Raw genomic sequence first — 115,343 nt, forward strand, 5'->3', positions numbered from 1 at the left:
GTGAGACCCAACCGACCGCTCCGCCGCCGCAGACCAGCGCCGCACCGCTGCAAGGCGGCCCGACCGAGGTCTCGGCCAACCAGGTCGACGGCAGCACGCTGCCCGACCACTACAAGCGGCAGGCGTGGACGTCGGCGGACGGTCGCACGGTCCAGGTCGTCGGCCTCGCGGGAGGCTGCAAGTCGGCGAGCGCGGAGGTCACCGCGGAGTCCGCCGACCAGGTGTCGATCACCCTCGTCACGACCTACTACGCGCCGCCCACCGGCGTCATGTGCACGCAGGAACTGCGCGACGTGCCGCTGAACGTCACCCTCGACGCGCCCCTCGGCTCACGTCGCATCGTCCTGGAGGCCCGCGACGATTCGGCTTGACCTTCACGCGGACGTGAAGCCCTCCGTTCGCCCCCATGACGATCTTCGCCGGTAGGGCGGTGGTCGTGACGGGCGCGGGCGCCTCGACGTGCTGGTTCGACAACGCCGCCGTCCGATCCGGTGACGACCTGGCCGCCACGAACCTCCTCGCCCCGCTCCGCCTCGCCCGGCCGGAAGCCGCGTACACGACCGGTGTGGTGCTGCGGTCGACGGCGGCGTCCTGATCGGGGACCTCCACGAGGGCGCTGCGGTTCTACGAGGAACGAGGGTTCCTCGCCGCCGGCGTGCGGCGGGCGCGGGGAGCCGACCGGGTGAATACCTGAGAGAGTTTCGCGTCACGGGTTCCGGCGTGGCGGCCCGACCGCCAGACTCCGATGACGTGAGACGACCTCTCGGCCTGGTGCTCGCCGTCCTGCTCGCGACGACCGGCACGACCGCGCTGACCACCACCTCCGCGTCCGCCACCTCCGCCACTCCCGCGACCGCCACTCCCGCGACCGCCACTCCCGCGACCGCCGACACCGCCGGGCAGTTCTCCGCGCTGACGTACAACGTCGCCGGGCTCCCGGAACCGCTCTCCGGGTCGAACCCGGCGACGAACACGCCGCTCATCGGCGCGCGCGTCCGGGACTACGCGGTGGTCAACGTCCAGGAGGACTTCAACTACCACGCCGCCCTGTACGCCGCCGACAACCACCCGCACCGCACGCCGACCAGCGGGGGAGTGCCGTTCGGCGACGGCCTGAACACCCTGTCGGCCTACCCGTACAGCGACTTCGTGCGCGTGAAGTGGGACCGGTGCAACGGCACGGACTGCCTGACCCCGAAGGGCTTCACGTTCGCCCGCCTCCACCTGGCCGAGGGCGTCCGCGTGGACCTCTACAACGTGCACGCCAACGCCGGCAGCACGGACGCCGACCTGGCCGCCCGCCGCGCGAACATCACGCAGCTGTCGCAGTACGTCGCCCTGAACTCCGCCGGCAACGCGGTGATCATCATGGGTGACACCAACACCCGTTACACCCGCGCGGGCGACAACATCCGCGACCTGGTCCACGCCAACGGCCTCACCGACGCCTGGGTGGAGCGCGTCCGGGGCGGCGTCGAACCCGCCCTCGGCTCACCCGCGCTGGTGTGCGACCCGGCGACCGTCACCGAGGCGTGCGAGGTCGTGGACAAGGTCTTCTACCGCGACAACGCCCACGTCGACCTGACCGCGACCTCCTACCGCAACGACCACGCCTCCTTCCTCGACCCGGACGGCGAACCGCTGTCCGACCACTACCCGCACACCGTCGGCTTCTCCTGGCGGCTCGCCGACCACCTGCGGCTGAGCGAGGAGTCCGGCGGCCCGCACGGCACGCCGTTCACCGACGTCGAGGCGGTCCGCCCCGGCACCGCCGTCCGCTCGGTGACCCTCAGCGGGGGTGCGCGCCTGGACCGCGTCGGGGTCACGCTCGCCGACGGCACCGCCCTCGCGCACGGCGGCTCCGGCGGCACCCCGACCGCGCTCGCCCTCCAGCCGGGCGAGCACCTGGTGGAAGCCACGCTCACCCGGGGGCAGCGCGACGGCCGCACCCGGATCTTCTCCGTCCGGATCACCACCGACCTCGGCCGAACCGTCGCCGCGGGCACGCCCACCGCCGACCAGGTCACCGTCACCGCGCCCGTCGGCTGGCACATCGCCGGCTTCACGGGCCGCGCCGGGTCCGAGATCGACAAGCTCGGCGTGATCTACACCCCCGTCTGAGCACTCGCCGCAGGAGCCTTCACCCGCGCGCTCATTCCGTGGTCGCGAAGGCCGCCACCCCGTCCCACGCGAGCCACAGGTCCGCGTCGACCTGGTCCTCGTCCGCCGCGATCGTCCCCGTCTCGCCGACGTAGAGCCCCAGGTCGCACCCGTGCGCCAGCAGCATCCGCACCATCCACGGGTGCAGCTCCTCCTTCCCGTCCACCAGCTCCCGCGTGACCGTCCGGAAGTACACCCCGGTCCCGGACGTCTCGATCAAGCTCACCTGGTAGAAACGCGACCCCATCGGCACTCACTCCCCGCACCTGGTTGTATACTCTCTGAATTCGGGACGACTATCTCGTACGTACAGCATGTGCACAAGTCCCGATCGGGTGATGATCGAGGAGAGCGATGACCAGCCCACACCGCAGTGCCGCCCGCATCCAGATCGGCACCACGCTGCGCCGCCTGCGCGAAGAAGCCGGCGTGCCCCGGGAACGGGTGGGCGAGGTGCTGCACTGCACGATGACCAAGATCAGCAACATCGAGAACGCGATCAGCGGCGTCAAGCAGGCCGAGCTGGAGAAGCTCCTGGACCTCTACCAAGCCGACGAGGCGACCCGCGAGGACCTGCTCGCGCTCAACTCCGAGGCCCACCGCCGCCGGCCCAAGAGCAAGATCGGCGGCACGATCCCACCCTGGCTGCGCCGCATCCTGGACGTCGAGGCCATCGCCGCGGAAGCCCTCTACTCGTCCTCCGAGCTGCTCCCGGCCGTCCTCCAGACCGAGTACTACGCCCGCGCGCTCATGGTCGCCAGCGGTGTGGGCGGCGAGGTCCTGGAGAAGCACCTGCAACTGCGCCTGGAACGGCGAGCGCTGCTGACCGACCGCGAGCCGCCGCTGAAGCTGTGGGCGGTGATCGCGGAACCCGCGTTGCGGTCCGGCATCGGCGGTCCGGAGGTCATGCGCGACCAGGTCGAACACGTCCTGAGCATGACCGAGCGGGAGAACGTCGTGGTCCAGGTGATGCCGCAGGGAGCCGGAGCCCACGCGTTGAGCGGCACTACGCTGACCTTGTTCCGGCTGCCCGTCGGGATGCCGTCGCTGGCCAGCGTCGACGTCCCGTTCGGGGACAACTTCATCGACGGGGTCAAGCAGGTGGAGAGGATCGCCGAGCTGTTCGACCACACCCGTGCGAAGGCGTTGGGGACAGAGGAAAGCCGCGAACTCCTGACCCGGATCGTGAAGGAGACTTGATGGCCCTGAAGCCACACGAGTGGACGAAGTTCAGCGGTACCGGCTCGAACTGCGTCGAGGTCATGCGCACGGACGACGAGGTGCTCGTCCGCAACAGCAACCGGCCGGAAGAAGTCCCACAGCGCTTCACCCACAGCGAGTGGGACTTCTTCACGCGCGGCGCCAAGCTCGGCGTGTTCGACCTGTAGAGCCCGGCAGGGCCCGGCAGAGCTACTTCCGGAACGAGATCTGGAGGGTCGGGGCGGAGGTCTCGGCGAAGAAGTCGTTGCCCTTGTCGTCCACCACGACGAACGCCGGGAAGTCCTCCACCTCGATCTTCCAGACCGCCTCCATGCCCAGCTCGGCGTACTCCAGCACCTCGACCTTGCGGATGCAGTCCTGGGCCAGGCGCGCGGCCGGGCCGCCGATCGAGCCCAGGTAGAAACCGCCGTGGGTCCGGCAGGCGTCCGTCACCTGCCGCGACCGGTTGCCCTTGGCCAGCATCACCAGGGAGCCGCCGGCCGCCTGGAACTGCTCGACGTAGGAGTCCATCCGGCCGGCCGTCGTCGGCCCGAACGACCCGGAGGCGTACCCCTCGGGCGTCTTGGCCGGTCCGGCGTAGTACACCGGGTGGTCCTTGAGGTACTGCGGCATCGGCTCGCCCGCGTCCAGCCGCTCCTTGATCTTGGCGTGCGCGATGTCCCGCGCCACCACCAGCGGACCGGTCAGCGACACGCGCGTCTTCACCGGCAGCGCCGACAGCGTCGCGCGGATCTCGGCCATCGGCCGGGTCAGGTCGATGGTCACGACCTCGTCGGACAGGGTCTCGCCGGTCACGTCGGGCAGGAAGTGCGCCGGGTCGCGCTCCAGCTGCTCCAGGAACAGTCCCTCGGGGGTGATCTTCGCCTTGACCTGCCGGTCCGCCGAGCACGACACCGCGATGCCGACCGGGCAGGACGCGCCGTGCCGGGGCAGCCGGATCACGCGCACGTCGTGGCAGAAGTACTTGCCGCCGAACTGCGCGCCGATGCCGAAGTTCCGGGTCAGCTCCAGCACCTGCTGCTCCAGGTCGACGTCCCGGAACGCGTGGCCGGCGGCGGAGCCCTCGGTGGGCAGTCCGTCGAGGTAGCGGGCGGACGCGAGCTTGGCGACCTTCAGGTTCTGCTCCGCCGACAGGCCGCCGACGACCACCGCGAGGTGGTAGGGCGGGCACGCGGCCGTGCCGAGGGACCGCAGCTTCTCGTCCAGGAACTTCGCCAGCCTCGACGGGTTCAGCAGCGCCTTCGTCTCCTGGTACAGGAACGTCTTGTTGGCCGACCCGCCGCCCTTGGCCATGAACAGGAACTCGTACTTCGGCTCCACGCCGGGCGCGGTGAACAGGTCGATCTGCGCGGGCAGGTTGGTGCCGGTGTTCTTCTCGTCCCAGAAGGTGACCGGGGCCATCTGCGAGTACCGGAGGTTCAGCTCCTGGTAGGCCTCGAAGATGCCGCGTGACAACGCCTCTTCGTCGGTGCCGCCGGTGAGCACCGACTCGGTGCGCTTGCCCATGACGATGGCGGTGCCGGTGTCCTGGCACATGGGCAGCACGCCGCCGGCGGCGATGCACGCGTTGCGCAGCAGGTCCATCGCGACGAACCGGTCGTTGCCGCTGGCCTCGGGGTCGTCCACGATCGCGCGCAGCTGGGCCAGGTGCGAGGGCCGCAGCAGGTGCTGGATGTCCCGGATCGCCTCCTTGGCCAGCAGCGTCAGCGCCGCGGGCTCGACCTGGAGGAACGTCCGGCCCGCAGCTTCGACGACCGACACGCCGTCCGGCGTCACGAGCCGGTACTCGGTGTGGTTGTCCTTGGCCAGGGGAAGGACGTCAGTGTACTGGAACGTCGGTGCCAGAAGGTTCGACGGGGTCACGTCGCGGGCTCCCTTGCGCGCTTCGGGTTCCGCCGAACTTATACCGATCGCGCCGCCGAGTCCGCACGGCGTGATGTGATTCGCGTCGTGGTCGACAGCCTCACCAAGCGCCGGCTCTCCGAAGCCGAGCTCGACGCCCTGGTCCGCCGCGTGCTGGGCGTTCCGCTCGCCGCGCACGTCGAGCTGACCGAGGGCATGTTCAACACCGCCTACCGGCTCACTGCCGCGGACGGCCGCGAGACCGTGCTGAAGGTCGCGCCGCCGGCGGACGTGCCGCTGCTCACCTACGAGCGGGACCTGATGCGCACGGAGGCGTTGGCGTTCCGGCTGATGGCGGCGCGCGGCCTGCCGGTGCCGGAGGTGCTGCTGCACGAGGACGGCCTGCTGCTGATGACGGCGTTGACCGGGGAGCCGTGGTCGTCCGCCCGCGCCGGGCTCACCGACGCCGAGCACGGTGCGCTGCGGCGTGAGCTGGGCGGGATCGTCCGCGAGCTGCACGGGATCACCGGTGACGCGTACGGCTACGTGCAGGGGCCGAACGGGGCGACCTGGCGCGAGGCGTTCACGAAGATGGTGGACGCGGTGCTGGCCGACGCGGACCGGTTCGGCGTGGAGCTGCCGGACGTGCGGCCGGCGTTCGAGGCCCGCGCGCACCTGCTGGACGAGGTCACCGAGCCGGTGCTGGTGCACTTCGACCTGTGGGAGGCGAACATCTTCCTCGCCGACGGCCACGTCGAGGGGATCATCGACCCGGAGCGGGCGCTGTTCGGCGACCCGCTGGCGGAGTTCGCGACGGTGGCGCTGTTCACCGAGCTGGACGACGACTTCAAGGCCGGCTACGGCGTCGCGGGGTTCACCGGGGGCGAGGAGACCCGGATCGCGCTCTACCGCGCGTACCTGTGCCTGGTGATGATCGTGGAGGGCGTGCCGCGCGGCTATGCCGGCGAGGAGCGGGAGGCGCACGTGCGGTTCTTCCGCGAGAAGCTCGCGGAGTACCTGGGGCTCTAGGTGAGGCGGCACATGCGGAAGGCCGGGCCGGCCCCCGACCGCCCCGACCTTCCTCGGCGTGCGACGACCTCCGCGTGATGGGGCGGAGGTGTCGCTTGGCTCGTGTAACGCACGACCGTGCCGTGACTGGCGTCACAAGTCAATCCCGCGCAGCGGTGACGTCCCGCCAATTGGACCCTGTATCGCGTCAGCTCAGCTCGCGTAGGCCCGCAGCTTGGCGGCCCGCTCGCCCTGCCGCAGCTTCGACATGACCTCGCGCTCGATCTGCCGCACCCGCTCCCGCGACAGGCCGAACTGCTTGCCGATCTGGTCCAGGGTGCGCGGCTGGCCGTCCTCCAGCCCGTACCGCAGCCGGATCACCGCCTGCTCGCGAGCGTCCAGCGTGGCCAGCACCCGACGCAGGTCGTCCTGCAACAGGCCGGAGATGACCGCGCTCTCCGCGTCGGTGGCGTCGGAGTCCTCGATGAAGTCGCCGAGCGGGGCGTCCTCCTCGGTGCCGACCGGCATGTCCAGGCTCACCGGGTCGCGGGCGTGGTCGAGCAGGTCGACCACCTTCTCCGGCGACAGGCCCGACTCCTTGGCCAGCTCCTCGTTGGTCGCCTCGCGGCCCAACTGCTGGTGCAGGTCGCGCTTGATCCGGGCGAGCTTGTTGACCTGCTCCACGAGGTGGACGGGCAGCCGGATCGTGCGACCCTGGTCCGCCATTCCCCGCGTGATCGCCTGGCGGATCCACCAGGTCGCGTAGGTCGAGAACTTGAAGCCCTTGGTGTAGTCGAACTTCTCCACCGCGCGGATCAGGCCCAGGTTCCCTTCCTGGATCAGATCGAGCAGCGGCATTCCGCGGCCGGTGTATCGCTTCGCCAGCGAAACGACCAACCGCAGATTCGCTTCGAGAAGGTGGTTCTTTGCCACGTGGCCATCGCGGATCAACGCGCGCAGTTCGCGCCGGCGATCATCCGGGAGCTCCGGATGGGTCTCCAGCTTGTGCTGCGCGAAGACGCCCGCCTCGATCCGCTTGGCGAGCTCCACTTCGTCCGCCGCGGTCAGCAGCGCTGTCTTGCCGATCCCGTTCAGGTACACCCGAACCAGGTCTGCGGCCGGTCCCTGGGCGTCGAGGTCCAACTCGGCGCTCGTGGTGGTCGTCTCGTTCCCGACCTGACGGTCGAGGAGCCTCGGGACGGTCATGGAGCTCCCTCCCCCTTGTGTCGCGGGCTGGCAGTGCGGTCGTGTCGCACTCCGCGCTGCGCTGCGCGGCACACCTTTCGGTGTCTGACACTGGTGGAAACGCGAACCGGGTCGAAATGGTTCCCGCTTCCCACGACCAGAAGACGTCACTGCCGTCACAGCGGTTGCGCCGCGAATCCTGAGGATTGGCTGAGAAGGATCTAGAGTTCGACCAACACGGTGAACGGACCGTCGTTCACACTACGCACCGACATCATCGCGCCGAACCGTCCCGTTTGTACTCGGGCGCCCTTCCGGCGCAGTTCCGAGACCACTTCCGCGACCAACGGCTCGGCGTGGTCGGGCCGGGCGGCGGCGGTCCACGACGGCCGCCGCCCCTTGCGGGTCTCTCCGTAAAGTGTGAACTGGCTCACCACGAGCAGGGGCGCACCGGTCGTGGCGCACGACTCTTCGTCCCTCAGGACGCGCAACTCGTAGAGCTTTCGGGCCATCGCGTGCGCCTTGTCGGCGGTGTCGTCGACGTTGATGCCGAGCAGCACCAGCAGGCCCGGCTCGTCGATCGCGCCCACGACCTCGTCGCCCACCGTGACCGACGCCTCTGTGACACGTGCCACAACCGCTCTCACGCGGGCACCACCATGCCGTGCCGGACGAGGTCGCGGACGATCGGGAGAGCGGACTCGGCCAGCGCGTCGGCGTCCAGGTCGTGCGCGTAGGCCAACAAGGTGACTAGGTCCTCCAGCGGCAGCGCGCCCCGGAAACCCGCGAGCAGCTTCGCCGCCGTCTCGTCCAGCTCGTGCTGCCAACCGGGGCCGTCCACGCGGTGCAGCCGGCGCACGACGGCCTCCCACCCCTCGTCGGCGGGGGCGGAGACCTCCTCCAGCAGCACGGTCTCCGGCACGGTGAACCGGGTGGCCAGCAGCCGGTCGTCGTCGGTGGCGCGCAGCCAGGCGACCCGGTCCAGCCAGGCGGCGGACTCGGGGCCCAGCGGGTCGTCGAAGGCGTGGCGCAGGTCTTCGCACACGACCTCGGGGTGCTCGGTGTCGGTGCGGCGGAGCGTGACGAAGCCGAACCCGACGCCCTCGACGTCGTTCTCGGCGAACCAGTCGAGCCAGGCGGCGGCCTTGGCGCGGCCTTCCTCGCCGCGCGGGTCGACGCCCGCGTCGCGCAGCCAGGTGCCCACGTAGAGGGCGGGGTCGGCGACGTCGCGCTGCACGAACCAGGCGTCCACCCCGCCGCGCGGCAGCCACGCGGAGACGCGGTCGGCCCAGTCCTCGCCCTTGCGGTGCAGCCAGGAGGCCAGGAGCTGGCCCACGCCGCCCTCGTTGAGGAAGGACGGCATCTGGCGCACGACCAGGGCGCTGGCGTCGTCGCCGGCGAGGCCGGAGTCGCGGTAGGTGTAGTCGACCCGGGGCGGGCCCACGACGAACGGCGGGTTGCAGACGACCTGGTCGAACCGCCGGCCGCGCAGGGGGCCGAACCACTCGCCCTGGCGCAGCTCGACGTCGACCTCGTTGATCCGGAACGTGCCCGCGGCCAGGGCGAGCGCGCGTTCGGACAGGTCGGTGGCGGTGATCCGGCCGGCGTGGCGGCTCGCGTGCAGCGCCTGGACGCCGCAGCCGGTGCCCAGGTCGAGCAGGGTGTCGACCCGGCGGCGGGAGGTGGCGCGGGCGAGGCTGATGGACGCGTGGCCGACGCCGAGCACGTGGTCGGCCGGCACGGGCCCGCCGCGCTGGTCGGCGTCCTGGTCGGCGATGACCCACCAGGAGCCCTCGTCGTCGCCGTAGGGGCGGATGTCGAGCCCGGCCCGCAGGCCTTCGCCGTCACCGCGCAGCACCTCGGCCTTGACGGCGGTGTCCAGGTCGACGTCGGGGAGCGCGGCCCGCACGGCGGCCTCGGACTCGGTGTCGCCGAGCAGGAACAGCCGGACGAGGGTGCCGAGGGCGCCGGCGTCCCGGGTGGCCCGCCGGGCGGCCTCCGGCTCGCCGCGGCCGAGGGCGGCGTGGGCCTGCGGCCCGAGCACGTCGACCACCCCGTCCGCGTCGTAGTCGGCGGCCCGGAACGCCTCGCGCAGCCGGGTGGTCAGGTCGGCAGAAAGATCAGGGAGCACGCGGTCATGGTCTCGCGGCCCACCCGGTCGCGCCGGACCAGCCCCCGTCGGTCACGCCAGGCTCGCCACGAAGGCCGCGAAGTTCCGCTCGGTCCGCGCCCGGTAGCCGATGAACAGGCGGTTGGCCGGCGGCACGGCCCACCGGCCCCGGTGGGCGACGTTGCGGACGCGGTGGGTCAGCCGCGCGCCGTCGGCGGTCGCCTCCACCTGGTACTCGCCGCGGTACCACCACCCGCCCTGCACGGCGACCGTCCGCCGCGCGCGGTCCACCTCGACCCGGCCGCCGCCCGCGGCCCGGATCACCGCCTCCACGGAGGTCAGCACGGAGTCCGCAGGCACGGTCGCGGTCAGCTCGATCATCGGCTCGGTCACGAATCCCCTTTCGAACACTGTTCGTTCCACGGACGATGTTCCGGACGAACGGTGTTCGTGTAAAGTACGGTGTTCGCATGACGCAGGACCCGCCCTGGCGCACGCCGCCCGTCAGACCGGCCGCCAAGCCGCGCCTGTCCCAGGAGCTGATCGTGCGCACCGGCCTGGACGTGCTGCTGCGGGAAGGCCTCGACGCGGTCAGCATGCGGCGGGTCGCGCAGGCCCTCGGCACGGGACCGGCGTCGCTCTACGCCCACGTCGCCACGAAGGACGAGCTGGTCGAGCTGATGCTGGACCAGGTACTGGAAGAGGTGCCGCTGCCCGCGCCCGACCCCGAGCGCTGGCGCGACCAGGTCCGGGAACTGCTCCGGGCCCAGGTCAGGGCCATGCGGTCGTACCCCGGCATCGCGAAGGTCGCCTGGCAGGTGATGATCCCGGTCGGCCCGAACGCCCTGCGCCACGCCGAGGCGCTGCTCAGCCTCCTGCGCGCGGGCGGCCTGCCGCTCACCCGCGCCGCCTACGCCGCCGACGCGCTCGCGCTCTACACCAAGGCGTTCGCCTACGAGGGCAGCATGTGGGGCGCGGTCGACCAGACCGAGATCGCGGCCCGGGGCAGGCGGATGGGGGAGTACCTGGCCTCGGTGCCGCCGGACGCGTTCGTGCACGTGCCCGCCGCCGGCCACCTGTTCACCGCCGAGACCGCCGCCGAGCGGTTCGAGTTCGGCCTGGACATGCTGCTCGGCGGGCTCAGGGCGTGATCGCCAGCGCGATGGCCATGGCCAGCCGCTGCTCCGGGTCGTCCAACGGCAACGACGTCACCGCCGCCATCCGCTGCATCCGGTAGCGCAACGTGTTCGGGTGCACCGACAGCACCCGGGCGGCCTCGCGGGAGTCCCCCTGGGCCGCCAGCCAGGCCCGCAACGTCATCGCGTACTGCGTGCCGTGCTCGGCGTCGTGCCGCACCAGGTCCGCCACCGGCCCGCGCGACGGCAACCGCCCGGCCTCCGCCACCGCCGCCAACCGCCGCAGCAGCACCCGCGCCCACGCCCGGTCGTACACCACGGGCTCGCCCTCGGACAGGGCCAGGCACTCGTCGGCCTCGCCGCGCGACGCGGGCAGCGACGCGGCGTCCGCCCGGCCGCCGACCCCGGCCAGCACGACCGCTTCGGCGGGCAGCTCACGCCCGAGCGCGCGCACCCAGTCCACGGCCGTCGCCGGGTCGTCCCCGCACGGCAGCACGGTGTAGAGCACGTTGCCGAACAACGCCGACCGGCCCGGCCGCGACCAGCCGAAACCCGCCGTCGCCCGGGAGAACGCCAGCAGCGCCGCCCCGTGCTCGCCCTCGCCGGCGTGCGCCTGCACGGCGATCACCCGCAGGTCGGTCGACGGCAACCCCAGCCGGGCCAGGTTCGCGGGCAGCCCCGAGTCCAGCGCCTCGATCACCAGGTCCGCCTCGGCCTGCCGCTCCAGGTCCGCCGACGCCCGCGCCCGCAGCAGGTGCAGCGCCGCCGTCCGCGCGCCGTCCACCAGCGCCGCCGCCCGCACCGCGTCCACCGGGTCGTCCACCTCGACCCACACCGAGCCCAGCAGCTCGCGCCCGGCCCGCACCGCCGCCACCAGCCGCCCGCCGAGCTGGTCGGTCAGCTTCGGCACGAACAGCGGCTCGTCGGACCGCGCCAGGTGGGTGAACACGCCGTACCCGTCCAGCGCCTGCCAGGCCTCCTCCGGCACCCGCCGGCCCAGGATCGTCTGCACCCGCACCGGGTCGACGCCCTGCTGCCGGTAGGAGTAGGCCAGCACCCGGGACTGCTGGTCCTCGATCGTCACGGGCCCGCCGACCACCGCCGCGATCACGTCCGCCACCGCGAACAGGTCGCCGGCGCCCTGCCCGCCCAGCACGAGGGTCTGCGCGACGTTCGCCAACTGCCCCCACGGCACCGACGGGTCCACCAGCAGCACCGCCGCCCCGGACCGCTTCGCGGCGGCCAGCACCCGTTCGTCCAGCGGCGGCGCGCCGTGCAGCACGACCGCCGCCGCCGACGTGCCGCCGACCAGCCGCGCCGCGGCGGCGGGCGAGGGCACGCCCAACCCGAGCAGCACGTCGTCCGCCGCGGCCGCGGTGTGCTCCGCCGGGTCGTGCAGCGCCACCCCGCGCAGCTCCACGTCCCGCCCGCGTGGCGCGCAGCTCAGGTGCGTGCCGAGGCTCCCGAGCACGTCCACCAGGCGATCAAGGGCGACCACAGCCGGGATCGTACGGCGTCGGATCAGGCCGCCGCCGTCCGCGCGGCAGCGGCCAAAAACACAATCCGCAGGTATCCGTCGCGCCCGCGTGGTGGGACGATGGAGGCATGGTCAGTCCCGAGCGCGACGGCACACCGGTGCTCATCACCGAGGCAGCGCCCTCCTACGAGGAGCAGCACGCCGCGCGCAAACGCAAGTACGCGATCATGATGGGCGCCCGCATCCCGTGCCTCATCCTGGCGATGGTCTTCTACCAGACCTGGTGGCTGGCCCTGGCGCTGATCGTGCTGTCCGTGCCGCTGCCGTGGATGGCCGTGCTGATCGCGAACGACCGGCCTCCCCGCAAGGCGGAGAAGGCCAGCCGGCTCACCAAGGAGCACCGGGCGATCGAGTCGCGCCCGCATCACGTCATCGAGGGCTGACCCGCCGCCGACGGCTGCGCCCCGACCGCGGACACGGCCCGGGCCGCCGCGCGCACCCCGCCGAGCAGCGCGTCCAGCCGGGACGCGCCCGCCAGCCACGCCGCCAGCAGCCCGGCGTCGAACGCGTCGCCGGCGCCCGTCGAGTCCACGCACTCGACGTCCTCGGCCGGCACCGACACCACGCCGTCCCGGTCCACCCAGCTCGCGCCGTCCGCGCCGGACGTCAACGCCACCGCGCCCACCACGTCCAGCAGCGCCGAGGCCGACGCCGGCTCCGCCGACCCGGTGAGCGCCACCAGCTCCTCGGTGTTGGGCAGCAGCAGGTCGACGCCGCGGACGTCCTCCAGGAACCCGTCGTAGATCAACGCCGACGACTGCGGGTCGACCGACGTGGTCAACCCGGCCTCCCGGGCCGCGCGCAGCACCGCCAACCCGGCGGGCCGCGACGACGCGTCCAGCAGCACGTACCCGGACAGGTGCAGGTGCGAGGCGTCCCGCAGCAGCCCCCGGTCCAGGTCGCCGGGGGAGAAGCGGGCGTTCGCGCCCCGGTCGGGCAGCATGCTGCGCTGACCGGTCTCGTCCACCAGCACCACCACGCAGCACGTCGCCGCCTCGGTGTCCACGGCGAACGCGCACCGCACCCCGGCCGACGTCAGCTCGGCGTGCACCTGGCGGCCCGCCGAGTCCGCGCCCACCCGCGCCACCAGCACCGGCGACGTGCCGCACGCGGCCAACCACACCGCCGTGTTGGCGCCCGCGCCGCCGGGCTCGATGGTCACCGACGCCCGCGAGTCGCCGCCGTGCACGATCGGCCCCGCGTGCCGGGCCACCACGTCCAGGCCGGCGTCACCGACGACGACGATCCCGCTCACGACGCCTCCCCGCCGAGGCTCGTCGCGGTCGTGACCGGCCGCACTGCGCCCCGTGGCGACCTCGCGACCTCGCTCACGCCGCCAGCTCCACGGCCACCGCCGCGGCCAGGGCGGCGTTCGACACGACCAACGCCTCGTTGGCGTCCAGGCTCACCCCGCCGCTCGCGGTGTGGAAGTGCTCCAGCAGCACGGGCGTGACCTCCTTGCCGTGCACGTCGCGCGTGCGCAGCAGCTCCAGGCCCTCCGCCAGCAGCCGGTCGTGCAGGTCGGCGTCCATCTCGAAGTCGACCGGGATCGGGTTGGCCAGCAGCACGCCCGCCGCGCCGGGCACCGTCCGGTGCGCCGCGACCACGGCGGCGGCGTCCCGCGCCGAGTCGACCCGCCACGGCACGCCGAACGCCGACTCGCGCCGGTAGAACGCGGGGAAGCGGTCCGTGCCGAAGCCGATCACCGGCACCGAGCGGGTCTCCAGCAGCTCCAGCGTGGCGCCCATGTCCAGGATCGACTTCACGCCCGAGCACACCACCAGCACCGGCGTCGTGGCCAGCACGTCCAGGTCGGCGGACACGTCCCAGGTCTCGCGCGCGCCCCGGTGCACGCCACCCAGACCACCGGTGGCGAACACCCCGATGCCCGCCGCGTGGGCCAGCGCGGCCGTGCTCGCGACGGTCGTCGCGCCGTCTCGCTTCAGCGCGTACGCGGCGCCCAGGTCCCGTCGCGACAGCTTCACCAGGTCGTTGGCGGGGTCGCAGACGCGGTCGAGTTCGGCGGGGGTCAACCCGATCTTGGGCACGCCGCCGAGCACGGCGATCGTGGCGGGCACCGCGCCCGCGGCGCGCACCACGCCTTCGAGCCGTTCGGCGACCTCGCGGTTGCGGCCGGGCGGCAGCCCGTGGGACAGGATCGTGCTCTCCAACGCGACCACCGGCCGGTTCTCGGCCAGGGCGGATCGGACCTCTTCGGTGACGCTCGGCGTGCTCACGAGGGGCCATCATCCCAGGTACGCTGTCCGCGTGAGCACGCAGACTCTGCCCGAGGTGGAGACCCGGCCGGAAGGCACGGACCACACCGGGGACGACACCCCGAAGATGTTCCACTACGTGCGCAAGGCCAAGATCGCGGAAAGCGCGGTGATGGGCACGCACGTGGTGGCGTTGTGCGGCGAGGTGTTCCCGGTGACGAAGTCGCCGAAGCCGGGCTCCCCCGTCTGCCCCGAGTGCAAGAAGATCTTCGACGGCCTGCCCAAGGGCGGCGGCGGCGAGTAGGACCCGCTAGGACGGCCCCGGCGTCGACCCGCCGGGGCCCGACCCGTGCCCGCTCACCGGCGTCTCGCGCGGCCCGCGCCGCTCCACCGGCAACGGCACGGTGTGGTTGGTGTCCGCGGGCGACGGCGCGGTGTGGTCGCGGTCCGGCGCGGTGTCCGCCGGCGGACCGGCCTGGGGCGGCTGCCTGACCTCGTCGGACCGGATCCGCTCGGCGGCGCGCTCCAGCTCCAGCCGCTGCCACCGCCGGCGCTGCCGCCGGGTCATCCTCGCCGGCCACATCTCCTGCAACGCGCTGTTGAAGTACGCGCCGAGCGTGATCGCCAACCCGATCAGGTAGGCGAACAGCAGGAACGCGATCGGCGTCGCCAACGCGCCGTAGGTGTACCCGGTGGTCGTGATCCACTGGATGTAGAGCCGCAGCCCGATGGACGACAGCAGGAACACCGCCATCGCCAGCACGGCGCCCGGCACGAGCCGGTGCCACGGCAGCTTGTTCGGCAGCGACAGCTTGTACAGCGTCGCCAGCGCCACCACCAGCAGCACCGCCATGCCCGGGTAGTAGAACCCGCTCAGCCACGACTCGATGGTCGGCTGCCACGAGTCCGGGAACACCTGCGGCAGCAGGTCCGGGCCCAGCGCCACCACCGGCAGGCCGATGATCAGCAGCACCAGGCTCGCCATGTACAGCAGCAGCGCGAAGATCCGCTGCCACACCTCGTTGCGCACGCCGTACTGGTCGTGCGCGGCGGTGATCGCGTCCACGAACGACGACATCGCCGACGACCCGGCCCACAGCGAGATCAGGAACCCGACCGAGACGATCTCGCCCTTGCCGGTGGTGAGGATCTGGTCGACGGTGGGCACGATCACCCCGTTGACCACGTCCTGGCTGAAGATCGTCCGGCAGGTGGAGATGATCCGGTCCTTGACCGCGCTCACGACCTCCGGCCCGAACCAGTCGCCCAGGTAGCCGAGGCTGCCCAGCAGGCCCAGCAGCAGCGGCGGGAACGACAGGACCTGCCAGAACGCCGCCTCGGCCGCCTCGGAGAAGATGCTGCCTTCCCAGGCCTTGGAGAGCGTGCGCGCCAACAGGCGCAGGGGCCCCTTGCGGCCCGTGCTGCGTGCTGTCTCGTCCCTCGGCGAACCCATCGCAACATCAAGCATGGTGCATGGCGGGTGATTTCGCGGCATCGGCGACCGTGGGCCGCGGGCCGAGCGGGTAGGCTGTCGATGCCCTCGACCGGTCACCCGCACCGAGGGCATTTGCGTGTCCACCACCGCAACACCGCCGCACGACCGCCGCGGCACCACCGCTGATCAGCGCAGGAAGGGTTCGAGGTTGTCGCAACCGCAAGTCGCCGCGACCCGACCGCTGCGAGCCTGGCAGCGCCGCGCGCTCACCAAGTACCTGGCCGCGAAACCGAAGGACTTCCTGGCCGTCGCCACGCCCGGCGCGGGCAAGACGACCTTCGGCCTGCGCGTCGCCGCCGAGCTGCTGGCCGACCGCACGATCGAGGCCGTCACCGTCGTCACGCCCACCGAGCACCTCAAGCACCAGTGGGCGCAGGCGGCGGCCGAGGCGGGCATCGCGATCGACTCGAACTTCCGCAACACCAACGCGATGACCTCCCGCGACTACCACGGCGTCGCGCTCACCTACGCCCAGGTCGCCGCCCACCCCACGCTGCACCGGGTGCGCACGGAGAACCGCAAGACGCTCGTGCTGCTCGACGAGATCCACCACGGCGGCGACGCCAAGTCGTGGGGTGACGCGATCCGCGAGGCGTTCACGCCGGCCGTGCGGCGGATGTGCCTGACCGGAACGCCGTTCCGCTCGGACGACTCGCCGATCCCGTTCATCAGCTACGAGCCGGGCCCGGACGGCGTGCAGCGCAGCCGCGCGGACCACTCCTACGGCTACTCCGACGCCCTGCGCGACGGCGTGGTCCGGCCGGTGATCTTCCTGGCCTACTCGGGCGAGGCGAGCTGGCGCACCAGCGCGGGCGAGGAGTTCTCCGCCCGGCTCGGCGAGCCGCTGACCCAGGAGCAGACCGCGCGGGCGTGGCGGGTGGCGCTGGACCCGACGGGCGAGTGGATGCCGTCGGTGCTCAAGGCCGCCGACATGCGCCTGACCCAGCTGCGCCAGGGCGGCATGCCGGACGCGGGCGGCCTGGTGATCGCCACCGACCAGACCGTGGCCAAGGCCTACGCCGAGATCCTCAAGCGCAACACCGGCCACGACGCGACCCTGGTGCTCTCCGACGACCCGAAGGCGTCCGGCCGGATCGCCGAGTTCGCCGCCTCGCAGGACCGCTGGCTGATCGCGGTCCGCATGGTGTCCGAGGGTGTGGACGTGCCGCGGCTGGCCGTCGGCGTGTACGCCACCAGCGCCTCGACGCCGCTGTTCTTCGCCCAGGCCGTCGGCCGGTTCGTGCGCCAGCGCGCCAGGGGCGAGACGGCCAGCGTGTTCCTGCCCAGCGTGCCGGTCCTGCTCGGGCTGGCCAGCGAGCTGGAGCAGCAGCGCGACCACGTGCTCGGCAAGCCGCACCGCGAGAAGGACGGCTGGGACGACGAGCTGCTGGCCCAGGCCAACCAGGCCAAGGACGAGCCGGGCGAGGAGGAGAAGGCGTTCACCGCGCTGGGCGCCTCCGCCGAGCTGGACCAGGTGATCTACGACGGCTCGTCGTTCGGCACGGCCGCGTTCGCGGGCAGCGACGAGGAGCAGGAGTACCTGGGGCTGCCGGGTCTGCTGGAGCCCGACCAGGTGCGGGCGCTGCTGCGGCAGCGGCAGGAGAAGCAGCTCGTCGAGGCCAGCAAGCGCCAGGTCGCCGCACCGGCGGCGCCGCCGCCCGCCGCGACGCGGCCCGCCGGCGTGCAGGAACGGCTGGCGCAGCTGCGCAAGGAGCTCAACACGCTCGTGGCCATGCACCACCACCGCACGAAGAAGCCGCACGGCAAGATCCACAACCAGTTGCGCGAGTACTGCGGGGGCCCGCCGACGGCCATGGCGAGCATCGAACAGCTCGAGGAGCGGATCGCCACGCTCCGCTCTTGGTGACCTTTGTTGTGACCCGAGGTGACCGACTACTGCATTGGACGTAGTCAGATGTCCGTTCGGTTACCTCCTCGTTAGCGCATCGTGCCTACTTTACCGGTCAAGTGTGCTTCCGGTCACCGCCTGTCCCGGCATACGTTGTGCGCCACAACATTTACGCTCCTGCGTGAAAGGGATGGCGGATGCGCAGCAAGAGCCTCGCTCTCATCGCCGTTGGCACCGGCCTCGCCGTTGCCATGACGGCATGTGGCGCCAACACGTCCGGCGGCAACTCACCCGCCTCGGACACCAACACGAACAGCGGCTCGGGCGGCGCGAAGGTCGGCGTCATCCTCCCCGAGACCGCCAGCTCCGCGCGCTGGGAGGGCTTCGACAAGCCGCTCCTGAAGAAGGCGCTGGAGGCCGAGGGCCTCCAGGCGGACATCCAGAACGCCCAGGGCGACGTGCAGAAGTTCTCCACGCTCGCCGACGGCATGATCAACGCCGGCGTCAAGGTCCTGATCATCGCCACGCCGAACAGCGAGATCGGCGCGACGGTCGCGAAGAAGGCCGAGGCGCAGGGCATCCCGGTCATCGACTACGACCGGCTGAACCTGGGCGGCAGCTCGAAGTACTACGTCTCGTTCGACAACGAGAAGGTCGGCGAGCTGCAGGGCCAGGGCCTCGTCGAGGGCCTCGCCGCGCTGGCGCCCGCCAAGAAGCCGGCCGAGATCATCGAGATCGAGGGCGCGCCGACGGACAACAACGCGACGCTGTTCTACAACGGCCAGCAGAAGGTCCTCAAGCCGAAGTACGAGGCCGGTGACCTGAAGCTCGTCCAGTCGAAGCCGATCGACAAGTGGGACAACCAGGTCGGCGGCACCACCTTCGAGCAGATCCTGACCGGCAACGGCCAGAAGGTGGACGGCGTCGTCGCCGCCAACGACGGCCTCGCGGGCGCGATCATCACCGTGCTCAAGAAGTACGGCCTGAACGGCAAGGTCCCGGTCACCGGCCAGGACGCCACCCCGGAGGGCCTGCAGGCCATCCTGCGCGGCGACCAGTTCATGACCGTGTTCAAGCCGATCAACGAGCAGGCCGAGGCCACCGCCAAGCTGGCCGCCGCGCTGGCCAAGGGCGACACGGCCGCCGCCGACAAGATGGCGACCGGCGTCACCAAGGACACCACCGGCAACCGCGACGTCAAGTCGGTCCTGCTGCCCGCGCAGCTGATCACCAAGGACAAGGTCAAGACGGTCGTGGACGCGGGCTTCGTCAAGGCGACGGAGGTCTGCGGCGGCGACCTGGCCGCCGTCTGCACCGAGCTCGGCATCAAGTAAGTCAAGGCTCGCGCCGGGGCGGGGTGTGGGAGACGCACCCCGCCCCGGCGCGCCCACCCACGTGTGGGGCTGCACCCGAGAACGGGTTGGACCCCTTCAGACGGGTTAGACGGAGGAATTCCAGTGAGCGAGCCGATCCTCGAGCTGCGCGGCATCAACAAGAGCTTCGGGCCCGTGCACGTCCTGCACGACATCGACTTCGAGGTCCACCCGGGCCAGGTCACGGCGCTCGTCGGCGACAACGGCGCGGGCAAGTCGACGTTGGTCAAGTGCATCGCGGGCATCCACCCGACCGACTCCGGTCAGGTCGTGTTCGACGGCGAGGAAGTGCACATCCACGGCCCGCGCGACGCCGCGCACCTGGGCATCGAGGTCGTCTACCAGGACCTCGCGCTGTGCGACAACCTCGACATCGTGCAGAACATGTTCCTCGGCCGGGAGCGCGGCAAGCTGGGCATGCTCGACGAGGCGGACATGGAGCAGGCCGCCCGCAAGACGCTGACCTCGCTGTCGGTGCGCACGGTCAAGTCGGTGCGCACGCAGGTCGCGTCGCTGTCCGGCGGTCAGCGGCAGACCGTGGCCATCGCCAAGGCCGTGCTGTGGAACAGCAAGGTCGTGCTGCTGGACGAGCCGACCGCGGCGCTGGGCGTCGCCCAGACCCGCCAGGTCCTCGACCTGGTGCGCCGGCTGGCCGAGCAGGGCCTGGGCGTCGTGCTGATCAGCCACAACATGAACGACGTGTTCGAGGTCGCGGACCGCATCGCCTGCCTGTACCTGGGCCGGATGGCGGCCGAGGTCAACACCAAGGACGTCACCCACGGCCAGGTGGTCGAGCTGATCACCGCCGGCCGCTCCGGGGACCTGGGCATCGCCCGACCCGAATCCGCGACCATCTGATGCCCGCCCCGGATCGACACCGGCACAGTAGAGCTCCCCACGACGAGGAACGCAGCATGCCCAACACCACGAGCGAGACCGCCCCGGACGCACCCCAGGGGTCGGCGATCTCCGACTTCGGCATCGACACCACGTCCCAGTCCACCGGCGAGGCGGTCCGCGACTACACGGCCCGGCTGCGGGGCGGCGAACTCGGCTCCCTGCCCGCGCTGCTCGGCGTGGTCGTGCTGCTGATCGTGTTCAGCTCCCTCGCGGACACCTTCCTGACCCTGGGCAACATCGCGAACCTCCTCGCGCAGGGCGCGAGCGTCGTGATCATCGCCATGGGCCTGGTGTTCGTCCTGCTCCTGGGCGAGATCGACCTGTCCGCGGGCACCGCCTCCGGCGTCACCGCCTCGGTGATGGCGCTGCACCTGATCAACGGCGGCAACCTGCTCGGCGGCATGGGCGACACCGTCTTCTACCTCTTCTGCGGCCTGCTGGCGCTGGCCGCCGTGCTGGCCGGGCTCATGCGCATCTGGGCGGGCGTCGCCATGTCGGTGATCGCGCTGGTCATCGCGCTGGTCGGGGTGCCCGCCAACCCGTGGGTCGAGATGCTGCTGGCCGTCTGCGTCGGCACCGCGATCGGCTGCATCACCGGCTTCCTGGTCGCCCGCGTCGGCATCCCCTCGTTCGTCGTGACCCTCGCGCTGTTCCTGGCCTGGGGCGGTGTCATCCTCCAGTTCATCGGCGAGGGCGGCACGCTCGGCCTGCGCGACGACGTGATCTTCAACGTCGCCAACGGCAACCTGAGCACCGCGGGCTCGTGGGCGCTGTTCGTCATCGCCGCCGGCGGCTACGGGGCGGTCGTGCTCGGCCGCCACTTCAGCAGGCTGCGCCGCGGCCTGGTCGCGTCGCCCACCCCGATCGTGCTGGTCAAGGTCGGCGTGGTGCTCGTGCTGGGCGCGGTGGCCACCTACGCCTTGACGCTCAACCGCTCCAAGAGCGACCTCGTGGTGATCACCGGCGTGCCGTTCGTGGTGCCGATCGTGCTCGTCCTGCTGGTCATCGGCACGTTCGTGCTCGAACGCACCCGCTACGGCCGGCACGTCTACGCCGTCGGCGGCAACCAGGAAGCCGCCCGCCGCGCCGGCATCAACGTGGCGCAGATCCGGATGAGCGTGTTCGTGATCGCCTCCTCGATGGCGGCCATCGGCGCGATCGTCTACTCGTCGAAGGTCGGCTCGGTCGACCCGAACGCCGGTGGCGGCAACACGCTGCTGATGGCGGTCGGCGCGGCCGTGATCGGCGGCACGTCGCTGTTCGGCGGCAAGGGCAAGCTGCGCGACGCGGTTATCGGTGGCGCGGTGCTCGCGATCATCCAGAACGGCATGGGCCTGCTCGACCAGCCCGCCGCCGTGGTGTTCATCGTGACCGGCCTCGTGCTGCTCCTGGCCGCGAGTGTCGACGCGCTGTCCCGCCGCCGGGCGGCGTCCACCGTCCGCTGACGTGAGCACACCGACCGCGGGAGCCCGACCCGACGAGGTACGCAGGCACAACCGGACGGCGCTGCTGCGCCGGCTGCACGTGGACGGGCCCTCCACCAGGGCGTCGCTGGCGGCTGAGCTGGGCCTCAACCGCAGCACGATCAAAGCCCTGGTGGACGGCCTGGCCGAGTCCGGCGTGGTGGCCGAACGCGTGCCGGCGCAGCGCTCCGGCGCCGGCCGGCCGTCGCTGCTCGTGCTGCCGCAGCCGCACGCGGCCGTGGTGATGGCCATCGACGTCCGCGTCGAGCAGGTGGCGATGGCCATGGTCGGCCTCGGCGGCGACATCCTCGGCCGGGACTCGTGGAACCTGCACCACCGGTCCCGCGACCCCGGCGAGGTGATCACGCACATCGCCGACTCGGCCAAGCTCCTGGCCGACGAGCTCGACGTGCAGGCGGTCGGTGTCGGCGTCTCCGTGCCGGGCGTGGTGCGCCGCGCCGACGGTCTCGTGCACGAGGCGCCGAACCTGCACTGGACGGACGTGGCGCTGGGCGAACGGCTCTCGGCGGTGCTCAAGGTCCCCGTCCAGGTCGGCAACGACGCCGAGCTGGGCGCGTTGGCCGAACACGCGCGCGGCGCGGCCCGCGCCTCGTCGGACGTGGTCTACATCTCCGCCGACGTCGGCATCGGCGGGGGCGTGATCTCCAGCGGCCAACCGCTGCGCGGCACCGGCGGCTACGTCGGCGAACTGGGGCACATGGTCGTGCGCCCCGGCGGTCGCCGGTGCTACTGCGGCTGCCAGGGCTGCTGGGAGACCGAGGTCGGCGAGGCGGCCCTGTGCCGCGCCCTGTCCCTCCCCGAAGACGCGCCGCGGGGGACGGTCGTGGCCGAGCTGCGGTCGCTGGCCGGTTCGCCGGACAGCGTGGCGCACCGGCTGGGCGAGTTCACCGAGTGGCTGGCCATGGGGTTGATCACGGTGGTCAACATGCTCGGGCCGGAGCTGGTGGTGCTGGGGGACTTGTTCACGGCGCTGCCGGAGTCCCTGGTGGAGCAGCTGCGGCGCACCGTGCAGCAGCGGTCGCTGGTGTCACGTGCCGTCGGCGGCACCCGGATCGTCTCCTCGCCCCTCGGCCGTGACGCCAAGCTCGTCGGCGCCGCCGAGCTGGCCTTCGAGCCGGTCCTGGGCGACATCTGACAAGTCCGCGACGCTCCGGCGCGTGTGCGCGACGTCGGGGTGATCGGGGCCGAGGACCCTGAGCTGGTCGGCGAGCAGCTCCCGCAGGTCGACCAGCGCGGTCGCGACCTCTCCGGTCCGGGCACGCCAGTAGGCGAGGTGCAGTCGGGCCGTCAGCGTGTCGGGGTGGTCCGGGCCCAGGACGCGGCGGCAGTCGACCACCAGCCGCTCCAGCTCCGCGCAGGCCCGGGCGGGATCGCCCCCGGCGCCGCGCCAGGAGGCGATGTTGAGCCGGGCGATGAGCGCCTGCGGGTCGTCGGGGCCGGAGACCCGCACGTAGTCGGCGAGCACCAGGTCGAACTCCTCGACCGCCCTCGCGCCGTCCCCCGCCTCGGCCCGCCGGCCGGCGAGGTTGTGACGGGTGGAGATGGTGTCCGGGTGGTCCGGGCCCAGCACCCGGAGGTGGTCCGCGAGCAGCCGCTCGAACTCCTCGACCGCACCCGCGGCGTCACCTGCCTCCGCCCGCTTGACGGCGAGGTTGTTCCGCACCGTCAGGGCGGTCCGGTCATCGGGCCCCAGGATCCGCTCGACGTCGGCGACCAGGCGCTCGTACTCGGCGATGGCGTCGGCGTCGTGCCCCGCCCGGCCGCTCGACGCCGCGATCTCGTTGCGGAGGTGGAGGACCTGGAGGTGATCGGGCCCGAGCCGGCGCTCCGCTTCCCGCCGCAGGCCCTCGAAGTAGCCGAGGGCGTCGGCCGCCGGCCCGGCTTCGCCCAGCGAAGTCCCCGCGTGGAAGAGGACCGCGTGCGCTTCGGGGTGCCAGAGCGCCGGTGATGTGTGGGCGTGCAGGGCGTTGGTGACGGAGCGGAGGGTCGTGGTCAGCGCGCTGTCGGTCGCGTGCGGCGGCCAGACGAGCAGGAGCGCGTCCGCCGCGAGGTGGGCCAGGGAGGTCAGGCGCGCCGGGTCGATGGTGTCGCGGACGGCGCGCTGGAGCAGCGCGTGCGCCTGGATCGTGCCGGCGTCGAGCGTGACGAGGCTGAGCCGGTACAGGCAGCCGAGCGCGTCGCCGACGTCGTCGGCGTCCACGGCCAGGTGCGCCAGGACGTTGCCGGCCGTGAGCACGGCGACCGGGGTGCCGGCGGGGTCGAGCAGGCTGATGATCTCCAGCAGCGGGCGGGCGAGGCCTTGCGGGCGGAGGGCGTCGGCGCGATCGATCGACAACGACCAGGTCGCCGCGACCGTGGCCCGGTGCTCGTCGGGCAGTTCGCCTTCCGCCGGCAGCACCTGCGCCAGGGCACGGCGGTCGGCCAAGCGCTTGCGGTAGTCGGCGGCGGTGAGCAGCGGCTTGTCCGCGATGAAGGCCGCCGCCTGCGCCAGCGCCAGCGGCAGGTGGCCCAGGTCGTCCGCCAGGGCCGCGAGCCGGTCGTGACGGGGGAGCTTCGCGGTCAGGTAGGCCAGCGATTCCGCCTCGGTGAACACGCCCACCTCGACCAACCGGCGATCGTCGCGGGACAGCGCGGCGTCACGGCGTCGGGTCGTCACGACGACCTGGCCGGTCGGGGTGCTCGGCGGCCACCAGCCCTTCAGGTCGGCCGGGTCCTGGACGTCGTCCAGCACGACCAGCCACCGCCGGTCGGTCGAGCCGAGCCACGACCGGAAGGCGGCCGCGGCCTCCTCGGGCGTGCCGCCGGGATCGCGCAGGACCCGTTCGGCCGCGTCCGCGCAGGCGCTGATCACGGCGACCCGCGTCACGGCGGCGATCCACACCACCAGGTCGACCGACTCGTCCCGCCACACCGCGTGCGCGTGCCGCGCCGCCAGCTGGGACTTGCCGACACCGCCCAGACCGGACAGCACCGCGGACCTCCCGGCCAGCTCGGCCTCGGCTGCCCGGTGCTGGTACCGGTCCGCGACCGGCGGCGGCACGCCGACCCGCACGGGCCACGCCACCGGCGGCGCCGGCGGCAGGTGGAGGTGCTGGGTGTTGCCGTCGCCGACCTGCACGCCGATGTTGTCGTGGACGTCCACGGCCGGGCTACTCGCCGCCGAAGTTCAGCGTCATCGTGTTGCCGTCGCCGATCTGCACGCCCTGGTTGTCGTGCGCGTCGACGTGGTACTTGGCCGCGCCCGCCGGGTCCGCCAGCTCCAGCACCCGGCGCGCCGCCGCGACCAGCTCGACGTCCGCCCCGGCGTCCGCCGCCGTCAGAGCGGCCTTCAGCTCGACCGGGTCCGTCGGCTCCTGCGCCACCCCACCCCGGCGCAACGCGCGCCGTGTCAGCGACTTCAGGCCTCGGTACGCGTCCTTCACGGCGGTCGAGGCGGTGTCCGTCACGCCCGCCGCCGCGCCGGCGGCCAGCGCCGCCACCACCAGGTCAACCGACTCGATCACCACGCACCACTCCCGCCCGCGTCCGTCACCCCCAGTATCGGCGACAGCACGGCGAGCGCGTCCGCCGAAAATGAGGGGGGCGGGGATCCTCTCGGATCCCCGCCCCGGACGGCTAGGGTGCTACGAGCCCCGTGCCGGGACTCGTGGTGTTCAGCCCTGCTGCAACTCGGCAGCGAGCTCACGCAGCTTGGTGCTGTGCTCACGGGCGTGGTGCCCGCAGAACAGCAACTCGCCCCCGGAGGGGAGCACGGCGCGAACCTGGGCAGCAGCCCCGCAGCGGTCGCAGCGGTCGGCAGCGGTCAACGCGGGGCGGGTGAGCGTCGTAGTCATGGAAATCTCCCTCCGTCCCGGCACCGGGGATCGGTGCCCTCACACCTAGCTGCGACCACTTCGCATCTGGCGGGTGCGCCGTGTTCGCTGCCTTCACTCTTGCAGACGTTCGGGCGTAAGTCAGTGTTCCCCTGACCGTGGCGACCCGCGTCACTCCTCATTTACCCAGCGGCCGGGTGGCCGGAACCTGCCGGTTCCACCGGTTCGATCGGCCCGTGCTCACGTTCCGCTGTCGTGGCAACGGTTTTCCGACCTGCGAATACGGCGTTCGACGCACCCTTGATGCTCCAGAAGGGCGGTCCTCCGCGGTCACCGCTGTGACGGGTAACACTTTGGTCAGCCCAGAGCGAACACGGCCTCGCGTTCCACGATCCGGACATGATCCGTCCGGTTCTCCGTCGGGTCCGCGGGCCGTCCGGCCGCCCGTCCGGCACGCCGCGGGCCGGCCGCTCAGATCCGCACGCGCCGCCCGTCGAACCGCGTCAGGCCGAACGAGGCGTCCTCGTGGTTGACCCGGACGTGGTCCCGCAGCACCCCGATGCCGACCGCCTCGCCCAGCAGCACGGCCTCGGTGAAGTCGGAGCGCCAGTGCACGCCGCCCATGTTCCGGGCGGTCGCGATGTTCGCCGCCACCTTGTGCAGCTCGCCGCCGACGGTCAGCGCGTCGCCACCCGTGTAGGGGACGAGGGCCGTGCCGTCGGCGTTGGCCACGACGGGCTTGGGCAGCACCCACGACTCGTCGAACCACGCCTTCAGCACCGTGGCGCACGCGCCGGCCACGGTCGCGTGACCCGAGCCGTACGACGGGTGCGTCGGCGAGCCCTCCGGGAACGCCTGCGGCAGCAGGTACGAGCCGTGCTTCTCGTAGGTGAGCTTGACCGCCTCCGAGTCCAGCACCTCGCGGTCGATCATGGCGTAGTCGCGCAGCCCGGACAGGTGCGCGTGGACCCGACCGCCGAACGCCTCCGGCCGCAGCCTGCGGTGCACGTGCCACTTCTGGAACCACATCGCCTTCAACGCCCGCGTCGCCACCTCGGTCACCAGCGACAACAGGTGCGGCGCGCCGTAGGTGCCGAAGCCCGCCTGGTTCGCCGAGTACCGGTACGGGTTGCCCGCGTCGACCGGCGCGCCCAGGTCGAGCAGGATCAGCGCCGCGTTGAGGTAGGCCTCGTACAACGCGTCGAAGTGCACGTAGTTGGTCATGGCACGGCCGTTGTGCAGGTACCGGCGGTTCACGTGGTCCCGCTTCACGGGTGGCGTGCTCCCACCCTCCTGCACCGCGCGCCACGCGTCGAAGTCGGTCAGGAAGTCCCGGTCCGGCCGCACGGTGTCGTGCAGCTGCGGGATGCGCAGCGTGCCGTACTGGATGTCGCGCAGCAGGAACTGCGACAGGAACGGTCCCCGCAGGTCACCGCGCGTGCCGCCGCGGAAGATCGTGGCGGGCGTGACGCGGCCGTCGACCTTCGGCGCCCGGTAGTCGCTCAGCCGGGACAGCTCCTGCGCCGCCTGCGCGATCAGCGGGTGCCGGTCGTACTGCTCGAACGGGACGTCCCTGGTCAGCGCCATCCAGTACAGCTCGACCGCTTCGGCCGAGTTGCGCGCGGAGTCGATGCGCGGCGCGGGCGGCAGGAGCAGCGACTGCGGGTCGGGCCCCTCCAGGTCGAACGCCAGGCCGGCCTGCGGGTTGGTCAGCTTGACGCCCCGGCCGAGCGGGATGCGCTCGAAGTCCTCGTTCCGGCCCGTGGACAGGGCCCTGAGCAGCGTGTTGTACGCCTCGGGGCGCACCTCGCCCGCTTCGTCGTGCGGCAGGCCCTTGCTGTAGTTGGCGACGTACGGGTAGTCGCCCTCCTCGCCGTTGTCGGCGTGCTCCGGCCACGGCTGCCGGTCCAGCGCCTCGGCCGCGGCCAGGCGTGAAAGGCGTGCTTCAGTGCGACGTTCACTCATGGACTTCCCCCTGTGCCGGCGCGTACCCCATTGCCGCCCCCCGGCGGCTGCGCCACCTCCAGAACAGCACGGAGAGTGAACGGTGGCAGCGTCCGATCGGGTGAAGAAGTGCTCAAAGACCAGGGCCCCTCGACCGAAAGGTCGAGGGGCCCTGGCTCAGCGTGATCTTCAGCCTGGGGATCAGTCCAGGTAGTCGCGCAGCACCTGCGACCGCGACGGGTGCCGGAGCTTCGACATCGTCTTCGACTCGATCTGCCGGATCCGCTCGCGCGTCACCCCGTAGACCTGGCCGATCTCGTCCAGCGTGCGCGGCTGGCCGTCGGTGAGGCCGAACCGCAGCCGCACCACACCCGCCTCGCGCTCGGACAGCGTCGCCAGCACCGACTGCAGCTGGTCCTGCAGCAGCGTGAACGACACCGCGTCCACCGCCACCACGGCCTCGGAGTCCTCGATGAAGTCACCGAGCTGGCTGTCGCCCTCGTCGCCGATGGTCTGGTCGAGCGAAATGGGCTCCCGGGCGTACTGCTGGATCTCCAGCACCTTCTCCGGGGTGATGTCCATTTCCTTGGCCAACTCCTCCGGGGTGGGCTCGCGGCCCAGGTCCTGGAGCAGTTCGCGCTGGATGCGACCCAGCTTGTTGATGACCTCGACCATGTGCACCGGGATGCGGATGGTGCGGGCCTGGTCGGCCATCGCGCGGGTGATCGCCTGGCGGATCCACCACGTCGCGTACGTGGAGAACTTGTAGCCCTTGGTGTAGTCGAACTTCTCCACCGCGCGGATCAGACCGAGGTTGCCCTCCTGGATCAGGTCCAGGAACGCCATGCCACGACCGGTGTAGCGCTTGGCCAGCGACACCACGAGCCGGAGGTTCGCCTCCAGCAGGTGGTTCTTGGCCCGCTCGCCGTCCCGCACGATCCACCGCAGGTCGCGGCGCATCTGCGGGGTCAGCTTCTCCTGCTCGTCCTCGGCGCGGCGCACCCGCTCGGCGGCGTAGAGGCCGGCCTCGATGCGCTTGGCGAGTTCGACCTCCTCCTCCGCGTTGAGCAGGGCGACCTTGCCGATCTGCTTGAGGTAGGCGCGGACCGAGTCGGCCGAGGCGGTGAGCTCGGCGTCCTTGCGGGCCTGCCGCAGGGCCTCCGACTCCTCCTCGTCCCAGACGAAGTCGCCCTCGCCGGGCTTGGCCTCCTCCTCGGCGGGCTCCTCCTCGACCGGCTCGTCGATCAACTCGACGTCGTCGACGAGGTCTTCGGCGTCCGGGGCGCCTTCCAGGTCTTCGGGCTCCTCGCCGTCCTTCTTCACCTTGCCAGGCGCGGCAGCGGCGGCCTTGGCGGCCGTCTTGCGCGGCGCCCGCGTGGCCGTCTTCCCCGCCGCGGCGGTCTTCGCCGCCGGCTTCTTCGCCGGGGCCTTCCTCGCCGAGGTGGCCTTGGGCGTCTCCTCGGCGTCAGCCTGAGCTGCCTGAGTAGTCTTCGCGGCTGCCACGTACGCCCTTTCGCGACTGTCGATCAAGGCCGACCGAAGGGCGCGAACCTCGGTCGCCTGAGTACGGGGGATCCCCCGCCGGATCGTTCGTCAGCGGGGCACCGTTCCATTGTAACGACGAGAATCGCGTGCCGTTGCCCCCCGGCGTCATCCGAGGTGGTCCGGCACGCGTTCTCGCAGGTGGAACGCTGCGGAATTCAGTGCCGGAGACCTTGCGCGGCGGCCACGGCCGCCCCCACGATGCCCGCGTCGTTCTTCAGCGCGGCGGCCACCACCTCGGTGCGCACCTCGAGCAGCGGGAGCCACTTCTCCGCCTTCTTGCTGACCCCGCCGCCGGCGATGACCAGGTCCGGCCAGATCAGGTTCTCCAGCACGGTGATGTACCGGGACACCCGCGGCGTCCACTCGGCCCACGTCAGGCCCTTGTCCTCCTTCACCGAGGCCGCGGCGCGCTTCTCCGCGTCGTGACCGTCGACCTCCAGGTGGCCGAACTCGGTGTTGGGCACGAGCTTGCCGTCCAGGAACAGGGCGCTGCCGATGCCCGTGCCGAACGTCAGCAGGACCACCAGGCCGTCCCGGTCGACACCGGAACCGAACCGCATCTCGGCGATGCCGGCGGCGTCGGCGTCGTTGAGCACGACCACCTGGTCCGTCGGCCGGCCGAGGCGCTCCGCGAACAGCGCGGCGGCGTCCGTGCCGATCCACGCCTTGTCGACGTTCGCGGCGGAGTGCGCGACACCGTGCTTCATCACGCACGGCAGGGTGACGCCGACGGGACCGTCCCAGTTGAACTTCTCGACGATCTCGGCGACGACGTCGGCGACCGCGTCCGGGGTCGACGGCTGGGGTGTGGTGATGCGCAGCCGCTCACCGTCCAGCGCCCCCGCTTCGAGGTCCACGAGCCCGCCCTTGATGCCGGAACCGCCGATGTCCACGCCGAACCCGCGGGTCATGCCCATCCCCGTGGCCCTTCCTACTCGATTCAGTAACCGTGGCCGCAGACATTAGCCTGCAGTTCTCCGATAGTCCCGTGAGAGTGACGCAGGAGGAACAGTTGCGTTTCGATCCGCGCTCATTGGTCGAAGTCGCCGTGCTCGTGGCCCGCGAAGCGGGCGAGCTGGCCGTGGCCACCCGCGACGCCGCCGTGACCGATGTCGACACCAAGAGCAGCGCCACCGACGTGGTCACCGCGGCCGACCGCGCGGCCGAACAGCTGATCCGCGGCAGGCTCGCCGAGCTGCGGCCCGGTGAGCCGGTGATCGGCGAGGAGGAGGGCGGCAGCGCCGCCGTCGAGGGCCTGACCTGGGTCGTGGACCCGATCGACGGCACCGTGAACTACCTGTACGGCATCCCCCACTACGCCGTGTCGGTGGCCGCTCAGGTCGACGGCGAGTCGCTGGCGGGCGCGGTGGTGGAACCCGTCAGCGGGCGGGTGTGGACGGCGGCGCGCGGTGGCGGGGCGTGGCTGGACGGCCGGCGGCTGACGGTGTCCGATGCCACCCGATTGGATCTGTCCCTTCTGGGTTACGGCTTCGCCTACCGGGCGGAGCGGCGGCAGCGCCAGGCCGACGCGTGGGCGGGCCTGGCGACCAGGGTGCGGGACATGCGGCGGGCCGGCGCGGCGTCGCTGGACCTGTGCGCGGTGGCGGCGGGCAGGCTGGACGCCTACGCCGAGCACACCCTGGGCCGGTGGGACTGGGCGGCGGGGTCGCTGCTGGCGAGCGAGGCGGGCGCGGTCGTCCACCTGCCGGGTGACCTGCCGGAACTGGGGGAGGACGCCACCTTCGCCGCCGCCCCGGGCATCGCGGACGCCCTGCTCGCGGCCCTCGTGGAGTGCGGTTTCGGCGACGTCTGACCACCGGCCGCGACCGCGAAGCCGACCCGGGTGTCCCCCGGCCAGGGGGACACCCGGGTTCGATCGACCACGGCCCCGCGCGCCCCGACCGGCCACCGACCGCCGCGAGGCCTCACCGCGCCCGGTCAGCACACGGTGTCGCGGGCGCCCTTGAGGTTGTCGGCGTTCAGGGACAGCGGCGTGGAGCCCTCGGCGGCCTGGCCGCCCTGCTGCTCGGGCTGCTGCATCGCCCACTCGTTGAGCTGGTCGAGCACCTTGCGGGCGTCGCTGTTCGGCTTCACCTCGCTGAACTTCTGGCCGATCGCCACGTCCACCGTCGCGTCCTGGCGCTCGTCGCGCACCAGCTCGAGGCACGGCTCGACCAGGCTCAACGTCCGCGCCGCGCCCGCGCCGGGCGCGCCGAACCGGATCTGGCCGCGGCAGTCCATGTCCTGCGCCGGGTACACCGGGTCGTTGCCCGGCTCGGCGGCCTGCTTCATGCCCAGCTCTTCCAGCGTCGTCGCCACGAACCGCGCCTGGTTGCGCTGCGTGCTCGCGTTGAACACCCGGAACTGCACGCTGCCCACCGGCACCGGGTCGGTGCGGTCCAAGGCGTCGTGCGCGAGCACCGTCCCCAACGGCGGCGCGGGCTCGGCCGCGGGCGCGGCGGGCTCGCCCGACGACGGCGCCGGCACACCACCGGGTGAATTGCACTTGATCGCCGCGTCCACGTCGCCCGCGTCCGCCAGCACGCGGTTCCACACCACGACGGCGGTCACGGCGAGCACCAGGAACAGGATGAGCGCCGGCAACGGCCGTCGCTTCCGGTATCGCGACGACCCGCTGCTCCCCGTACCGGGTCGTACCACGTCCGTCGACCTCCCCTGGCGCAGTGCTGACAGTGATCAGGCTATGCCGCCCCCCGCCGGCCCGCGCCTCGGGCAGGTGGGTAGCGGGGTGCGATCACCCGGTCGCGGACGGTCAACGCCCTGGTCTGGCGGCGGAGCACGGGAGGACCGGGTGGGTGGTGCCCGTCCAAGCCTATCTGGCCAGCGTGTGAAGGGCCTCTCACCCGTCTGCTCAATTAGGGGGAACCCGCTGCGCGACCCCCCGATCGATGAGCTACCCTCTCGGCGCTCCGCGCACCGCCGGACACCTGGAAGCGTCGATGAACAGGGGGTTGGCGCCCGGCCGCGCGAGCGAGACCTCCGTCACTGGGGACGGAGGGCACAAATAGGGGCGCTGGTGCGTTAACCAGCGACACGAACAGTCTCCGTTGACCGCAGGGGTGAAAGAAGTATGGCGACCGACTACGACGCACCGCGTCGCAGCGAGGCGGACGAACTCGCTGAGGACTCCCTCGAGGAGCTGAAGGCGCGGCGCAATGAAACGCAGTCCGGGGTCGTCGACATCGACGAGGACGCGACCGCCGAGAACTTCGAGCTGCCGGGCGCCGACCTGTCCGGTGAGGAGCTCACGTTCAAGGTCCTGCCGAAGCAGGCGGACGAGTTCACGTGCTCGAAGTGCTTCCTGGTGCACCACCGCAGCAGGCTGGCCGAGGAAGTCAACGGCCAGTACATCTGCCGCGACTGCGCCTGAGGCACGTCCACCGGGCACGAACCCGCACGACCGGCACCACCGCACGACCGGCACGACCGGGCACCGCCGAACGAACCAGCACCGCCGAACGACCACACCGAGGCACGACCGAACACGCTCCTACGACCAGACCTGGGCGCTCACCCCCACCGCCGGGGTGGCGCCCAGTCCCGTTGCCGAACGACCTCACCGATCGCGCAGCAGGGCCGCCAGCTTCTCCGCCGAACGCACGCTGAACAGCCAGTACGGCGTCGGGTCCGCCGGGTCCCGCAGCTCGACCCGCACCATCGGCCCGACCCAACCCCGGTGGGTGACGAACGCCATCGGGTCCAGGTTCGGCCCCATCGCCTTCCGCTTGTCCTTCGAGCCGAACACCTCGACCTCGCCGAGCAGCTCCAGCGGCACGTGCGCCGAGGCGACCCTCAGCTCGCCGCCGGACACCTCGACCTTCGCCGAGCCCATCCGCACGATCAGCAGCACCGCCAGCGGCACGGTGATCACGTACGGCAGCCACGACCGCACGCCGGGGAAGCCCATGTGGATCTCGGCGGCCAGCAGCACGGCCGCGGCCAGCGGCAGCGGCCAACCCCACCAGGGCACGTACAACCGCTCGCGGAACGCGATCGGGGCGGTCACAGCAGTCTCGCTCACGCCACCAGGGTAGTCTCGCGCGCCGTGCCCAGCGTCGAGGTCCTGTTGTCCCGGCTCGATCCCGCCGTGCCGCTCCCGGCCTACGCCCGACCGGGTGATGCCGGGGCCGACCTGGTGACGACCACCGACGTGGTGATCGAACCGGGGGAGCGCGCGGTGGTGGGCACCGGTGTCGCGATCGCGCTGCCGGAGGGGTACGCGGGGTTCGTGCACCCGCGTTCCGGCCTGGCCGCGCGCGTCGGCCTGAGCGTGGTCAACACCCCGGGCACGATCGACGCGGGCTACCGGGGCGAGATCAAGGTGTGCCTGGTGAACCACGACCTGCGCGAGCCCGTAGTGCTGACGCGCGGTGACCGGATCGCCCAGCTGGTGGTGCAGAAGGTGGAGCACGCGGTGTTCCGCGAAGTCGACGAGCTGCCCGGCTCCGCGCGGGGCGAGGGCGGCTACGGCTCTACAGGCGGGCACGACGTGCTCGCCCGGACGGAGGGGTGAAGGCGATGTTCGGAAAGCGCCGCAAGCGCGGTAGGCACTCCGCGAACCGGGGGACGGCGCAACCCGAGGTCGAGTTCGACGGCGCCGAGGAGGCGGAGGAGGGGCCGTTCGACTCGACGCAGGCCCCGGACGACGGCCTGAACCGGCTGGACCTCGGCTCGATCCGGCTGCCCGTGCCCGAGGGCGTGCAGCTCCAGGTGGAGATGGACCCGGCGGGCGCGGTGCGGGCGGTGCACCTGCTCACGACCGTCGGCCAGCTCACCGTGAGCGCGTTCGCCGCGCCGAAGCAGGACCGGCTGTGGCCGGACGTCAGCGGCGAGATGATCGCCCAGTTCAAGAGCGACGGCTTCCGGATCCTGCGGGAGAACGGCGAGTGGGGCGAGGAGATCACCGCCCGCAACAATGAAGTACACCTTCGGGTGGTCGGCGTGGACGGGCCGCGGTGGATGCTGCGGGGCATCGCGGCGGCCCCGACGGAGGAGCAGAGCGCCAAGGCGACCGACGCCCTCTACGCGTTGATGCGGGACACCGTCGTGGTGCGCGGCGAGCAGGCGATGCCGGTGCGCACGCCGTTGCCGATCGAGCTGCCCGAGGCCATCGCCCGGCACATCCAGGCGCAGCAGCAGGGCTAGACCGCCGCCTGCGCGGAGCGGTAGGCGTCGAGCGCGGCGCGGCCCAGGGACTCCCGGTCCGCGCCCAGCGCCGCCAACGTCGTCGTGCGCAGAGCGGCACGGGGGAGTGCCTCGACCCACGCTCGGGCGACCTCCAACGGGTGAATGGGGTCGTCGGTGCAGGCCGCGACCCCCACCGGCGCCGTGAGGCCGCTCAGCTCGGCCAACGAGGGCGCCGGCTCGCCGGCGGCCTCCTCCAGCACGTCCGCGAGCCGCGACCCGTACCGGGGCCAGGCCCGCCGCAGCTCGTCGCCGAGCCACCCGTCGACGCCGGTCAACGCGGCCTCGACGCCCGCCGACCCCACCACCGAGGCGCTGGCCCGTGCCGTCGCCGACGCCGGCGCGCCGTCCGCCGAGCCGTGCCAGGCGGGCAGCGCCAGCAGCAGGCCCGCGCACCGCTCGGGGTGCCGCACCGCCCACGCCGCCGCCACGTGCGCGCCCAGCGACACACCGCCCACGACCAGCGGCGTGCCGTCCCAGGCGGCGTCCAGCGCCGCCACGTGCTCCCGGACGCCCCGGGACGCGGGCGCGAGCAGCGCCAACCCGGCCTCGGCCAGGGGGCGGGCGAACACCGCGGAGATGAACACCTCGTCGGACGCGGTGCCCGGCAGCAGAACGGCACGTGACGAGCTCATGACGGCAGATCCTCCCCCAGTCGGATACCCGGTCGGGTGTACCCGGTTACGCTGGCTGTTGGACGGGCTTCGTCGTCGAGGCCCCGCGCATTCCAGGAGTCGGGGATGACTGGTACTGGGGGTGGCTACTGGCGCCGCCTCGTGCGTCGGCTGACCACCGACGTGAGCGAGTTGGACGCCGACGACCTGTCACGAAAAGCCGTGGCCGTCGGGGCCATCCGTGCGTGCGACTGCAAGTCCGGACAAGAGGTGACCGTGTTGGGCAGGTTGCGCAGCGTCGAGCTGTGCCCGCGTGACGCGGCGGCCACGCTGGAGGCGGAGTTGTACGACGGCACCGAGGGCGTGACGCTGGTCTGGCTGGGCCGGCGCCGGATCGCGGGCATCGAGCCTGGTCGCACCATCAAGGCCAGAGGTCGGATCGCCGTGCGCGACGGGCGCAAGGTGCTCTACAACCCCTACTACGAGCTGCAGAACGCTTCATGACACAAGTGAACGAGTCCGAGAAGCAGCCCACCCTCCTCGAGCAGATGGGCGGCGTGAGCGGCCTGCTGTTCTCCTCGTTGCCCGTCGTGGTGTTCGTGCTGGTCAACGCGTTCGCCGGGCTGATGCCCGCGATCTGGAGCGCGTTGGCGTTCTCCGTCGTGATCGGCATCGTGCTGGCCCTGCGCAAGGGCTCCGTGCAGCCCGCCGTCTCGGCGGTCTTCGGCGTCGGCATCGCCGCGTTCATCGCCTACCGGACCGGCGACGCCAAGGGCTTCTTCCTGTTCGGCATCTGGCAGAGCCTCGTCTACGGCGGCGGGTTCGTGCTGTCGATCCTGGTCAGGTGGCCTCTCGCGGGTGTGATCTGGTCGTTCCTCAACGGCCAGGGCCAGACGTGGCGCAAGGACAAGGCGAGCGTCCGGGACTACGACATCGCCACCCTCGTGTGGGCGCTGGTGTTCATCGCGCGGTTCGTGGTGCAGCGGTGGCTGTACGACGAGGCGTCGGTGGGCTGGCTGGCAGCCGCGCGGCTGGCCATGGGCTACCCGCTGATGGCGGTGGCGCTGGTCGCCACGGTCTGGGCGGTGCGCCGGTCGGACAAGCGCCTGAAAGCCACCCTCGCCCGTGAGGAAGAGGAGAACCGGGCAGCCGAGGAACGCCTCCGCGCCCAGTCCGAGGCCAACGGCGAGCCGAACATCTACGACCAGATGCTCGACGCCGCGACCGACCAGGTCCTCTCCGACGCCGACAAGGCGCGGCACGCTCCAACCCCTCGTCCGGCACCAGCCCGAACCGAGGACCGCTAGCCCGACCGACCCGCGCCCACAGGCCCGCCGCCCACCGGCGAGTCGGTGGGCGGCGGGCGGCGCGCTGCTCGGCCGCAGCACGTCAGGCTGCTCCGGGGAGTGACCGAGCCGACCCACGACCGCCTTCATGGGCACCGACTGCCGGGGCAGCGCTCGGCGCAGTCATCCGTGCCGTTCGCGATGGACCGCCGCCCGCACGGCAAGCCGCCCAGGCAGATCACAACCCCGCAGTGCGATCGGCTGCCGTTGGTCGACGACCCTGTGCGGATGGTGGCGCCGGCACCGCTTGCGACGTACGCGGCGCCGTCCGAATTGGAAGCTCCGGCTCCCCACACGGCGTGCCAGGCGTCGATACGTCGCGTGCGGTCAGTACACGACTCGCCATCTCACCCCGGCACTTCCCGCTTCCTCGCCATTGCCGCACGCGGCGCCGGAGCTGCCTGCGCCCCCGTACTTCCAGGGTCCGTACTGGGTGTACCCCGACGTGGGGCTCGTGTAGCAGATGAGTGCGGCCCGGAACTGGTCCGGATACGAGCCGGCGCAGAGCACAGTGACGCTGTTGCCCCCGGAGCCCCACGTCAACACGCACTCACCTTGAACGGCCTGCGCGGTCGACGGTAGGGCGATCGCACAGGCGATGGCGCCGGCGGCCGCGATGGCGGTAGCTGTTCTTCTCATGGTCCTCGTTCCCTGGTCGCGGGCGGTTTCCTGATCCGGGACAGCGTGTCGCGGTCGGCGGACGGCGACCATGCCTTTGCACCGGGGCGCAAAGATCGTCTCGAGAGGAGGCGCGGGGTCGTGTCAGGTGCGGCCGAGGAGCCTCGTGCCGGTGTCGGTGAGGGAGTGGCGGATCGTCGCTCCGTGCCGCCAGGAGGAGATCAGTCCCGCCTCGCGCAGCACGGCGGTGTGGCGGCTGGCCGAGGCGATCGAGATCGTGGTCCGGCGGGCGAGTTCGCTGGTGGTGCGGCCGGACCCGACGGCGTGCAGCACGGCGGCGCGGGTCGGGCCCAGCAGGGAGGCGAGGGGGTCTCCGGACCGCTGGTCGGGAAGGCGGTGCTCGGCGGCGATCGGGTAGACGAGGATCGGGGGCAGGTCCGGGTCGGCGAGGGAGATCGGTGTTCCCTGGCAGAAGTAGGAGGGGATCAGGCGCAGGCCGCGACCACCGAGGTGGATGTGCCGGTCGAGGGGGTAGTCGACTTCGAGGACGGGTGCTCGCCAGCGGAGCAGCGGGGCCAGGCTGTCGAACAGGCCGGTCAGGCCGCCGGTGAGGACCGCGTGCGCGCGTTGGGCGAGGTCGGCGTCGACCGCCGCCTGGATCGTGTCTTCCTCGGGCCGGATGACGGCTTCGTGGTAGGAGCGCCAGGTGTCGACGAGTCGGTGGAGCAGGTCCGAGGACGGGTTGCCGAGGTCCCGGGTCCAAGGGGGGAGCGGGTGGTGGGTTCCCAACCGGTGCACCTCGTGGGTCAGCCTGTCGACGTCGACCGACCGCACGGCTTCGAGTCCGAGGTCCAGACCGAGAGCTCCCCGCCCCGGGGTGAGGAAGTCGGGGAAGTAGGCGCCCCTGGGTGCGAGGACTCCCAGCACCCGGGCCCCGGGGCGCATCGCCGTCACCCGTGCCGGGTCGGAGCGCAGGCGGTGGACCCACGGTCTGAGCAGGGTCGTCTCCAGGCGGTCGAGCTGGAACCCGCTGAGCACGATCTCCCACAGCGGGTCCACGGCCGGCGCCACGTTCGTGCGCGCCAGGTCCGCCGACGTGAAATAAATCTTCAACACGCGTCCCCCTCGAATGATCTCGATCCACTCGCCGCATTCGCGTTTTGGCGAGATGTTCAAGAGGTGGGCGGGACGGCCGGTAGCGGAAGCACCCCGAGTGGCGGCGACCTGTCTCACTCGATGTTGTGACACTAACAGTGGGGTATCGGCCACGCTGTGGGTCGTTCGTGGGGCGATCGAATGCCGCAGAGGAGTCCGCCGAACGCCTGGCAGCAGCCCTGGGCTACCGGGTCGTCGGCACTCGACCGCACGCGCAGGAGTTCGATCGCTTCGAGCGGGAATTCGCTTCGACGCGGAATCGCCGAGTGGCCGAACCCGGCTCCGGAAAAGCTTTGGGGTGCCGAATTCGGGCCAGTCGACGACGCCTCGACCGATCTCGGACGACCGGTCAGTAACCCAGAGCCGAACGGATCTCCTGTTCGACGTCCGCGGCGGCTACGAACAGCAGTTCGTCGCCGCCTTCGAGCGTGTCGTCCGGTGTCGGGACGATGACCCGGCCGCCGCGCAGGATCGTCACCAGGGCGGCGTCCCGGGGCAGCGCCAGGCCGTTCACCGGCGACCCCGCCAGCGGTGTGTCACCCGGCAGCGTGATCTCCACCAGGTTGGCCTGGCCCTGGCGCAACGTCATCAGCCGCACCACGTCCCCGACCGTCACGGCCTCCTCCACCAGCGCGGACAGGATGCGCGGCGTCGACACGGCCACGTCCACGCCCCACGACTCGGTGAACAGCCACTCGTTGGCCGGGTCGTTCACCCGCGCCACCACGCGCCGCACCGCGAACTCGGTCTTCGCCAGCAGCGACACCACCAGGTTGACCTTGTCGTCGCCGGTCGCCGCGATCACCACGTCGCACAGCTGCATGCCGGCGTCCTCCAGGGACGACAGCTCGCACGCGTCGGCCTGCACCCACTCGGCCTGCTCCACGGTGTGCGGCTCGAAGTGCCTGCGGTCACGTTCGATCAGCATCACCTGGTGCCCGTCGGACACCAGTTCGGCCGCGATGGAACGACCCACCGCGCCGGCACCCGCAATCGCGATACGCACTCAGCTCTCCTCGGGCGCGTGTGCCGCAGCCGCGGCCACGTCGGTCACGGTGCCGGACAGGGCGGCCACGTACACCTGGTCGTCCTCCTGCAGCACGGTCTTCGAGTCGGGCAGCACGCCCGTCCCGAACCGCATCACGAACGCCACCCGGCAGCCGGTGGCCTCTTCCAGGTCGCGCACGGTGTGCCCGACCCAGTCCTCGTGCAGCTCCAGCGGCAGCACGGCGACGGTGCCCGACGGGTCGCGCCACGCCGTCGCGGTGCCCTCGGGCAGCAGCATCCGCAGGAACCGGTCGGTCGACCACGGCACGGTCGCCACGGTCGGGATGCCGAGCCGCTCGTACACCGCGGCGCGCTTCTCGTCGTAGATCCGGGCGACCACCGCCTCCACCCCGAACGTCTCCCGCGCCACCCGCGCCGAGATGATGTTCGAGTTGTCGCCGCTGGACACGGCCGCGAACGCGCCCGCCCGCTCGATACCGGCCTCGATCAGCACCTTCTGGTCGAATCCGTTGCCGACGACCTGCTGGCCGTGGAAGTCCGGGCCGAGTCTGCGGAAGGACTGGGCGTCCTTGTCGATCACCGATACCTGGTGGTCGAGGCGCTCCAGCGCCTTGGCCAGGGACGAGCCCACCCGGCCGCAGCCCATGATCACCACGTGCACGAAAGCCTCCTGAACGACGCTTACGGAGAACCTACCCACGATTACTCCGACCAGGGGACCTGACCCCTTACGCTTTCGACCCGTGTCCAAGCTCGCAACCGCGGCCAAGCGCCTCCTGGTCGGCAGGCCCTTCCGCAGCGACCGCCTAGCCCACACCCTGCTGCCCAAGCGCATCGCCCTGCCCGTGTTCGCCTCGGACGCGATGTCGAGCGTGGCCTACGCGCCCGAGGAGATCTTCCTCGTGCTGTCGGTGGCGGGGCTGTCGGCTTACGCGCTGGCGCCGTGGGTGGGCGCGGCCGTGGTCGTCGTGATGCTCACGGTGGTCGCGAGCTACCGGCAGAACGTGCACGCCTACCCGTCGGGCGGCGGCGACTACGAGGTCGCCACGGTCAACCTGGGCCGCCGTGCGGGTCTGACCGTGGCGAGCGCCCTGCTGGTCGACTACATCCTCACGGTCGCCGTGTCGATCTCGTCGGCGGCGGCGAACATCGGCTCGGCCATCCCGTTCGTGGCCACCCACAAGGCCGAGTTCGCGGTCGTCGCGATCGTCCTGCTCACCGCCATCAACCTGCGCGGCATCCGCGAGTCGGGCAGCGCGTTCGCCATCCCGACCTACGCGTTCATGGCCGGCATCCTGTTCATGGTCGGCTACGGCCTGTTCCGCGGCTTCGTCCTGGGCGAGGAGATGCGCGCGGAGAGCGCCGGGCTGGAGCTGCGGGCCGAGGACGACCACCTGATGGGCCTGGCGTTCGTGTTCCTCGTGCTGCGCGCCTTCTCGTCCGGCAGCGCGGCGCTGACGGGCGTGGAGGCGATCAGCAACGGCGTGCCGGCGTTCCGCAAGCCGAAGTCGCGCAACGCGGCGACCACGCTGCTGGCGATGGGCCTGATCGCGGTCACGATGCTGATGGGCCTGATCGTGCTGGCCCAGCTCACGGGCGTGAAGATGGCCGAGAACCCGGCGCACCAGCTCGTCAACGCGCCCGCGGGCTACGAGCAGAAGACCATGGTCGCCCAGATCGCCCACGCGGTGTTCGCGGGCTTCCCGTTCGGGTTCTTCTTCATCACCGTGGTCACCGCCCTGATCCTCGTGCTGGCGGCGAACACCGCGTTCAACGGCTTCCCGGTGCTCGGCTCGATCCTCGCCCAGGACCGCTACCTGCCCCGCCAGCTGCACACCCGCGGCGACCGGCTCGCGTTCAGCAACGGCATCGTCTTCCTCGCGGGCGGGGCGATCGTGCTGGTCATCGCGTTCGACGCCGAGGTGACCAAGCTCATCCAGCTCTACATCGTCGGCGTGTTCGTCTCGTTCACGATGAGCCAGACCGGCATGGTCCGGCACTGGAACCGGCTGCTGGAGACCGAGACGGACCCGGTGGCCCGCCGCCGGATGCGCCGGTCGCAGACGATCAACGCGTTCGGCCTGGCGCTCACGGCCTCGGTGCTGGTGGTCGTGCTGATCACCAAGTTCACCAAGGGCGCGTGGATCGCCATCGCCGCGATGGCCGCCCTGTACGCCCTGATGACGGCCATCCGCCGGCACTACGACCGGGTCGCCGAGGAGCTGCGCCAGCAGGAGCGGCAGAAGCTGCTGCCCGCCCGCAACCACGCCATGGTGCTGGTCTCCAAGCTGCACATGCCCACCCTGCGGGCCCTGGCGTACGCCAAGGCGACCCGGCCGGACATGCTGGAGGCCGTCACCGTCAACGTGGACGACGGCGACACCCGCCGCCTGGTGCGGGAATGGGAGAAGGAGAACTTCAAGGTGCCGCTCAAGGTGATCGAGTCGCCCTACCGCGAGATCACCAAACCGGTCCTCGACTACGTCAAACGGGTGCGCACCGACAACCCGCGCGACGTGGTCACCGTGTTCATCCCGGAGTACGTCGTGGGCCACTGGTGGGAGCAGTTCCTGCACAACCAGAGCGCGCTGCGGCTCAAGGGCAGGCTGCTGTTCCAACCGGGCGTGATGGTGACGAGCGTCCCATGGCAGCTGGCTTCATCCTCGAAGGTGACCGACAAGGACGACGTGGTCGCGCCCGGCGCGATCCGCCGCGGCCTGGACAAGCGCGGCCGAGAGAAGGACGGCAAGTGACGGCGACCTGGATGCAGCGGCTGATCGAGGTCGAGGTCGGCGCGGTCGCCCACGGCGGGCACTGCGTGGCCCGGCACGAGGGCCGCGTCGTGTTCGTCCGGCACGCGCTGCCCGGCGAGCGGGTGGTCGTGCGGATCACCGAGGACACCGGCGGCTCGTTCTGCCGCGGCGACGCCGTCGAGGTGCTGCAGGCCTCACCCGACCGGGTGCCCGCGCCGTGCCCGTTCGCCGGTCCCGGCCTGTGCGGCGGCTGCGACTGGCAGCACGCGTCGTGGCAGGCCCAGCGCGAGCTGAAGGCCGCCGTGGTCGCCGAGCAGCTGCACCGCCTGGCCAAGCTCGACTGGGAGGTCATCGTCGAGGACCTGCCCGGCGGCCCGGAGGACTGGCGCACCCGGATGCGCATGGCCGTCGGCCCCGACGGCCGCCCCGGTTTCCGCGCCCACCGCAGCCACCAGGTCATCCCCGTGGACCACTGCGTGATCGCCGTCCCCGACGCCTTGGACGACGTGGTCGACCGCACGTGGCCGCCCAAGTCGGAGCTGGTCGTCGCCCGCGACGCGGGCGGCCGGACGCACGTCACCGAGATCGGCCCGCCCGTCGTCCGCCGGGGCCGCCCCGTCCCCGGCCCCTCCCGCCTGCGCCAGGGCAGCGGCACCACCACCGAACTGGCCGCCGGCCGCACGTGGAACCTCCGCTCGGACGGCTTCTGGCAGGTCCACCCGGCCGCCGCGGACACCTTCGCCGAGGTCGTCGGCGACTGGGCCGACTGCCGCCCCGGCGACCGCGCCTGGGACCTCTACGGCGGCGTCGGCCTGTTCGCCTCCGTCCTGGCCGAGCAGGTCGGGCCCACCGGCTCCGTCGCCGTGGTCGAGTCGTCCTACGGCGCCGTCGCCGACGGCCGGCTCAACCTCTCCGACCAGCCGCAGATCAGCTGGCACCCGGGCCGCACCGAGGTGGTGCTCGACTCACCCGGGTTCACCGACGCGCCACCCGACGTCGTCGTCCTCGACCCGCCGCGCAAGGGCGCGGGCAAGGTCGTGGTCACCGCGATCGCCCGCAGCCGACCCGCCCGTGTGGTTTACGTCGCGTGCGACCCGGCCGCCCTGGCCCGCGACATCGCCGTCTTCGCCCAGCACGGCTACGAGTTGGCCCAGCTCAGGGCGTTCGACGCGTTCCCGATGACGCACCACGTCGAATGCGTCGCCCTGCTGCGGCCCGCTCGCTGACAGGCGTCTCAGCCCGTGGTCCGTAGACTGACCGGACGAGTCGGGGACCCGAACCACAGGGCGAGGTGGAGCGAGTGACGCTGCTGGAATCCGTGCACGGACCGGCGGATCTGAAACGGCTGGGACCTGACGAGCTGGTCGCGCTCGCCGGTGAGATCCGGCGTTTCCTGGTCGACAAGGTCTCCCGGACCGGCGGGCACCTCGGTCCGAACCTGGGTGTCGTCGAGCTGACCATGGCCGTGCACCGGGTCTTCGACTCGCCGCACGACTCGGTGGTCTTCGACACCGGCCACCAGAGCTACGTGCACAAGATCCTCACCGGTCGCCGCGCCGGCTTCGACACGCTCCGCCAGAAGGGCGGCCTGTCCGGCTACCCCTCCCGGGCCGAGAGCGAGCACGACGTCGAGGAGAACAGCCACGCCTCGACCGCCCTGTCCTACGCCGACGGCCTGGCCAAGGCCTACCAGCTCGGCGGTCAGCGGCGGCACGTCGTCGCGGTCGTCGGCGACGGCGCCCTGACCGGCGGCATGTGCTGGGAGGCGTTGAACAACATCGCCTCCGGCACCGACCGACCCGTCGTCATCGTGGTCAACGACAACGGCCGCTCCTACTCGCCCACCATCGGCGGCCTCGCGGACCACCTCTCGTCGCTGCGCCTGCAACCCGGCTACGAACGCGCCCTGGAGCGCGGCAAGTCCGCCCTGCAGGGCACCCCGTTCGTCGGCAAGCCCGTCTACGCCGCCCTGCACGCCGCCAAGCGCGGCATCAAGGACGCCCTCAGCCCGCAGGCCATGTTCGAGGACCTCGGCCTCAAGTACATCGGCCCCGTCGACGGCCACGACCACGCCGTGCTCGAGTCGGCGCTGCGCCGCGCCAAGTCCTTCGGCGGACCGGTCATCGTGCACACCGTCACCCGCAAGGGCAACGGCTTCGCGCCCGCCGAGAACCACGAGGCCGACCAGATGCACGCCACCGGCGTCATCGACCCCATCACCGGCGAGAACATCGGCCCGTCCAAGCGCACCTGGACCCACGTGTTCGCCGACGAGATCGCGACCCTGGGCGGCGAACGGCCCGACCTGGTCGCCATCACCGCCGCCATGCGCGGCCCGACAGGCCTGGACAAGTTCGCGGGCCTCTACCCGGACCGCTGCTTCGACGTCGGCATCGCCGAGCAGCACGCCATGACCTCCGCCGCCGGCCTCGCCATGGGCGGCATGCACCCGGTCGTCGCCATCTACGCCACCTTCCTCAACCGGGCGTTCGACCAGCTCCTGATGGACGTCGCCATGCACAGGCAGGGCGTCACCGTCGTCCTCGACCGGGCGGGTGTCACCGGCCCCGACGGCGCCTCCCACCACGGCATGTGGGACCTGTCCATCTGCGGCCTGATCCCCGGCATCCACGTGGCCGCCCCCCGCGACGCCGCCTCGCTGCGCGAAGAGCTCCGCGAAGCCGTCCGCATCTCCGACGCACCCTCCGTCGTCCGCTACCCGAAGGCCTCGGTGGGCCCCGACCTGCCGGCCCTCGAACGCATCGGCACCGTCGACGTCCTGCACCGCTCGGGCTCCGACGTCCTCCTGGTCACCGTGGGCGCGTTCGGCGAACTCGGCCTGGCCGCCGCCCAGCGCCTCGCCGACCAGGGCATCGGCGTCACCGTGGTGGACCCCCGCTGGGTCTTCCCCGTCCCGGACGACCTGGTCGCCCTGGCCGCCGACCACCGCCTCGTCGTCACCGTCGAGGACAACGGCCGGCACGGCGGCTTCGGCTGGGCCCTGGCCGCCGCGCTGCGCGACGCCGCCGTCGACACCCCGCTCCGCGACCTGGCCATCCCGCAGGCCTTCCAGGAGCACGGCGAACGGTCCGAAGTCCTCTCCGACATCGGCCTGACCGCCCAGGACGTCTCCCGCCGCATCACCGAGTGGGTCGTCGCCTCCGAGCCCGCGGAGATGGACGCCGCGGTCGAGAAGTAGCAGGCACACCCCTCCCGCGACCCCGGCCTGCCGCTGCACGGCCGGGGTCGCGGTGACGCGGGACGCCGCTCAGCAGACCCACACGCCGTCGGTGGCGTAGATCGAGGTCGCGTCGTACACCTCTTCCGAGGCCGTCGACCGGCCCAGTTCGACCCAGGTCGCGCCGTCCCACTGCATGAAGATCGACACCGTGCCGGTGGACTGCAGGTTCCGGTAGGACCGCACGCGGTCGCTCCACCCCTCCAGGCCGATGTTGTAGAAGTCGCACCGCGACTTCATCCACAGGTGACCGGTGTAGCCGATGCCGCTGTACAGGCACAGGTAGCCACCCCGGCACTCCTGTGACTCCGCCGAAGCGGTCGCAGGCGCCGCCGTGGCACCCCCCACGCCCACGACCGCCGCGGACGCCAGTACGGCACGAACCGCCCTGTTCATGTCGAGCCCTCCTCGCGTGGAAATCCGGACGGAAACCTGTGTACCCCGATGGGGTTGTTCACGGAGCGTTCCTGGACCTTGAACGACAATCCCTGAACAATCACCACGGGGGTAAGAACCATGCCGAGGAAAGAACGCGAACTCGACGACTCCGACGACCCGCTGGTGGTGTTCGCGCGGGACCTCCGGGAACTCCGCGAAGGCGCCGGCCGCCCGCCCTACCGGGAACTGGCCGGGCGGGCGCACTTCTCCGCTGCGGCCCTGTGCGACGCGGCCGGTGGCAGACGCCTGCCGAGCCTGCCCGTGACCACGGCCTACGTCCGCGCCTGCGGCGGCCGGGTCGAGGACTGGGAACACCGCTGGCGCCACCTCGACGCCGAACTCCGCGCGGCCGGCCCACCCCGCCAGGCGCCGCCGCCCTCCGTCGTGCGGCTGTTCACGGGCGTCGTCGGCGGCCTGCTCGTGCGAGTCGGCGCGGCAATGATGAAATCGGCTCAGGTCCGCCGGCCGGAATTGGCCGAGCGCAATCTCTCGGGGCACCTGACTGCCGCACCCGAATGATTCCGCGTCACCCCGAGGCCCGCTCCCGCCAGCACCCGCACCGCCGGCGCTTCCCGATCGGCAACCGACCCGGCAGCACGCCGCCCGCGGGACGACAGCGTCACGCTAAGCACCTTCTCAGGGATGTGTGGCACCTTTGTGGGGTGCGGATCCTGGTAGTCGAGGACGAGGTGCCGCTGGCCGACGCGATCGCGCGTGGCCTGCGGCGCGAAGGCATGGCGGTCGACGTCGCCTACGACGGTGAGACCGGCCACGAGAAGTCGACCGTGACGCGGTACGACGTGGTCGTGCTCGACCGCGATCTACCCGGCATGTCCGGCGACGAGCTCTGCAAGGAGATCCTCAGCTCAGGCGCCCTCACCAGGGTCATGATGCTCACCGCGAGCGCCGGCATCGACGACCGCGTCGCGGGGCTCTCCCTCGGCGCCGACGACTACCTGGCCAAACCGTTCGCGTTCCCCGAGCTGGTCGCCCGGGTCCGGGCCCTCGCCCGCCGCGCCACCCCGGCCACCCCTCCGCTGCTCACCGCCCGCGACGTCGAGCTCGACCCCGCCCGCCGCACGGTGCGCCGCGCCGGCCAGCCCGTCGAGCTGACCCGCAAGGAGTTCGGCGTGCTGGAGGTGCTGCTGGCCGCCAAGGGCTCCGTGGTCTCCAGCGAAGAGCTGCTGGAACGCGTGTGGGACGAGAACGCCGACCCGTTCACCACGACCGTCCGCGTCACCGTGATGACGCTGCGCAAGAAGCTCGGCGAACCGGGCATCATCGACACGGTGGTCGGCTCGGGCTACCGCGTGCCCACGGCAGGTTCCCCCGAGGACGGCCCACGCTGAACTCTGAGCTGGCCCGCAGGCGCGGACCCGGGCTGCGGACGCGGCTCACCCTGCTCGCGACCGGACTGGTCGCGTTCGTCAGCAGCCTCCTGCTCCTGCTCGGCTGGCTGCTCGTCGGCCGGGTCATCGCCTCTTCCCCCCGCTTCGCCGACGGCAGCACCGTCATCGTGGACGGCCGTGAGGTCGAGGCCGACGCGCTGATGGACCTGCTCGGCCAACAGGCGCGCGACGACGTGCTGCGATCCGGCTCGATCGCCTTCCTGTGCGTGGTCGCCGCCGCGGCCCTGCTCGCGTGGACCATCACCGGGCGCGTGCTCCAGCCCGTGCACGACGTGACCGACGCGGCCCGTCGGCTGTCCGCCGAGTCGCTCGGCGAGCGGCTGCGCCTGGACGGTCCCCGGGACGAGGTCGCCGAGCTGGCCGACACGTTCGACGCGATGCTCGACCGGCTCCAGGCGGCGTTCGAGTCGCAACGGCGGTTCGTCGCCAACGCCTCCCACGAGCTGCGCACACCGCTGGCCGTGATCCGGACCGAGCTCGACGTCACGCTCGCCGACCCGGACGCCGACGAGGCGGAACTGCGTCGGATGGCCGGCGTCGTGCGTGCCGCGACGGAACGGGCCGAGCAGTTGGTCAGCGCCTTGTTGCTGCTCGCGCGCACGGACGGGCTCGGGCTGGCGGTGCGCGAGCCGGTGGACCTCAACGCCGTGGTCGAGTCCGCGTGGCGGGCTGTTCGGGGGGAGGCGGAGGAGCGCCAGCTGCGGGTGTCGTTCCTGAGCGCCCCCGCGCCCGCGGTGGGCGACCCGGCGCTGCTGGAGCGGATCGCCGGGAACCTGTTGGAGAACGCCGTGCGGCACAACCTGCCCGGCGGGTGGATCGAGGTGCGCACCGAGGGCGGGCCCGAGTGGACGTCGCTGCGGGTGTCGTCGTCCGGTCCCGTCATCGCTCCGGACCGGGTGGAGGAGCTGTTCGAGCCGTTCCGCCGGGGTGGCACCGACCGGACCGCGCGCACCGGCACCGGGCTCGGGCTGTCCATCGTGCGGGCCGCCGTCGCAGCTCACGAGGGCCAGGCGCACGCCACGGCGGTGCCCGGCGGCGGGCTGTCGGTGGCCGTCCACCTGCCGTCCGCACCCCACGGAAAACTCGTCTGAGTGGTCCCGGTCACACGTGATCCGGTTTGAGGGTCGCCGCAGGGGGTACTACCTGCACAGACGTGCCTCCTGACCCCCGATTTGTCTCCACGTTGGGCGGGGTGTAACTTTCTCTCTGCCAGCGCGGAACGGGCCGGAGAGAGACCGGAACGGAGCGCGGCGGACATCAAGCCCCAGATCGAATCGCACACAGCGATGAGTGACGGTGAGCGCGTGTTCTTTGAGAACTCAACAGCGTGCCGAATAGCCAGTAAATTTATGAACCTCGTCAAGAGGTTTCCTTTGAGATTGTTACTGGACAACTGACATTCATGTCAGTGTTGTTCGGAGCGATCAAACATTCCTTATTGGAGAGTTTGATCCTGGCTCAGGACGAACGCTGGCGGCGTGCTTAACACATGCAAGTCGAGCGGTAAGGCCCTTCGGGGTACACGAGCGGCGAACGGGTGAGTAACACGTGGGTAACCTGCCCTGTACTCTGGGATAAGCCTGGGAAACTAGGTCTAATACCGGATATGACTCCATTAGGCATCTTGTGGGGTGGAAAGTTCCGGCGGTACAGGATGGACCCGCGGCCTATCAGCTTGTTGGTGGGGTAATGGCCTACCAAGGCGACGACGGGTAGCCGGCCTGAGAGGGTGACCGGCCACACTGGGACTGAGACACGGCCCAGACTCCTACGGGAGGCAGCAGTGGGGAATATTGCACAATGGGCGAAAGCCTGATGCAGCGACGCCGCGTGAGGGATGACGGCCTTCGGGTTGTAAACCTCTTTCAGCGGGGACGAAGGGCAACTGACGGTACCCGCAGAAGAAGCACCGGCTAACTACGTGCCAGCAGCCGCGGTAATACGTAGGGTGCGAGCGTTGTCCGGAATTATTGGGCGTAAAGAGCTCGTAGGCGGTTTGTTGCGTCGGCTGTGAAAACTTCACGCTTAACGTGGAGCCTGCAGTCGATACGGGCAGACTTGAGTTCGGCAGGGGAGACTGGAATTCCTGGTGTAGCGGTGAAATGCGCAGATATCAGGAGGAACACCGGTGGCGAAGGCGGGTCTCTGGGCCGATACTGACGCTGAGGAGCGAAAGCGTGGGGAGCGAACAGGATTAGATACCCTGGTAGTCCACGCCGTAAACGGTGGGTGCTAGGTGTGGGGGACTTCCACGTCCTCCGTGCCGCAGCTAACGCATTAAGCACCCCGCCTGGGGAGTACGGCCGCAAGGCTAAAACTCAAAGGAATTGACGGGGGCCCGCACAAGCGGCGGAGCATGTGGATTAATTCGATGCAACGCGAAGAACCTTACCTGGGCTTGACATGCACCGGAAACCTGCAGAGATGTAGGCCTCTTCGGACTGGTGTACAGGTGGTGCATGGCTGTCGTCAGCTCGTGTCGTGAGATGTTGGGTTAAGTCCCGCAACGAGCGCAACCCTCGTTCCATGTTGCCAGCGCGTAATGGCGGGGACTCATGGGAGACTGCCGGGGTCAACTCGGAGGAAGGTGGGGATGACGTCAAGTCATCATGCCCCTTATGTCCAGGGCTTCACACATGCTACAATGGCCGGTACAGAGGGCTGCTAAGCCGTGAGGTGGAGCGAATCCCACAAAGCCGGTCTCAGTTCGGATCGGGGTCTGCAACTCGACCCCGTGAAGTCGGAGTCGCTAGTAATCGCAGATCAGCAACGCTGCGGTGAATACGTTCCCGGGCCTTGTACACACCGCCCGTCACGTCACGAAAGTCGGTAACACCCGAAGCCCGTGGCCCAACCAGCTTGCTGGGGGGAGCGGTCGAAGGTGGGACTGGCGATTGGGACGAAGTCGTAACAAGGTAGCCGTACCGGAAGGTGCGGCTGGATCACCTCCTTTCTAAGGAGCATTCCTCACCGGTTCTCTTCGGAGGGCCTGTGGAGAGCCATGCCGGCGGCGAATGATCGTCGGATGGTTGCTCAATGATGTGGATGCTGGCTATATACAGAATCTGGGATTGTCCGGGGAGTTAGTACTGTCCGTAAGGGCGTGGAAGGGTCTCCCGAGGGTTCGAGTCTTCTGTTCGGTACGCTGTTGGGTCCTGAGGGAACACGTGAGTGTCTCTTTCAGCGAGAAACGACAGGACGGTCTCCGTCCGCGAACCGCTGGTCTTCGGATCGGGTAGGCGTGGGCAGTAGTGGGATGGTGTCTGGTTGTTCTTTGAGAACTGCACAGTGGATGCGAGCATCTTTGTGGCAAGTTATTAAGGGCACACGGTGGATGCCTTGGCACCAGGAGCCGATGAAGGACGTAGGAGACTGCGAAAAGCCTTGGGGAGCTGTCAACCGAGCTGAGATCCAAGGGTATCCGAATGGGGAAACCCGGCCCCAGTCATGTGGGGTCACCCACGCCTGAACACATAGGGCGTGTGGAGGGAACGCGGGGAAGTGAAACATCTCAGTACCCGCAGGAAGAGAAAACAACCGTGATTCCGTGAGTAGTGGCGAGCGAAAGCGGAAGAGGCTAAACCGTATTCGTGTGATACCCGGCAGGGGTTGCGTGTACGGGGTCGTGGGACCTGTTCGTCAGTTCTGCCGGACTGACAAGGAGTCATAAAACGGTGTCGTTAGCGGAACGCGTCTGGAAAGCGTGGCCGTAGAGGGTGAGAGTCCCGTACGCGAAAACTCACCGTCTCCTTACAGTGTTCCCAAGTAGCAGCGTACTCGTGAAATTCGCTGTGAATCTGGCGGGACCACCCGCTAAGCCTGAATACTACCTGGTGACCGATAGCGGACTAGTACCGTGAGGGAAAGGTGAAAAGTACCCCGGGAGGGGAGTGAAATAGTACCTGAAACCGTGTGCCTACAATCCGTCGGAGCCTTTCGGGGTGACGGCGTGCCTTTTGAAGAATGAGCCTGCGAGTTAGTGCTGCGTGGCGAGGTTAACCCGTGTGGGGTAGCCGTAGCGAAAGCGAGTCCGAATAGGGCGTTCCAGTCGCGTGGTCTAGACCCGAAGCGGAGTGATCTAGCCATGGCCAGGGTGAAGCGTGGGTAAGACCGCGTGGAGGCCCGAACCCACCAGGGTTGAAAACCTGGGGGATGAGCTGTGGTTAGGGGTGAAAGGCCAATCAAACTCCGTGATAGCTGGTTCTCCCCGAAATGCATTTAGGTGCAGCGTCGTGTGTTTCGTGCCGGAGGTAGAGCACTGGATGGTCTAGGGGGCCCACAAGCTTACCGAAATCAACCAAACTCCGAATGCCGGTACGTGAGAGCGCGGCAGTGAGACTGCGGGGGATAAGCTTCGTAGTCGAGAGGGAAACAGCCCAGAACGCCGGCTAAGGCCCCTAAGTGTGTGCTAAGTGGGAAAGGATGTGGGGTCGCCCAGACAACCAGGAGGTTGGCTTAGAAGCAGCCACCCTTTAAAGAGTGCGTAATAGCTCACTGGTCAAGTGGTCCTGCGCCGACAATGTAGCGGGGCTCAAGCACACCGCCGAAGCCGTGTCATTTCAGTGTCATGCTGGGATGGGTAGGGGAGCGTCGTTCAGCCATTGAAGCGCCGGAGTGATCCAGGTGTGGAGGCTGGACGAGTGAGAATGCAGGCATGAGTAGCGAAAGACGAGTGAGAAACTCGTCCGCCGGATGACCAAGGGTTCCTGGGCCAGGCTAATCCGCCCAGGGTAAGTCGGGACCTAAGGCGAGGCCGACAGGCGTAGTCGATGGACAACGGGTTGATATTCCCGTACCCGTGTGAACGCGCCCATGGCGAACCTTGTGATACTAACCGCCCGAAGCCCGCTCTGATTCTTCGGATGAGGGGCGATGTGGAGCGCGGGACCTGAACTTGTAGTAGTCAAGCGATGGGGTGACGCAGGAGGGTAGCTCCGCCAGTGAGTGGTAGTACTGGTGTAAGCGTGTAGGCCGGTGTGTAGGCAAATCCGCACATCGTCAAGGCTGAGACGTGATGCATAGCCGATTGAGGCGAAGTAGAGTGATCCCATGCTGCCGAGAAAAGCCTCTAGTGAGTGTTCATGCGGCCCGTACCCCAAACCGACACAGGTGGTCAGGTAGAGAATACCGAGGCGATCGGGCGAACTGTGGTTAAGGAACTCGGCAAAATGCCCCCGTAACTTCGGGAGAAGGGGGGCCGAGGGATTTGAAGCCCCTTGCGGGCTAGGATTTTTCGGCCGCAGAGACCAGCGAGAAGCGACTGTTTACTAAAAACACAGGTCCGTGCGAAGTCGCAAGACGATGTATACGGACTGACGCCTGCCCGGTGCTGGAACGTTAAGGGGACCGGTTAGTCTTTCGGGGCGAAGCTGAGAACTTAAGCGCCAGTAAACGGCGGTGGTAACTATAACCATCCTAAGGTAGCGAAATTCCTTGTCGGGTAAGTTCCGACCTGCACGAATGGCGTAACGACTTCTCGACTGTCTCAACCACAGGCCCGGCGAAATTGCACTACGAGTAAAGATGCTCGTTACGCGCGGCAGGACGGAAAGACCCCGGGACCTTTACTATAGCTTGGTATTGGTGTTCGGTTCGGCTTGTGTAGGATAGGTGGGAGACTGTGAAGCGCTGACGCCAGTCAGTGTGGAGTCGTCGTTGAAATACCACTCTGGTCGTACTGGATGTCTAACCTCGGTCCGTGATCCGGATCAGGGACAGTGCCTGGTGGGTAGTTTAACTGGGGCGGTTGCCTCCCAAAGGGTAACGGAGGCGCTCAAAGGTTCCCTCAGCCTGGTTGGCAATCAGGTGTCGAGTGCAAGTGCACAAGGGAGCTTGACTGTGAGACCGACAGGTCGAGCAGGGACGAAAGTCGGAACTAGTGATCCGGCCATGGCTTGTGGAAGCGTGGTCGCTCAACGGATAAAAGGTACCCCGGGGATAACAGGCTGATCTTGCCCAAGAGTCCATATCGACGGCATGGTTTGGCACCTCGATGTCGGCTCGTCGCATCCTGGGGCTGGAGTAGGTCCCAAGGGTTGGGCTGTTCGCCCATTAAAGCGGTACGCGAGCTGGGTTTAGAACGTCGTGAGACAGTTCGGTCCCTATCCGCCGCGCGCGTAGGATACTTGCGGAAGGCTGTCCCTAGTACGAGAGGACCGGGACGGACGGACCTCTGGTGTGCCAGTTGTCCTGCCAAGGGCATTGCTGGTTGGCTACGTTCGGAAGGGATAACCGCTGAAAGCATCTAAGCGGGAAGCCTGTTCCTAGATGAGGTATCCCACCCCTTTGTGGGTTAAGGCCCCCAAGAGACCATTGGGTTGATAGGCCGGAGATGGAAGGTCGGTAACGGCTGGAGTTGACCGGTACTAATAGGCCGAGGACTTGTCATGAAGACGCTACGCATCCACTGTGCGGTTCTGAAAGAACCGAACCGGACCATCACGGTCCACTCCTTGTGTGGGGTGGGGTGTGGTGCCTACGGGTTGGTAATTTCATAGTGTTTCGGTGGTCATAGCGGTTGGGGAACACCCGGTCCCATTCCGAACCCGGTAGTTAAGCCTTCCAGCGCCGATGGTACTGCACTCGTGAGGGTGTGGGAGAGTAGGACGCCGCCGAACAATTCTTCGCCTTCAGGGGCACCCGGACAGGGTGCCCCTGAAGGCTTTTTCGCGTTCAGCACCGCTCGGTGCTCGCCGGTTTCCACGTCACGGCGAACCGTCACTTTCCGGCGGCTTCGACCGCTATCCGGGCGACGCGTCTGCCGCGACCGGGTGACGCACCGTTGGCCTGGGTTGTTCATCCATACCGTAGCCGGCATGAGCGGCGGTGGATGGACGAGGGAGGCGCCGGTGCCCTGGCAGGCGCGCAGACAGTCCAGCTGGACATCCAGACGTAGCAGAGGCAGGCACGCACGTGCCCGCCTCGCCTCGGACACACCGATGTGGCCTTCGCTCGTCCTCGGCCTGGTGGTCCTCATCTCCTTGATCTTGTTGTTGTTGACCTACGTCTAGCCCGCCGCCATCAATGCCCGCCCGCGGACTTCGGGACGTCCACCGGCTTCAGGTCACCGGTCGGGAAGCGGTGCTCGTTGCGCTCGATCTTGGCGTACGCGGCCTCGACGAGGTCGACGTCCAGCTTGTCGGCCAGCCGCACCAGGTAGTGCATGACGTCGGCCAGCTCGTCGCGCACGTTCCACGCCAGCTCGGGGTCGTCCATCGCGTGCGCGGCCTGCTCGGGCGTGAGCCACTGGAACAGGTCGGTCAGCTCGCCGACTTCCCCGGACAACGCCATCACCAGGTTCTTCGGCGTGTGGTACTCGTCCCAGCCGCGTGCGGCGGCGAACCGGCGCAGCGCGTCTCGCAGCTCTTTCAACTCACCCGCAGAAGTCATGCCCGCAGAGCTACCACACGGTGGTCGCTGGGCCGCACGCCCCGTACCCGTTTGAACGCGGTGCTGAACGCGAACCCGTCCGCATAACCGACCGCCCGTGCCACGGACCCGATCGTGGCGTCCGGCTTGCCCAGCAGGTCCGCGGCGACGTCCATGCGCCACTGGGTCAGGTAGGTGAGCGGCGGAACGCCGACCAGCGCGGTGAACCTTCGAGCCAACGCCGTCCGTGACACTCCTGCGCGGGCCGCGAGTTCGGCGACGGTCCAAGCGCGCTGTGGCTCGTCGTGCATCGCCCGCAAGGCCGGACCTACGGTCTCGTCACCCAATGCCCGGTACCACGCGGGCGTGTTCGAGCCGGGCCGGTCGAACCACTCGCGCAGCGCGTACACGAGCAGGAGGTCCAGCAGCCGTTCGAGGACGATGTCCTGCCCGGTCTGGTCCTTCGCCACCTCCGCGGCGAGCACCTCCACGGTGGGGCAGTGCTCCTCGTCGCACGGCACGACGAACGTCGACGGCAGCGCTTTCAGCAGCCGTGCCGCGACGTCACCCTCGACGGAGTAGGCGGCGGTGACCACCAGGGTGTCGCCGTCACCGGAGAGGCCGTAGGTGCGGGTGCCGACGAGCCACTGCTCGCAGTCCACCTCGCGGACCTCGAGCTGAGGCGGTGTGGACGGGTCGTCGGCGAGCACGAACCGCTGCGGTCCGTGGATCAGCGCGAGCGAGCCCGGCCGCAGCAGCACCGGGGTGTCGTTTTCGGCCAGCAGCCACGTGTCGCCACGCACGGCGGCGACGAGCGTGAACGGTGTCGTCTCGGTGAACGCCAGCGCCCACGGCGGTGAGGCGAACGAGCGGCACACCTCGGCGCGTCGTGCGCGCAGGCCTCGCAGGAGATCGGCGAGAGCGTCCACACCAGCCACCTGAGCCACGTCGTCCATGTAGACGATTGAACATGCATCCGGGACGGTGAGCCATGTTCCGTCCAGCACGATCTTGGTTGTCTGGTGGCATGACGATCCTGGTTCTCGGCGCGACCGGCAAGACCGGCCGCCGTGTCGTTCCCCCACTCGACGCTCTCGGTGTCGATTACCGCGCCGTGTCCCGCCGCACGGAGATCCGCTTCGACTGGTCGGACCGATCCACTTGGGCGCGTGCGCTCGAAGGCGCCACCGCCGTGTACCTCGTGCCACCGGCGTTGAACCTGGAGGCCGCCGAGGTGGCGGAGTTCGTGCCGCAAGCCGTGGAAGCAGGGGTGCGGCGGATCGTCCTGTTGTCGGCACGCGGCATCCCGGCGGACGACGGCCGTGAGCGCGCGGTGCGGGAGTCCGGTGTGGACTGGACGGTCCTGCGACCGACGTGGTTCTCGCAGAACTTCAGCGAGGACTACTTCCTGCCGGAGATCCTGGCCGGCGAGATCGTGCTCCCAGCCGGCAGCAACGCCACCAACACCAGCAGCAACTACGGCCCCCACCCGTTCATCGACGCGCAGGACATCGCCGACGTCGCCGTCGCCGCCTTGACCCAGGACGGGCACGCCGGCGTCACCTACGAGCTGTCCGGCCCGGAAGCGTTGACGTTCGTCGACGTCGTGGCCCGTGTCGGCGAGGTCTCGGGCCGGTCGGTCCGCATCACGGACGTCCCCGCAGCCGACTACACCGCCATGTTGGTGCAGGGCGGCATCGAGGACGCTTACGCCGAGGTGCTGACCACGTCCCTGATCGCGATCCTCGACGGCCACGACGCGGCCCTGTCCGACGGCGTGCCCTCGGTGCTGGGGCACGACGGGCGGCTGTTCGGCGACTACGCGAAGGAAGCGGCCGCCGCCTGGGCTATCCCCGAACGAGGGTGAGGTTCGCCCTCGCGGCGCCGGCCGGACCGCCCTCACCGGGCAGCGCCGTGAGCACGAGGCCGAACACGAGCCCGTTCAGCTCTTCCACGTCCAGCAGGAGTTCACGGGCGACACCGTGCGGCGTGGTGCCCTGGGCGCGCAGGGCCCGGAAGACCTTCGTGAGCAGCTGGGACGTCTCGCGGTGAGCCATCCCCGCCGCACGGCGGGCCAGCTGGGCGCACACGGTCGCGTGCTGCGGCCGGGTCAGCAGGCCGAGTTCCCGCAGCCGGTGCGCCAGGTCCACCGGGTCGACGTGCCAGGTGGCGCTGTGCGCGACGACCTGCTCGGTCAGCGGCCCTCGGGCCACGGCGGCCAGCACCCCGGCCCGGGGCAGCAGGAACGCGGTGGCGAACGTTTGCGCCTCCGCCGCCCCGGTCAGCGGCCCGAGGGTCAACCGGCCGAGCTCGCGGGCCGCGTCGACGCGGGCCTGACCCGGTGTAGCCGTCGGGTCGAGGAAGACGTACGGGGTGCCGGCGTGGCGGCAGGAGAACGGGCCGACCGCGGCGCAGTCCGGCGGCAGGGAGAAGACCCGCACGCCGTGCGCCTCCAGCAGGTGCACCAGGTTCGGCGCGGGCCGGTGCGGGATGCCCCAGCGGGCGCGCAGCACCTCGGCGGCGGTCTCCGGGTCGGGGTGCTCCCACGTCGGCACGTCCGGCTCGGGGAGGGTGAACGCGCGGGTCAGCCAGCCGTCGAAGCCGATGGCCAGGCGGGCGGCGCCCACCGCGGCGTCCCGCTGCCGCTTGGCCGCCGGTCTGGTGAACGCCACCTCGACGTCGGGCACGTCGTCGGCTTCGAGGAAACCCGGCGGGAAGCCCAGGGCCTCGGTGAGCCGGGCGGTAGTGGCCGGTCGTGGTTGGCGGCGGCCGTGCTCGTAGTCGCCGATGCTCGCCGGGCTCGTGCCCGCCTTGCGCGCCAGTTCCACCGCGGTGAGACCGCGACGGGTCCGGGCGAGGACGAGGCGGGAGGGTGTGAGCATGATCGCGCCATTCTCGCACCCGCCTACCGGCGCGGCGTGACGGTGACGTCCACCTCGTCGGGGCCGTCCGGGCCGTGCGGGTCGCGTGGCGCGGGCAGCGGGCCGAACACCAGCGGCGGCAACGTGATCCGGTGCGCCCACCGGTCCACGACCTGGCCCTGCGGCGTGGGTTCCGGCTGCGCCACCTCGCGCAGCACGACCAGCCGTTCACCTTCCTGCTGCGGGTAGGTGACCAGGAACCACAGCTTCCACTCGTGCGCGTGCAGCGAGTCGAAGAGGGTGAACTGGTCCCGGTCGTTGCCGCGCATCATGGCGGCGATGGCCGGGCCCTTGGCGTAGTCGCTGCGCAGGGGAGCGCCGGGTGTGCCGGTGTGGCGGTTGCCTTGGAGCGTGCCGAGCACGACCGGTTTGGTGGGGTGCTGGACGAGGCCCGCGTTCCACTTGTCGACGCGCGTCCACCCCTCGGCCACGAGGACCTCGCGGAGTCTGCCGACCCGGTGGATCCAGTCGAGCAGGCCGGCGCCGTTCGTCGGCCCGAGCGGCGGCGCGGAGGCCCGGGCGTCGACCCCGGCCCAGATCGCCTCGTCCAGGTGGTCGGTGCGCAGGCCCAGCTCGGCCAGCTGGGCGTGGTGCTCGGCGGTCAGCTCGGTGGCGGTCGACATCCTCATGCCGGCACGGTAACCCCGACCACCGACAATCCTCCCGGCCTGTGCGCGCGCGTAAAAGTGACACGATGGTGGGCGTGGACGTGAACAGCAGGGGCGACGCGGTCGTGACCGGCGACGCCGACGGCCCCGTCGTGATGCTCTCGCCCGACTTCGCGGTCGCCGATCCCGCGGTCGCGGAACTCGTGATGGCCGACCTCGTGGAGGCCGCCGCGTGATGTGCGACCGCGAGGCGTTCTCGGCGATGCTGGAGGACAGCGAGGAAGACCTCTACGAGAACGCGCCGTGCGGCTACCTGTCCACCATGCTGGACGGGCAGATCGCGAAGGTGAACGGGACGCTGCTGCGCTGGTTGGGGTACTCGCGCGAGCAGCTGGTGGGTCGGCGGCGGTTCGCGGACCTGCTCAGCGTCGGCGGCAGGCTCTACCACGAGACGCACTTCGCGCCGCTGCTGCGGATGCAGGGCCGGATCGGCGGGGTGGCGCTGGAGATGGTCGCCGCCGACGGCACCCGGCTGCCGGTGCTGGTGAACTCCACCGTGAAGACCGGCGGTGACGGCGAACCGCTGCTGATCCGCACCACGGTGTTCGACGCCAGCGACCGCCGCGCCTACGAACAGGAGCTGCTGCGCGCCACGCAGGCCGCCGAGCGGGAACGCGACGAGATCCGGCAGCTCGCCACGACGTTGCAGCGCACCCTGCTGCCGCCGGTGCTGCCCGCCGTGCCGGGCGTGGAGACCGCGACGCACTACCACCACGCGTCGCCGTTCGAGGTGGGCGGCGACTTCTACGACCTGTTCCCGCTGGCCGACGGGCGGTGGGCGTTGTTCCTCGGCGACGTGTGCGGCAAGGGCGCGAACGCGGCCGCGGTGACGTCCCTGACCCGCTACACGCTGCGTTCGGCGGCCGTGTACGACCCGGACCCGGCCACGGTGCTGACCAACCTGAACACCGTGCTCAACCAGGAGCCGGGGACGCGGTTCTGCACGGTGACGTTCGGCGTGCTGACCGTCGAGGAGGACGGGGTCTCGCTCACCCTGGCCGCCGGCGGCCACCCGCCCGGCCTGCTGCTGCGGGCGGACGGCACGGTGACGGAGGTGACGATGCCCGGTGGCCAGCTGATCGGGATCCTGCCCGACGCGCGGATCGTCACCACGACCGTTCGCCTGGCCGCCGGTGACACGTTCGTGCTGTACACGGACGGGCTGATCGAAGCCAGGACCGGCGGCGACACCCGGTACAGCGAGGAGCAGCTGCTGGCGTTCGCGGCCACGCTCACCCCGGTGTCCGCGGCGGGCGCCGTCGACGCGCTCGTGGGTCTGCTGGAGCGGCTCGGCAAGGGCGTCGAGGACGACACGGCTGTGCTGGCCATCGGCGTCCCGGCGGGCTGACGCCCCCAGGTCACGCCCTGGTGGTCGGCGGCCTGAACAACCGGCGGCCCGTGACCAGGGCGACGGTGGTGAGCACCAGGGGTGTGGCCAGCAGGAGCACCAGCACCCACACGGCGGGCCAGGAGAGGTCGCGGCCGGCCCGGTCGAGCGGCGCCGACGACAGGCCCCGGGACAGTCCCAGGGCGAGGCCGACGAACGCGAACGTGGTCATGAACAGCGACGACGTCCACGCCACGACGATCCCGGACCGCAGCTCGCCGACTTCCTGGAGGTCGAGGTGCTCGGTCGACACGTGACGGCGGGCGGCGAACAGGAAGACGCCGGTCAGGACCACCATGAGCATGCTGCTGCCGACGAGGGCCCAGCTGAAGACGCCGAGCGCTGGGTGCACGCGGGGCAGTCGCCCGCCGAACACGGCCAGCAGCGGGACCAGCGCGAGGCAGGCGGTGATCAGCAGCACGGCGACCCACCGGCACGTCGCGCGGATCCGGTGCGCGTGCGGCGCCGGGACCCACAGGTAGCGCGGTGGCAGGGGCGGCGGCGGGTAGCTCACGGTTCTACCGATCCGGTCGGAACGACCTCGTGTGTGCTGGTCAGCAGGTTCTTGTGACAGGGCGTTGCCGGTCGGACGCGGTGCATGATCATGGGGGCGGGCTCGCTCACGGCTCCCAGACCTGGATCGCCCGGACCACGAACGGCGCGTCCGGGACGTACGTGCCCTTGCCCGGGTAGGTGGTGAACTCGGCCTCGGTCGAGCACGTTTCGCGCTGGTAGACGGACGTGTCCCGGGTCAGGTTGTTCACGAACGACCGCGCCACGAAACCGTCGGGCAGCGGGATGCACTCGCGGGGGTTCGCCGACTCCAGGTCGAGGCGGTGGGAGTCACCGCTGTAGCCGGCGGCCGACCACACGCAGAACTCGCCCCGGTCGCACGCGGGGCCCGGTTGGTGCGCCGCGGCGGTGCCGCTCGACGTCAGGGCGCCGGCGGTGAGGGCCAGCGCGGTCACGAGGGTGCGGGTCGTCATTCGGATCACCTCCACCGCACCAGAGTGCTGTGGCCGGCGGCGGCGTGGCGGCGCGGAGGCCGTCGTTCACCTCATCGTGTGGGCCCGCTGGGGTTTGGGCCGGGCGAGGTGAGCGGCGAGGCGGAGGGCGTCGTGCGGGGCGGCGGCGTCCGTGTCGTTGTCGAAGTAGACGTGGACGTCGTGCTCGGCGGCCCACCCGCGGATCTTCGCCGACCACTCGTCCAGCTCGTCGTCGGTGTAGCTGCCGACGTACAAGGCCTGGTTGCCGTGCAGCCGGACGTAGGCGAAGTCCGCCGTGACGTCTTCGAGGTACGGGAACCGGCCGGCGGAGTGGGAGACGACGAGCGCGATGCCGTGCGCGCGGAGCAGGTCGAGGAACTCCGGCACCAGGAACGTCGGGTGCCGGACCTCCAGCGCGTGCCGCAGGGGCCGGTCGGCGTCGGTGGTGGTCCAGGCGCGGTCCGGGGACAGGCGTTCGTCGTGCCGTTCGGCGAGCTCGGCCGCGGCGGTGGTCGTGCGGGGCAGGAGGTTGAAGAACGTGGTGAGGCGGTCCGGGTCGTAGGCCGTCGAAGGGGGCAACTGCCACAGCACGGGCCCGAGCTTGGGGCCGAGGGCGAGCATCCCGGAGGCGAAGAAGTTCGCCAACGGGACCTCCACGTCCCGCAACTGCTTGAGGTGCGTGATGAATCGCCCGCCTTTGACCGCGAACAAGAAGTCCTCCGGCGTCTGCCGCGCCCACGCCTGGTAGCTCGACGGCCGCTGCAACGAGTAGAACGACCCGTTCAACTCGACCGACGACATGAGCCCGGAAATGTGCTCCAACTCCCGCCGCTGCACCAGGCCCTTCGGGTAGAACGCACCCCGCCACGTCGGGTAGACCCACCCTGATGTCCCGATCCGTACCTCGCCGGCCACGTGCGCCGGGTACCCGGATGATCTCCGGCGTACCCCGCGCCCCGGTGGGACCATGCCGGTGTGAGCTTCACCGACCGCGTTCTGCAGCTGCTCGCCGAACACCCCGAGGGGTTGTCCGACGCCGAGATCGCGGCCGCGCTGCACACCAACCACGCGCAGGCGAACATCTACTGCCGCATGTTGGCCAGGGAAGGACGCATCGGGCGGAACGACCTGGTCCGGCCCATCCGCAACCGCTTGCACACCCCCGACCGGCCGGAGCGCACCCCGCCGCCGCGGGCCAGTGCCGCAGAGGCGGCACGTGAGGAGGGGGCAGTCCAGGACCGGGTCGTCGCGTGGTTGGTCGGCGAGGGGTGGCGGGTGCTGCGGGTCGCGGACACCGCCTCCCGGGAGCGCGGCACCGACGTCCGCGCCGAACGCGCCGGTGTCGGGCTGCACATCGAGGTGAAGGGCTACCCGTCGACCTCCTACGCCGACCCCCGACGCGCGCACGAGGTCAAACCGACGCAGCCCGCCACCCAAGCCCGCGTGTGGTTCGGCGGCGCGGTCGTGAAAGTGCTCCAGCTCAGGCAGGAGCACCCGGACGACGAGGTGGCGTTCGCGTTCCCGGACGTGCCGACCTACCGCTCGTTGATCCGCACGATCGAGACGACGGTGGCCACCATGCGCCTGTCGGTGTTCTTCGTGTGCGACGACGGTTCGGTCGAAGCTCGATGGGGCGGGTCCGCTTGACCTCCACCGCGCTCGATGGTGCAGGTTGGTGGGCATGGACGACCGGACGCTTGACGCCTACCTGGCCAGGATCGGCGCGACGCGCGCCAACACCCTGGTCGAGCTGCACGAGCTGCACCTCGCCTCGGTGCCCTTCGAGAACCTGAGCATCCACCTCGGCGAGGAGATCGTGCTCGACGAGGACCTGCTGGTCGGCAAGGTCGTCGACCGGCGGCGTGGTGGGTTCTGCTACGAGCTCAACGGCGCGTTCGCGGCGCTGTCGAGGGCGTTGGGGCACGACGTGCAGATGCTGTCGGCGAAGGTGTTCGTGGACGGCGGGTTCGGGCCGCCGTTCGACCACATGGCGCTGCGCGTGGGCGATCTGCTGGTGGACGTCGGTTTCGGCCGGTTCAGCCTGCGGCCGTTGGACCTGGTCAGCCGGGACGACCAGGGTGATCCCGCCGGGGTGTTCCGGCTGGTCGACACACCTGAGGGGACGTGGACGTCCTGTTCGACGGCGTGCCCCAGTACCGCCTCGAACTGCGCCCGCGCGCGCTGGAGGAGTTCCGCGCCACGTGCTGGTACCAGCAGACGTGGCCGGGGTCGCCGTTCCGGCGTGGCGCGACCTGCTCGCTGCCCACGGCGACCGGGCGGGTCACCATCGCCGGGAACAAGCTGATCACCACGACCGGTGGCGACAAGGCGGTCGAGGAGTTGGACGACGACGCGCTGCTGGACGCCTACGCCGAGCACTTCGGCGTCGTGCTGGACCGCGTGCCCCGGCTCGGCTGAGACCGGCTCCGGTCCGGACCGGTCCCGGCTCAGCCGAGGCGCTCGGCGAGCGCGAGGGCGTCGAACGGCGCGGCGCCGCCCATCGTGTTGTCGAAGTAGACGTACACGTCACGCGCGGCCGACCACTCGCGGAACCGGGACGCCCAGCGGTCCAGGGCCTGGTCGGAGTACGCGCTGACGTACAGCTCCTCGTCACCGTGCAGGCGGGCGTAGACGAAGTCGGTGGTGAGCTCGTGCGGCTCCGGGAAACGGCCGGCGGATTCGGCGACGACGAGCGCGATGCCGTGCCGCGCCAGCACCTCCACCAGTTCGGGCGTGTCCCAGCTCGGGTGCCGCACCTCGATCGCGTGCCGGACCGGCGGGCCCGGCAGCAGGTCCAGGAACGCGGCGAACCGCTCGGGCCGCCACGGCAGCGACGGCGGCAGCTGCCACAGGATCGGTCCGAGCTTCGGCCCGAGGTCCAGGACACCGGAGTCGAAGAACTCCTCCACGTCCTTGGCGACGTCGCGTAATCGCTTGGTGTGCGTGATCTCCCGATGTCCTTTGACGGCGAACACGAAGTTCTCGGGGGTGCGTTCGAACCACGACTTGAAGTCCGTCGGTTTGCGCAGCCCGTAGAAGGAGCCGTTGATCTCGACCGTGTCGAGCCGCCGTGACAGGAACTGCAATTCCAGCCGTTGCTGCAATCCGCGCGGGTAGAAACCGCCGCGCCACTCGGGATAGCGCCAGCCGGACGTGCCGATTCGGATTTCACCCACGGTGACGATGTTGCCCATCGATGTGACCGTCCAAACGTGTGCCGCTAGAAGCCCGCGCCGTCCAACGCACCGCTCACCACGCGATCCACCCGCGCTTGTTGCGGATCACGCGCCAACGCTTCCGTGCACGGGCAGCCGGCCAGGTCGTTGCCGCACAGGTACACGCCGAGCACCCGCAGGCTGCGCGCCGTCTGCCGCAACCGCGCCGCACCCCGCAACCGCACCTGCCCGTACACCGCCTTCGCGAGCTGGTAGGGCACACCGGGCCCGTAGTCGACGCACGCCTGGCTGTCCAACTCCTCCGCCACGTGCGCGATGGGCCGGCACCCGTACGCCCGCGCCGCCCGCACGAGCCGCTGGTCCAACCTCGACACGAGCCGCTTGGCCACCTCGTCCCGCCACGCCCGGTCCGCGCGGAGGTAGGCGACCAACTCCTCGACTCGCACCGGGTCGGGCCGTGGCCGGCGGGCGCGCGCTCTTCGTCGTTGCGACGTCATGACACTGAAGATCGTGCGTCGAACCGCGTAGTGAGCACCCCTCACCCGCCTGCGCGGCCAGAGCACTCGCACGCACTAGTACCTCGGACACCGAGAGACACTGCCGCCTGCCCTCAGCGTGCTGTTCCCCCCTGGAACAGCCGCTCGACCTGCGCAATCCCGCGTGTGACCAGCACCCGGCACCTGTTCCTGATCGGCTCGTAGAAGTTCGCGCCGCGGGCTTCTCCACCGCCGGTCCGGCTTGCCTGAAGCCGCGCTCGTCACGTGCCCAGCAGTGCGATTCGGGTGCGTCGGGGACCCGCTTCCCGGGTTCCACGTTCCACGGACGGTGGCCGCTCGGCTCCCCCGGAGTCCTGCGCACGGATTGAAGAGGGGCGTTAACCGCCGATGATGGTGAAACGGCTCGGTTCCGTCAGTACCGATGCCGCGCCGTCCAGGTCGGCCAGGCGCGCCGCCAGCGTCGCCGTCGCCAGGGTGTGCGGTAGTGCCTCGTTGAACTTGAGGCCCTGCAACGCCCGCTCGTCGACCTCCGGCAGGCACAAACGCTCGGCCGCGTCGACCAGCGACGCCCGCCACAGGTCCACGGTGACGTCCGTGCGGAGCCGGATCGACGCGTCGTCGACGCGCTGTCCGGCGTCGGTCAGCGCGGACAGCGTCGAGGCGAGCGTGGCGTTCGCCCGGTATCCCGCCCAGGTCCACCAGCGGACGTCCGCGCCGTCACGGGCCACGACCGTTCCGCCGGGATGGACGGTGCTGCCGGCACCCTCTCGCTCCTCGACCAACGCGCGCTGGGCCCGTTGCGTCATCGTCACCGGCGGGTCGCTGCCCAGCAGCACGTCTCGCACGGCGCGGCTGAGCTCCATCGAGGCACCGCCCAGGCCTGGCGTGTGCCAGCGGGCCTTGCCCCCACCCGTGGCCTCCTCCACGAAGCAGCGGCGGCGCTTCCAGTCGATCCAGCCGACCTTCCAGCTCCGCCCGCTCAGCAGCAGCAGCCGGGGGCCCTCGATCTTCTCGGTCAGCAGGGCCGGGTCGGTGCGCCCGATTTCACGACGACCGTGCAGAACGGTGAACTGCGGTGGCGCGGTGAACACCGCCGTCATGTCCATGAAGTGCCTGCGTCCGAAGCGCTGTTCCGCCGCCGGCCCGATGAACAGCATGTCCCCGTCCCGGTCGAGGAAGCCGTGGTCAACCAGGTGCCGCAGGATCGGTTCGGAGCCACGGTCGAACGGCGCCAGACCGTTCCATCCCTCCACCCACAGCCGGTCGCCGATGCGGTTCTCCTGGAGCGCCAGCGCCAGCAATTGTTGCGCGACGATGTGCCGCGGCTGTGGCGGCGCTTCGACCGGTTCGACGAAGCCCCTGCTCCACAGCAGGAGCAGCCCTGCCACCCAGGGCACCTGATCGCGCCTGATGGCGAGGAACAGGCAGTTCCGCACCGTTCCAGCCCGGCGACCGGTGCGTCCGAGGCGCTGCAGGAACGACGCCACGGAACCAGGCGCGTTGATCTGGATGACCCGGTCGAGATCACCCACGTCGATGCCCAGCTCCAGTGTGCTGGTGGACACGATCACGCAGTCGCGGGCTTCGGCGAAGGCGAGTTCGGCTCGCCGCCGTTCGTCCACGGAAAGGGACGCGTGGGACAGGAACGTGGTGACTCCGCGACTGCGCAGTGCTGCCCCCAGCTCTTCCACCAGCTGACGCGAGTCGCAGAACACCAGCCGCTTCTCGCCCCGGTGCAGCGAGGAGATCACCGTGGCCGCGTTGGACACGGAACCCACGTAGTCCAGCTCGATCCCACCGACCGAGGCCGGGTTCACCGGCGCACGGGTGACGCCAGGCGCGATCACCTTCGCCGGCCGCGTGCCACGCCCGGAACCCTGCAACCAAGCCAGCAGGTCGTGCGGGTTGCCGACGGTCGCGGAGAGCCCGATCCGCTGGACCTGCCGCCTGGCCACTCTCGTCAGCCGCTCCAGCACGGCCAGCAGGTGCCATCCGCGGTCGTCACCGGCGAACGCGTGCACCTCGTCCACCACGACCGCGTGGAGCCCGGCGAAGAACGTGCCGTGTTCCACCTTGACGCTGACGAGCATCGCTTCCAACGACTCCGGTGTGGTCAACAGGATGTCCGGAGGATCGCGGAGGATCTTCTGGCGGGTGGCCTGCGTAGTGTCGCCGTGCCACAGGCCCACTCGGCGCCCGAGCCACGACGCGTAGCCCTCCAGCCTCGGGTGCAGGTTGTTCAGCAGTGCCTTGAGCGGGCACACGTAGATGACCGACAGACCGGTCCACTTGTGCATCTCCATGGCGCTGAGGAGCGGGAAGCACGCGGCCTCCGTCTTGCCCCCGGCGGTGGGTGCCAGCAGGAGGGCGTCGTCGCCGTACACCAACGGCCCCACCGCCCCCGCCTGCAACGGCCGCAACGACCGCCACTCGAGCGTGTTGACGATGTGGTGCACCAGCACCGGGTGCAGACCGTCGAGGCCGGTGGTCACGGCAGGTCCAGCTCGATGTCGTCGGCGGATCGCGCCGCAGCGTTCCGCTCGACCTCCGTCAGCTCCGACTGCGTCAGGGTGAGGGCGTAGTGCCTGCGCGGGTCGAAGTCGTCGTGCTCGTCCACGCGGTCGAGCACGTCGGCCACCAGCTTGCGCAGGAAGATCCGCGGTGCCACTCCAACCTGACCGCCCAGGCCTCCCGTGACCGCGTCGGCGAGTTGGGCGATGTAGGAGTCGTCCACCGCGGACGACACGCGGTCGGGATGGTGTGCGACGCCCGCGTACAGGTCACGAACCGCCCGTCCGAGCTCGCCGAGCCGGACAAGGTCGAATCCCGGCAGCCGCAGCTGAACGGCCCGGGGAGAGTCGAACTTCGGGTCCGTCGTGAAGTCCGTGGCCAGTCGCTGCGCCAGCGGTGGGAGCCGCTGCACACCCTGCTGGCCATCGAAGAACGCGGGTGTCCCGGTGATCACCAGGAACAGGCCGGGGAAGCGGCCCGCATCGATCTCGTCGAGCAGTTGCCGCAGGGCGTTGAGCCCCTTCTCCCGCACGTCGCCGCGCACCCGTTGCAGGGTCTCGATCTCGTCCAGCACCAGCAGCAGCCCCGGGTGCCCGGCGTCGCGCAGCACGGTCAGCAGACCTTGGAGGAAGCCCAGCGCCTGAAAGTGGTCGATATCGCCCTTGACGCCCGCCGTGCGCTTGGCGGCTGCGGCGACGTGCGGCTGGCCCGCGAGCCAGGCCGCGAGCCCGTCCGCGGTATCGGTCTGCCCGGTTGCCACGGCCCTCCGGTAGCCGCGCAGGCCCGCGGCGTAGCCGGGCGTGGTGCGGGCGATCTGGCCGAGCCTCAGCTCCAGCAGCGCGTCGACCGCGTCGCCGAGGCGCTCGGCGTCCGATCCGTCGACTTCACCTTCGGCGAGGACGTCCTCCTCCAGCGCGAACATCCAGCCGTCCAACACCGAGCGGAACGCACTGGGTGGGCTGACCGCGGTGGTCAGGCTCTCGCACAGACGCCGGTACACGGTTTCCAAGCGGTGCAGCGGGGTCTCGGTCTCGGAGACCTGCACCTCGCTGACCGCCATCCCGGCAGCTTTGGCGCGCTCGGCGAGCCACCGGGCGAGGAACGTCTTGCCCGCGCCGTACTCGCCGCGCACCGCTTTGAAACCGGCCCCGCCCGACGCGCACGACGCGAGTTCCTCGTCCAACGTCGGAGCGAGCCGGTCGAGCCCGACGGCGAACAGGTCCAGGCCGCTTTCCGGCACGGTGCCGCGACGCAGTGCCGCCAGTACCGCCCGCCTGCGTGCCGGACTGATCGGAGTCATCGACGCCCCTCGGGGAACTGCTCGTCGAGCAGCTTCTCGTTGATCACTACCGTGCGCCCGTTGTCGATCAGGTCGACCACGGGGAACTGGTCGATGTTCAACACCCGGCCCAAGGCCGCGACCAATCCGCGAGGATTGCGCCCCGGTGTGCCCGCGGCGCGGAGGGCGTCCGCGACGGGCATCCTGCCTCCGGCGGCCAGCACAGCGTCCACCACGTCTCGGAAGACCTCCGGTTTGAGCACCCTGTTGGCCGGCTGGCCCTTGTGCGTGTTGACGAACGTCTCGTCGCTGATCAGCAGCGCGCCACGTGACACAGGGGCGGATTCGTCACCGAAGAGGTCCGGCTGGGTGTCGGGCGCCTTCGTCTTCCGCTTGGCCGCGGCCGCCGGCTTCGGCTGCGGGGCGGCCTGCCGTCCGGTCCACCAATCGGGTGGACCCTGCGAGTGCACCGCCCACCCGGTCAGCTCCTCGACACCGGGCGGGAGCAGGACGACGAGCGGGATCGCGATCTCGGCCAGGGCGGCGCCGCCGTGGTAGCCGTGGCTGCGCGCGCCGTAGCGGACGTCCTCCGTGGCGGCGAGGACCGCCGTTCCGCCGGGCACCAGGACCCGCGGACCCGTCAGGGTCACTTCGTCGGGCTGGTGTTCGCCGTTCGGCAGTCGCCACCGGGCGGCGCCGGTGGGGTCCGGCCGGTGTTCGGAACCGTGTTCCAGCACGTGGCCGTGGTCGCTGGTGAGCACGACGACCCAGCCGCCCTCGGCGGCCCGGTCGAGCAGTTCCGGCAGGTGCGCGACATCGCGGTAACCCCAGGCGGGGTCGTCGGCCTGCCTGCCCCGGCCGAGCGCGTCGTCGACCGTGTTCAGCACGACCGCCACGACCTGAGGCTCGGTGCGCGGCGCGAACTGGGCGTCCAGGTCGGTGCCGAGGTCGGCGCCGGACGATCCGCCGATCCCCGCTTTGTGCACGAGCACCGCCCGGGTGCGCGGTGGCCAGAAGTCGTGTCCGGGGAAAGCCTGCCGCTCGTGTTCGGCGGTGCCGGCGGTCAACGACGCGGTCAGCAGGGAGGTCCGGCTGTAGGTCGTCTCGGTGGGGAACGCGGCCAGCACCGCCTCACGCCCACCGTCGGGCGACCGCACCACCTCGGTCCAGCCGAGCCGCGGGTTGTCCTCGATCGAACGGGCGATCTCGGCCGCCGCCGCACCAGACATGCCGTCGACCACGATGAGCAGCACCTTGTGCCTGCGGGCGAGTGGGGCGACGACTTCGGGCAGGAGGGTCTCGACGGCGATCACGCCGTCCGGGCGGGTGTAGGCCGCTTCGGGCAACGCCCGCGCGAACTGCCGGTCGAGTTCACCGCGCCGGGCACCCGCGCGCTTGGCGATCCGGCCGAGCGCCTTGGCCACCACCGGGTTCGCCGAGCCGCGACGAACCTGGGTGAGTTCGCCGTCCACCCACGCGAGGTCGCGGGCGTGGCGGCGCAGCGCGTCCGGCACCGTGGCGATGTCGGGTGGTGAGGTGTCGAGCCAGCGGCGCAGTCGGACTGCGGCGCGCAACCTCCGGACCTGTGGCCGCTGGTCACCGGCACCGTGGTGCTCCTCGACGGCCAGCAGGTCGGCTTCGCCCAGCGTGGTCGCCGCGCGCTCCATGCGCGAAGCGAGCCCGCTGGGCAGCAACCGGCTGTGGTGCGCCAGCTCCACGGCGTTCAGCTGGGCCAGCAGCGCGTCCGCGCGGCGGACCTGCTGCCAGGCCCGCTGCGCGTCGGAGCGGGAGACGAGTTCCACTGCGGCCGACGCCGCGACACCCAGGTCGGCGCGGGACGGCTCGTCGGACCCGAACCGCGAGTGCGCGAACGCGCCGAACGCCCGCGCCGCCGTCACGTCGTCCTCGGGGGCGCTGGTCAGGACGTCGGCGACAAGGAGTTCGGGGACCACGTCGTCCCGTGCGGCGGCCAGGCGCAGCACCACGTCGGCGGCACGGCCCAGGCGTTCCACGAGGTGTTCGGTGATGCCCCGGCGTTCGTCGGCCCCGAGTTCGCGCCACCGCGTGACGGTCGCCACGTCGTCCACGGCGGTGATCAACGCGCTGAGATCCAGCGTCGCGGGGTCCACCGCCAACCGGTTGCGCACGACGTGGCGCAGCGCCACGTCACGGCCGAACGACAACCCGGTCGTGTTCGGCAGCCCTCCGGCCCTGGCCAGCTCCACCAGGGCGTCGACCAGCCAGGCGTTGTCCCGGCCGCGCAGGCGCGGGTCGAGTTGCCTGGTCCGCAGCAGGTCCTGAAGCAGGGTGTACTTGCTCACCTCGTGCAGGTGCTCCCGGTGCAGCCGCGCCATCACGGCGTCGCCCAGCTCGCCCTCGTCGCGGTCGGTGAGCACGACCAGCACCTCGTAGGCGGAACCGTCCGCCGGCGGTAGGGCCAGCGCGGACAGCACGGACAGCACGGACGGGCAGGCGACGTAGCGGACGGGGTGCCCGCGCACTTCGCCCTCGGCCGGTCCGAGCCACACCGGTTCCCGCCGCGTGCGCACACCGATCACGACTCGCCCCGGGACTTCGCCGCCCGCCGCGTCGAGCTTCTCGACGATGTCGGTCACCCGGCTGACGACGGCGTTCTCGATCGCGGAGTCGAGGTCGGTCGTGGTCATCCGCCCTCCACCACGCGGAACGTCACCTCGATGGTCGCGTCGGGGTGCTCCTCGCCGAACTTCCGCAGCTCGCCGAGGACGTCACCGAGTCTGCCCTTGGCCTGACGCGTACCGGGCGCGGGCTTCGGCGGCGGAGGAGTCGGGGGCACGGGAGGGGGCGGGGTGGGTGGCGTCGAGCGGAACAGCGCGACCAGGCGGCGCTTGGCCTGGTCGAGGGCCTTGCGCAGGGGCACGGCGTGCTCGTTGGCGTTCGCGCCCACCCGCAGCTCGGCCGCCACGTCGACGGCGGCGGGCTCGACGAGCCCGTCCAGGATGTCCCAGTCGGCGGTCCGCAACGCGCCCGCCACCTCGCCGGCGGACTCCAGCGACTTGCTGACCAGCATCGGTTCGACACCACCGAGGTCCGCGTCCGCGAGCACCTCGACCAGCCTGGTCGGGTCGTTCACCGCGTACAGCCCGGTCACCAGGTCACGCGCGACGACGGCCGTCCGGTAGCGGCCGTGGGCCGCGTCGCGGTCCAGGCCGAGCCGGGCCGCGTGCTCGTCGAGCACTTCCACCAGCTCCACGGCAGGCAGGCGCACCTGGTCGACCTTGGCCCGCACGGCCCGCGAGAATTTCGCCACGGCACGCGGGGAGATCACGGCGGTCCGCAGGGACCTGCCGGTGAGAGCCTCCGCGAGCCGGCAGGCCGCCTCCCACTGCTCCGCCGAGGGCAGGGCCTGCCGGTAGAGCACCATGTCGTCGGCGAGGTCCTTCGGCGTCTCCGGCGGGTCGATCCGCTGGTCGCCGCGCATCCACGCCCGGTGGGTCAGCTCGGCGAACACGGCGATCACCAGGTTTTCGACCACGCGGTCCATGCCGAGGTGGCGCAGCCAGCCCCGCATGGTCCGCACGGTCAGCTCCCCGTCGCCGTGCTCCTGGGCGGCCCGCCGGTCCAGCTCGTCGGCCCAGTACCGGCCCAGCACGAACGGCCCGTTGTGCTCCTCGCCGAGCCTGAGCGGGTGCGCGATCCGACGCAGCGCCTCCCGGTCACCGCGATCGACCTCGATGCGGCCCTCCGGCGCGTCGGCGGCCTTCCGGACGAGAGTGAGCGTCGTGCGGAGGTCGACGTCACGGACGACATCGCCCTTGCGCTGCGGGTCGAAGTCGGGGTGGTCCGGGTAGGTCGCCGCGTAGAGCTGGTCCACCAGGGAGCGCAGGGCCTCGGCGAACGACCGGCCGGCGTCGATCTTGGGATTGACCGTCGCGTCGAGGCTGACGAGGTGGTCGTTCCAGTCCTGGACGATCTCCTCTTTCGGGCGGCTGATCAGCCCGTAGGCGTTCTTCAGCGCGTCCCGCAGCTCGTTGCGCAGCGAGCTTTGGAGGTTGCGCAGCAGGTCGTGCGCCCGCCTGCGGTCCTCCGGCCCGATCGTGCGGGTGTGCTCCTCGAGCCTGGCCCGGTCGCCCAGCAGGTAGTTGACCTTGATCAGCCTGCCGAGCTTGTCCAGCACGTCGGACGTGAAGAACCCCGGCAGCCACGCCACGGCCGGGCGGTTGCCCCCCAGCGCCCGCAGTTCGAGCACGCGGATGCGGTCCTGGGCCGCGGACTGGTTGTCGGGGTCGAACGGGTAGTCGAGCATCAACCGCCAGCGGCCGTCCACGGACGGCTCGAACAGGTCGTCGCGCAGCTCCTGGCGGTCCCGTACGTTGCCGTACACGACTTCGAGCGTGCGCCGGCTGCCCCGCCACACCACCGGGTGCTCGACGGGGGTCGTGCCTGTGTCGGTCACACCCAACTCGGAGAACAGCAGTTCGCGGACCAGCTTGCGGCGCGCGGGCTGCTGGTCGAGCGAGACGACCCGGTCGAGGATCGCGTTGACGTTCACCCCGACCAGGTTGAGCCGCACGCTCGGGTCGCTGCCCTCACCGAGTTGCAGCTCGGCGACGCGGCTGGCCCAGCTGCGCAGGCGGCGGACGACCTCGCCGACCTCCTGCCCTGGGATCAGCGCGGTGATGGTGCCGTGGTTCAGCGCGGCGAGCCTGCGGGCGGTGAGGTCGCGCAGCGCTTCCACGTCCGGCGCGAGCGCCGCCAGCAGCAGCGTCTTCACCAGGCGGTCGTCGCTGCGGAACGCGCGCAGCACGGCCTGGTCCGCGTCCGCCTGTCCCGCGACCTGCTCCTCGCGCAGGTCGCGGTCGCGCAGCAGCATCGGCCGCAGGGTGCGCTGGTAGAGGGTGCGCGCCTCCTCGAACTCGTGCTTGAGCTGTTCGGTGAACGGCTGGTCCGCACCGTCGGCGACCGCGTCGAACAGGTCGCCCAGCGGCACGAGCTGGCCGAGGCGGAAGTCGTCGCGCCGGTTGACCAGGATCTGCCGCATCAGCAGCAGCGCGGTGCGTTCCCGCTGCAACGCCGACGACACGTGGACCAGCGTGTCCATGAACGCGGGGCTGAACGGATAGGACCGCTCGAACGAACCGCCGTCACCCGAGCCGATCAGCACGTCCCGCACGGAGCCCGGCAGTGCGAACGTCCGCTGGAACGCCTGTCGCATCTGCTCCTCCTTGCCCGGCAGGGGCTTGAGGACGCGCTCCTGGGCGATCAGCGGCAGGTTGCGGTCTTCCAGCGTGATGCGCTCGATGCGGCCGTCCCAGTGGTTGAGCCGGTCGTGGAACGACTGGAGCTCGGCGCCGGTGCGCTCCGCCCCGATGCCCAGTTCGCGCAGGTCGCGCTGCCGCGCGATGAAGCTGATGATGGGCGCGGGCCGGTGCGCGTCACCTGCCTCGACCAGCTTGGCGACCTTCTCCGTCTCCCGGCTGATGAACGCCTGGTCGCCGATCTTGCCCGCCAGCCACAGCACCAGCTCGTCCAGGAACAGCACGATGCCGTCGTAGCCGAGTTCCTTGGCGTGCCGGCTGATTTCGGACAGACCTTGGTCGAGCGGCTTGAACGCGCTGGCCGAGCCCCGCACCGAGTCGACGTAGTTCGGGAAGTACGCCTCGATGACCTTGGTGATCAGGTCGTCGGACGCCGGGCTGCCGATCGGTGCGGCGAACCCCTCGTCCAGCTTCTCCGGGGTCATCGCCTGGCCGAGATCGCCCCAGCCGGTGTCGGCCTCGTTGGGGAACCCGGCGAGGAACCGCTCGTCACCGAGCTTCTCCCGCAGCCCACGCGCGTCCTCCAGCAATCCTTGGGCGCGGTAGACCTGCGGGATCTTCTTGCCGGGCTCGTGGCGGCGGATGTGCTCCACGTAGCCGCCCAGGATGGCCGCTTCCAGGCTCTCCGAGCCGGTCAGGTGGTAGGGGACCAGCAGGAAGCGCTTGACTCCCAGCCAGGAGTGCCGCGTCGTGACCTCGGCCAGGTCGGCCCGGTCCAGCGCGCCGGGGTGCCCGTCGAGCAGGGCGTGCAGCACCGCCATGAAGTGGCTCTTGCCGGAACCGAAAGAGCCGTGCAGGTAGGCGGCCTTGGAGCTGTGTTCGTCCAGCGCGGACTTGATCAGGCCGAGCGCCTCGCCGAACGCCACCCGCAGCTGGGGCGTGACGACGTAGCTGTTCAGCGCCTGGTCGCGCTTGGTGTCGACACCCTCGGTCAATTTGAGGACGAAGTCGCCCCGGTGGACGCCCGTCGGGATGTCGATCAGTTCCCGGAGCAGCGGCGCGGTGCTCGGCCCGGCGGTGGTCACGCTGGAGAACCCCCTGGTTCGCATTCTGTCGAAACCGACGGTAGCCGTCCCACCGTAGTCGGCCGGATCGGTGCCGGTCAGCCCACCCGGACCAGGCTCGCACGGCGGTGAGGGCGGCCCTGATTGTCGTTATAGGACCGACGACCTTCGGCGTTTCAGGTGTCACCCGTTCAGCTCAACGCCGACGCTTGGTCATCGTGCGGGGACCGGTGGCGTGAACAGCCGCCGGCCTGCGAAGAACGCAACGCCGGTGAGTACTCCTGGCGTGACCATGAGTGACAGCACCACCCACGCAACGGCCGGATAGCGGACGGCCGGGCCTCCGGTCGCCGTCGAGAGTCCCAGTACCAGGCCGACACCGGAGAACACCGTGCAGAACAGGCCGAATCCCCAGATCACACCCAGTGACCTGAGCGTCGTCAGCGACTCAGGCACGTCCAGGTGGTCTCCCGTCACGTGCCGGCGGGCAGTTCGGAGCACGATGGCCGCGATGAACACCTGGACGACGCCGATGGTCGCGAACGTCCAGCTGAGGAAACCGAGCGCGGGGTAGAGCGGCGGCAGCCGGTCACCGAGCAGCACGATCGTCGGGGCCATCAGGACCCCGGCGGTGATCAGCGCGGTGCCGAGCCGTCCGCAGGCCCTGCGGACCTCGTGCGCACGCGCCTCCGCGATCCGCACGTGGCGGTGGGGCGGCGGTGGCAGCGGGTAAGTCGTGAAACCTGCCCTGTCCGCACTCGGAAGCGCATCGTGTCGGACGGCAGGCGGGATGGGATCCAGGAGACGGCGTCCCACGAAGAACAGGACGCCGGTCAGCACCGGCGGCGCGGCCAGCAGGCACAGGTGCGCCCAGATGGCGACCGTGAAGCGCACCTCCGGGTGCTCGGGATCGCCCACCTGGCTCACGATCGTGCCGAGGAAGGCGAAGCAGGCCAAGGAGGAGAAGAACACCGCGGTCGCCCACATCGCCGCCAGCAGACGCTTGGTCCTCCGCGCGCCCGCCGTGTCGAGGTAGCCGCCTTGGAGGTGGGATCGGATGCCCGTCATGCCCAAGGCGGCGTAGAGCACGGTGGACACCGAAGTCGCGCCGATGATCCACGCCATCGTGTTCATCGGGTGGTACGCGGTCGGAAGGCGCAAGCCGAGCAGCACGATCGCCGTCGCGAGCACGAGGCTCGCGACGGCGAACAACCTGCCCGTCGAAGCGCAGGCAGCCTGGACCTGCCGGGCGCGAGGCTCTGAGATCCACACGAGCGGCGGGGGCCCCGGTGCCGGTTGAATCACGATCCCGGCCGCCAGTCCGACCCGTCGCCATCGGTGGTGCTGGCGTCCGCCATCGCCGCGGTATCGGGCATCACCCAATCCGAACCGAGGTCGTGGATCTTCTGCATGATCGCCGTCTGTTCCACCTCGATCGTGTTGACCTGCGACTTCATCGCCAGTATGCCCGTGCTGAGGAGCGCGATGGCCGCGCCGCAGGCGGCGCTCAAAGCGGCGATGCCCACCGGGGTGGCCACGACGGTGCACGCGCTCGCGATCGCGCCGACGGCTCCGATCACGAACGCGCCCAAGGCGAACCACATGGTGATCTGGAACGCTTCGATCGCGTTCGCCAGGTTGGTGAGCGAGCTGCGCAGTTGGTTGGCGATGTCCTTGACCGCGTTCAATCCGGCTGATTGGGCGGGCACCGCGGAGTGGTAGGCGCGGGCCGCGCGCCCTTCCCACTCGACGGTCGTCCGGAGCTTGTCCATCCCGACGGTGCCCGCGATGTCGCCCAGCGCGTTGCCGACCTGGGCAACCCACTGCTCGCCCACTTGTTTGAGTCGTTCGGGGTCGCCCAACTGCTCGATCACGTGGTCGACGTAGTCCCAGAGCTCTGCCACCTTCTCCGACAGCAGCCGCATGCCCTGGATGATGGGTGCGATCATGTACTCCAGCGGGGCCGGTACCCAGCTCATGAGACGGTCGACCTGGTCGAAGAACTCCTTCACGTTCTGCTTGGCGTCCTGCGACTTCTCCTCCACCTGCTGCACGAGCGGGTTCACCGCACGCCCCCCTCGTTGTGGATGCGGTCCATCGCCAACCGGTTGGCTTCTTCTTCGCTCTGGTAGGTGTTCGCGGCGGCGTGCAGACTCGCGCCGAGGCCACGGAACGCGTCGATCGCCTGGGTGAGCATGTCCTCCAACGCGAGGCGGGCGTCGTTGTAGACGCGGTCCAAGCCCCGGTCGGCTGCCCATTCGGACATCTCCGCGTCGGTGATCACGAGGTCACCGATCGCCGAGCGGGGCCGGTCCAGGTCGTCTGCGGCAGCAGTCCACAGCGCGGCGTCGGAGCGCATGGCTTCGAGCGCGACGGAGATGTCGGTCATGGCAGCAACCCCACTCGGCGCAGCAGCGTGTTCGGATCCCTCACCAGTGCGGTGAGTTCGGCGATGGCCGGGCTCTGTGGTCCTCGTGCCAGGTCGGCGGGAGCGCTGCGGGTCCGGAGCGCCCGGAGCACCTCCAGGAGTTCCTGCTCCAACTCGCTGTTGCGGGCCGTGTGGGCCCAGGCCGGATCGATGACGATGTCGAGCACCTGCCCGCGCTGCGCGGTGCCGCGAACGTGCCCGCCCCGGCTCTCTGCGGTCACCGACCGGTCGACCACCTCGGCGACCTGCTGCTTGAAGCGCTCCAAGTCGGCTGTCACGGCGTCCATGAGCCGTGTCGCCTCTGCCAGCGTGATGCGCGAGCCGTCCTGCGGCGCAACTGACGACGTGGGTGGTTCTTCGGCCACCGGTCGCTCGACTCGCTTCGCGAGTGCCTGCATGGTTGCCGCGTTCATCGCGGACATGACGGCCGATCCCAGGGCCCTGGGATCGACGGCCTGCTTCCACTGCGCGGCCAGCGCCACCGACAGCACGTCGGCCGAGTCGTCGACCGTCACGGTCACGACGCCGCCGGAATCCCTCCCCCGCAGGCCGTCGGCCACGTCGGCAGCACGTTCCTGCTTCCGACGTGGCCGGTGGTCCTCTTCGTCACCTTCTTCGAAGCCGAAATTGAATGTCTCGCCCACATCGCCCCCTGCGATCCGTAGTCAACCGACTTCGGACTGTAGCGGGATGGCGGGGCGGGCCGCAGCTGAACCCGGAACTACGCGCTTGGGGGCACTTCGAAGCGGGTGCCCCGCTTCTGACCCGTCTGCACGAGGTCGCCTCGTTCGACCAACTGCTTGAGCAAGGTGCGGGTCGCGGCGGTCGGCAAGCCCGTGAGCTCGGAAGCCTGGGCCGTGGTCAGCGGACCATTGCGCGCGAACTCCAACACCACCTGGAACTGCTCCGAGGTGAACGAGATGTCCACCTTGGTGCGGCGAGGTGCGGCGGACTGCGTGGCGCGACCGCCGGCTTTGCGCGGGAGCGGCGAGACGTCGACCCTGGCGGACGGCCGCCACACCGCGAGGTCGGACTTCGCGATGTGCAGTTCGCTGAGCTGGTTGTCCAGGAATCCTTGGTAGACCACGTAAGGCGACTCGCCGATGGCCGGGTCGATGTCCCCGTGCCACTGCTTCACCCACGGCAGCACTTCGTCCAGGCCGGCGAGGAGTGGCACGAGACGGTCGCGTTCCCAGCCTTCTTCGTTCTGGCGGTGGCTGATGAGGACGGCGAGCGCGTGCGCCTGTTCCCGGTGGTTCCAGCCCGCCCAGCCCAGCAGCAGGCTTCCGTCACCGTCTCGGGTGGCGGTGGGGTAGGAGATGAAGCGCTCCTTGGGGACGTCGAGCTTGCCGCGGTGCCGCCAGTAGGAATTGCGCAGGAAATCGCCCGAGCCGTACTTCGGGGGGACGGGGATCGTGCCGAGCTTGTCGGCGACGGCTTTGCGCACAGCAGGGTCCGTGACTTCCTTGCCCAGCTCTGCGGCGATGGCGTCCTCTTGGCGCTGGAGGTCCCAGACGTGCTCCCAGTCCAGCCGTTTGCGCAGCCCTGCGGGCTTGTAGCGGAGGACGGGGAGGAAGGGGACGTGCTCCTCGTCGACCAGCGCGGCGACGATGTCGGCGAGGTCGATGTCCTGGCTGCCCAGGGTGTCGGAGGCCCAGAAGCGGGCGACCTCGGTGAAGTCGGCATCGTTGCGCATGAGGTCGGTCAGTTCGGAGACGGAGCGCGTGGTCGGCTGCTCGATGCCGTTGGCGTCCTCGGCGTACCAGAGGTGACGGGCTTCGAGTCGGTCCTGAAGCCATTCGCGCAGAGCGCGTTCTTGCTGCTTGGCCCACGGTTCGGTGGCCCAGCGGCGCTTGCACTCGGGGCGCTCGATGAGCGCGATGTCCCGGCGCTTCTCAATGAGCGCGATGCGGGCTTCCACCACACGGCGGTAGTCCTCCGGCCAGTGGGTGGGCAGCTCTGTGATTGGTGTGGAGTTGTGACGAGCGAACCACTGCGTTTCGGTCTCGCCGGCCGCCACCTTGCGGGCAAGGATGATCTCGAAAGCCCGTTCGCCAAGATTGAGGGGCGGGACGGTGGCCGGGTCGGGGATGACCACCTCGGCGGCTTCTGCGTCGGAGAGCAGGCCGTAACGCTGGTAGACGTCCCAGTCCAACTCCTCCTGTTCGGTGATCATTCGGGCGCGCAGGTCGGCCCAGTTGGTGTGGGCCTGGTCGAGGAGATCACGACGCGGGACCTGTGCATCGGCCACTGGCTTGGGTGAAGATGCGGAGAGTTGCTGTGCCAGATCATCCAAGCGCTGCGCGCGGGCAAGCGGCAGCTCCTTTGGCAGCGGGAACTGCTCCAACTTTGTGCCGGTGAACTCGTATCGTGGTTCCCAGCCCTCGTCGCCGATCCCACCACCAACTCCTCCGTTCCCCTTGTTTTGGCTGACTTGCTTCATCCAGAAGCAGGCAGCAGAGGAGTTCAACAGTCCAAGGAGTTGGAGATAGTCATCTTCGCTCGCGTTCAATGGCAGCTTGATCGCGGGTGCAGTACGATTGAAGATCTGGCCGTCGCGATCGAGTGCAAAATGCAGATGAGTTGCCACAAAGGGAAATGCAATCGACAGGCGCTTTTTGTATCGCTCTGCAAAGAACATGCTGTGGTCGTACCAGCGCAAGCCGCGCTCGTGTGGATACTGGCCAAAGTCCATGCGCATTCGAAGATTTTGCCGCAGCGGCCATGCCTGTCGAAGAAATGCCGATGATGGCGATGTCGGCGAGCCATTGCTCGTGTAAGGGAACAGCGCTACGTTATCGCTGCTGATTATGTAGTCACGCACCTGATCGCCGGGCACCACGGGTTCGACTTCTCGCTCGAGGCCGTTACGTGGCGCTGCTGATGCAGGGAGGTAAAAAGCCTCATCGAGGCCGGTGTGTGTCGTCCGTCCGATCTCGATGTCTAGGGAAGTGAGTCTGGATTCTCGACCGTCGATTATTTCCATCAGTATGTCGGCACCGCCGCCGCTGAGGGACCATGGGTGCTGGCTCAGCCGTTGTCGTGGGAAGTCGCTGACACTGATCCACTCGGAATCGCTGCCGGGGTCATTCAACTGGCTCTTGATTGCTGTCCACACAAGGCCGTTGGCAGGGTCTGTGGGTAGTGACGGTTCACCTCTGATGCCCAGCACCGCACGTACCGGCCGGTCAGGGTCGGGAGAGCGGCGACGGCCTACCAAGATGACTGTGGGGGTTCCGTGGTGCGGGATGATGGCACCCGAAGTGTCGATTACGTGAGTCAGGTCGATCGTCGGGAAGAATTCCTTGATGAGCTTGGTGCCGAACTCGCGCTTCATGAAGCCGTTTGAAGTGATCTGACCGACGAAGCCAGCGCCGCGTCGGTCCGAGCCGCTGCGGCGTGCCAACTCGAAGAACCGTTGGGCGAACGGCGCGGTGAGTTGAAATTGGCGGTGGCAGGCCGTGTAGTGTCGGCGGTACTCCTGGTTCAACACAGAGTCGCTGACCGTGATGTATGGCGGGTTGCCGACGACCACGTGATAGGAGCCCTCATCGAGCAGGGTAGGGAAGTCTTCAACGTCCTCCGAGGTGAGCTTGATCCCGGCGAACTCGTCCATCCCGTCAAGCGTCCCGCGCTTGTTGGCCAGTAGGGAATCACCGATCGCGACGGTGACCGCCCAGCGTTGCCCCTCTGCCTGCTTGATGGAGCGCACACCCGCCAGCTGCCACGCCGCGAGGGTGAGCCGGAAGCGTGCGATGGCGACTGCGTAAGGGTTCAGGTCCACGCCGTGGACCGAGTCGAGAGCCTTGCGGGCGATCTCCGTCTCGCTCAGGCTCGGATTCTGCTCGCGCCAAGCGTCCGCGAGTCGGTGGAACGCGCCCAGTAGGAAGTGGCCCGACCCGCACGTCGGATCGATCAGTCGGAAGCCTTCCAGGCCGAACTCTTCCAACGCGGGAGTCAGCGTGTAGCCGAGGATGAACTCTTCTACGAACTCCGGTGTCTGGAGCAGCGCGTACTTCTCCTTCGCTGCCTCCGACAGGTCTTGGTAGAGGTCACCGAGGAAGCGGGTATTCCACGTGTCGTCGCGGAAGTCGTGGATCAGCGAGCCGTCCGGCTGGCGGGACCGCCAGAAGGTGATCAACGTCTTGGCGCCGTCGTGTGACATCGGGATGCGGTACGCCGGGTTGTGCTCCCGATCGAACAGGGCCGCGCCGGCGTCGCTGCGCCGCAGCGAGTCGAAGCCCTGCTCGATCCAGTCCGCGTCGGTGGCGTGTGGCTGCCGGTGAAAGAACGCGGTCTGTGCGTCCTCGGCCTCGGCGAGACGGTCGCCCGGTCCCGACAGCACGGGTGCGATCAGGCCGTTGTCCTCGGACCACCGCACGAACACCGTGCCCAGCGCCCACGCCACTGCCGATTGGGTGACCTGCTCGCCGAGGAACGTGCCGAACGTCGCCGAGGTCAGCGTGGCCTTGTGTAGCTCCTCCAACCGTGCTTTGACCTCGGGGAGCCGTTCGACCTGCTCACGCAGGTCTTCCTCAAGTGTCAGCACCTGCTTTTGCAGGTCGGCCAGCAGCTTCTTGTCGGGATCAAGGGAGGGCGACGTCACGAGGAGTCAGGGTAGGGGAGCGAGGTGGTCCGGACGGCACAACCACCCCGCTCGCGACTCAGTTGTTCTTCAACGAGCGCACGAAGGCTCGGAACGAGTCCGCGCTCACGCTGAACTCACCCGCTTCCGGGCACTTGGAGTCTCGGAGACCCACCGTCTCCCTCCCCCGCGCTACCTCGACGCAGTTCGAGTCAGCGCTGTACGTGCTTCTCCGCCATGCGGGCGCAGCCATGTGCGCTCCACCTCACTCTCGATCGAGCTCGCGCGCGATAGACGACATGAGCCAAACACTGTCCTGCTCGTCAAGCGCCACTTCCGTCAGCCTCTTCAAGGTGAGCCTATAGCTCTCAACCTGGGCTGGATCGCCCAAGAACAAGCCGGTCGCGCGGTCTTCGACGTGCACAACAGTTGGGTCGTCGCGGAAGTCGAGGATGACGAATTGTCCGACCAGGCCAGGGTGAGGGCCGACATCGGCAGGGATGACGCGGACGGAGATGTTGCGGCGGCGACTCAGGTCGATCAGGTGGCGGATCTGCCGCACCATCACGCCAGGCCCACCGACCGACAGTCTCAGGGCGGACTCGGCGATGATCAAGTTGACCTGTGGCGGACTGGACCGGGCCAGGATGGTCTGCCTCGCCATCCGCCGGGCCACACGAGCCTCGATGTCGGGTTCGTCCTGATCCAACATGAGGGCGGAGATGATCGCGAAGGCGTACTCGGCCGTCTGTGCGAGACCGGGCACCAACATCAACTCGAAGTTGGTGATCGTCGCGGCCCGGATCTCGAAGTTGAGATAGGTCCGGCTCTGCACGGTTGGGTTGCTGCCCTCCACGAGGCCGAGTCCGCTGCCGCCTCGTGCTTGGTCGAGCAGTCGGTGGCGTTCTGCGCCCACGACGCCGATGACGGTGAGGATGGAGGCCACCTCCTCGACGGTGGGCTCGCGCTTGCCGTTCTCCAAGCGGCTGATGGTGCTGATGGAGACTCCGAGACCCTCTGCCACGCTTTGCAGGTTGAGCTTGGCGGCCTTGCGCAGTCGTTCCAGCTCGAAGCCGATTCCCCTGGTACTGACACCGGTTTGGTTCTTGCCCACTTTTCCACCTTTGCTGATGTTGCAAAGATTGCAGTGCGAGACACGCCTCTAGCTGCGAAAAGTCACTCGATCGAAGGACTGCAAAGGCTGGTGCCGGCGGGGGAGTGGGTGCAATCCTCGGCTCCATGAACACCGTTGAAGAAGATCGAGTGCTGCGGCGGCACCTGGCGGCCGTGCTGGTCGGGGTGCTGTACGACTCCGACCGGAAGTCGTTGCAGATGGCTCGGGCGGAGACGCATCGGTTGGTCGGTGCGGTGACCACGTGCCTGGGCACGCACCCGCTCGACAAGATCGGCCGGTGCGGAGTGTGCGAGTCGTCGGAGTGCGTGCTGCGCAGCGATCTCCGGCTGGCCCTGATGCCGTTCGACGGCGTCGGCGAGGAGCACATCCTCGATGTCGTCGGTATCGAGCGGAAGAAACTGTGACGCCGGAGAAGCCGATGGAGGACATGACGATGGCGGAACTCCTGACCAACCAGGTCGATCAGGAGCCCGTCGAGTCCGCTCAGCCGGTCGAGCCCAGCAACTCCGACACGGCGTGAACGAGCCGCTGGGGGTCGGCCGGGCTCAGTGTCGACCACTCCCGCCCGTCGCCGGACGGTCGGCGGGTGAACTGCCAACGTCCTTCCGCGGTGTCGTAGAAAGACACCGCATACGGTCCGCGCTTCCGCGGCCCCGGTCGGCCGTGCAGGGTCGGGCGGACCGCCACGCCGAACTGGCCCATCCGTTGCACGTTGCCGAGCACCGAGCCGATCTTCTGCGCGTCGGGCCGGGGCAGGCCCGCGTCCCGCAGCGCGTTCTCCAGGCGAGTGGCGGATTCACCGGCGGTAGCCGCCGCACGTTCCAGGTCCGCCGCGAGGAGGCTGATGGACCGTGATCGGGGTGTGGGGTGCGGAGGCAGCAGCGACACCATCGACGTGGCGAGCGTGGTTTCGTCGATGCGAGTCAGCGCCAGCGCGTCCGCGGTCAGGACGGCCGACACCGCGTGCCCGCGCCGGGCCGCCGCGACCGCGCGGACCCGTGGGCCAGAGTCCAGTCGCAGCCGGGCGTCGACCTCGCGCTCGGGGCGGGCCAGCAAGTCCAGCGAACCGGCCAGGCGGGCGTCCAGTTCACCGCGCTCGGCCAGCCCGCGTGCCTCCAACGAGCGCCACGCGTCGTTGAACAACGCGCGGCGCTCGTCCATCGTCGCGCCGTGGGAGGGAATCGTCAGGATCGTCGGGTACTCGCCCAGGTTCAGGTGATCCCAGCACAGCTCGAACTCCAGCCGGGACAGGGTGAACGTCACGAGCCGTCGTCCCCGATCACCGGCGGCGCGACCCGGGGCATGGAGTCCTCGCCCCACACGTCGTCCAGCTCTTCCAGGTAGGGCGCGGCCTTGTGCTCGATGTCGTCCTCGCCCTTGCCGCCCTGCGGGGCACCGGCCATGCCGCCCGTCATCGGGCTGCCCGCCGCCCCCCTCGCGCCTGCCGCGCCGGCTTGGGCGGTTCGGTTGGTGTGCGCGTCGCCGCCCACGCCGGTGGAGGAGCCGGGGCCGAAGGGCTGGCCGCCGTGACCGGGCTGTCCCGGAACGCCAGGCAGGCCGCCACCGAACCTGGGCGTGCCACCGGCCGGGTTGCCGCCGAATCCCTTGGGAACACCCGGACCGGTGCCCTTGCCGGGAGGGTTGCCGCCGGGCGGGGTCCGCCGGTCGTAGAAGCCCGGGTTCGGCCTGATCATGCCGGGCGGGGGCACCGCGACAGGTGGTTGCGGCGGTCCGGGCGTGTAGGGCGGGGGAGTGATCGGCGTGGGTCCGGGCCGGGGCGCGATGTCCGGTGTCGTCCCGACTGCCGAGGTGCTGGTGTCTCCGCCGGTGGGCGCGACGGCCTGGGGCACTGGCTGCTGCGGCTGCGACGGCATTCGGCTGGTGCCGGTGTCGCCGTTCCACTGGCGGTCCGAGAACTGCCGGGAGTACTGGCTCTGCGCCTCGGACTGCTGGAACGTCGGCTCGGTGACCTGTGTGGTGACCTGCGGTGGCGGCACAAATGTCCCCAATCTGTCCACCGTCGCCGCTGCGCTGTCGCGGTAGCTGTTCATCACGTCGACTGCGTGGTTCTTGGCCTCTTGAGCCTGTTTCTCCTGAATGTCCTGGTCGGTCTGGCCGTCCAACTTGTGCACGATGGCGGCCGGGATACCGAAGAATTTGTCGTTCGCGGTGGAGGTGACCTCGACCGGTTCAGGCATGCGAGTCTCAGCGTCGATGTATTGCTTGGTGTAGTCATCGAATGACTTCTGCGTCGCGGCTCCCGCCGTGAGTGCATCCTCCGCCCACTGCACCAATGGTGCGGTGCTCCCGGTAAATTTCTCGCCCGCTACGCCGACCCAGACTGCTTTGGAGTCGCGAATCGCCGACTCCAGCTCGCTCTTGGCGTTGCCCATCACCACTTGGAAGCTGTTCCAGAGGTCGTCCACGGCCTGTGCCGCCGAGTGGCCAGGGCCGTCGTGGATCTTCTCGTAGAGCTGCTTGTGCGACTGCGCGTGGAAGTTGTAGTTACCTATCCCGCCCATTTAAGTGCTCCCTCACTTCACCAAGTTCTGCATGGCCGCTTCCGCTAGCTTGCGCGCGCCCTCGCACGGCTTGGGGAAGCGGTCCTTGAAACTTGGGCTGACTGAATACGTAGCCGACAGGTACTGGCCCTCTGCGGTGTCTACGAATAGGTCGCATTGATTGGGGTCATCCGGCAAGGTCACCGTGATGGCAGGGAAGCCTTCCACCGGATCGGCTTGGGTTGGCTGTCCCCGGCGTTTGCCACTCGCCCACTCCTCTATCCCTTCGGTGGTGACAGGGATCAGCTGAATGGACTGTCCGGTGGCGGTCCATGAACAATATGGCGACTTGTATGTGGAGTCCGTGCCGGTCCGGCCGGGGCCTTTGAACTGCATCACCGTGAGTTGCTCGTCGGTTACCAGCTGGCACGGGTCCTTGCCGTCGAGCACGACTTCCCCGGGCCGGGCGCTCGACGGCGACACCGAGGTCGACTCGCTCGTCGTGTCAGCGGTGGTAGCTGGCACTGGTGTGCCGCCTTGAGCCGTGCATGCCGTGAGCAAGATCAGTGCCGCCGCAGTTGTGAAAAGAGAGCGCATTCCGGTCAGATCTCCCTGTGCTGCTGCCGCATGCGGTTCTCGTTGGTGTCTTCAGTCAGGTTGTACGTCTTGGCGGTCTGGTCGAGTTGGTCGATGCTGATGTTTAGTTGGTCGAGGAATTGCTCGGTTACATCGATGGCGATTTCCGTGTTGTTGGTGAATATGGGAGCGGCTTCGGTGGACACATCGTCTTTTGCGAACGGTTGTACACGCAGTGATCGCCTGTGGCTGATTAGGTAGTCCTGAATCGTGTCGCGGACCGCCTCGTAGCGGGCCTTGAGGGCCAGGATCTGGCCCGGTTCGACCTGCATGGTGACCGGTCCGGCGGGTGCCGGAGCGCTGGCTCCGCCACCCCCACTCGCCATGAACGGCATGAGTCTCCCCTCTCCTACCTTGACCACTGTGTGCACGTGAGTCGTCACTGTGCGTGTCCAGGTTCCGGCACGGCGAAGTCATCGAGCGGTGGAACCGGTGACTCGGATCAGAATCAGCCCACGAGCGAGTGAAGTATCCCGGACGGCGGCCACGGGGACCGCGCAATGATCCATTCTTCCGGCGTGTTCACTCTGATGACGTAATCATTAATGCGAGGGACTGTCGTTTCGTCACCCATTGGGCACAACAACACCAATGCGTCAGGTCCCGTTGCTCCGTCCGTTTCCGCACCATAGCGGGCTCGCTTGGCGAGGCGGTCCAACAGAGCCTGTCCGGCTGGGTATCGCCCGAGTGGGGTAAGACCGTCCAGCGCCAACACGGGCTGTCGCGTCCACTCCCGCTCCAGCGCTCTGCACGCCTGCTCTACCACCCGGTGCAGGTTGAGCTGTTCCCTGCCGCCGGGTTCGGCGGCGTCGGCGCGGAGCACGCGGTCGAAGTCGGGAATCCGGTGCTCCTTGGCAACTTCGCGCAAAGCGGCCACGAACGCCGCCGTCGCGTCCACCACCGGCACTCCCAGCGCGGCCTCCACCGCGGCCCGCGCCTGAGCCCAGCGCTTGCGCCGCACGGTGATGATCCGCACCCCGCCGCGCTCCGCGGCGTCGACCAGGCGGGCGTCCACGTCGCTGGCGGCGGTGCCGGAGACGATCGGGTGATGACTCAGCGATCCCGTCGATCCCGTCGAGGATGTCACCCGCGTCAAGCCGGTCGTCTCGGGTGTGCGCGGGCGGTAGAGCTCGCCGTCCCAGGTCACCGGGAACCCGGCCTCGGTCAGCAGCTCCGCCAGTTCCCGGCCGGTCGGCAGGCGGTCGAGGCCGGGGAACCGGTTGTCCAGTCGCTGCTGCACGCCGTCGGCGGTCAGTCCGCCCTCGGGCATCCCCGCGCCCGCCTGCGCCAGCCGGAGCGCCCGCACCGAGGACAGGCTCCGCGGGTACAGCTCCAGGCGGAGGTTGGCCAGCACCGTGCCCGAGCCCGCCGCCGCCAGCCTGACCAGGCGCTTCTCGTCGAAGACCTCACCGGTCCGCTCGGCGCAGGCCGCCAGTTCGCGCACCACGGCGGTCGGCGTCGGAAGCGGGTCCTGGGCGGCCAGCTCACCGGCCTTGTCCGCCAACCGCTCGGCGAGCTCCAGCAACGACTCGTCGGACGGCGTGTCCACCGGGTCACCCGAGCCGACCTGCAACGCCAGCAGCACCCGTTCGTGGTGGCGGCGCAACGACAACCTCGGTTCGTCGCGCTGCCAGTCCACCTCGTAAGCGGCCCGCAGCACGGCGTAGGCGTAAGCCATCCGCAGAGGGTGCGATTCCACGTCCGAGCAGCCGTGCTGGGCCAGCAGGTGCTCGGCGAGTTCTTCTGCGGCGGCGACCCGGCGGAACGACACCAGGGTGTCGACCACCTCGCCCAACACGGTGTCGAGTACGTCGATGTTCGACCACGCCCGGCGGCGTGCGGACAGGACCTGACTGATCCGCCCCTGGGTGAGGTTGGTGTCCCCGGCGACCACGACGCTCGTGGGCCACCGGGTCTGCGGCAGCACGCCGTTCTCGTCGGGCAGGCCGAGCAGCAGGCGGCTGATCGCGGCCTGGGTGTCGTTGCGGCGTTTGACCTTCGGCAGGAGCATCGCGACGATCGCGTCCAGCGGCAGGCGTGAGCCGGTGACGTCGGACGGCAGGTGTCCAGTCGTGATCACGCCCGGCTCGGTCACGAGCCTGGTCCGCCACGCGGCGATGCGGTCGAGCAGCTCGGTCCGCGTCTTGCGACTCAGCCCCCGGGCTTTGCGCACGTCGTTGATCCGCAGGTCGAGCAGGCCACCGACGGTGTCGGCGCCGAGCCGGTTCGCCACCGCGACGGCCCGCAGCGTCAGGCCGGCCGCGTTGAGAGCGGTGTCCAGGGTCGCCCGCTCGGCCGCTTCCTCGCGTAGCTCATCCGGGTCGTCGGAACCCGAGGACGACACGGCGGCCGGCGCGGTCTCGTCCAGCGCGGTGAACACCCGCTGCCACGCCTCACGCATCTGGGCGGCGGACGCGAACCGCTTGTCGGCGTCGCGGTGCAGCGCCTTGCCGAAGAACTCGCGCAGCGGCTCCCTCAGCCCGGCTTCGAACAGCTCGGCCGCCACCGTCACCGGCTCGGTGTGGAACCGGGGGTTCGTGCCATCCTCGCCCCACGACGGCAGCTCCAAGCTGGCCATCTCGTGCAGCGTCACGGCCGCCGCGTAGCGCTCGGCGTGCAGGTCGTACACCGGGCGGCGGTCACTGCCCAGGAACGGGTCGATGTACCCGCGGGTGCCCGCGGTAACGTCGTTGAGCGGTGCGCCGGCCAGTGAGAAGTCGAACAGCACCAGACCCTGCCCGTACTTCGGGTGGCTGCGCACGCCCAGGTTGTCCGGCTTTATGTCGCGGTGGAGGACGCCCTTGCGCTCCAGGTAGGACAGGGCGTCGAGCAGCTGGTCGCCCAGCAGTTGGAGCTTGTCGGGCAGCAGCGCGCCCTCGTCGCGCAGGATGTGGGCCAGCGATCGGTCGCCCGCGTAGTCGATCTCGATCGCGTGCCTGCTGCCCAGCGGAAACAGGCTGCGCCTGCGCACGACGACGTGCTCGTGCCGCAGGTCTTCCAGGGCGGCGGCCTCGTCGGCGAGCCGGTCCACGGCGTCGGCCGACCGCGAGACCTTCAGGACCGTGTCGGTGTTGTCGTGCTCGACCAGGAAGGCCCGCGCGGTGGCGCCGGTGCCCAGGACGCGCTGCACCACGTAGTCGGAGTCGGCGAGCCGCTCGCCCGGCGCCGCGTTCCAGGGGTCTACCCGGTCACCGGAGGGCTCGCCGAGCCGCTGGAACGCGGACAGCTCCTCCAGGAACTGCTCGACGTCGGCGAACCGGTCCCGGACCACCGGGTCGGTGGCCAGCGCGATCACCGCGTCGAGGTCGTCGGGGATGCTGTCGTCCACCGCGCGCGGGTGCAGGCCGCCCTGACGGGCCAACTGGTCGAGCAGCTCGGAGCGGGTGCCGGCGGGCGGGCGGCCGGTCAGCACCAAGTAGGCGATTGCGCCGACGCCGAACACGTCGATCGCGACGGTGCCGTCCGGGTCGTCGGTGAAGTCCGGGGCCAGGTACGGGGCTGCCGCAGCCTCGACGTGGGCCACCGCGCCCGTGCTGGGGCGCAGCCGGTGCACCGTGGAGGAGCCCGACAGGCCGCGCGCCGCCGCCTGCCACTCACCCACCTGCAACTGCGGCTTCGTCCAGTCGTCGGTGGTCGGCAGGACGATCACGGCTCGAGGTGACAGGGCCCGGTGCACCAGCCGCCGCTCGTGCGCGTAGTGCACCGCCTCGGCGAGCTGTCGGACCATGTCCAGCCGGGTGGGCAGGTCCAAGTCGGCGTGGTGTTGGGCCATGTAGTGGTCGAGCCGCAGTGCCTCCCGGGGCTGCTCGATCAGCAGCGCGGGACCCGCCTCGTGGTCGACCAGGTCCACCGGGCCGAGTAAACCGGGGTGGCGGATGCCCTGGCAGGCGCGGAACTCGCGCTCGGCGGCGGCGCGGATCGATCGCTGCTTGTCCGAGTCGCCTTCGCGTTCGTAGAGGTAGATCCGGACCCTGCGGTACTCGCCGGGCATGTCCTCGCGCTCGGCGTGGTGGTCTTGCCACGTCGGTCCCGTGTCGTACGGGCGGGGCTTGATCTGCCACGACCCGACGGTGATGCTGCGCTTGGTCGGGTGGATGCCCACCCGCTGGAGCAGGCGCGGCAGCGCGCGGAAGAAGTCCGGGCTCAGCGGCGTCCGGCTGATCGGGCCGGTGAGCAGGTCGGAACCGATCTTGTCCAGCACCTTGCCGGTCTCGGGCCCGTAGACACCGTGGCGCTGGGAGTCGTCGAGCCGGATGTCCAGCCCGGTCTCGGACAGGAAGATCGCCGGGGCCACGAACGGGATGGCGACCTTGTCCTGCCGGGCCGCTTGGACGAGCAGCGACTTCAGTTCCTTGGCCTTCTGGTCCGCCAGCGGCAGCGGGTTGTCGAACGTGCGCGGATGGTGACTGTTCGGACGGTGCTGCACCCACGTGCCGTGCCGGTTCTCCAGCCGGCCCTTCAAGCTCTTGATCTCGACCAGGTGCAGGCCGCTCGGCGTGGCGACCAGCAGGTCCACCTCACGGATGTGCCCGTGCGGGGAGGTGAACGTGAAGTTCGACCACGCCTCGTACGGGTGCCGGTCGGGCAGCAACTCGCGCACCTGCCGCAGTGCCGCCCGCTCGTGCGTGAACGCGGACTGCGTGATCTCGTGCCACCTGCTCGACTGCTCGTCCACCCCGCACCCTTCGACTAGACGGCCCATCATGTCCGATCGCGCGCGCCGCCGGTGTGTTAGCCGCCGGACCGGCACGGCGGGGCGCCCGTCACGGCTTGACCGGCACCTTCGCCTGGCGGGCGAGGTAGTCGTTCACCTCGTCGGCGTCGAAGGCGGTCGGGTCGAAGTCGGCGGCGGAGTCCAGTTCGAGCCACTCCAGCCGGTCCGCGTGCTCAGGGTGCCCCGGGTCGGCCAGCACGTCGCACAGGTGCGCGTAACCCCAGATGCCGCCGCTGTCCTCCGGCGGGGCGGCACGGCGACCGGTGAGGCAGCGGGGGTAGGCGACCCCCGGTTCGGCTTGCACGACGTCCTCCACCAGGATGTCGTGGTCCCAGGCGTCCCCGAAGTCGTACAGGTAGCTGATGCGGTCCTTGGGGTTGCGCGTCACGTCGGCCAGGGTCACGGCGGCGGCGTCGCCGTGACCGAGTTCCGGGTCGGGCATCCCGTACTCGCCCTGCGGCGTGTCGAAGACCCACAGGTGGTAGTCCTCCCAGGCGAACAAGTCCTGGACGGCCTGGTGCAGTCGCACCAGCGGCGTGGACGACAGCACCTCCACCCGGCGCCAGATCGGCGGCTTCGACCCGCGCAGGGTGACCTTCAGCCGGTGCACGCTGGTGTCGAGGGCGGTCGGCGCGGCCTCCGGGAGCAGTTCCAGCCGCTGTTCGAGCAGCGCCAGGGTCGTCGTCACGTCCTCCACCTGGTCCGGCTCGACCGGGCACGGCTCGCGTTCGAGCGCGTCCGCCACGATCCCGCGCGCCTGTTCGGGCGTGTACTCCCGGAACGGGAAGCCCAGCTCCGCGGCCGCGTGGACGTACCCGGCCCGGATCTCCTCCGGCTGGTCGCTGACGAAGCAGTCCTTGAGGCCGCCGAGGTCGTGGTCGATCAACAAGACGAGGACGTGCGACTTGCGTCCGTACGAGAAGGTCAGCGCCAACCCCTCCTGAGCGCCGCGCGGGTCCGCGTAGCCGAAGCAAGCGCCGAGGGTCGGCCGGCCCACCGCCTTCGCCCACTTCGGGTCGCGCAGCCCGCTCGCGACGAGCCGGTCGGCGGCCTGGGCCGCGATCGGCCGCACCTCCGGCGGTGCGAGCACCGCGAACGATCTGGCCAGCGCGAGGGCTTCCGGCCTGCCCGTGGCCTCGGCGTCGGAGATCATGGCGGCCACCACGTCCGGGAAGTCCTGCGGATCGACGCTGCCGCCGATCGCGCCCAGGAACTCCGAAGCGGTCAGCTCGGCGTCCAGCGGTCCGCAACCCTGCTCCAGCAGCGGTGAGAAGCCGTCGAGAACCGCCATCCCGAGTTCGGCCACCGGCTGGACGAAGCCTGCCTCGGTCAGGCGGTCCACCGCGTCGGGCACGTCCCGGGCCGCGTCGACCAGCACCAACGCCTGCTCGGGGGCTCCTTGCTCAGCCAGCATCGCGCGGAGGTCGGACAGAGTGGGCTGGGCATCGTTCGACACCCGCCCAATCGTGCCACCCGCGTCAGTGGCGTCGCACACGGCTCCTGGACCTGAACGTCCCTCACGCGAACGAGACGTGGACGCCCCTGCCCAGGTGGTTCAGCCGGACTCGGAGGGTTCGCTGTCACGTCCACCCGCCGGGTCCGTCAAGCGGCGGAGTTGGGCGGCCAGGTAGGGGCGGGCGCGGCGACGGCCTCCCCGGGCCCCGATGGCCCGGGACAGGGATTCCAGAGCCCTGGTCACGCGTGCCCGGTCGGGGTGCCAGCCGCGGCGTTCGCACTCGGCCAGCCAGTCGACGGGGGAGGAGTGGCCGCGTTCGCGGTTGCAGCGGCGGCAGGCGGCGACCTCGTTCTCCAGCCACGACGGGCCGCCCTTGACCTTCGGCACCAAGTGGTCCGTGGTCGGGGTGACGTGGCGGGCGAACCGGCGGCGGCACCACGTGCAGTCGTCGCCGTCGCGGAGAACGGCTTCGGCGAGGCGGGTCGCGCGGTCGGGTGCGGTGTCGGACATCGGGATACCAGGAAAGCACTGCGCCCCGGCCGTCGCACGACAGCCGGGGCGCAGGGTCCGGGGGTCAGGCAGGCAGGGAGGCGACGCCGGGCGCCAGGAAGCGCTTGCCCGTCACCTTCTCCGAGATGCCCGAACGGTCCAGGTAGGGGGTGATGCCGCCCAGCCAGAACGGCCAGCCGGCGCCCAGGAGCATGCACAGGTCGATGTCCTGCGCCTCCGCGACCACGCCCTCGTCGAGCATGATCCGGATCTCCTCGGCCAACGCCTCCAGCGCCCGCGCGAAGACCTCGTCACCGGTCAGCGGCTGGTCGCCGAACGACCACAGCGCCTGCACCTCGGGGTCGACGCTCTGCTTGCCCGCCGAGTCCCACTGGTACACGGCGGTCTTGCCGGCCTCGACGAACGCCCTCATGTTCTCCGACACGCCGAAGCGGTCGGGGAAGGCGCCGTTCATCGTCTCCGCCACGTGCAGCGCGACGGCCGGGCCGACGAGCTGCAGCAGGATCAGCGGCGACATCGGCAGGCCCAGCGGCTCGGTGGCCTTGTCCGCCACCTCGAACGGCGTGCCCTCGTCGATCGACTTCACGACCTCGCCCATGAAGCGGGTCAGCAGCCGGTTCACCACGAACGCCGGGGCGTCCTTCACCAGCACGGACGACTTCTTCAGCTGCTTGCCCACCGCGAACGCGGTCGCCAGGGTCGCGTCGTCGGTCTGCCCGGCGCGCACGATCTCCAGCAGCGGCATGATCGCGACCGGGTTGAAGAAGTGGAAGCCCACGACCCGCTCGGGGTGCTTGAGGCCCGACGCCATCTCGGTGATCGACAGCGACGACGTGTTGGTCGCCAGCACGGCCTCGGCCGAGACGTGCTCCTCGACCTCGGCGAACACCTTCTGCTTCACGCCGAGGTCCTCGAACACGGCCTCGATGACGAAGTCCGCGTCCGCGAACGCCGCCTTGTCCAACGAGCCGCTCACCAGGGCCTTGAGCCGGTTCGCCTGGTCCGGCGACACCCGCTTCTTGCCCAGCAGCTTGTCGATCTCGCCGTGCACGTACCCGACGCCCTTGTCCACCCGCGCCTGGTCGATGTCGGTGAGCACCACCGGCACCTCCAGCCGCCGCGCGAACAGCAGCGCCATCTGCGACGCCATCAGGCCCGCGCCGACGATGCCGACTTTGGTGACCTTGCGCGCCAGCGACTTGTCCGGCGCGCCCGCGGGCCGCTTGGCCCGCTTCTGCACCAGGTTGAACGAGTACAGCCCGGCCCGCAGCTCGTCGCTCATCACGACGTCCGCCAGCGCCTCGGTCTCCGCCGCGTACCCGGCGTTCAAGTCGTTGGCGCGCGCCAGCTCCAGCAGCTGCAACGCCTTGAGCGCACCCGGCGCCGCGCCCTTGGTCTTGCCGTCGACGATGGCCTTCGCCCGCGCCACGGCCGCGTCCCAGCCCGCGCCGCGGTCGATCTCGCGGCGGGCGGGCACGACGTCGCCGCGCACCACGGAGGCCAGCCACAGCAGCGACTGCTCCAGGTAGTCCGCGGAGTCGAACAGCACGTCCGCGATGCCCAGGTCCAGCGCCTGCTTCGGGTTGAGCATCTTGTTCTGGTTCAAGGCGTTCTCGAAGATCACGGTGACCGCGTCGTGCGGGCCGATCAGGTTCGGCAGCAGCTGCGTGCCGCCCCAGCCGGGGAACAGGCCGAGGAACACCTCGGGCAGCGCGATGGCCGCCGCGTTGGACGCCAGCGTCCGGTAGTGGCACGACAGCGCCAGCTCCAGGCCGCCGCCCATCACCGCGCCGTTGACGAACGCGAAGGTCGGCACGGAGGACTCGGTGAACTTGCGGAACACGTCGTGCCCGAGCTGCCCGATCGTCACGGCCTGCGAGCGCTCGGAGGCGCCCTCCACGGCCGTCAGGTCGGCGCCCACGGCGAAGACGAACGGCTTGCCGGTGACCGCGATGGCGGCCGGGGAGGCGGCCGCGGCTTCGTCGAACGCCGCGCCCAGGCTGACCAGCGACTGCGGGCCGAACGTGGACGGCCGGGTGTGGTCGTGGCCGTTGTCGATGGTGATGAGGGCGACTTGGCCGTCGACGCCGGGCACCGACACGAACCGGGTGCGGGCGTGGGTCACGACCTCGTCGGGGAACAGGGCCTTGGCCTCGTCAGCGGTCAACGCGGTCACTTGGACTCTCCGTTCCAGTGCGGGTTCTCCCAGATGACGGTCCCGCCCATGCCGATGCCGATGCACATGGTCGTGATGCCGTAGCGCACGTCGGGGCGCTCGGCGAACTGCCGCGACAGCTGGGTCATCAGGCGCACGCCCGAGGACGCGAGCGGGTGGCCGGTGGCGATCGCGCCGCCCCACTGGTTGACGCGCGGGTCGTCGTCGGCGATGCCGAAGTGGTCGAGGAAGGCGAGCACCTGCACGGCGAACGCCTCGTTGATCTCGAACAGGCCGATGTCCTCGATGGACAGGCCCGCGCGCTTGAGGGCCTTCTCGGTGGCCGGCACCGGGCCGACGCCCATGACCTCGGGCTCGACGCCCATGAACGAGTAGCCGACCAGGCGCATGCCGACCGGCAGGCCGAGCTCGCGCGCGGTCTCCTCCTCGGCCAGGATGCAGCCGGTCGCGCCGTCGTTCAGGCCGGCCGCGTTGCCCGCGGTGACCCGGCCGTGCGGGCGGAACGGCGTCTTCAGCTTGGCCAGGTCCTCGACCGTCGTGCCCGGACGGGGCGGCTCGTCGGCGGTGGCCAGGCCCCAGCCGTGCTCCGCCGAACGGGTCGCGACGGGCACGAACTCCGGGCCGATCTTGCCGTTCTTCACCGCGTCGGCGTACTTGGCCTGCGACGCCGCCGCGAACGCGTCCGTGCGCTCCTTGGTCAGGTGCGGGAACCGGTCGTGCAGGTTCTCCGCCGTCGAGCCCATGACGAGCGCGGACGGGTCCACGATCTTGTCCGACAGGAACCGCGGGTTGGGGTCGACGCCCTCGCCCATCGGGTGCCGGCCCATGTGCTCGACACCGCCCGCGATCACCACGTCGTACGCGCCGAACGCGATGCCGCTGGCGGAGGTCGTCACGGCCGTCATCGCGCCCGCGCACATGCGGTCGACGGCGTAGCCGGGCACCGACTTGGGCAGGCCGGCGAGCAGCGCGGCGGTGCGGCCGATGGTGAGGCCCTGGTCGCCGATCTGCGTGGTGGCGGCGATGGCCACCTCGTCGACCCGCTCCGGCGGCAGTTCGGGGTGACGGCGCAGCAGCTCGCGGATCACCTTGACGACCAGGTCGTCGGCACGGGTCTCCGCGAAGATTCCCTTGGGGCCGGCCTTGCCGAACGGCGTGCGCACGCCGTCCACGAAGACCACGTTTCGAACGCGTGCCGGCGCTACTGGTGCGGCCACGGCGTCTCCTCCGCTTGTGGTGACGATTCGCCCGAGCGGTCGGGCGCGACTCCTACCGATCGGTAACACAACTCTAGCCCCTGTTACTGACCGGTAACCACCGTGGTCGCCCTGTCGGGTCGGTCACAGGCCGCCCGGACGGCCAGGAACAGCCCGAACCCGAACGGGGACAGGACGACCGTCAGCACCAGCAGCGGGCCCATGAGCAGCGGGTGCAGCCCCAGGCGGCGGCTCTCCCGGTACATCCACGCGCCGATCAGCAGGTCCCACGCGATCACCTGGGCCCAGACCGCCGAGGCGCCCCACGACGTGGCCAGGAACTCCCGCAGCGTGTCCAGGTCCGGACTGCTCATGGTCGCCCACAACTGGGGCAGGTGCGCGGCGACCAGAACCGCGTGGACGACCAGCGGCGGCACCGCGATCAACGGTGACGAGACGATCCGGCTCGTGACCGGGGCCGTCGGGGCGAAGATCATCAGACCCCAGAACGGGACGGTGAGCCAGAACGTGAGCTGGAAGAGGAACCCGGTCATGCGCGCACGACCTCCTTCGCGTGGTCGGTCGTGTCGGTGGTCTTGGTGGTCTCGGTGCTGCGCAGGGTCTTCGCGATGACCGCGCCGGTCCAGGTCGCCACGGCCAGCGCCCCCAGCGCGGTGAGCAGGTCGGGGCGCGTCAGCGGCTGCCCGCGCAGCGCCTGCCAGGTGAGCAGCGCCAGCAGGCCCGCGTAGCCGATCGTCAGGCCCCCGGCGAGCTTCGGGGTGGCCCGGCGGCCGAACGCCACCACCAGCAGCGGGATGACCTGCAGGGCGTGGATGCCGACGAAGTGCGGGACGCGCAGGTCGCCGCCCGTGGTGGCCCAGCCCGTCAACGCCATCTGCGGGCCGCCGTCGGGCACGCCGACGCTGTGCGCGCCGATGACGCCCCCGTCGTCGTCCTGGCCGGGCGCGGGCGGCGTCATCAGGAAGCCGAGGCCGAGGCCGACGAGCGACAGCAGCAGTCCCAGCCGGATCGCGACGCCCGCCGCGGGGTCGGCGAACCGGGTCAGCGCCAGCACGACGGCGATCACCGCGTGCATCACCCACAGGGTCACGATGGTGACCGCCATGAGGTCCCACAGGCGCTCGTCCAACGGGGTGGCGACGTTGAAGTGGCTCCGCCTGCCGCGGACCACCTGGCCGATGATGACGGCCATCTCGGCGGTGCCGGCGAGCGCGATCACCGTGCCCGCCCACCAGCCGACCCGGCGCAGGCGGGTGGTCAGGGTGAGCATCCAGGCGAGCGTGACGCCGTAGAGGGCGAGGGAGAGGCCGAACTTGAGCGGCTTGAACCAGATCGGGGACCCGACCAGAATCCGGTCGTCGAAGATCAGCCCGCCGAGTGAGGCCAGGGTGACGGCGGTCATCAGCAGGGAGAAGAGCATCAGGGGTGGGTGCGGGCGGAGGAAGCGGGTCATGGACGGCTCCTAAGATGGATAGCAGCACTTTCTACTATCGGATAGCTACAGTATCCATACTGGGGACCGTCTCAGGAAGGGGGTCGTGCCCGATGCGCATCGCCGAGTTGAGCCGTCGCAGCGGCGTGCCCGTGCCGACGATCAAGTACTACCTGCGCGAAGGGCTGCTCCCGGCCGGTGAGCTGACCAGCCCCAACCAGGCCAGGTACGCCGACGCGCACCTGCACCGGCTGCGGCTCGTGCGGGCGATGGTGGAGCTGGGCGGGCTGTCGATCGCGGCCGTGCGGGAGGTGCTGGGCGCGTTGGACGACCCGGAGAAGTCCCTGCACAAGGCGATGGGCACCATCTCGGCCGCGGTCGCGCCGGCGGACCTGGGCGGCGAGGACGAGGTCGCGCACGAGCAGGTCGAGGCGTTCCTGCGGCGGCAGGGGTGGGTGTGCCGTCCCACGTCGTACGCGTACAAGGCGCTGGTGGGTGTGCTCGCCACGGCGCGCGAGGTCGGGCACGAGCGGTTCGCGGACCTGCTCGACGGGTACGCCGACGCCGCCCGGCCGCTGGCCGAGGCCGACCTGGGGTACGTGCTGGGCGCGGGGTCCGAGGACGAGGCGCTGGAGGCCGTCGTCGTGGGGACCGTGCTGGGTGACGCGGCCATGGCCGCCGTGCGCGCCCTCGCCCGCCGTGAACTGTCCGGCGCCCGCCAACCGAACGACCCCTGACCGCCGAGAGTCGTCCCTCCACGCCGCGCGTGTCCTACCTCCAGAACGCGCGTGTCCAACGTTCGGAACACCCGAGTTGAACGCTCAGCTCAGTCGATCTTGTGCTGAGCGTTCAACTCGAGGTGCGCGAACGTTGGACACGCGCGTTCCGAACGTAGGACACGCGCGGGGTGAAGGGACGACTCTCGGGTCAGGAGGCGGGTGGGGTCAGGGCGGTGGAGAGGGCGGTGGCGGTCAGGGCGACCTGCCAGTTGCGGGCGCCGCCCTCGCGCAGGGTCGCGGCCACGCCCTCCGGTGAGGTGTCGGCCGGCGGCTGCCAGCACGTGCGCCGCACGAGGTCGGGCAGCAGCAGGTTCTCCACCGGCAGGGTGTTCGCCTCGGCCACGGCCGTCAGCGCCGTCCTGGCGGCCGCCAGGCGGGCCGCCGCGGCCGGGTCCTTGTCCGCCCACCGGTTGGCCGGCGGCGGGCCGTCGTGCTGCTGTGACGGCTCCGGCAGCTCGTTGCGCGGCAGGGCGGCGGCACGCTGCAACGCGCCCAGCCACACGCCGGCCATCCGCCGCTGCGCCCGTCCCCGGAACACCGGCAACGCCAGCAGCGCGGCCTCGTCGGCGGGGTTCTTCACGGCGGCGTCGACCAGCGCGGCGTCCGGCAGCACCCGGCCCGGCGCGATGTCGCGCTCACGGGCCAGCGCGTCACGCGCTTCCCACAACGCCCGCACCGCGGCGAGCTGCCGCGGACTGCGGATCCGGTGGATGCCCGACGTGCGGCGCCACGGTTCGGCGCGCGGACGCGGCAGGGGCGCCGTGCGGGCCGCCTCGAACTCCTCGAGCGCCCACTCCAGCTTCCCCTGCCGCTTGAGCTCCTGTTCGAGCACGTCACGCAGCTCGACCAGCAGTTCGACGTCGAGGGCGGCGTAGTTCAGCCAGTCGGCGGGAAGGGGGCGGCGCGACCAGTCGGCCGCGCCGTGCCCCTTCTCCAACCGGTAGCCCAACAACCGCTCGACGAGCGTGCCCAGCGCCACCCGTTCGAAGCCGGCCAGCCTGCCCGCCAGCTCGGTGTCGAACAACACGCTCGGACGAAGGTCGAGTTCGGCGAGGCACGGCAGGTCTTGCGACGCCGCGTGCAACACCCACTCGGTTCCGTCCAGCGCCTCGACCAGCGGATCGAGCCGACCGCCGAGGGCGATCGGGTCGACCAGCACGGTCCCGGCGCCTTCCCGGCGCAGTTGCACCAGGTAAGCGCGTTGCGAGTAGCGGTATCCCGAGGCTCGCTCGGTGTCCACCGCAACCGGACCCGTCGCTCCGGCGAGCGCATCAGCGGCACGCCGGAGCGACGGTGCGTCGGCGACGACAGGTGGAACGCCGTCAGCGGGTTCCACCAGCGGCACCGGATCAGCACCGGTTGGTTCGGTTGGCTCGTCGGAGGGTACGTCCACGGCGGAAGACCCTACGACGAACGCACCACTCGCGGGTGTGTTCGGCCGGTTCAGTGTGCCGACCTGCTCAGCGGATCACGCCGGCACGCATGGCCAGCGCCACCATCTGAGCCCGATCACCGGTGCCCAGCTTGCGCCCGATCCGCGACAGGTGAGACTTCACCGTGAGCGCGGAAAGGCTGAGCGCTTCGCCGATCTCCTTGTTGCTCTGGCCATCGGCGACCAGCTGCAGGACCTCGACCTCACGCGCGGAAAGCTCCCGCGGCGTGTTGTCGGTGCCCGGCACCCTCGTGCCCGCGGCGAGCACGGGCGCGACGCTCGGGTCTGCGTAGACGCCGCCGTCGAGGACCCTGCGCACCCCGTCGGTGACCACCATCGGCGAGGCGGACTTCAGCAGGTACGCCTGGGCGCCTGCCTGGAAGGCCGACCTGACCGCGTAGGGGTCGTCGGAGGACGCGAGGACCACGATGCGGGGCCAGCCCTGGGCACGGAGTTCCGTGACCAGGTCGATGCCGGTGCCATCCGGCAGACCCAGATCGAGGATCGCGAGGTCGCACGGTCCGGTAGCGAGTGCCCGCGCCCGAGCCTCCGCGACCGAAGCCGCCTCATGCACTGTCCCGGCTCCCATCTGGGTGAGCCGAGCCGATATCGCCTCCCTCAGCAGTGGGTGGTCGTCGACCACCAGCACTGAAAAAAGCTCCTCCCGCGGGTGCGGGACCATGTTCGCCGGCAACGTGCCGGCTGGCGTGGTACGAACGGCCTGACCTAAGCCGACGGCAGCCACGTCACTACCTCCCTGGAGTCGGTCGTGCCCCCCGACCGGCACCGGGACTTTCGGCCAATCAGCCGCGCCACTGATCGACCGAAAGTGGTGTCGTCTGGGGCAGCGTAGCCGCCCAAGCGGGTCTACGGGACGATCAATCGGGTATCTATCCCGAATGAGTTGTCACTGATGGCCCCCGCTGTCACACGATCGGCTGACAACTCGATCGGGCACGTAACGCGAGCGGTTCTCACGACGACATCAAGGAGTTGCGGGTGGCGAGCACCACAGGTCGAGGCCGGGCCGAGGAACTGCTGGCCCGGGTGCCCCTCGTCGACGGGCACAACGACCTGCCGTGGGCGCTGCGCGATCTCGTCGCCTCGGGGCAATTCGGTGAAAAGTCAACGGCCGGTGATCCGGTCTCGTCCGTCTCGACCGTCGACCTGACGGTCCGGCAGCCCGCCCTCCAGACCGACCTGGCGCGGGCGCGCGAGGGCCGGTTGGGCATGCAGTTCTGGTCCGTCTGGGTGCCCTGCCGGCTGGCGGGCGACGCAGCCGTCACCGCCGTGCTGGAGCAAGTCGACCTGGTGCACGACCTCGCCGCGCGCTACCCCGACCACCTGCGCATCGCGACCACCGCCGACGAGGCTGAACGGGCCTTCCGGGACGGGCGGATAGCCTCCCTGATCGGCGCGGAGGGCGGACACAGCATCAACGGGTCGTTGGGCGTGTTGCGCGCGCTGCGGCGGCTCGGCGTGCGCTACATGACGCTCACCCACAACGAGAACACGCCGTGGGCGGACTCGGCGACCGACGAGCCGGTGCACGGCGGGCTGACCGACTTCGGGCGCGACGTGGTGCGCGAGATGAACCGCATCGGGATGCTGGTCGACCTGTCGCACGTCGCGCCGTCCACCATGCGGGACGCCCTGGAGGTCTCCACGCGGCCGGTGCTCTTCAGCCACTCGTCGTGCCGCGCGGTCGCCGACCACCCCCGCAACGTGCCCGACGACGTGCTGGCGCGGCTCAGGGACAACGACGGCGTGTGCATGGTGACGTTCGTGCCGCACTTCCTGTCGCAGGCCTACGTCGACTGGGACGCCCGGCTCCGGGAGGCGATGGAGGCGGCGGGGGAGAACCACAACGACCTCGACGCCCGCCACCGGTTCGCGGACTCGTGGCCGGACGCCGGCCCCACACCCCGCGTGAGCGTGGACGACGTCCTCGCCCACCTGGAGCACGCCCGGGAGGTGGCCGGCATCGACCACATCGGCCTGGGCGGCGACTACGACGGGACGCGCGCCCTGCCGGAGGGCATGGAGGACGTCTCCCGCTACCCGGACCTGGTCGGGGCCCTGCTGGACCGGGGGTGGAGCGAGGACGACTGCGCGAAGCTCGCCGGCCTCAACGCCCTGCGGGTGCTCCGCGCGAACGACTGACGGGCACGAGCCGGGCGTGGTCCAGCGCGGCCCGCCCACGACCGTCCGGGCGCGCGGTGGAGGAGGACCCGGTCAGCGGAGCGTGGTGACGCCGACCGGGGGCAGGCCCACGGCGGTCGCCATGACGTCGAAGAAGGCGGTGCCGTGGGCGGCCAGGTCGGCGGTCCGGGCGGTCCAGGAGGCGCGCAGCTCCAGGTCGTCCGTGCGGGCCGGGCCGGCGATGTCGCCGAACCTCGCCGACGACGTCTGCGTGACGGTCCCGCCCAGCGCCAGGAACTCCGCCCCGGCCACCTCCAGCGCCTCCACCAGCCACGACCACCCCACCTCGGGCAGCAGGGGGTCGGCGGCCAGTTCCGCGTCCAGCTCCACGCGCACGTAGGCGACCAGCCGGAACACGCCCGACCACGCCTCGACCCCGTCCGGGTCGTGCAGCAGCACCAGCCGTCCCGTGGACAGCTCGTCGGCCGGCCCCGTCACCTCCGCGGTCACCGCGAAGGACCAAGGCGCCAGCCGTTGCGGCGGGCGCACCTCGGTCAACTCCAGTTCGGGCCGGGTTCGCACCGACCGCAGCGTCGCCACCGCCCGCTGGAACAGTTCGGGCTCCGTCACACCACGGACTGTAGGCCCCTAAACCTCGGAACGTGAGCGCGGCACGCCGTGCCTGAAGACGCCGCCCGAAGACGTCCCCGGCCCAGCCCGTGGGACGATGGAGGGCGAGATGAACGACATCACCGAAGCCCCGTTGCTCGTCGCCGCGCGCGGCGGCAGGCCGTCACGCACCCCGGTCTGGTTCATGCGCCAGGCGGGCCGCTCGCTGCCGGAGTACCGCAAGCTGCGCGAAGGCACCGCGATGCTGGACGCCTGCATGGACCCGGGGATGGTCTGCGAGATCACCCTCCAGCCGGTGCGCCGCCACGACGTGGACGGCGCGATCCTGTTCTCCGACATCGTCGTGCCGCTCAAGGCCGCCGGCGTGGACCTGGACATCGTGCCGGGCACCGGCCCGGTGGTGGCCAAGCCGATCTCGACGGAGTCCGACGTCAAGGCCATCCCGGAGTTGCACGAGGAGCAGGTGCGCCCGGTGGCCGACGCGATCGGGCTGCTCAACGCCGAGCTCGGGGACGTGCCGCTGATCGGTTTCGCCGGCGCGCCGTTCACCCTGGCCTCGTACCTGGTCGAGGGCGGCCCGAGCAAGCACCACGAGCGCACCAAGGCCCTCATGCACGGCGACCCGCACCTGTGGCACGCGCTGCTGGCGCGGCTGGCGGACATCACCGCCGAGTTCCTGCGGGTGCAGGTGCGCGCGGGCGTGAAGGCGGTCCAGCTGTTCGACTCGTGGGCGGGCGCGCTGTCCGAGCGGGACTACCGCGAGTTCGTGCTGCCGCACTCCACCAGGGTGCTGCGGAGCGTCGAGGGCGTGCCGCGCATCCACTTCGGCGTCGGCACGGGCGAGCTGCTGCCCGCGATGCGCGAGGCCGGCGCGGACGTGGTCGGCGTCGACTGGCGCACACCGCTGGACGTGGCGGTCGAGCGGTTGCAGCGGGCCGCGCCGGACCTGCCGAAGCCGGTGGTGCAGGGCAACCTCGACCCGGCGCTGCTGTTCGCCGGCCTGCCCGCGCTGGAGCGGGAGGTCGAGCGGATCAAGCGCGAGGGCCGGGCCGCCGCCGGGCACATCTTCAACCTGGGTCACGGCGTGCTGCCGGACACCGACCCGGACGTGATCACCCGGGCCGTCGAGCTGGTGCACCGGTCCGCATGAGCGCGCCGCGGGTGGCGGTGGTCGGCGGCGGGATCTCCGGCCTCGCCGCCGCGCACCGCCTGCGCCGGCTGCTCGGTCCGCGCGCCGAGATCACCGTGGTCGAGCAGGCCGAGCGGCTGGGCGGCAAGCTGCGCACCGCCGAGGTCGGCGGGCGCGCCTACGACGTGGGCGCGGAGGCGTTCCTGCACCGCCGCCCCGAGGCCACCGGGCTGATCACCGAGCTGGGCCTGGCCGACGGCCTGGTCCACCCGACGGGCGCGCGGGCGAGCGTGCACGCCGCCGGCGACACGCGGCCCATCCCCGGGCACACCCTGATGGGTGTCCCCGCGTCGGCCGACGCCCTGCGCGAGGTGTTGTCGCACGAGGGTCTGCGCCGGGTCGCCGCCGAACCGGACCTGCCGCCGATCCGGCTGGACGGCGCGGACGTGTCCGTGGGCGCGCTGCTGCGCGAGCGGTTCGGGCCCGAGGTGGGCGACCGCCTGGTCGGACCGCTGCTCGGCGGGGTGTACGCGGGCCGGACCGAGGTGCTCGGGCTGCGCGCCACCATGCCGCAGCTGGCCCGCGCGCTCGACTCGGGCGTCGGGTCGCTGCTGGCCGCCGCCGCGACCGCGGTCCCCGCGCCACCCCGGCCGGGGGTCGCCCGACCGCCGGTCTTCGGGACGCTGCGTGACGGCCTGTCGACGGTGGTCGACCGCCTGGCGGACGCGGCCGAGATCCGGCTCGGCCTGCCGGTGCGCGCTGTGGTCCGCCGCGAGCACGGCTGGCGGCTGGAGATCGGCTCCGCCGCCGCGCCGGCGCACCTGGACGTGGACGGCGTGGTCCTCGCCGTGCCCGCGCCCGCCGCGCGCAAGCTGCTCGCCGACGTCGCGCCCGCCGCGTCCCGCCGCTACGGCGAGGTCGAGCTGGCGTCGATGGCGGTGGTCGCGCTGGCCCTGCCGCCCGGCACGGAGCTGCCCGAGCGGTCCGGCGTGCTGCTGGCCGAGGACGAGCGGGCCGCCGACGGCGTGCCGTTCACCGCGAAGGCGTTCACCTTCTCCAGCCGCAAGTGGGGGCACCTGGCCGGCGAGCCCGTGCTGGTGCGCGGCAGCGTCGGCAGGCACGGCGAGGCGCACCTGTTGCAGCGCGACGACGACGAGCTGGTCGCGGCCGTCCGGCACGACCTGCGCGAGCTGACCGGCGTCACGGCCCGGCCGATCGACACCGCGGTCACCCGATGGGGTGGCGGTCTGCCCCAGTACGGCGTGGGCCACCTGGACCTCGTCCGGGACATCGAGGACGCGGTCGCCGCCCTGCCCGGCCTGGCCGTGGCGGGCGCCACGCTGCACGGCGTCGGCATCCCCGCGTGCATCGCCACGGGTGACGCGGCGGCCGCCCGTGTCGCCACTCACGTCCTCGGCGACGTCCGCTGAGTGAGAGGATTGGGCCATGGCCCGCCTGAACTACAACGAACTCAACGACACCATCCGCTACACCATGTGGTCGGTCTTCCGGGTCGAGCCCGGTCGCCTGCCCGACGACCGCGGCCCGGCCGCCGCCGAGGCGCAGGAGTACCTGGACGGCCTGGAGGCCAAGGGCGTCGTGGTGCGCGGCGTGTACGACGTGGCGGGCCTGCGCGCGGACGCCGACTACCTGATCTGGTGGCACGCCGAGGAGATCGAGCAGGTCCAGCAGGCCTACTCCGGGTTCCGCCGCACCGCCGTGGGCCGCGTGTCCACCCCGGTGTGGAGCCAGGTCGCGCTGCACCGGCCCGCCGAGTTCAACCGCAGCCACATCCCGGCGTTCCTGGCGGGCGAGGAAGCGCGCAAGTACGTGTGCGTGTACCCGTTCGTGCGGTCCTACGAGTGGTACCTGCTGCCGGAGGAGGACCGCCGCCGCATGCTCGCCGACCACGGCAAGGAGGCGCGGGACTACCCGGACGTGCGGGCGAACACGGTCGCGTCGTTCGCGCTGGGCGACTACGAGTGGATGCTGGCGTTCGAGGCCGACGAGCTGCACCGCATCGTCGACCTCATGCGGCACCTGCGCGGCACGGAGGCGCGTCGCCACGTGCGCGAGGAGGTCCCGTTCTACACCGGCACCCGCGTGCCGGCCGCCGAGCTGGTCACGAACCTGCCGTAAGGGCGGCGACGACGCGCTTGGCGTGCGCGCTGCCCACGTGGGAGCCGAACGTGCCGAGCACGATCCACGAGCCGTCGGCGAAGACCAGGCCGAACCGTCCCCGCGCGAGCAGCCGGGGGCGGCGCCTGGCCGCCACCACGGCGTCACGCGGCATCGCCCAGGTCACCCGCATCCGGTCGTCGACGTCGACGAGGGCGACGACCCGCTGCGCCGTGACGGCGAAGAAGCTGTGCCCGGTGGCCACCGCTTCGAGCTGCCTGGCCGACGACCCGGCCGGGCCGAAGCAGGTGCGCCCGCCGATCCAGCTCTCCGGGAAGTCGCTCGGCAGGTCCACCGACGGCGACGCGAACGCCACCCCGCCGACACCGGTCAACGCCTTGCCGACCCAGCCCTTCGGCTCGGGCACGGCCCGGTTCACCCGGTCGGCGAGCTGGCCCGCGGGCGTGGTCCAGAAGTCCGGTTCGGCCCCGCCGCGCGCGCCGTAGGCCACGCCGACGGACGTGATCGCGAGCAGGACCTCACCGGGGGCCAACGCGCGGCGCGCGTCGTCCCCCCACACCTCCAGGTCGTCGACCAGCGGCATCAGTCGTCGTCGGTGGCGTAGTCGTAGACGTCCTTGCCCATGTTGAACAGGCCGCCCGCGGGCCCGCCCGGCACCGACTCGCCCAGCGCCTGGCCCAGCGGGATGCGCACCGGCGCGGTGTAGATCGACTTGGCCACGCCGAGCGCGATGCCTTCCTTGCTGAACGTGCCCGCGGCCTTCTTCAGGGCCTTGATCGCCTTCAGCCCGGCCTTGTACGCCTTGGCGGCCTCGGCCAGCTTGCGCAGCATGTTCGACAGCTTCATCAGCAGGTCGGCGAGCTTCTTCACGATCTTGAAGACCTTGCCGAGGGTGGCCGCGGCCTTGGCGGCGGCCGCGGCGGCGCCGGCGGCCAGCGACGCGCCGAAGCTGACCACCGAGAGCGCGAGGCTCACCAGCAGGTCGGTCACCAGCATCATGATCAGGTCGATGACGAGGTCGATGATCAGGTTCGCCGAGTCGACGCAGCCCTTGGCGGCCTCGACCAGCATCCCGGACGTGTCCTGCACGTTCTGGGCGAGCTGGTCGATCTGCTCTTCGATCTCGGTCAGCCTGCCGTTGAACTTGTCCGCCGCCGGGCCCTGCCACACGCCGCTGACGGTCTGCCGCGCGCTCGCCTCGTCCGACACGATCGAGCGGATGTCGGTGGCGGCCTTCTCCCACGCGTCGGCCGCGCGGATCAGGTCGTCCGGGTCGCCCGCGACCCAGTCGATGGCCTCCAGGAACGGGTTGAGCAACGGCCGGATGATGCCCTGGATCGGACCGGGGCAGCCGTTCAGGAAAGTCTCGATCTTGTTGTTGACCTCGACGGTCGTGCTGGGACTCATCCGCCCACCTTCGGAATCGTCAGCCCTTCGAGGCCTTGGACGATGTCGGTGAGGATCTCGCCGATCCCGCCGTCGACGCCCTGGTAGTCCTCGGCGGTGTCGCGCACCGATTCGGCGATGTCCCGCATCGCCTCGGCGCATTCCTTGAGATCGTTCATGGTCGAGGTCACGCGTTCCTCGTAGGAGGCGTAGACGTCGCCGCTGGACGGCATCTTGCCGAACGACTCGCGGCCGACCTTCGCGGCCTCCAACGCGGCCATGACCTGGTCGAACCGGTCTCCCCGGCGGACCGACGTGCCCGCGAACTCCAGGATGCCGTCCAGCCTGACGTCGAACTTCGCCGTCATCGCGCCACCTCCCCGATACCGACCACTCGGACGGTCGCGGTCACGTCCTGGTTCCACCGGATCGCGAATTGCGCCGCCGTTCGGTGCACTAGCCTGCGGCAGACAGTAGTACAGCGGATCGGGGGCGCGATGCGGGAAGACCTGGAACAGAAGCTGGCGCGGATCACCGAACTCGCCGAGCAGAAGCAGCAGCAGGCGGGCGAGCTGCAGGGGCAGCTGGCCGGGCTGCGGGTGACCAGGAAGTCCGGTGACGGGCTGCTGACCGCGACCGTGACCGCGAACGGCCAGCTGGTCGACCTGCGCATCGACGACCGGGCCCTGCGCAACGGCCGCGAGCTGGCGGCGAACCTGCTGAACCTGGTGTTCCAGGCGTCGGCGGAGGCGTCGAAGCAGGTGCAGGCGCTGGCCGCGCCGCTGCTGGAGGACAGCTCGATCGACCCGTCCGAGCTCGGCCTCGGCCCGACGCCGCCGGTGCTGCCGAGCGCGCCGGGGATGCCCGGACCGGGTGGACCGGGCGCGCCGGGTGGGCCCCGGCCGCACGAGCAGCCGCCCCAGACGTTCCAGCAGCCGGTGCGGAACTACCCGCAGCCGCCGCCCCCGCCGCAGACGTTCCAGCAGCAGCCGCCGCCCGCGCGCCGCCCACCGGTGGACGACGACCCGGACGAGGGCGGCTCGATCTTCCGCAAGGACACGTGGTGACCCGGTAGGTCCGGATCACGGTGTGCTCGAACGCGTTCCCTTCGTCGCGGGGAGAGGGGGCGCCCGCGGGCGCCCCCTCGTCCGCCTAACCGATCTTGTAAGCGCGGATCACGGTCTGCTCGAACGTGTTGCCCGAGCTGTCCGAGCCCTTGATGCGCAGCGACGCGTGCCCGGCGGTGGCGGGGTTGCGCACGAAGGCGGTGCGCCCGACCACGGCCGCCGACGACCACGACCCGCCGTCGTCGAAGGACACCTCGACCCGGACCCGGCCGACCCGGCCGTTGGCCGCGCCCTGCTGCTGCTCGACCACGAACGGCACCCGAAGCACCCGGCCGGCGGGCGCGGCGCCGGTCGCGTCGAGCGCGGGGGCGAACCGGACCGCGGTCAACGGCAGCGGCTTGGCCTGGTCACCCGGCGCGGTGTCCGAGCGGAACGTCCACGCGCCGCTGACCGCCGAGGTGAACTCGGAGACTCCCGGCGCGCGCACGGCCTGCGTTTCGAGGCGGAAGCCGGCCGCGCCCGGCGGCACGGTGAACCGGCCGGTGGCCGGCTGGTCCGTCTCGCCGACCACGACGCCGTCGCGCAGCAACGCGGTGCGGGCCGACGACGTCAGCGACCGGCCGAGGTTGCCGTCCCGGTCGCCGAACAGCGGCAGCGAGAAGTCGACCACGTCACCCGTCCTGGACAGGTACGGGAACCGGACGACGGGCACGGCCGGTCCGAACACCGGGTGGTTGAACCGCTCCCGGTGCGTGCGCCCCGGCCGGTAGGCGCGCAGCGTCGAGTCGAGCTGGGCCTCGATCCCGCCCTCGCCGAACTGCGCGAGCGACCACGCCCACCCGACGCCCGACGGCGTGCCGACGTAGTCGATGGCCTTGCCCGACGACGTCACCGGCGTGTCGAGGTTGATCCCGCCCAGCGCGTCGTGCAGCACGGGGAAGCCGGCGTGGCGGTACTCCTTGCCCGCCGGACCGGGGCCGAAGTCCGTCCACACCTCGGCCAGGTCCCGCTTGCTCGGCGCGCGGACGAGCCCGGTGGGCACCTTGCCGTGCTCGGTCCACGCGAGCCGGTAGGTGACCGGCGTCGTGCCGACCGGCGTGCCGGCGGCCTGCGTGCCCAGCATCACGGTCAGGTCGGCGGCGGGCAGCTCGGGCCCGAGGTGCCCGATCGACGTGTCGCCGAAGCCGCCGGCGACGCCCGTGCCGATGGCCGTGATCAGCCGGCCGTCCCTGCTGCGGGTGATCAGCAGGTCGCCGAACGACGGTTCCGCCTTCGGGTCGGGGAACGTGATGGAGACCGGTTTCGCCTTGCGCGCGTCCGCGGTGACCGAGGTGGTGTCGCGGCCGACGCGCAGGCTCGGCTGCGGCAGCACGGCGTTCTTCGTGCCGTTGGTCAGGACCTCGGTCACGACCAGGTACTCGCCGACGGGCAGCCGGGCGGAGGCCTTGCCGCCGGAGCCGCTCGGGAACACGGCCGTGTCGTCGTCGAGGCCGATCACGAACGCGAAGTAGTCGACCGCGGGCCGGCCTTCCGCGTCGATGAAGTCGAACGTGACGTCGTAGCTCTCGACCTCGCGGTGCACGCCGATCGGCACGCGCAGTCGGACGGCGCCGCCGGCGGTGGCGACGACGGTGCCGCTGTACGCGCCGTCCGCGGTCGCCGCCTTGGTGTCGGCGGTGACGGTGGCCTTGGCCTCGCCGCCCGCCGGCACGGTGAGCGTGGCGGGGCTGACGGTGAACACGCCGGACGGCACGGGCGCGCCGCCGGGGCCCTTGGCGTCGATGGCGAGGTCGAGCGTGACCGGCTGCGCGCCGGTGTTGCGGACGGCGAACTCCTTGCTGGTCGCGACGTCGTCCTCGTGCGGCCACGCCTGCACGCCGAGCGCGAGCGACGGCGGGTCGGCCATCACCGTGGTGGTGATGGCCTTGGTCAGGTCGACGCGGCCGGTGCCCTGGTCGAACGCGGTGAGCGCGGGGTTGTTCTCGGCCGAGGCCATGAGGGCGGCCTTGATCTGCGCGCCGGTCCAGTCGGGGTGTTGTTGGGCGACCAGCGCCGCCGCGCCCGCGACGTGCGGGGTGGCCATCGAGGTGCCGGACACGGAGACGTGCTGGTCGTCCACCGGGGTGCCGATCTGGCCGGTGCCGGACTTGGCCGCGACGATGTCCACGCCGGGCGCGGTGATGTCCGGCCTGGGCGCCCCGTCGCCGACGCGGGGACCGCGGCTGGAGAAGCCCGCGATGTCGTCGTCCCGCCCGACCGCGCCGACGGCGAGCGCCGCGTCCGCGCTGGCCGGCGAGCTGAGCGTGCCGGGAGCGCCGGAGTTGCCCGCGGCCACCACGAACAGCGTGCCGGTCTGCGCCGACAGCGTCTCGACCGCCTCCTCCAGCGGGTCGACGTCCGGGGTGTCCCGGCCGCCCAGGCTCATGTTGATCACGTCCGCGCCCTGCTCGGCGGCCCACCGCATGCCGTCGACGATCCAGGACTCGGCGCAGTTCAGGGAGCACACCTTGCCGTCGAGGATCTGCGCGTCCGGCGCGACGCCCCGGTACTTCGCGCCGGCGCTGGCGACCGTGGCGGCGACGTGCGTGCCGTGGCCGACCAGGTCGCTGTTGTCGGGGTCCTCGGTGAAGTTGCGCTCGAGGACCTCGCGGCCCGCCAGGTCGGGGTGCGTCTGGTCGACGCCGCTGTCGAGCACGGCGACCTTCACGCCCTTGCCCGTGTACCCGGCCTGCCACGCGGTCGGCGCGCCGATCTGCGCGACGGAGCGGTCGAGGCTGGGTGTGCGGATGCCGTCCAGCCAGACCTTCCGCACGCCCGGGTCGTTCACCAGGCCCTGGAACACCGCCGCCGTGTCGGCCTTGGCGGTGCGCGCGGCCACCGAACCGATGGTGGGCAGCGCGCGGGTGACCTGGACGCCGCCGGTGCGCGGCTGGTCGCCGGCGATGATCAGCGGCACGGTGTCGCGGCGCGCGTCGTCGTAGCCCGCCTCGACCAGCCCGGTGACGTCGAACAGGCGCAGGTCGAGCTTGCCGTCGGCCAGCGGCCGGGCGGCGTCGCGCGGGACGACGTGCAGCCGGCCGGCCCGCAGGAACCGGTGGAACGTGATGCCGTCGCGGTCCGGGCCCGGCGTGACCGACAGGAGCGAGTCACCGGCGACGACGACCCGGTCGCCGGTGACCAGGGTGACGGTGTGCCGCTCGCCGCCGGTGGGGCCCGGTTGGGCCGACGGCGGTAACGGTTCGGGCGAGGCGATGGCCGTCGCGGCGCCGGCGGTCAGCCCGACCGCCAACAACGCGGCCCCCCAAGCGACACCGCGCCTTCGTGGTCCTGGATTCAACGCAGATACCTCCCGAATCTGGTTGAGCGCGTCGCGAGAACGCGCCTGCGGGAGGCGAGGCGACAGCGGTGAACCCGAACAGGCGCCACCCCCCGGCTCTTCGACGCTATCCAGTCGGGGGACCGGATTCAGCGGCCCAACGCGGTGCGCGGGGGCCGCCGGGCAGCCCAACGGGCGTTGCTCGCCGGGAAGGGCGCCCGCCGGTCGCGAACGCCCCTCCCGACCCGATCAGACGATCTTGTACGCCCGGATCACGGTGTGCTCCAAGGCGTTGCCGTCGCTGTCGGTCGCCTTCACCCGGATCGAGCCGTAACCGGCCGCGCCCGGGTTCGCGATGGTGGCGACACCGCCCGACACCGGGGCCGCGGTCCAGGTCGTGCCGTCGTCGAAGGACACCTCGACGTCGATCCGGTCGACCCGGCCGTTGGCCGCGCCCTCCTGCTGCTGCACGGTCAGCGGCACGCGCAGGGACCGGCCCTTCGGCGTCGCGCCGCCCGCGTCCAGCTCGGGCGTGAACCGCACCACCGACAGCGGCAGCGGCACCTGCCGGTCGTCGGCCGCCGTGTCCGAGCGGAACGTCCACGCGGCGCTCACCTTCGTGGCGAACTCCGAGGTGCCGGCCGTCCGCACCGCGTCGGTCTCCACCCGGTAGACCGCCGCGCCCGACGGCACCTCGAACAGCCCGTTGGCCGCGTACGGCGTCTCGCCGACCTTCGTGCCGTCGCGCAGCAGCGTGGTCCGGGCCGACGACACCGCCGCGTTGCCGCCGTTGCCCGCCCGGTCGGTGAACAGCGGCACCGCGAAGCTGATCTCGTCGCCGCTGCGCGCCAGGTACGGCGACCGCGACTCGGGCAGCGCGGGGGAGAACACCGGGTCGTTGAACCGCTCGTCGTGCGCGGCACCCCGCTGGTAGGTGCGTTCCGGCGAGGTGAGCGTCGCCTCGACCGCGCCGTCCGCGCCGAACTGGAGGAAGCCCCACGACCACGCGAGGTCCGCGGTGACCCGGTCGACCGCCTCGCCGGGCGAGGCCACGGACGGCAGCCACGACCAGCCGCCGACGCCGCCCGCGGTGATCGGGTTGCCGCCGTGGCCGAACGTGCGGCCCGCCGGCCCGGGACCGAACGTCGTCCGCACCTCGGCCAGCTCGCTCGCGGCGACGTCCTTGACGAACCCGACGGGCATGCTGCCCTGCCGCGTCCAGGCGAGCCGGTAGGTCACCGGCGCGTCGCCGTCGGGCGTGCCGCGGAACTGCGCGCCCAGCAACGCGGTCAGGTCGCCCGCCGCCAGCTCCGGTCCGACGTGCGCGATGGACACGTTCGGACCGAAACCGCCGAGGAACGCGGTGCTCACGCTGGCCTGCCGGTCGCCGTGGGCGCGCACCATCGTCACGTCGCCCAACGCCTCCTCCGCGCCCGCGTCCGGCGGGGTGATCTTCACCGGTTTGGCGGTGCGCGCGTCGAGCGTGACCGTGGTGTCGGCGGTGACGCTCAGCCCCGGCCGGGGCAGCAGCGCCAGCCGCGTGTCGTCGGTCTGCACGTCGGAGTTGGTGAAGTACTCGCCCCTCGGCAGCCGCAGCGTGAACGAGCCGTCCGCGTCGTAGGGGAAGGCGAACGTGCCGTTGCTCAGCCCGATGACCGACGTGTAGTAGTCGGCCGCCGCGGCGCCCGAGCCGTCCACGAAGTCGAACCGGACGTCGTAGCTCTCCACCTCGCGGTTCACGCTGAGCGCGGTGCGCAGCGGTGTCGGACCGCCGGTCGCCACCACCGAACCCACGTACAGGCCGTCCTGCGAGCCGAGCCGGGTGTCGGCGGTGACCGAGGCCGTCGCCGCACCGCCCGCCGGCACGGTCACCTTCGCCGGCGACACGCCGACCAGGCCCGCGGGCGCGGTGCCGCCGTCGGGGCCCGTCACCTGGGTGGCCAGCGACAACGTGAGCGGCGCGGCGCCTTCGTTGCGGTAGGTCACGGTCTTGGTGATCGGGGTGTCGTCGGTGTGCGGCCACTCCTGCAGGCCCAGGGCCAGGCTCGAGGGCTCGGCGGTGACCGAGGTGGTGATGGCCTTGGCGAGGTCGACGCGGCCCGCGCCCTGGTCGAACGCGGTGAGCGCCGGGTTGTTCTTCGCCGACGCCACCAGCGCCGCCTTGATCTGCGCGCCCGTCCAGTCCGGGTGCTGCTGCGCGAGCACCGCCGCCGCGCCCGCCACGTGCGGCGTCGCCATGGACGTGCCCGACATGGACACGTACCCGTCGCCGGCCGGTGTGCCGACCGTGCCGCTGCTCGACTTCGCGGCCACGATGTCCACGCCCGGCGCGGTGATGTCGGGCTTGACCGCGCCGTCGCCGACGCGCGGCCCGCGGCTGGAGAACGCCGCGATGCCGTCCTGCCGGTCCACCGCGCCCACCGTCAGCGCGGCGTCGGCGCTGCCGGGCGAGCTGATCGTCTCGGGGCGGGAGTTGTTGCCCGCCGCGATCACGAACAGCACGCCGGTCCGCGCGGACAGCGTGTTCACGGCCTCTTCCAACGGGTCCAGCTCGGCCGTGTCGCCGCCGCCGATGCTGAGGTTCACGATGTCCGCGCCCTGCTCGGCGGCCCACTGCATGCCCGCCACGATCGCCGACTCCTGGCAGCCGGAGAGCACGCACACCTTGCCGTCCAGCAGGTCCGCGTCCGGTGCGACGCCCTTGTACTTCGCGCCCGAGCTCGCGATCGTCGCGGCGACGTGCGTGCCGTGGCCGACGCCGTCGGTGTTGTCCGGGTCGTCGGTGAAGTTGCGCTCCGCGACCTCGTGACCCGCGAGGTCCGGGTGGTCCTGGTCGACGCCGGTGTCCAGCACGGCCACCTTCACGCCCTTGCCGGTGTGCCCCGCCCGCCACGCGGTCGGCGCGCCGATCTGCGCGGTGGAGCGGTCCAGGCTCGGTCGGCGCACCCCGTCCAACCACACCTTGCGCACGCTCGCCCTCGACACGAGCGTGCGCCAGGTGTCCCCGGCCTCCGACTTGACCACCTGCGCGGCGTACGAGCCGACCGCGGGCAGCGGGCGGCCGACGCGCAGACCGGCGGCGGCCGGCTCCTGCTCGCCGGTGACGATCAGCGGCACCGTGTCACGGCCGCGGTCGTCGTAGCCGGCCTCGACCAGCCCCGTGACGTCGAACAGCCGCGGGTCCAGCTTGCCCTGCGAGACGGCTTTCGCCGCGTCGCGCGGCACGACGTGCAGGTGACCGTCGCGCCGGTAGCTGTGGAACACCGCGCGTTCCCGTCCCGGCGCGGCGACCAGCGCGCTGACCCGGTCGTCGAGGAGCACGACCTTGTCGCCGGTGATCAGGGTGACTTCGTGGTGCTCGCCGGTCGTGGGCCGGGCCTCCTCCGCGCCCGACACCCCCGGACCGCTCGCCGTGAGGCCGGCCGCGACGAGCACGGCTCCCCACACCAGGCCACGCATGCGTTTGCTCTTCAACTGTGTCGAACCTCCCGGTGAGTGCCGCGCGTGGCGGGCACGCGGCCGGAAGGGCTGGCTACCCGCGGTGGCGGCGGATGTACCGAGAGCGACGTCGCCCTTGACGTCATCGACGCTAGAGGGTCACGAGGGGGCCGACAGCCGCTGATTGGTCGGCATGTTCTTGACCAATTCAGCCGAGCAAACGGTTACCTACCGTTCAGTGACAGAGCCGTCGGCACCAACTGAGATACCTGCCTGTGGCCCACCGGCTGGGCAGTCCGGACCGTTGGGGTAGACCATTTCGGGGGTCAGCGCGATATTCCGGTCCACCAGGGCAGAACCGGATTGGTCCAGCAGCTTCAGGGTCACCGTGACCGGCTTGACGGGCAGCTGCGGCAGATCGGCGAACCCGTGCTTCCCTTCCGTCGGCTCGGAGCGCGCGCTGCACGAGTCATCCGGCGAAGCACCGGTGCAGGTCGTCCCGACGACCCGGCTCGACGGGTACAGCTCCAGTCCGGGGGTTGCACAGAAGTCGTCCCAGCAAACCTCGATCGTCCCGGACACCACGCCGGGGTGCTCGACGTCCACCGAAACGCCGGTGCGCGTGCCGATCGCGGTGCACGCCGTCCCGCCCGCGTCGATCGCACCGCACGCGGTGGCCAGCAACAGCACGCCCAAGGGCCAAGTCCTTCGCCACATGCCGCTGGGACGGAACGGGCCGCCGATCAGGTTGCGCGCCGCCACCACCGCCTTCTCTTCGGCGGCGCCAGCTCGCCCCGCGCGACCGCCCACTCGGCGAAGCGGGCGGCGTCCTCGCGGAAGCGCGTGCCGACCTCTTTGGGGTGGCTGCCCGCGTAGGCGTCGAACAGGGGGCGGAACCGGTCGCCCAGCTCGGCCGCCACCTCGGGCTGGAGCATCGCCACGATCCCGCGCCGTTTGCCGAGCAGCGCGCGTTTCTCGATGCGCACCCGCTCCGCGTCGAACCCCTCGGGCACGGCGCCGTCGGCCAGCAGCGCCCGCAGCAGCTCGGCCTGCGCCGCGGCCAGCCGGTCGCGCTGGGGCTGGGTCACCCCAGCACCGCCCGGATCGCGGCCAGCTCGTCGGCCAGCTCGGCGTCCGCGGGGTAGTCGTCGTCGCGTTCGAGCAGCACGCCCGGCGGGTCGACGCGGGCGCGCAGCTCGGCGAGGACGTCCAGCACCTCGGGGAGCACGGCGTGGGCGTGCGTGTCGTGGTAGACGCCCTGGTGCTCCTCGCCGCCCGCGACGTGCACGTAAGCGAGGCGCTCCAGCGGGATCTCGTCGAGGAAGCGGGCGACGTCGGTGCCCAGGTTGCGGGCGTTGGCGTAGAGGTTGGCGACGTCGACCAGGAGGTGGCAGTCGGTG

At 70.7% G+C, this 115,343-nt stretch carries 103 protein-coding genes, 3 rRNA genes and 1 pseudogene (2 of these 107 cut by a window edge); 42 read left to right on the forward strand and 65 right to left on the reverse strand.

Features of this window, described 5'->3' with window-relative positions; genetic code table 11:
* From IOD16_RS05650 to IOD16_RS05660, 3 genes are all read left to right on the forward strand, one after another.
* Nucleotides 1–371: the 3' portion of a hypothetical protein gene (locus IOD16_RS05650; protein WP_201439177.1), read on the forward strand. 151 nt of this gene lie to the left of the window's left edge; the window shows 371 of its 522 coding nt (coding positions 152–522); its start codon lies beyond the left edge, outside the window; the stop codon is at nt 369–371.
* 35 nt (nt 372–406) lie between these two features.
* The gene (locus IOD16_RS05655; RefSeq protein ID WP_201439178.1) at nt 407–595 is read left to right on the forward strand and encodes a hypothetical protein; all 189 of its coding nucleotides are present in this window, start codon (nt 407–409) and stop codon (nt 593–595) included.
* 155 nt (nt 596–750) lie between these two features.
* Nucleotides 751–2,121, forward strand: coding sequence for a jacalin-like lectin (locus tag IOD16_RS05660; protein WP_236594768.1), 1,371 nt, complete (start codon nt 751–753; stop codon nt 2,119–2,121).
* Nucleotides 2,122–2,152: 31 nt separating this feature from the next.
* On the opposite strand, the gene IOD16_RS05665 is transcribed toward IOD16_RS05660, so the two are convergent.
* Nucleotides 2,153–2,407, reverse strand: coding sequence for a hypothetical protein (locus IOD16_RS05665; protein WP_123743330.1), 255 nt, complete (start codon nt 2,405–2,407; stop codon nt 2,153–2,155).
* Nucleotides 2,408–2,514: 107 nt separating this feature from the next.
* Between IOD16_RS05665 and IOD16_RS05670 the strand changes: the two genes are divergently transcribed.
* Both IOD16_RS05670 and IOD16_RS05675 read left to right on the forward strand, forming a co-directional pair.
* Nucleotides 2,515–3,360, forward strand: a complete 846-nt coding sequence (locus tag IOD16_RS05670) for a helix-turn-helix domain-containing protein (protein WP_201439179.1) — start codon at nt 2,515–2,517, stop codon at nt 3,358–3,360.
* On the forward strand, nt 3,360–3,548 hold the full coding sequence (locus tag IOD16_RS05675; protein ID WP_123743328.1) for a DUF397 domain-containing protein: 189 nt from the start codon (nt 3,360–3,362) through the stop codon (nt 3,546–3,548). The genes IOD16_RS05670 and IOD16_RS05675 overlap by 1 nt, the downstream gene beginning before the upstream one ends.
* A gap of 22 nt (nt 3,549–3,570) precedes the next feature.
* On the opposite strand, the gene IOD16_RS05680 is transcribed toward IOD16_RS05675, so the two are convergent.
* A complete protein-coding gene (locus IOD16_RS05680; protein ID WP_201441217.1) occupies nt 3,571–5,226 on the reverse strand; it encodes a fumarate hydratase in 1,656 nt (551 codons plus the stop codon).
* 105 nt (nt 5,227–5,331) lie between these two features.
* On the opposite strand from IOD16_RS05680, the gene IOD16_RS05685 reads away from it, so the two are divergent.
* Entirely contained in the window at nt 5,332–6,252 is a 921-nt protein-coding gene (locus IOD16_RS05685) for a phosphotransferase family protein (RefSeq protein WP_201439180.1), read from the forward strand.
* Between the two features lie 192 nt (nt 6,253–6,444).
* On the opposite strand, the gene IOD16_RS05690 is transcribed toward IOD16_RS05685, so the two are convergent.
* The 4 genes from IOD16_RS05690 to IOD16_RS05705 form a co-directional block, all read right to left on the reverse strand.
* Complete coding sequence (locus tag IOD16_RS05690) at nt 6,445–7,437, reverse strand: sigma-70 family RNA polymerase sigma factor (protein WP_201439181.1); 993 nt, start codon at nt 7,435–7,437, stop codon at nt 6,445–6,447.
* A 200-nt stretch (nt 7,438–7,637) separates the two neighbouring features.
* On the reverse strand, nt 7,638–8,063 hold the full coding sequence (gene dtd, locus IOD16_RS05695) for a D-aminoacyl-tRNA deacylase (protein ID WP_201439182.1): 426 nt from the start codon (nt 8,061–8,063) through the stop codon (nt 7,638–7,640).
* Complete coding sequence (locus tag IOD16_RS05700) at nt 8,060–9,547, reverse strand: DUF7782 domain-containing protein (RefSeq protein ID WP_201439183.1); 1,488 nt, start codon at nt 9,545–9,547, stop codon at nt 8,060–8,062. The genes dtd and IOD16_RS05700 overlap by 4 nt, the downstream gene beginning before the upstream one ends.
* 51 nt (nt 9,548–9,598) lie before the next feature.
* Nucleotides 9,599–9,919: a hypothetical protein gene (locus IOD16_RS05705; RefSeq protein WP_236594769.1), complete on the reverse strand. Its 321-nt coding sequence runs from the start codon at nt 9,917–9,919 to the stop codon at nt 9,599–9,601.
* A 77-nt stretch (nt 9,920–9,996) separates the two neighbouring features.
* On the opposite strand from IOD16_RS05705, the gene IOD16_RS05710 reads away from it, so the two are divergent.
* On the forward strand, nt 9,997–10,677 hold the full coding sequence (locus IOD16_RS05710; protein WP_201439184.1) for a TetR/AcrR family transcriptional regulator: 681 nt from the start codon (nt 9,997–9,999) through the stop codon (nt 10,675–10,677).
* On the opposite strand, the gene IOD16_RS05715 is transcribed toward IOD16_RS05710, so the two are convergent.
* A complete protein-coding gene (locus tag IOD16_RS05715; RefSeq protein WP_123743322.1) occupies nt 10,667–12,160 on the reverse strand; it encodes a PucR family transcriptional regulator in 1,494 nt (497 codons plus the stop codon). The two genes, IOD16_RS05710 and IOD16_RS05715, sit on opposite strands and share 11 nt — an antisense overlap.
* 107 nt (nt 12,161–12,267) lie before the next feature.
* On the opposite strand from IOD16_RS05715, the gene IOD16_RS05720 reads away from it, so the two are divergent.
* Nucleotides 12,268–12,582: a DUF3099 domain-containing protein gene (locus IOD16_RS05720; RefSeq protein WP_123743321.1), complete on the forward strand. Its 315-nt coding sequence runs from the start codon at nt 12,268–12,270 to the stop codon at nt 12,580–12,582.
* Here the strand turns inward: IOD16_RS05720 and IOD16_RS05725 are convergent.
* Nucleotides 12,564–13,454 carry a carbohydrate kinase family protein gene (locus IOD16_RS05725; protein ID WP_201439185.1) on the reverse strand — a complete coding sequence of 297 codons (891 nt, stop codon included), beginning with the start codon at nt 13,452–13,454 and terminating at the stop codon, nt 12,564–12,566. The two genes, IOD16_RS05720 and IOD16_RS05725, sit on opposite strands and share 19 nt — an antisense overlap.
* A gap of 73 nt (nt 13,455–13,527) precedes the next feature.
* Nucleotides 13,528–14,436, reverse strand: coding sequence for a pseudouridine-5'-phosphate glycosidase (locus IOD16_RS05730; protein WP_123743319.1), 909 nt, complete (start codon nt 14,434–14,436; stop codon nt 13,528–13,530).
* A gap of 31 nt (nt 14,437–14,467) precedes the next feature.
* Between IOD16_RS05730 and IOD16_RS05735 the strand changes: the two genes are divergently transcribed.
* A complete protein-coding gene (locus IOD16_RS05735) occupies nt 14,468–14,719 on the forward strand; it encodes a DUF3039 domain-containing protein (RefSeq protein WP_053717182.1) in 252 nt (83 codons plus the stop codon).
* Nucleotides 14,720–14,725: 6 nt separating this feature from the next.
* Here the strand turns inward: IOD16_RS05735 and IOD16_RS05740 are convergent, their stop codons facing one another.
* Nucleotides 14,726–15,883 (reverse strand): YihY/virulence factor BrkB family protein, encoded by a 1,158-nt coding sequence (locus tag IOD16_RS05740; protein ID WP_201439186.1) that lies wholly within the window; start codon nt 15,881–15,883, stop codon nt 14,726–14,728.
* Between the two features lie 175 nt (nt 15,884–16,058).
* On the opposite strand from IOD16_RS05740, the gene IOD16_RS05745 reads away from it, so the two are divergent.
* The 5 genes from IOD16_RS05745 (at nt 16,059) to IOD16_RS05765 (ending at nt 22,651) form a co-directional block, all read left to right on the forward strand.
* The gene (locus tag IOD16_RS05745; protein ID WP_201439187.1) at nt 16,059–17,777 is read left to right on the forward strand and encodes a DEAD/DEAH box helicase; all 1,719 of its coding nucleotides are present in this window, start codon (nt 16,059–16,061) and stop codon (nt 17,775–17,777) included.
* Nucleotides 17,778–17,956: 179 nt separating this feature from the next.
* Nucleotides 17,957–19,093: a sugar ABC transporter substrate-binding protein gene (locus IOD16_RS05750; protein WP_123743316.1), complete on the forward strand. Its 1,137-nt coding sequence runs from the start codon at nt 17,957–17,959 to the stop codon at nt 19,091–19,093.
* A 123-nt stretch (nt 19,094–19,216) separates the two neighbouring features.
* A complete protein-coding gene (locus IOD16_RS05755) occupies nt 19,217–19,990 on the forward strand; it encodes an ATP-binding cassette domain-containing protein (RefSeq protein ID WP_123743315.1) in 774 nt (257 codons plus the stop codon).
* A gap of 56 nt (nt 19,991–20,046) precedes the next feature.
* On the forward strand, nt 20,047–21,477 hold the full coding sequence (locus tag IOD16_RS05760; protein WP_201439188.1) for a sugar ABC transporter permease: 1,431 nt from the start codon (nt 20,047–20,049) through the stop codon (nt 21,475–21,477).
* A 1-nt stretch (nt 21,478) separates the two neighbouring features.
* Nucleotides 21,479–22,651: an ROK family transcriptional regulator gene (locus tag IOD16_RS05765; RefSeq protein WP_201439189.1), complete on the forward strand. Its 1,173-nt coding sequence runs from the start codon at nt 21,479–21,481 to the stop codon at nt 22,649–22,651.
* Here IOD16_RS05765 and IOD16_RS05770 read toward each other — a convergent pair.
* The 6 genes from IOD16_RS05770 to ppgK form a co-directional block, all read right to left on the reverse strand.
* Nucleotides 22,544–24,658, reverse strand: a complete 2,115-nt coding sequence (locus IOD16_RS05770; RefSeq protein ID WP_201439190.1) for a tetratricopeptide repeat protein — start codon at nt 24,656–24,658, stop codon at nt 22,544–22,546. The genes IOD16_RS05765 and IOD16_RS05770 overlap by 108 nt on opposite strands.
* Before the next feature lie 7 nt (nt 24,659–24,665).
* Nucleotides 24,666–25,019, reverse strand: a complete 354-nt coding sequence (locus IOD16_RS05775) for an RIP homotypic interaction motif-containing protein (RefSeq protein ID WP_236594770.1) — start codon at nt 25,017–25,019, stop codon at nt 24,666–24,668.
* A 150-nt stretch (nt 25,020–25,169) separates the two neighbouring features.
* A complete protein-coding gene (locus tag IOD16_RS05780) occupies nt 25,170–25,349 on the reverse strand; it encodes a DUF7455 domain-containing protein (protein ID WP_015800348.1) in 180 nt (59 codons plus the stop codon).
* A gap of 450 nt (nt 25,350–25,799) precedes the next feature.
* Complete coding sequence (locus IOD16_RS05785) at nt 25,800–27,293, reverse strand: vanadium-dependent haloperoxidase (protein ID WP_201439192.1); 1,494 nt, start codon at nt 27,291–27,293, stop codon at nt 25,800–25,802.
* Nucleotides 27,294–27,473: 180 nt separating this feature from the next.
* On the reverse strand, nt 27,474–28,802 hold the full coding sequence (locus IOD16_RS05790) for an RNA polymerase sigma factor (protein WP_198932892.1): 1,329 nt from the start codon (nt 28,800–28,802) through the stop codon (nt 27,474–27,476).
* A 170-nt stretch (nt 28,803–28,972) separates the two neighbouring features.
* Nucleotides 28,973–29,734 carry a polyphosphate--glucose phosphotransferase gene (ppgK, locus tag IOD16_RS05795; protein ID WP_123743309.1) on the reverse strand — a complete coding sequence of 254 codons (762 nt, stop codon included), beginning with the start codon at nt 29,732–29,734 and terminating at the stop codon, nt 28,973–28,975.
* Between the two features lie 95 nt (nt 29,735–29,829).
* Here ppgK and IOD16_RS05800 point away from each other — a divergent pair, with 95 nt between their 5' ends.
* Nucleotides 29,830–30,630, forward strand: coding sequence for an inositol monophosphatase family protein (locus tag IOD16_RS05800; RefSeq protein WP_123748013.1), 801 nt, complete (start codon nt 29,830–29,832; stop codon nt 30,628–30,630).
* Nucleotides 30,631–30,755: 125 nt separating this feature from the next.
* On the opposite strand, the gene cei is transcribed toward IOD16_RS05800, so the two are convergent.
* Nucleotides 30,756–31,478: an envelope integrity protein Cei gene (gene cei / locus IOD16_RS05805; protein ID WP_268957683.1), complete on the reverse strand. Its 723-nt coding sequence runs from the start codon at nt 31,476–31,478 to the stop codon at nt 30,756–30,758.
* 430 nt (nt 31,479–31,908) lie between these two features.
* Here cei and IOD16_RS05810 point away from each other — a divergent pair, with 430 nt between their 5' ends.
* Complete coding sequence (locus tag IOD16_RS05810) at nt 31,909–32,208, forward strand: DUF4193 domain-containing protein (RefSeq protein ID WP_053717171.1); 300 nt, start codon at nt 31,909–31,911, stop codon at nt 32,206–32,208.
* Nucleotides 32,209–32,394: 186 nt separating this feature from the next.
* Here IOD16_RS05810 and IOD16_RS05815 read toward each other — a convergent pair whose 3' ends face one another.
* Nucleotides 32,395–32,859, reverse strand: a complete 465-nt coding sequence (locus tag IOD16_RS05815; protein ID WP_170185073.1) for a DUF3093 domain-containing protein — start codon at nt 32,857–32,859, stop codon at nt 32,395–32,397.
* A gap of 24 nt (nt 32,860–32,883) precedes the next feature.
* Between IOD16_RS05815 and dut the strand changes: the two genes are divergently transcribed.
* Nucleotides 32,884–33,351: a dUTP diphosphatase gene (gene dut / locus IOD16_RS05820; protein WP_123743306.1), complete on the forward strand. Its 468-nt coding sequence runs from the start codon at nt 32,884–32,886 to the stop codon at nt 33,349–33,351.
* A gap of 5 nt (nt 33,352–33,356) precedes the next feature.
* The gene (locus IOD16_RS05825) at nt 33,357–33,983 is read left to right on the forward strand and encodes a DUF3710 domain-containing protein (protein WP_123748012.1); all 627 of its coding nucleotides are present in this window, start codon (nt 33,357–33,359) and stop codon (nt 33,981–33,983) included.
* Here the strand turns inward: IOD16_RS05825 and IOD16_RS05830 are convergent.
* On the reverse strand, nt 33,980–34,657 hold the full coding sequence (locus IOD16_RS05830) for an alpha/beta fold hydrolase (protein WP_201439193.1): 678 nt from the start codon (nt 34,655–34,657) through the stop codon (nt 33,980–33,982). The genes IOD16_RS05825 and IOD16_RS05830 overlap by 4 nt on opposite strands.
* Nucleotides 34,658–34,762: 105 nt before the next feature.
* On the opposite strand from IOD16_RS05830, the gene IOD16_RS05835 reads away from it, so the two are divergent.
* Together IOD16_RS05835 and IOD16_RS05840 are read left to right on the forward strand one after the other, a co-directional pair.
* Nucleotides 34,763–35,140 carry an OB-fold nucleic acid binding domain-containing protein gene (locus tag IOD16_RS05835; RefSeq protein ID WP_123743304.1) on the forward strand — a complete coding sequence of 126 codons (378 nt, stop codon included), beginning with the start codon at nt 34,763–34,765 and terminating at the stop codon, nt 35,138–35,140.
* Nucleotides 35,137–35,943: a DUF3159 domain-containing protein gene (locus tag IOD16_RS05840; protein WP_201439194.1), complete on the forward strand. Its 807-nt coding sequence runs from the start codon at nt 35,137–35,139 to the stop codon at nt 35,941–35,943. Before IOD16_RS05835 ends, IOD16_RS05840 begins: the two co-directional genes overlap by 4 nt.
* 801 nt (nt 35,944–36,744) lie before the next feature.
* On the opposite strand, the gene IOD16_RS05845 is transcribed toward IOD16_RS05840, so the two are convergent.
* The 3 genes from IOD16_RS05845 to IOD16_RS05855 all read right to left on the reverse strand — a co-directional run bounded on the left by IOD16_RS05845 (nt 36,745) and on the right by IOD16_RS05855 (nt 39,598).
* Complete coding sequence (locus IOD16_RS05845) at nt 36,745–37,716, reverse strand: ArsR/SmtB family transcription factor (protein ID WP_201439195.1); 972 nt, start codon at nt 37,714–37,716, stop codon at nt 36,745–36,747.
* Between the two features lie 388 nt (nt 37,717–38,104).
* Nucleotides 38,105–38,761: a potassium channel family protein gene (locus tag IOD16_RS05850; protein ID WP_123743301.1), complete on the reverse strand. Its 657-nt coding sequence runs from the start codon at nt 38,759–38,761 to the stop codon at nt 38,105–38,107.
* The gene (locus tag IOD16_RS05855; protein ID WP_425471184.1) at nt 38,762–39,598 is read right to left on the reverse strand and encodes a potassium channel family protein; all 837 of its coding nucleotides are present in this window, start codon (nt 39,596–39,598) and stop codon (nt 38,762–38,764) included.
* Here IOD16_RS05855 and IOD16_RS05860 point away from each other — a divergent pair.
* The 3 genes from IOD16_RS05860 to dxs all read left to right on the forward strand — a co-directional run bounded on the left by IOD16_RS05860 (nt 39,507) and on the right by dxs (nt 44,715).
* On the forward strand, nt 39,507–41,516 hold the full coding sequence (locus IOD16_RS05860) for an APC family permease (protein WP_123743299.1): 2,010 nt from the start codon (nt 39,507–39,509) through the stop codon (nt 41,514–41,516). The two genes, IOD16_RS05855 and IOD16_RS05860, sit on opposite strands and share 92 nt — an antisense overlap.
* Nucleotides 41,517–41,527: 11 nt before the next feature.
* Nucleotides 41,528–42,742, forward strand: a complete 1,215-nt coding sequence (locus tag IOD16_RS05865; RefSeq protein WP_201441219.1) for a class I SAM-dependent RNA methyltransferase — start codon at nt 41,528–41,530, stop codon at nt 42,740–42,742.
* A 74-nt stretch (nt 42,743–42,816) separates the two neighbouring features.
* A complete protein-coding gene (gene dxs / locus IOD16_RS05870; RefSeq protein ID WP_201439196.1) occupies nt 42,817–44,715 on the forward strand; it encodes a 1-deoxy-D-xylulose-5-phosphate synthase in 1,899 nt (632 codons plus the stop codon).
* Between the two features lie 69 nt (nt 44,716–44,784).
* On the opposite strand, the gene IOD16_RS05875 is transcribed toward dxs, so the two are convergent.
* Nucleotides 44,785–45,150 carry a peptidase inhibitor family I36 protein gene (locus IOD16_RS05875; RefSeq protein ID WP_201439197.1) on the reverse strand — a complete coding sequence of 122 codons (366 nt, stop codon included), beginning with the start codon at nt 45,148–45,150 and terminating at the stop codon, nt 44,785–44,787.
* Between the two features lie 120 nt (nt 45,151–45,270).
* Between IOD16_RS05875 and IOD16_RS05880 the strand changes: the two genes are divergently transcribed.
* The 6 genes from IOD16_RS05880 (at nt 45,271) to rrf (ending at nt 53,218) form a co-directional block, all read left to right on the forward strand.
* Complete coding sequence (locus tag IOD16_RS05880) at nt 45,271–45,711, forward strand: helix-turn-helix domain-containing protein (RefSeq protein WP_201439198.1); 441 nt, start codon at nt 45,271–45,273, stop codon at nt 45,709–45,711.
* 143 nt (nt 45,712–45,854) lie between these two features.
* Nucleotides 45,855–46,541, forward strand: a complete 687-nt coding sequence (locus IOD16_RS05885; RefSeq protein WP_201439199.1) for a response regulator transcription factor — start codon at nt 45,855–45,857, stop codon at nt 46,539–46,541.
* Nucleotides 46,538–47,692 carry a sensor histidine kinase gene (locus tag IOD16_RS05890; RefSeq protein ID WP_442978111.1) on the forward strand — a complete coding sequence of 385 codons (1,155 nt, stop codon included), beginning with the start codon at nt 46,538–46,540 and terminating at the stop codon, nt 47,690–47,692. The genes IOD16_RS05885 and IOD16_RS05890 overlap by 4 nt, the downstream gene beginning before the upstream one ends.
* 344 nt (nt 47,693–48,036) lie before the next feature.
* A 16S ribosomal RNA gene (locus IOD16_RS05895) occupies nt 48,037–49,554 on the forward strand.
* Nucleotides 49,555–49,908: 354 nt separating this feature from the next.
* Nucleotides 49,909–52,990: ribosomal RNA gene (locus tag IOD16_RS05900) — 23S ribosomal RNA — on the forward strand.
* 111 nt (nt 52,991–53,101) lie between these two features.
* A 5S ribosomal RNA gene (gene rrf / locus IOD16_RS05905) occupies nt 53,102–53,218 on the forward strand.
* The 16S, 23S and 5S rRNA genes sit together here, the layout of an rRNA operon.
* Before the next feature lie 403 nt (nt 53,219–53,621).
* Here the strand turns inward: rrf and IOD16_RS05910 are convergent.
* Both IOD16_RS05910 and IOD16_RS05915 read right to left on the reverse strand, forming a co-directional pair.
* Nucleotides 53,622–53,990, reverse strand: a complete 369-nt coding sequence (locus IOD16_RS05910; protein ID WP_201439200.1) for a nucleotide pyrophosphohydrolase — start codon at nt 53,988–53,990, stop codon at nt 53,622–53,624.
* Nucleotides 53,987–54,898 carry an AraC family transcriptional regulator gene (locus IOD16_RS05915; protein ID WP_201441220.1) on the reverse strand — a complete coding sequence of 304 codons (912 nt, stop codon included), beginning with the start codon at nt 54,896–54,898 and terminating at the stop codon, nt 53,987–53,989. The genes IOD16_RS05910 and IOD16_RS05915 overlap by 4 nt, the downstream gene beginning before the upstream one ends.
* Nucleotides 54,899–54,996: 98 nt before the next feature.
* On the opposite strand from IOD16_RS05915, the gene IOD16_RS05920 reads away from it, so the two are divergent.
* A complete protein-coding gene (locus IOD16_RS05920) occupies nt 54,997–55,836 on the forward strand; it encodes an NAD(P)H-binding protein (protein WP_201439201.1) in 840 nt (279 codons plus the stop codon).
* Here the strand turns inward: IOD16_RS05920 and IOD16_RS05925 are convergent.
* The gene (locus IOD16_RS05925) at nt 55,817–56,851 is read right to left on the reverse strand and encodes a helix-turn-helix domain-containing protein (protein ID WP_201439202.1); all 1,035 of its coding nucleotides are present in this window, start codon (nt 56,849–56,851) and stop codon (nt 55,817–55,819) included. The genes IOD16_RS05920 and IOD16_RS05925 overlap by 20 nt on opposite strands.
* 23 nt (nt 56,852–56,874) lie before the next feature.
* On the reverse strand, nt 56,875–57,519 hold the full coding sequence (locus tag IOD16_RS05930) for a hypothetical protein (RefSeq protein WP_148088800.1): 645 nt from the start codon (nt 57,517–57,519) through the stop codon (nt 56,875–56,877).
* Nucleotides 57,520–57,593: 74 nt separating this feature from the next.
* On the opposite strand from IOD16_RS05930, the gene IOD16_RS05935 reads away from it, so the two are divergent.
* Together IOD16_RS05935 and IOD16_RS05940 are read left to right on the forward strand one after the other, a co-directional pair.
* Nucleotides 57,594–57,734 carry a hypothetical protein gene (locus IOD16_RS05935; RefSeq protein ID WP_201439203.1) on the forward strand — a complete coding sequence of 47 codons (141 nt, stop codon included), beginning with the start codon at nt 57,594–57,596 and terminating at the stop codon, nt 57,732–57,734.
* On the forward strand, nt 57,734–58,906 hold the full coding sequence (locus tag IOD16_RS05940; RefSeq protein ID WP_236595122.1) for a PP2C family protein-serine/threonine phosphatase: 1,173 nt from the start codon (nt 57,734–57,736) through the stop codon (nt 58,904–58,906). The genes IOD16_RS05935 and IOD16_RS05940 overlap by 1 nt, the downstream gene beginning before the upstream one ends.
* 10 nt (nt 58,907–58,916) lie before the next feature.
* On the opposite strand, the gene IOD16_RS05945 is transcribed toward IOD16_RS05940, so the two are convergent.
* The 3 genes from IOD16_RS05945 to IOD16_RS05955 all read right to left on the reverse strand — a co-directional run bounded on the left by IOD16_RS05945 (nt 58,917) and on the right by IOD16_RS05955 (nt 60,846).
* Complete coding sequence (locus tag IOD16_RS05945) at nt 58,917–59,459, reverse strand: hypothetical protein (protein ID WP_201439204.1); 543 nt, start codon at nt 59,457–59,459, stop codon at nt 58,917–58,919.
* Between the two features lie 106 nt (nt 59,460–59,565).
* A complete protein-coding gene (locus tag IOD16_RS05950; RefSeq protein ID WP_123743289.1) occupies nt 59,566–59,931 on the reverse strand; it encodes a peptidase inhibitor family I36 protein in 366 nt (121 codons plus the stop codon).
* Nucleotides 59,932–59,997: 66 nt separating this feature from the next.
* Nucleotides 59,998–60,846, reverse strand: a complete 849-nt coding sequence (locus tag IOD16_RS05955) for a DUF72 domain-containing protein (RefSeq protein ID WP_123743288.1) — start codon at nt 60,844–60,846, stop codon at nt 59,998–60,000.
* Nucleotides 60,847–60,906: 60 nt separating this feature from the next.
* On the opposite strand from IOD16_RS05955, the gene IOD16_RS05960 reads away from it, so the two are divergent.
* The 3 genes and pseudogenes from IOD16_RS05960 to IOD16_RS40870 all read left to right on the forward strand — a co-directional run bounded on the left by IOD16_RS05960 (nt 60,907) and on the right by IOD16_RS40870 (nt 62,349).
* Nucleotides 60,907–61,578, forward strand: a complete 672-nt coding sequence (locus IOD16_RS05960) for a hypothetical protein (protein WP_201439206.1) — start codon at nt 60,907–60,909, stop codon at nt 61,576–61,578.
* 34 nt (nt 61,579–61,612) lie between these two features.
* Nucleotides 61,613–62,005: pseudogene (locus IOD16_RS40865) on the forward strand (arylamine N-acetyltransferase family protein); the annotation flags it as partial.
* Between the two features lie 71 nt (nt 62,006–62,076).
* Nucleotides 62,077–62,349: an arylamine N-acetyltransferase gene (locus IOD16_RS40870; protein ID WP_268957684.1), complete on the forward strand. Its 273-nt coding sequence runs from the start codon at nt 62,077–62,079 to the stop codon at nt 62,347–62,349.
* Nucleotides 62,350–62,378: 29 nt separating this feature from the next.
* On the opposite strand, the gene IOD16_RS05970 is transcribed toward IOD16_RS40870, so the two are convergent.
* The 13 genes from IOD16_RS05970 to IOD16_RS06030 all read right to left on the reverse strand — a co-directional run bounded on the left by IOD16_RS05970 (nt 62,379) and on the right by IOD16_RS06030 (nt 81,822).
* A complete protein-coding gene (locus IOD16_RS05970) occupies nt 62,379–63,116 on the reverse strand; it encodes a DUF72 domain-containing protein (RefSeq protein ID WP_201441222.1) in 738 nt (245 codons plus the stop codon).
* 35 nt (nt 63,117–63,151) lie between these two features.
* Nucleotides 63,152–63,553, reverse strand: a complete 402-nt coding sequence (locus tag IOD16_RS05975) for a hypothetical protein (protein ID WP_236594774.1) — start codon at nt 63,551–63,553, stop codon at nt 63,152–63,154.
* 428 nt (nt 63,554–63,981) lie between these two features.
* On the reverse strand, nt 63,982–66,096 hold the full coding sequence (locus IOD16_RS05980) for a DEAD/DEAH box helicase (protein WP_201439208.1): 2,115 nt from the start codon (nt 66,094–66,096) through the stop codon (nt 63,982–63,984).
* Complete coding sequence (brxD, locus tag IOD16_RS05985) at nt 66,093–67,415, reverse strand: BREX system ATP-binding protein BrxD (RefSeq protein WP_201439209.1); 1,323 nt, start codon at nt 67,413–67,415, stop codon at nt 66,093–66,095. Before brxD ends, IOD16_RS05980 begins: the two co-directional genes overlap by 4 nt.
* A complete protein-coding gene (pglZ, locus tag IOD16_RS05990; RefSeq protein WP_201439210.1) occupies nt 67,412–70,060 on the reverse strand; it encodes a BREX-2 system phosphatase PglZ in 2,649 nt (882 codons plus the stop codon). Before pglZ ends, brxD begins: the two co-directional genes overlap by 4 nt.
* Complete coding sequence (locus IOD16_RS05995) at nt 70,057–73,740, reverse strand: hypothetical protein (RefSeq protein WP_201439211.1); 3,684 nt, start codon at nt 73,738–73,740, stop codon at nt 70,057–70,059. Before IOD16_RS05995 ends, pglZ begins: the two co-directional genes overlap by 4 nt.
* A 168-nt stretch (nt 73,741–73,908) precedes the next feature.
* Nucleotides 73,909–74,907, reverse strand: coding sequence for a hypothetical protein (locus tag IOD16_RS06000; RefSeq protein WP_201439212.1), 999 nt, complete (start codon nt 74,905–74,907; stop codon nt 73,909–73,911).
* 89 nt (nt 74,908–74,996) lie between these two features.
* Nucleotides 74,997–75,761, reverse strand: a complete 765-nt coding sequence (locus IOD16_RS06005) for a hypothetical protein (RefSeq protein ID WP_201439213.1) — start codon at nt 75,759–75,761, stop codon at nt 74,997–74,999.
* The gene (locus IOD16_RS06010) at nt 75,758–76,084 is read right to left on the reverse strand and encodes a hypothetical protein (RefSeq protein ID WP_201439214.1); all 327 of its coding nucleotides are present in this window, start codon (nt 76,082–76,084) and stop codon (nt 75,758–75,760) included. The genes IOD16_RS06005 and IOD16_RS06010 overlap by 4 nt, the downstream gene beginning before the upstream one ends.
* A complete protein-coding gene (locus IOD16_RS06015) occupies nt 76,081–76,767 on the reverse strand; it encodes a hypothetical protein (protein ID WP_201439215.1) in 687 nt (228 codons plus the stop codon). The genes IOD16_RS06010 and IOD16_RS06015 overlap by 4 nt, the downstream gene beginning before the upstream one ends.
* A gap of 77 nt (nt 76,768–76,844) precedes the next feature.
* Entirely contained in the window at nt 76,845–80,729 is a 3,885-nt protein-coding gene (gene pglX / locus IOD16_RS06020; protein WP_201439216.1) for a BREX-2 system adenine-specific DNA-methyltransferase PglX, read from the reverse strand.
* A 58-nt stretch (nt 80,730–80,787) separates the two neighbouring features.
* The gene (locus IOD16_RS06025; protein ID WP_201439217.1) at nt 80,788–80,961 is read right to left on the reverse strand and encodes a DUF397 domain-containing protein; all 174 of its coding nucleotides are present in this window, start codon (nt 80,959–80,961) and stop codon (nt 80,788–80,790) included.
* Between the two features lie 12 nt (nt 80,962–80,973).
* The gene (locus IOD16_RS06030; RefSeq protein ID WP_201439218.1) at nt 80,974–81,822 is read right to left on the reverse strand and encodes a helix-turn-helix domain-containing protein; all 849 of its coding nucleotides are present in this window, start codon (nt 81,820–81,822) and stop codon (nt 80,974–80,976) included.
* A 125-nt stretch (nt 81,823–81,947) separates the two neighbouring features.
* On the opposite strand from IOD16_RS06030, the gene IOD16_RS06035 reads away from it, so the two are divergent.
* Nucleotides 81,948–82,247, forward strand: coding sequence for a hypothetical protein (locus tag IOD16_RS06035; RefSeq protein ID WP_201439219.1), 300 nt, complete (start codon nt 81,948–81,950; stop codon nt 82,245–82,247).
* Nucleotides 82,248–82,326: 79 nt separating this feature from the next.
* Here the strand turns inward: IOD16_RS06035 and IOD16_RS06040 are convergent, their stop codons facing one another.
* From IOD16_RS06040 to IOD16_RS06090, 11 genes are all read right to left on the reverse strand, one after another.
* A complete protein-coding gene (locus tag IOD16_RS06040) occupies nt 82,327–83,106 on the reverse strand; it encodes an ESX secretion-associated protein EspG (protein WP_201439220.1) in 780 nt (259 codons plus the stop codon).
* On the reverse strand, nt 83,103–84,365 hold the full coding sequence (locus tag IOD16_RS40875; RefSeq protein ID WP_201439221.1) for a PPE domain-containing protein: 1,263 nt from the start codon (nt 84,363–84,365) through the stop codon (nt 83,103–83,105). The genes IOD16_RS06040 and IOD16_RS40875 overlap by 4 nt, the downstream gene beginning before the upstream one ends.
* Before the next feature lie 12 nt (nt 84,366–84,377).
* Nucleotides 84,378–84,941: a DUF3558 domain-containing protein gene (locus tag IOD16_RS06050; protein WP_236594775.1), complete on the reverse strand. Its 564-nt coding sequence runs from the start codon at nt 84,939–84,941 to the stop codon at nt 84,378–84,380.
* Between the two features lie 5 nt (nt 84,942–84,946).
* Nucleotides 84,947–85,315, reverse strand: coding sequence for a PE domain-containing protein (locus IOD16_RS06055; protein ID WP_201439223.1), 369 nt, complete (start codon nt 85,313–85,315; stop codon nt 84,947–84,949).
* Nucleotides 85,316–85,428: 113 nt separating this feature from the next.
* On the reverse strand, nt 85,429–89,655 hold the full coding sequence (pglW, locus tag IOD16_RS06060; protein ID WP_201439224.1) for a BREX system serine/threonine kinase PglW: 4,227 nt from the start codon (nt 89,653–89,655) through the stop codon (nt 85,429–85,431).
* An 88-nt stretch (nt 89,656–89,743) separates the two neighbouring features.
* Nucleotides 89,744–91,150, reverse strand: a complete 1,407-nt coding sequence (locus IOD16_RS06065; RefSeq protein ID WP_201439225.1) for a plasmid pRiA4b ORF-3 family protein — start codon at nt 91,148–91,150, stop codon at nt 89,744–89,746.
* Nucleotides 91,151–91,249: 99 nt separating this feature from the next.
* Nucleotides 91,250–91,660: an HNH endonuclease gene (locus IOD16_RS06070; protein WP_201439226.1), complete on the reverse strand. Its 411-nt coding sequence runs from the start codon at nt 91,658–91,660 to the stop codon at nt 91,250–91,252.
* A 64-nt stretch (nt 91,661–91,724) separates the two neighbouring features.
* Nucleotides 91,725–93,836: a 3-hydroxyacyl-CoA dehydrogenase NAD-binding domain-containing protein gene (locus IOD16_RS06075; RefSeq protein WP_201439227.1), complete on the reverse strand. Its 2,112-nt coding sequence runs from the start codon at nt 93,834–93,836 to the stop codon at nt 91,725–91,727.
* Entirely contained in the window at nt 93,833–95,053 is a 1,221-nt protein-coding gene (locus tag IOD16_RS06080; protein ID WP_123743280.1) for a thiolase family protein, read from the reverse strand. Before IOD16_RS06080 ends, IOD16_RS06075 begins: the two co-directional genes overlap by 4 nt.
* 83 nt (nt 95,054–95,136) lie before the next feature.
* Entirely contained in the window at nt 95,137–95,586 is a 450-nt protein-coding gene (locus tag IOD16_RS06085) for an ABA4-like family protein (RefSeq protein ID WP_201439228.1), read from the reverse strand.
* Nucleotides 95,583–96,506 carry a hypothetical protein gene (locus tag IOD16_RS06090; protein ID WP_201439229.1) on the reverse strand — a complete coding sequence of 308 codons (924 nt, stop codon included), beginning with the start codon at nt 96,504–96,506 and terminating at the stop codon, nt 95,583–95,585. Before IOD16_RS06090 ends, IOD16_RS06085 begins: the two co-directional genes overlap by 4 nt.
* Before the next feature lie 92 nt (nt 96,507–96,598).
* Here IOD16_RS06090 and IOD16_RS06095 point away from each other — a divergent pair, with 92 nt between their 5' ends.
* Nucleotides 96,599–97,222: a MerR family transcriptional regulator gene (locus tag IOD16_RS06095; RefSeq protein WP_201439230.1), complete on the forward strand. Its 624-nt coding sequence runs from the start codon at nt 96,599–96,601 to the stop codon at nt 97,220–97,222.
* Nucleotides 97,223–97,412: 190 nt separating this feature from the next.
* Here IOD16_RS06095 and IOD16_RS06100 read toward each other — a convergent pair whose 3' ends face one another.
* Together IOD16_RS06100 and IOD16_RS06105 are read right to left on the reverse strand one after the other, a co-directional pair.
* Nucleotides 97,413–98,657, reverse strand: a complete 1,245-nt coding sequence (locus tag IOD16_RS06100; RefSeq protein ID WP_201439231.1) for a ribonuclease D — start codon at nt 98,655–98,657, stop codon at nt 97,413–97,415.
* Between the two features lie 67 nt (nt 98,658–98,724).
* Nucleotides 98,725–99,441: a response regulator gene (locus IOD16_RS06105; protein ID WP_053718177.1), complete on the reverse strand. Its 717-nt coding sequence runs from the start codon at nt 99,439–99,441 to the stop codon at nt 98,725–98,727.
* 254 nt (nt 99,442–99,695) lie between these two features.
* Between IOD16_RS06105 and IOD16_RS06110 the strand changes: the two genes are divergently transcribed.
* Complete coding sequence (locus IOD16_RS06110; protein WP_201439232.1) at nt 99,696–100,859, forward strand: dipeptidase; 1,164 nt, start codon at nt 99,696–99,698, stop codon at nt 100,857–100,859.
* Between the two features lie 72 nt (nt 100,860–100,931).
* Here IOD16_RS06110 and IOD16_RS06115 read toward each other — a convergent pair whose 3' ends face one another.
* Nucleotides 100,932–101,468, reverse strand: a complete 537-nt coding sequence (locus IOD16_RS06115; protein WP_201439233.1) for a DUF3000 domain-containing protein — start codon at nt 101,466–101,468, stop codon at nt 100,932–100,934.
* 97 nt (nt 101,469–101,565) lie between these two features.
* Between IOD16_RS06115 and hemE the strand changes: the two genes are divergently transcribed.
* Genes hemE through hemQ form a run of 3 tightly spaced genes read left to right on the forward strand, consistent with a single transcriptional unit; the run spans nt 101,566 to nt 104,736 of the window.
* Nucleotides 101,566–102,618 (forward strand): uroporphyrinogen decarboxylase, encoded by a 1,053-nt coding sequence (hemE, locus tag IOD16_RS06120; RefSeq protein ID WP_201439234.1) that lies wholly within the window; start codon nt 101,566–101,568, stop codon nt 102,616–102,618.
* Nucleotides 102,615–104,027, forward strand: a complete 1,413-nt coding sequence (gene hemG / locus IOD16_RS06125) for a protoporphyrinogen oxidase (RefSeq protein ID WP_201439235.1) — start codon at nt 102,615–102,617, stop codon at nt 104,025–104,027. The genes hemE and hemG overlap by 4 nt, the downstream gene beginning before the upstream one ends.
* Nucleotides 104,028–104,043: 16 nt before the next feature.
* The gene (gene hemQ, locus IOD16_RS06130) at nt 104,044–104,736 is read left to right on the forward strand and encodes a hydrogen peroxide-dependent heme synthase (RefSeq protein ID WP_123743272.1); all 693 of its coding nucleotides are present in this window, start codon (nt 104,044–104,046) and stop codon (nt 104,734–104,736) included.
* Here hemQ and IOD16_RS06135 read toward each other — a convergent pair.
* From IOD16_RS06135 to IOD16_RS06145, 3 genes are read right to left on the reverse strand one after another with little or no spacing between them, the layout of a single operon-like run.
* Entirely contained in the window at nt 104,720–105,319 is a 600-nt protein-coding gene (locus tag IOD16_RS06135; RefSeq protein WP_201439236.1) for a hypothetical protein, read from the reverse strand. The two genes, hemQ and IOD16_RS06135, sit on opposite strands and share 17 nt — an antisense overlap.
* Entirely contained in the window at nt 105,319–106,143 is an 825-nt protein-coding gene (locus IOD16_RS06140; RefSeq protein WP_170185070.1) for a WXG100 family type VII secretion target, read from the reverse strand. Before IOD16_RS06140 ends, IOD16_RS06135 begins: the two co-directional genes overlap by 1 nt.
* A complete protein-coding gene (locus tag IOD16_RS06145) occupies nt 106,140–106,490 on the reverse strand; it encodes a hypothetical protein (protein WP_201439237.1) in 351 nt (116 codons plus the stop codon). Before IOD16_RS06145 ends, IOD16_RS06140 begins: the two co-directional genes overlap by 4 nt.
* 129 nt (nt 106,491–106,619) lie before the next feature.
* On the opposite strand from IOD16_RS06145, the gene IOD16_RS06150 reads away from it, so the two are divergent.
* Complete coding sequence (locus IOD16_RS06150; RefSeq protein ID WP_201439238.1) at nt 106,620–107,189, forward strand: YbaB/EbfC family nucleoid-associated protein; 570 nt, start codon at nt 106,620–106,622, stop codon at nt 107,187–107,189.
* Nucleotides 107,190–107,274: 85 nt separating this feature from the next.
* Here IOD16_RS06150 and IOD16_RS06155 read toward each other — a convergent pair whose 3' ends face one another.
* The 5 genes from IOD16_RS06155 to IOD16_RS06175 all read right to left on the reverse strand — a co-directional run.
* Nucleotides 107,275–110,478, reverse strand: a complete 3,204-nt coding sequence (locus tag IOD16_RS06155; RefSeq protein WP_236594776.1) for a S8 family serine peptidase — start codon at nt 110,476–110,478, stop codon at nt 107,275–107,277.
* Nucleotides 110,479–110,754: 276 nt separating this feature from the next.
* Nucleotides 110,755–113,979: a S8 family serine peptidase gene (locus IOD16_RS06160; RefSeq protein WP_236594777.1), complete on the reverse strand. Its 3,225-nt coding sequence runs from the start codon at nt 113,977–113,979 to the stop codon at nt 110,755–110,757.
* Between the two features lie 192 nt (nt 113,980–114,171).
* Nucleotides 114,172–114,639, reverse strand: coding sequence for a hypothetical protein (locus tag IOD16_RS06165; protein ID WP_442978094.1), 468 nt, complete (start codon nt 114,637–114,639; stop codon nt 114,172–114,174).
* 47 nt (nt 114,640–114,686) lie between these two features.
* Nucleotides 114,687–115,031 carry a hypothetical protein gene (locus IOD16_RS06170; protein ID WP_123743266.1) on the reverse strand — a complete coding sequence of 115 codons (345 nt, stop codon included), beginning with the start codon at nt 115,029–115,031 and terminating at the stop codon, nt 114,687–114,689.
* Nucleotides 115,028–115,343: the final stretch of a DUF692 domain-containing protein gene (locus IOD16_RS06175; protein ID WP_201439240.1), read on the reverse strand. It continues 482 nt past the right edge of the window; the window shows 316 of its 798 coding nt (coding positions 483–798); its start codon lies off the right edge, out of view — the gene reads right to left on this strand; its stop codon occupies nt 115,028–115,030. The genes IOD16_RS06170 and IOD16_RS06175 overlap by 4 nt, the downstream gene beginning before the upstream one ends.

It is taken from the genome of Saccharothrix sp. 6-C (genome assembly GCF_016695385.1).
GTDB classification, from domain to species: domain Bacteria; phylum Actinomycetota; class Actinomycetes; order Mycobacteriales; family Pseudonocardiaceae; genus Actinosynnema; species Actinosynnema texasense.

Bases quoted from the DNA above. Each gene is read 5' to 3' on its own strand.
- IOD16_RS05785 (WP_201439192.1), bottom strand. From the start codon at position 27,293: ATGAGTGAACGTCGCACTGAAGCACGCCTTTCACGCCTGGCCGCGGCC.
- IOD16_RS06085 (WP_201439228.1), bottom strand. From the start codon at position 95,586: ATGACCGGGTTCCTCTTCCAGCTCACGTTCTGGCTCACCGTCCCGTTC.
- IOD16_RS06135 (WP_201439236.1), bottom strand. From the start codon at position 105,319: ATGCCGCTGGTCGACGACCTGGAGGTGTGGGGGGACGACGCGCGCCGC.
- IOD16_RS05750 (WP_123743316.1), top strand. From the start codon at position 17,957: ATGCGCAGCAAGAGCCTCGCTCTCATCGCCGTTGGCACCGGCCTCGCC.
- IOD16_RS05865 (WP_201441219.1), top strand. From the start codon at position 41,528: ATGCAGCGGCTGATCGAGGTCGAGGTCGGCGCGGTCGCCCACGGCGGG.
- IOD16_RS05665 (WP_123743330.1), bottom strand. From the start codon at position 2,407: ATGGGGTCGCGTTTCTACCAGGTGAGCTTGATCGAGACGTCCGGGACC.
- IOD16_RS06035 (WP_201439219.1), top strand. From the start codon at position 81,948: ATGAACACCGTTGAAGAAGATCGAGTGCTGCGGCGGCACCTGGCGGCC.
- IOD16_RS06090 (WP_201439229.1), bottom strand. From the start codon at position 96,506: ATGACCCGCTTCCTCCGCCCGCACCCACCCCTGATGCTCTTCTCCCTG.
- IOD16_RS06150 (WP_201439238.1), top strand. From the start codon at position 106,620: ATGCGGGAAGACCTGGAACAGAAGCTGGCGCGGATCACCGAACTCGCC.
- IOD16_RS05710 (WP_201439184.1), top strand. From the start codon at position 9,997: ATGACGCAGGACCCGCCCTGGCGCACGCCGCCCGTCAGACCGGCCGCC.
- hemE (WP_201439234.1), top strand. From the start codon at position 101,566: ATGGAGGGCGAGATGAACGACATCACCGAAGCCCCGTTGCTCGTCGCC.
- ppgK (WP_123743309.1), bottom strand. From the start codon at position 29,734: ATGGGCATGACCCGCGGGTTCGGCGTGGACATCGGCGGTTCCGGCATC.
- pglZ (WP_201439210.1), bottom strand. From the start codon at position 70,060: ATGACCACGACCGACCTCGACTCCGCGATCGAGAACGCCGTCGTCAGC.
- IOD16_RS05875 (WP_201439197.1), bottom strand. From the start codon at position 45,150: ATGAACAGGGCGGTTCGTGCCGTACTGGCGTCCGCGGCGGTCGTGGGC.
- IOD16_RS05930 (WP_148088800.1), bottom strand. From the start codon at position 57,519: ATGAGGATGTCGACCGCCACCGAGCTGACCGCCGAGCACCACGCCCAG.
- IOD16_RS05880 (WP_201439198.1), top strand. From the start codon at position 45,271: ATGCCGAGGAAAGAACGCGAACTCGACGACTCCGACGACCCGCTGGTG.
- IOD16_RS05995 (WP_201439211.1), bottom strand. From the start codon at position 73,740: ATGCGAACCAGGGGGTTCTCCAGCGTGACCACCGCCGGGCCGAGCACC.
- IOD16_RS05910 (WP_201439200.1), bottom strand. From the start codon at position 53,990: ATGACTTCTGCGGGTGAGTTGAAAGAGCTGCGAGACGCGCTGCGCCGG.
- IOD16_RS05690 (WP_201439181.1), bottom strand. From the start codon at position 7,437: ATGACCGTCCCGAGGCTCCTCGACCGTCAGGTCGGGAACGAGACGACC.
- IOD16_RS05855 (WP_425471184.1), bottom strand. From the start codon at position 39,598: ATGCGCTTGGGCAGCAGGGTGTGGGCTAGGCGGTCGCTGCGGAAGGGC.
- IOD16_RS05655 (WP_201439178.1), top strand. From the start codon at position 407: ATGACGATCTTCGCCGGTAGGGCGGTGGTCGTGACGGGCGCGGGCGCC.
- brxD (WP_201439209.1), bottom strand. From the start codon at position 67,415: ATGACTCCGATCAGTCCGGCACGCAGGCGGGCGGTACTGGCGGCACTG.
- IOD16_RS06095 (WP_201439230.1), top strand. From the start codon at position 96,599: ATGCGCATCGCCGAGTTGAGCCGTCGCAGCGGCGTGCCCGTGCCGACG.
- IOD16_RS05830 (WP_201439193.1), bottom strand. From the start codon at position 34,657: ATGAGCTCGTCACGTGCCGTTCTGCTGCCGGGCACCGCGTCCGACGAG.
- IOD16_RS05780 (WP_015800348.1), bottom strand. From the start codon at position 25,349: ATGACTACGACGCTCACCCGCCCCGCGTTGACCGCTGCCGACCGCTGC.
- hemQ (WP_123743272.1), top strand. From the start codon at position 104,044: ATGGCCCGCCTGAACTACAACGAACTCAACGACACCATCCGCTACACC.
- IOD16_RS05740 (WP_201439186.1), bottom strand. From the start codon at position 15,883: ATGCTTGATGTTGCGATGGGTTCGCCGAGGGACGAGACAGCACGCAGC.
- IOD16_RS40875 (WP_201439221.1), bottom strand. From the start codon at position 84,365: ATGGGCGGGATAGGTAACTACAACTTCCACGCGCAGTCGCACAAGCAG.
- IOD16_RS05840 (WP_201439194.1), top strand. From the start codon at position 35,137: ATGACACAAGTGAACGAGTCCGAGAAGCAGCCCACCCTCCTCGAGCAG.
- IOD16_RS05920 (WP_201439201.1), top strand. From the start codon at position 54,997: ATGACGATCCTGGTTCTCGGCGCGACCGGCAAGACCGGCCGCCGTGTC.
- IOD16_RS06025 (WP_201439217.1), bottom strand. From the start codon at position 80,961: ATGGCTGCGCCCGCATGGCGGAGAAGCACGTACAGCGCTGACTCGAAC.
- IOD16_RS05675 (WP_123743328.1), top strand. From the start codon at position 3,360: ATGGCCCTGAAGCCACACGAGTGGACGAAGTTCAGCGGTACCGGCTCG.
- hemG (WP_201439235.1), top strand. From the start codon at position 102,615: ATGAGCGCGCCGCGGGTGGCGGTGGTCGGCGGCGGGATCTCCGGCCTC.
- IOD16_RS05835 (WP_123743304.1), top strand. From the start codon at position 34,763: ATGACTGGTACTGGGGGTGGCTACTGGCGCCGCCTCGTGCGTCGGCTG.
- IOD16_RS05825 (WP_123748012.1), top strand. From the start codon at position 33,357: ATGTTCGGAAAGCGCCGCAAGCGCGGTAGGCACTCCGCGAACCGGGGG.
- IOD16_RS05760 (WP_201439188.1), top strand. From the start codon at position 20,047: ATGCCCAACACCACGAGCGAGACCGCCCCGGACGCACCCCAGGGGTCG.
- IOD16_RS06140 (WP_170185070.1), bottom strand. From the start codon at position 106,143: ATGAGTCCCAGCACGACCGTCGAGGTCAACAACAAGATCGAGACTTTC.
- IOD16_RS05950 (WP_123743289.1), bottom strand. From the start codon at position 59,931: ATGACGACCCGCACCCTCGTGACCGCGCTGGCCCTCACCGCCGGCGCC.
- IOD16_RS06070 (WP_201439226.1), bottom strand. From the start codon at position 91,660: ATGTCCGACACCGCACCCGACCGCGCGACCCGCCTCGCCGAAGCCGTT.
- IOD16_RS05940 (WP_236595122.1), top strand. From the start codon at position 57,734: ATGTGCGACCGCGAGGCGTTCTCGGCGATGCTGGAGGACAGCGAGGAA.
- IOD16_RS05720 (WP_123743321.1), top strand. From the start codon at position 12,268: ATGGTCAGTCCCGAGCGCGACGGCACACCGGTGCTCATCACCGAGGCA.
- IOD16_RS06145 (WP_201439237.1), bottom strand. From the start codon at position 106,490: ATGACGGCGAAGTTCGACGTCAGGCTGGACGGCATCCTGGAGTTCGCG.
- IOD16_RS06050 (WP_236594775.1), bottom strand. From the start codon at position 84,941: ATGCGCTCTCTTTTCACAACTGCGGCGGCACTGATCTTGCTCACGGCA.
- IOD16_RS05670 (WP_201439179.1), top strand. From the start codon at position 2,515: ATGACCAGCCCACACCGCAGTGCCGCCCGCATCCAGATCGGCACCACG.
- IOD16_RS05925 (WP_201439202.1), bottom strand. From the start codon at position 56,851: ATGCTCACACCCTCCCGCCTCGTCCTCGCCCGGACCCGTCGCGGTCTC.
- IOD16_RS06010 (WP_201439214.1), bottom strand. From the start codon at position 76,084: ATGACCGACATCTCCGTCGCGCTCGAAGCCATGCGCTCCGACGCCGCG.
- IOD16_RS06055 (WP_201439223.1), bottom strand. From the start codon at position 85,315: ATGCCGTTCATGGCGAGTGGGGGTGGCGGAGCCAGCGCTCCGGCACCC.
- IOD16_RS05810 (WP_053717171.1), top strand. From the start codon at position 31,909: ATGGCGACCGACTACGACGCACCGCGTCGCAGCGAGGCGGACGAACTC.